This window comes from Paenibacillus sp. GbtcB18 (assembly GCF_019091125.1).
Taxonomy (GTDB): Bacteria; Bacillota; Bacilli; order Paenibacillales; family NBRC-103111; genus Paenibacillus_F; species Paenibacillus_F chitinolyticus.
Window position 1 is genome coordinate 284,542 of record NZ_JAGXJX010000005.1, and the last position, 114,778, is coordinate 399,319.

The 114,778-nt window shown below is 50.6% G+C and carries 117 protein-coding genes, 1 tRNA gene, 1 other RNA gene and 1 pseudogene (1 of these 120 cut by a window edge); 77 read left to right on the forward strand and 43 right to left on the reverse strand.

Going from position 1 to position 114,778, the window contains the following annotated elements; all coding sequences use genetic code 11:
• Positions 1–2: 2 nt before the first annotated feature.
• From KVT34_RS17175 to KVT34_RS17200, 6 genes are all read right to left on the reverse strand, one after another.
• Positions 3–824 carry an N-acetyltransferase gene (locus KVT34_RS17175; RefSeq protein WP_217560034.1) on the reverse strand — a complete coding sequence of 274 codons (822 nt, stop codon included), beginning with the start codon at positions 822–824 and terminating at the stop codon, positions 3–5.
• 107 nt (positions 825–931) lie between these two features.
• On the reverse strand, positions 932–1,579 hold the full coding sequence (locus KVT34_RS17180; protein ID WP_217560035.1) for a nitroreductase family protein: 648 nt from the start codon (positions 1,577–1,579) through the stop codon (positions 932–934).
• Between the two features lie 143 nt (positions 1,580–1,722).
• Positions 1,723–2,820 carry an efflux RND transporter periplasmic adaptor subunit gene (locus KVT34_RS17185; RefSeq protein ID WP_217560036.1) on the reverse strand — a complete coding sequence of 366 codons (1,098 nt, stop codon included), beginning with the start codon at positions 2,818–2,820 and terminating at the stop codon, positions 1,723–1,725.
• A gap of 17 nt (positions 2,821–2,837) precedes the next feature.
• Entirely contained in the window at positions 2,838–4,235 is a 1,398-nt protein-coding gene (locus KVT34_RS17190) for an ABC transporter permease (RefSeq protein ID WP_217560038.1), read from the reverse strand.
• Positions 4,232–5,014 carry an ABC transporter ATP-binding protein gene (locus tag KVT34_RS17195; RefSeq protein ID WP_217560039.1) on the reverse strand — a complete coding sequence of 261 codons (783 nt, stop codon included), beginning with the start codon at positions 5,012–5,014 and terminating at the stop codon, positions 4,232–4,234. Before KVT34_RS17195 ends, KVT34_RS17190 begins: the two co-directional genes overlap by 4 nt.
• A complete protein-coding gene (locus KVT34_RS17200) occupies positions 5,007–6,209 on the reverse strand; it encodes an MFS transporter (protein ID WP_241688834.1) in 1,203 nt (400 codons plus the stop codon). Before KVT34_RS17200 ends, KVT34_RS17195 begins: the two co-directional genes overlap by 8 nt.
• A 413-nt stretch (positions 6,210–6,622) precedes the next feature.
• Between KVT34_RS17200 and KVT34_RS17205 the strand changes: the two genes are divergently transcribed.
• The 4 genes from KVT34_RS17205 to pfkA all read left to right on the forward strand — a co-directional run bounded on the left by KVT34_RS17205 (position 6,623) and on the right by pfkA (position 9,817).
• The gene (locus KVT34_RS17205; protein WP_042230870.1) at positions 6,623–6,937 is read left to right on the forward strand and encodes a hypothetical protein; all 315 of its coding nucleotides are present in this window, start codon (positions 6,623–6,625) and stop codon (positions 6,935–6,937) included.
• Positions 6,938–7,113: 176 nt separating this feature from the next.
• Positions 7,114–7,743, forward strand: a complete 630-nt coding sequence (locus tag KVT34_RS17210) for a hypothetical protein (RefSeq protein ID WP_217560040.1) — start codon at positions 7,114–7,116, stop codon at positions 7,741–7,743.
• A 37-nt stretch (positions 7,744–7,780) separates the two neighbouring features.
• Complete coding sequence (locus tag KVT34_RS17215; protein ID WP_217560166.1) at positions 7,781–8,806, forward strand: tetraprenyl-beta-curcumene synthase family protein; 1,026 nt, start codon at positions 7,781–7,783, stop codon at positions 8,804–8,806.
• Between the two features lie 42 nt (positions 8,807–8,848).
• On the forward strand, positions 8,849–9,817 hold the full coding sequence (gene pfkA / locus KVT34_RS17220) for a 6-phosphofructokinase (RefSeq protein WP_217560041.1): 969 nt from the start codon (positions 8,849–8,851) through the stop codon (positions 9,815–9,817).
• Between the two features lie 166 nt (positions 9,818–9,983).
• On the opposite strand, the gene KVT34_RS17225 is transcribed toward pfkA, so the two are convergent.
• Positions 9,984–10,940 (reverse strand): D-2-hydroxyacid dehydrogenase, encoded by a 957-nt coding sequence (locus KVT34_RS17225; protein ID WP_217560042.1) that lies wholly within the window; start codon positions 10,938–10,940, stop codon positions 9,984–9,986.
• Between the two features lie 160 nt (positions 10,941–11,100).
• Here KVT34_RS17225 and KVT34_RS17230 point away from each other — a divergent pair, with 160 nt between their 5' ends.
• From KVT34_RS17230 to KVT34_RS17240, 3 genes are read left to right on the forward strand one after another with little or no spacing between them, the layout of a single operon-like run.
• Positions 11,101–11,319: a DUF3906 family protein gene (locus KVT34_RS17230; RefSeq protein WP_009675021.1), complete on the forward strand. Its 219-nt coding sequence runs from the start codon at positions 11,101–11,103 to the stop codon at positions 11,317–11,319.
• Between the two features lie 19 nt (positions 11,320–11,338).
• Positions 11,339–11,881 (forward strand): NADPH-dependent FMN reductase, encoded by a 543-nt coding sequence (locus tag KVT34_RS17235; RefSeq protein ID WP_217560044.1) that lies wholly within the window; start codon positions 11,339–11,341, stop codon positions 11,879–11,881.
• Positions 11,882–11,907: 26 nt separating this feature from the next.
• Positions 11,908–12,804: an aldo/keto reductase gene (locus KVT34_RS17240; protein WP_217560045.1), complete on the forward strand. Its 897-nt coding sequence runs from the start codon at positions 11,908–11,910 to the stop codon at positions 12,802–12,804.
• Positions 12,805–12,965: 161 nt separating this feature from the next.
• Here KVT34_RS17240 and tatA read toward each other — a convergent pair whose 3' ends face one another.
• The 6 genes from tatA to KVT34_RS17270 all read right to left on the reverse strand — a co-directional run bounded on the left by tatA (position 12,966) and on the right by KVT34_RS17270 (position 16,654).
• Positions 12,966–13,187: a twin-arginine translocase TatA/TatE family subunit gene (gene tatA, locus KVT34_RS17245; RefSeq protein ID WP_103997610.1), complete on the reverse strand. Its 222-nt coding sequence runs from the start codon at positions 13,185–13,187 to the stop codon at positions 12,966–12,968.
• A gap of 132 nt (positions 13,188–13,319) precedes the next feature.
• Positions 13,320–13,508 carry a hypothetical protein gene (locus KVT34_RS17250; RefSeq protein WP_377630112.1) on the reverse strand — a complete coding sequence of 63 codons (189 nt, stop codon included), beginning with the start codon at positions 13,506–13,508 and terminating at the stop codon, positions 13,320–13,322.
• Between the two features lie 157 nt (positions 13,509–13,665).
• Positions 13,666–14,487, reverse strand: a complete 822-nt coding sequence (locus KVT34_RS17255) for a YitT family protein (RefSeq protein ID WP_217560047.1) — start codon at positions 14,485–14,487, stop codon at positions 13,666–13,668.
• A gap of 158 nt (positions 14,488–14,645) precedes the next feature.
• Entirely contained in the window at positions 14,646–15,062 is a 417-nt protein-coding gene (locus KVT34_RS17260) for a DUF2188 domain-containing protein (protein WP_217560048.1), read from the reverse strand.
• Between the two features lie 194 nt (positions 15,063–15,256).
• The gene (locus tag KVT34_RS17265; protein ID WP_217560049.1) at positions 15,257–15,970 is read right to left on the reverse strand and encodes a DUF4247 domain-containing protein; all 714 of its coding nucleotides are present in this window, start codon (positions 15,968–15,970) and stop codon (positions 15,257–15,259) included.
• Positions 15,971–16,120: 150 nt separating this feature from the next.
• Positions 16,121–16,654, reverse strand: a complete 534-nt coding sequence (locus tag KVT34_RS17270; RefSeq protein ID WP_217560050.1) for a DUF4178 domain-containing protein — start codon at positions 16,652–16,654, stop codon at positions 16,121–16,123.
• A gap of 301 nt (positions 16,655–16,955) precedes the next feature.
• Between KVT34_RS17270 and cshA the strand changes: the two genes are divergently transcribed.
• Positions 16,956–18,557 (forward strand): degradosome RNA helicase CshA, encoded by a 1,602-nt coding sequence (gene cshA / locus KVT34_RS17275; protein ID WP_217560051.1) that lies wholly within the window; start codon positions 16,956–16,958, stop codon positions 18,555–18,557.
• Between the two features lie 89 nt (positions 18,558–18,646).
• On the opposite strand, the gene KVT34_RS17280 is transcribed toward cshA, so the two are convergent.
• Positions 18,647–18,739, reverse strand: coding sequence for a YjcZ family sporulation protein (locus KVT34_RS17280; protein WP_217560052.1), 93 nt, complete (start codon positions 18,737–18,739; stop codon positions 18,647–18,649).
• A gap of 140 nt (positions 18,740–18,879) precedes the next feature.
• Between KVT34_RS17280 and KVT34_RS17285 the strand changes: the two genes are divergently transcribed.
• The 4 genes from KVT34_RS17285 (at position 18,880) to KVT34_RS17300 (ending at position 21,485) form a co-directional block, all read left to right on the forward strand.
• Entirely contained in the window at positions 18,880–19,668 is a 789-nt protein-coding gene (locus KVT34_RS17285) for a YesL family protein (RefSeq protein WP_217560053.1), read from the forward strand.
• Positions 19,669–19,795: 127 nt separating this feature from the next.
• Positions 19,796–19,976: non-coding RNA, 6S RNA (gene ssrS / locus KVT34_RS17290), on the forward strand.
• Positions 19,977–20,181: 205 nt separating this feature from the next.
• A complete protein-coding gene (gene fsa, locus KVT34_RS17295; RefSeq protein ID WP_217560054.1) occupies positions 20,182–20,838 on the forward strand; it encodes a fructose-6-phosphate aldolase in 657 nt (218 codons plus the stop codon).
• Between the two features lie 236 nt (positions 20,839–21,074).
• On the forward strand, positions 21,075–21,485 hold the full coding sequence (locus KVT34_RS17300) for a DUF1499 domain-containing protein (protein ID WP_009675019.1): 411 nt from the start codon (positions 21,075–21,077) through the stop codon (positions 21,483–21,485).
• 100 nt (positions 21,486–21,585) lie between these two features.
• On the opposite strand, the gene tpx is transcribed toward KVT34_RS17300, so the two are convergent.
• A complete protein-coding gene (gene tpx / locus KVT34_RS17305) occupies positions 21,586–22,104 on the reverse strand; it encodes a thiol peroxidase (RefSeq protein ID WP_016423958.1) in 519 nt (172 codons plus the stop codon).
• Positions 22,105–22,286: 182 nt separating this feature from the next.
• Between tpx and gltC the strand changes: the two genes are divergently transcribed.
• Complete coding sequence (gene gltC / locus KVT34_RS17310; protein WP_217560056.1) at positions 22,287–23,210, forward strand: glutamate biosynthesis transcriptional regulator GltC; 924 nt, start codon at positions 22,287–22,289, stop codon at positions 23,208–23,210.
• A gap of 122 nt (positions 23,211–23,332) precedes the next feature.
• Here gltC and KVT34_RS17315 read toward each other — a convergent pair whose 3' ends face one another.
• Together KVT34_RS17315 and KVT34_RS17320 are read right to left on the reverse strand one after the other, a co-directional pair.
• Positions 23,333–24,019, reverse strand: coding sequence for a zinc metallopeptidase (locus KVT34_RS17315; RefSeq protein WP_217560057.1), 687 nt, complete (start codon positions 24,017–24,019; stop codon positions 23,333–23,335).
• Between the two features lie 40 nt (positions 24,020–24,059).
• Positions 24,060–24,491: a helix-turn-helix domain-containing protein gene (locus KVT34_RS17320; protein ID WP_009674805.1), complete on the reverse strand. Its 432-nt coding sequence runs from the start codon at positions 24,489–24,491 to the stop codon at positions 24,060–24,062.
• Positions 24,492–24,800: 309 nt separating this feature from the next.
• Between KVT34_RS17320 and KVT34_RS17325 the strand changes: the two genes are divergently transcribed.
• From KVT34_RS17325 to KVT34_RS17335, 3 genes are read left to right on the forward strand one after another with little or no spacing between them, the layout of a single operon-like run.
• Positions 24,801–26,228: an ammonium transporter gene (locus KVT34_RS17325; protein ID WP_217560058.1), complete on the forward strand. Its 1,428-nt coding sequence runs from the start codon at positions 24,801–24,803 to the stop codon at positions 26,226–26,228.
• Between the two features lie 38 nt (positions 26,229–26,266).
• A complete protein-coding gene (locus KVT34_RS17330) occupies positions 26,267–27,394 on the forward strand; it encodes a DUF294 nucleotidyltransferase-like domain-containing protein (protein ID WP_217560059.1) in 1,128 nt (375 codons plus the stop codon).
• Positions 27,395–27,414: 20 nt separating this feature from the next.
• The gene (locus tag KVT34_RS17335; protein WP_217560060.1) at positions 27,415–28,143 is read left to right on the forward strand and encodes an exonuclease domain-containing protein; all 729 of its coding nucleotides are present in this window, start codon (positions 27,415–27,417) and stop codon (positions 28,141–28,143) included.
• 89 nt (positions 28,144–28,232) lie between these two features.
• Here the strand turns inward: KVT34_RS17335 and KVT34_RS32415 are convergent, their stop codons facing one another.
• Both KVT34_RS32415 and KVT34_RS17345 read right to left on the reverse strand, forming a co-directional pair.
• The gene (locus KVT34_RS32415; RefSeq protein WP_217560061.1) at positions 28,233–28,901 is read right to left on the reverse strand and encodes a Mov34/MPN/PAD-1 family protein; all 669 of its coding nucleotides are present in this window, start codon (positions 28,899–28,901) and stop codon (positions 28,233–28,235) included.
• 39 nt (positions 28,902–28,940) lie between these two features.
• Positions 28,941–30,245, reverse strand: coding sequence for an MFS transporter (locus tag KVT34_RS17345; RefSeq protein WP_217560062.1), 1,305 nt, complete (start codon positions 30,243–30,245; stop codon positions 28,941–28,943).
• Between the two features lie 180 nt (positions 30,246–30,425).
• On the opposite strand from KVT34_RS17345, the gene KVT34_RS17350 reads away from it, so the two are divergent.
• On the forward strand, positions 30,426–30,962 hold the full coding sequence (locus KVT34_RS17350) for a TlpA family protein disulfide reductase (protein ID WP_217560063.1): 537 nt from the start codon (positions 30,426–30,428) through the stop codon (positions 30,960–30,962).
• A gap of 147 nt (positions 30,963–31,109) precedes the next feature.
• Here KVT34_RS17350 and cimA read toward each other — a convergent pair whose 3' ends face one another.
• A complete protein-coding gene (gene cimA / locus KVT34_RS17355) occupies positions 31,110–32,726 on the reverse strand; it encodes a citramalate synthase (protein ID WP_217560065.1) in 1,617 nt (538 codons plus the stop codon).
• Between the two features lie 258 nt (positions 32,727–32,984).
• Between cimA and KVT34_RS17360 the strand changes: the two genes are divergently transcribed.
• The 8 genes from KVT34_RS17360 (at position 32,985) to KVT34_RS17395 (ending at position 40,121) form a co-directional block, all read left to right on the forward strand.
• The gene (locus tag KVT34_RS17360) at positions 32,985–34,265 is read left to right on the forward strand and encodes a DNA polymerase IV (RefSeq protein WP_217560168.1); all 1,281 of its coding nucleotides are present in this window, start codon (positions 32,985–32,987) and stop codon (positions 34,263–34,265) included.
• Between the two features lie 160 nt (positions 34,266–34,425).
• The gene (locus KVT34_RS17365; protein WP_009674781.1) at positions 34,426–34,662 is read left to right on the forward strand and encodes a ferredoxin; all 237 of its coding nucleotides are present in this window, start codon (positions 34,426–34,428) and stop codon (positions 34,660–34,662) included.
• Between the two features lie 210 nt (positions 34,663–34,872).
• The gene (locus tag KVT34_RS17370; protein ID WP_217560066.1) at positions 34,873–36,375 is read left to right on the forward strand and encodes a L,D-transpeptidase; all 1,503 of its coding nucleotides are present in this window, start codon (positions 34,873–34,875) and stop codon (positions 36,373–36,375) included.
• 395 nt (positions 36,376–36,770) lie between these two features.
• Entirely contained in the window at positions 36,771–37,874 is a 1,104-nt protein-coding gene (locus KVT34_RS17375) for a quinone-dependent dihydroorotate dehydrogenase (protein ID WP_217560067.1), read from the forward strand.
• Positions 37,875–37,895: 21 nt separating this feature from the next.
• Complete coding sequence (gene yjbM / locus KVT34_RS17380; RefSeq protein ID WP_217560068.1) at positions 37,896–38,699, forward strand: GTP diphosphokinase; 804 nt, start codon at positions 37,896–37,898, stop codon at positions 38,697–38,699.
• A gap of 1 nt (position 38,700) precedes the next feature.
• On the forward strand, positions 38,701–39,123 hold the full coding sequence (locus tag KVT34_RS17385; RefSeq protein ID WP_217560069.1) for a DUF309 domain-containing protein: 423 nt from the start codon (positions 38,701–38,703) through the stop codon (positions 39,121–39,123).
• Positions 39,120–39,488, forward strand: coding sequence for a VOC family protein (locus tag KVT34_RS17390; RefSeq protein ID WP_217560070.1), 369 nt, complete (start codon positions 39,120–39,122; stop codon positions 39,486–39,488). Before KVT34_RS17385 ends, KVT34_RS17390 begins: the two co-directional genes overlap by 4 nt.
• Before the next feature lie 150 nt (positions 39,489–39,638).
• Positions 39,639–40,121, forward strand: a complete 483-nt coding sequence (locus KVT34_RS17395; protein WP_217560071.1) for a GNAT family N-acetyltransferase — start codon at positions 39,639–39,641, stop codon at positions 40,119–40,121.
• A 216-nt stretch (positions 40,122–40,337) separates the two neighbouring features.
• Here the strand turns inward: KVT34_RS17395 and KVT34_RS17400 are convergent, their stop codons facing one another.
• Entirely contained in the window at positions 40,338–41,282 is a 945-nt protein-coding gene (locus KVT34_RS17400; RefSeq protein ID WP_217560072.1) for a DMT family transporter, read from the reverse strand.
• Between the two features lie 137 nt (positions 41,283–41,419).
• Here KVT34_RS17400 and KVT34_RS17405 point away from each other — a divergent pair, with 137 nt between their 5' ends.
• The 4 genes from KVT34_RS17405 to KVT34_RS17420 all read left to right on the forward strand — a co-directional run bounded on the left by KVT34_RS17405 (position 41,420) and on the right by KVT34_RS17420 (position 44,797).
• Positions 41,420–42,778, forward strand: coding sequence for an aminotransferase-like domain-containing protein (locus KVT34_RS17405; protein WP_217560073.1), 1,359 nt, complete (start codon positions 41,420–41,422; stop codon positions 42,776–42,778).
• Positions 42,779–42,931: 153 nt separating this feature from the next.
• Positions 42,932–43,318: a GntR family transcriptional regulator gene (locus KVT34_RS17410; RefSeq protein WP_217560074.1), complete on the forward strand. Its 387-nt coding sequence runs from the start codon at positions 42,932–42,934 to the stop codon at positions 43,316–43,318.
• Entirely contained in the window at positions 43,315–44,190 is an 876-nt protein-coding gene (locus tag KVT34_RS17415) for an ABC transporter ATP-binding protein (RefSeq protein ID WP_217560075.1), read from the forward strand. Before KVT34_RS17410 ends, KVT34_RS17415 begins: the two co-directional genes overlap by 4 nt.
• Positions 44,174–44,797, forward strand: coding sequence for an ABC-2 transporter permease (locus KVT34_RS17420; protein ID WP_217560076.1), 624 nt, complete (start codon positions 44,174–44,176; stop codon positions 44,795–44,797). The genes KVT34_RS17415 and KVT34_RS17420 overlap by 17 nt, the downstream gene beginning before the upstream one ends.
• A 66-nt stretch (positions 44,798–44,863) precedes the next feature.
• Here KVT34_RS17420 and KVT34_RS17425 read toward each other — a convergent pair whose 3' ends face one another.
• A complete protein-coding gene (locus KVT34_RS17425) occupies positions 44,864–45,373 on the reverse strand; it encodes a thioredoxin family protein (RefSeq protein WP_217560077.1) in 510 nt (169 codons plus the stop codon).
• Between the two features lie 360 nt (positions 45,374–45,733).
• Here KVT34_RS17425 and KVT34_RS17430 point away from each other — a divergent pair, with 360 nt between their 5' ends.
• From KVT34_RS17430 to KVT34_RS17450, 5 genes are all read left to right on the forward strand, one after another.
• On the forward strand, positions 45,734–46,519 hold the full coding sequence (locus KVT34_RS17430; RefSeq protein WP_309244103.1) for a pseudouridine synthase: 786 nt from the start codon (positions 45,734–45,736) through the stop codon (positions 46,517–46,519).
• A 131-nt stretch (positions 46,520–46,650) separates the two neighbouring features.
• On the forward strand, positions 46,651–47,466 hold the full coding sequence (locus tag KVT34_RS17435) for a Cof-type HAD-IIB family hydrolase (protein WP_217560080.1): 816 nt from the start codon (positions 46,651–46,653) through the stop codon (positions 47,464–47,466).
• A 64-nt stretch (positions 47,467–47,530) separates the two neighbouring features.
• Positions 47,531–49,033 (forward strand): MDR family MFS transporter, encoded by a 1,503-nt coding sequence (locus KVT34_RS17440; RefSeq protein WP_217560081.1) that lies wholly within the window; start codon positions 47,531–47,533, stop codon positions 49,031–49,033.
• A 276-nt stretch (positions 49,034–49,309) separates the two neighbouring features.
• Complete coding sequence (locus tag KVT34_RS17445) at positions 49,310–49,858, forward strand: hypothetical protein (protein ID WP_217560082.1); 549 nt, start codon at positions 49,310–49,312, stop codon at positions 49,856–49,858.
• A 288-nt stretch (positions 49,859–50,146) separates the two neighbouring features.
• Positions 50,147–51,184 (forward strand): hypothetical protein, encoded by a 1,038-nt coding sequence (locus KVT34_RS17450; protein WP_217560083.1) that lies wholly within the window; start codon positions 50,147–50,149, stop codon positions 51,182–51,184.
• Between the two features lie 135 nt (positions 51,185–51,319).
• Here the strand turns inward: KVT34_RS17450 and trxA are convergent, their stop codons facing one another.
• Positions 51,320–51,637, reverse strand: coding sequence for a thioredoxin (trxA, locus tag KVT34_RS17455; RefSeq protein ID WP_042230833.1), 318 nt, complete (start codon positions 51,635–51,637; stop codon positions 51,320–51,322).
• Positions 51,638–51,677: 40 nt separating this feature from the next.
• Positions 51,678–52,307, reverse strand: coding sequence for a nitroreductase family protein (locus KVT34_RS17460; protein ID WP_217560084.1), 630 nt, complete (start codon positions 52,305–52,307; stop codon positions 51,678–51,680).
• Positions 52,308–52,663: 356 nt separating this feature from the next.
• Here KVT34_RS17460 and KVT34_RS17465 point away from each other — a divergent pair, with 356 nt between their 5' ends.
• On the forward strand, positions 52,664–52,933 hold the full coding sequence (locus tag KVT34_RS17465) for a hypothetical protein (RefSeq protein WP_217560085.1): 270 nt from the start codon (positions 52,664–52,666) through the stop codon (positions 52,931–52,933).
• 104 nt (positions 52,934–53,037) lie between these two features.
• On the opposite strand, the gene KVT34_RS17470 is transcribed toward KVT34_RS17465, so the two are convergent.
• Positions 53,038–53,418, reverse strand: a complete 381-nt coding sequence (locus KVT34_RS17470; protein ID WP_217560087.1) for a helix-turn-helix domain-containing protein — start codon at positions 53,416–53,418, stop codon at positions 53,038–53,040.
• A 200-nt stretch (positions 53,419–53,618) separates the two neighbouring features.
• Positions 53,619–53,999: a helix-turn-helix domain-containing protein gene (locus KVT34_RS17475; protein WP_217560088.1), complete on the reverse strand. Its 381-nt coding sequence runs from the start codon at positions 53,997–53,999 to the stop codon at positions 53,619–53,621.
• 185 nt (positions 54,000–54,184) lie between these two features.
• On the opposite strand from KVT34_RS17475, the gene KVT34_RS17480 reads away from it, so the two are divergent.
• Positions 54,185–54,391, forward strand: a complete 207-nt coding sequence (locus KVT34_RS17480; protein WP_009674753.1) for a helix-turn-helix domain-containing protein — start codon at positions 54,185–54,187, stop codon at positions 54,389–54,391.
• Between the two features lie 90 nt (positions 54,392–54,481).
• Here the strand turns inward: KVT34_RS17480 and KVT34_RS17485 are convergent, their stop codons facing one another.
• Positions 54,482–55,609, reverse strand: coding sequence for a GGDEF domain-containing protein (locus KVT34_RS17485; RefSeq protein ID WP_217560089.1), 1,128 nt, complete (start codon positions 55,607–55,609; stop codon positions 54,482–54,484).
• 278 nt (positions 55,610–55,887) lie between these two features.
• Between KVT34_RS17485 and KVT34_RS17490 the strand changes: the two genes are divergently transcribed.
• From KVT34_RS17490 to KVT34_RS17505, 4 genes are all read left to right on the forward strand, one after another.
• Positions 55,888–57,012, forward strand: a complete 1,125-nt coding sequence (locus tag KVT34_RS17490; RefSeq protein WP_217560090.1) for a glycosyltransferase family 4 protein — start codon at positions 55,888–55,890, stop codon at positions 57,010–57,012.
• Between the two features lie 40 nt (positions 57,013–57,052).
• Positions 57,053–58,519 (forward strand): metallophosphoesterase family protein, encoded by a 1,467-nt coding sequence (locus KVT34_RS17495; protein ID WP_217560091.1) that lies wholly within the window; start codon positions 57,053–57,055, stop codon positions 58,517–58,519.
• The gene (locus KVT34_RS17500) at positions 58,516–61,887 is read left to right on the forward strand and encodes an AAA family ATPase (protein ID WP_217560092.1); all 3,372 of its coding nucleotides are present in this window, start codon (positions 58,516–58,518) and stop codon (positions 61,885–61,887) included. The genes KVT34_RS17495 and KVT34_RS17500 overlap by 4 nt, the downstream gene beginning before the upstream one ends.
• Before the next feature lie 86 nt (positions 61,888–61,973).
• Entirely contained in the window at positions 61,974–62,345 is a 372-nt protein-coding gene (locus KVT34_RS17505; protein WP_217560094.1) for a hypothetical protein, read from the forward strand.
• On the opposite strand, the gene pfkB is transcribed toward KVT34_RS17505, so the two are convergent.
• Together pfkB and fba are read right to left on the reverse strand one after the other, a co-directional pair.
• Entirely contained in the window at positions 62,339–63,268 is a 930-nt protein-coding gene (gene pfkB / locus KVT34_RS17510) for a 1-phosphofructokinase (RefSeq protein WP_217560096.1), read from the reverse strand. The genes KVT34_RS17505 and pfkB overlap by 7 nt on opposite strands.
• A 25-nt stretch (positions 63,269–63,293) precedes the next feature.
• Positions 63,294–64,163 (reverse strand): class II fructose-1,6-bisphosphate aldolase, encoded by an 870-nt coding sequence (gene fba, locus KVT34_RS17515; RefSeq protein WP_042230821.1) that lies wholly within the window; start codon positions 64,161–64,163, stop codon positions 63,294–63,296.
• Between the two features lie 91 nt (positions 64,164–64,254).
• Here fba and KVT34_RS17520 point away from each other — a divergent pair, with 91 nt between their 5' ends.
• The 5 genes from KVT34_RS17520 (at position 64,255) to KVT34_RS17540 (ending at position 68,285) form a co-directional block, all read left to right on the forward strand.
• Positions 64,255–65,313, forward strand: a complete 1,059-nt coding sequence (locus KVT34_RS17520) for an SIS domain-containing protein (protein WP_217560097.1) — start codon at positions 64,255–64,257, stop codon at positions 65,311–65,313.
• A gap of 24 nt (positions 65,314–65,337) precedes the next feature.
• Positions 65,338–66,126 carry a DeoR/GlpR family DNA-binding transcription regulator gene (locus KVT34_RS17525; protein WP_217560098.1) on the forward strand — a complete coding sequence of 263 codons (789 nt, stop codon included), beginning with the start codon at positions 65,338–65,340 and terminating at the stop codon, positions 66,124–66,126.
• 18 nt (positions 66,127–66,144) lie between these two features.
• Positions 66,145–67,119 carry an ROK family protein gene (locus KVT34_RS17530; RefSeq protein WP_217560099.1) on the forward strand — a complete coding sequence of 325 codons (975 nt, stop codon included), beginning with the start codon at positions 66,145–66,147 and terminating at the stop codon, positions 67,117–67,119.
• A gap of 206 nt (positions 67,120–67,325) precedes the next feature.
• Positions 67,326–67,844, forward strand: a complete 519-nt coding sequence (locus KVT34_RS17535) for a hypothetical protein (protein WP_217560100.1) — start codon at positions 67,326–67,328, stop codon at positions 67,842–67,844.
• A gap of 120 nt (positions 67,845–67,964) precedes the next feature.
• A complete protein-coding gene (locus tag KVT34_RS17540; protein ID WP_217560176.1) occupies positions 67,965–68,285 on the forward strand; it encodes a hypothetical protein in 321 nt (106 codons plus the stop codon).
• Here KVT34_RS17540 and KVT34_RS17545 read toward each other — a convergent pair.
• Entirely contained in the window at positions 68,232–69,272 is a 1,041-nt protein-coding gene (locus tag KVT34_RS17545) for a YkvI family membrane protein (protein ID WP_217560101.1), read from the reverse strand. The two genes, KVT34_RS17540 and KVT34_RS17545, sit on opposite strands and share 54 nt — an antisense overlap.
• Positions 69,273–69,381: 109 nt before the next feature.
• Here KVT34_RS17545 and KVT34_RS17550 point away from each other — a divergent pair, with 109 nt between their 5' ends.
• Positions 69,382–69,993 carry a DedA family protein gene (locus KVT34_RS17550; RefSeq protein ID WP_217560102.1) on the forward strand — a complete coding sequence of 204 codons (612 nt, stop codon included), beginning with the start codon at positions 69,382–69,384 and terminating at the stop codon, positions 69,991–69,993.
• A gap of 51 nt (positions 69,994–70,044) precedes the next feature.
• Here the strand turns inward: KVT34_RS17550 and KVT34_RS17555 are convergent, their stop codons facing one another.
• Positions 70,045–70,701 carry a hypothetical protein gene (locus tag KVT34_RS17555; protein ID WP_217560103.1) on the reverse strand — a complete coding sequence of 219 codons (657 nt, stop codon included), beginning with the start codon at positions 70,699–70,701 and terminating at the stop codon, positions 70,045–70,047.
• A 343-nt stretch (positions 70,702–71,044) separates the two neighbouring features.
• Between KVT34_RS17555 and KVT34_RS17560 the strand changes: the two genes are divergently transcribed.
• Positions 71,045–71,617, forward strand: a complete 573-nt coding sequence (locus KVT34_RS17560; RefSeq protein WP_042230810.1) for a xanthine phosphoribosyltransferase — start codon at positions 71,045–71,047, stop codon at positions 71,615–71,617.
• Positions 71,618–71,716: 99 nt separating this feature from the next.
• Positions 71,717–72,043, forward strand: a complete 327-nt coding sequence (locus KVT34_RS17565) for a hypothetical protein (protein WP_009674785.1) — start codon at positions 71,717–71,719, stop codon at positions 72,041–72,043.
• A 48-nt stretch (positions 72,044–72,091) separates the two neighbouring features.
• On the opposite strand, the gene KVT34_RS17570 is transcribed toward KVT34_RS17565, so the two are convergent.
• Positions 72,092–72,403, reverse strand: a complete 312-nt coding sequence (locus KVT34_RS17570) for a hypothetical protein (RefSeq protein ID WP_217560105.1) — start codon at positions 72,401–72,403, stop codon at positions 72,092–72,094.
• A gap of 289 nt (positions 72,404–72,692) precedes the next feature.
• Between KVT34_RS17570 and KVT34_RS17575 the strand changes: the two genes are divergently transcribed.
• The 4 genes from KVT34_RS17575 to KVT34_RS17590 all read left to right on the forward strand — a co-directional run bounded on the left by KVT34_RS17575 (position 72,693) and on the right by KVT34_RS17590 (position 75,517).
• Entirely contained in the window at positions 72,693–72,941 is a 249-nt protein-coding gene (locus tag KVT34_RS17575; protein WP_217560106.1) for a hypothetical protein, read from the forward strand.
• 4 nt (positions 72,942–72,945) lie between these two features.
• The gene (locus tag KVT34_RS17580; protein ID WP_217560107.1) at positions 72,946–73,914 is read left to right on the forward strand and encodes an adenosylcobinamide amidohydrolase; all 969 of its coding nucleotides are present in this window, start codon (positions 72,946–72,948) and stop codon (positions 73,912–73,914) included.
• 678 nt (positions 73,915–74,592) lie between these two features.
• Entirely contained in the window at positions 74,593–75,279 is a 687-nt protein-coding gene (locus KVT34_RS17585) for a YidC/Oxa1 family membrane protein insertase (protein ID WP_217560108.1), read from the forward strand.
• Between the two features lie 154 nt (positions 75,280–75,433).
• Positions 75,434–75,517 (forward strand) — tRNA-Leu (locus KVT34_RS17590).
• A gap of 316 nt (positions 75,518–75,833) precedes the next feature.
• Here the strand turns inward: KVT34_RS17590 and KVT34_RS17595 are convergent.
• Positions 75,834–76,640: a CPBP family intramembrane glutamic endopeptidase gene (locus KVT34_RS17595; protein WP_217560109.1), complete on the reverse strand. Its 807-nt coding sequence runs from the start codon at positions 76,638–76,640 to the stop codon at positions 75,834–75,836.
• A 58-nt stretch (positions 76,641–76,698) separates the two neighbouring features.
• Complete coding sequence (locus tag KVT34_RS17600) at positions 76,699–77,277, reverse strand: TetR/AcrR family transcriptional regulator (RefSeq protein WP_217560110.1); 579 nt, start codon at positions 77,275–77,277, stop codon at positions 76,699–76,701.
• 358 nt (positions 77,278–77,635) lie between these two features.
• Between KVT34_RS17600 and KVT34_RS17605 the strand changes: the two genes are divergently transcribed.
• Complete coding sequence (locus KVT34_RS17605) at positions 77,636–78,343, forward strand: GNAT family N-acetyltransferase (RefSeq protein WP_217560111.1); 708 nt, start codon at positions 77,636–77,638, stop codon at positions 78,341–78,343.
• 501 nt (positions 78,344–78,844) lie between these two features.
• Entirely contained in the window at positions 78,845–79,498 is a 654-nt protein-coding gene (locus KVT34_RS17610; protein ID WP_254634937.1) for a Bax inhibitor-1/YccA family protein, read from the forward strand.
• Between the two features lie 78 nt (positions 79,499–79,576).
• Here the strand turns inward: KVT34_RS17610 and KVT34_RS17615 are convergent, their stop codons facing one another.
• Positions 79,577–79,987, reverse strand: coding sequence for a YjdF family protein (locus tag KVT34_RS17615; RefSeq protein ID WP_217560112.1), 411 nt, complete (start codon positions 79,985–79,987; stop codon positions 79,577–79,579).
• A gap of 282 nt (positions 79,988–80,269) precedes the next feature.
• On the opposite strand from KVT34_RS17615, the gene KVT34_RS17620 reads away from it, so the two are divergent.
• Positions 80,270–80,470, forward strand: coding sequence for a YqzE family protein (locus KVT34_RS17620; RefSeq protein WP_217560113.1), 201 nt, complete (start codon positions 80,270–80,272; stop codon positions 80,468–80,470).
• A 75-nt stretch (positions 80,471–80,545) separates the two neighbouring features.
• On the opposite strand, the gene KVT34_RS17625 is transcribed toward KVT34_RS17620, so the two are convergent.
• The 3 genes from KVT34_RS17625 to KVT34_RS17635 all read right to left on the reverse strand — a co-directional run bounded on the left by KVT34_RS17625 (position 80,546) and on the right by KVT34_RS17635 (position 84,798).
• Positions 80,546–81,616, reverse strand: a complete 1,071-nt coding sequence (locus KVT34_RS17625; protein WP_217560114.1) for a hypothetical protein — start codon at positions 81,614–81,616, stop codon at positions 80,546–80,548.
• A gap of 115 nt (positions 81,617–81,731) precedes the next feature.
• Positions 81,732–83,018: a YqhG family protein gene (locus KVT34_RS17630; RefSeq protein ID WP_217560115.1), complete on the reverse strand. Its 1,287-nt coding sequence runs from the start codon at positions 83,016–83,018 to the stop codon at positions 81,732–81,734.
• Positions 82,999–84,798, reverse strand: a complete 1,800-nt coding sequence (locus KVT34_RS17635; RefSeq protein WP_217560116.1) for a DEAD/DEAH box helicase — start codon at positions 84,796–84,798, stop codon at positions 82,999–83,001. The genes KVT34_RS17630 and KVT34_RS17635 overlap by 20 nt, the downstream gene beginning before the upstream one ends.
• Positions 84,799–85,135: 337 nt before the next feature.
• Between KVT34_RS17635 and KVT34_RS17640 the strand changes: the two genes are divergently transcribed.
• The gene (locus KVT34_RS17640) at positions 85,136–85,978 is read left to right on the forward strand and encodes a lipoate--protein ligase family protein (protein ID WP_217560117.1); all 843 of its coding nucleotides are present in this window, start codon (positions 85,136–85,138) and stop codon (positions 85,976–85,978) included.
• Between the two features lie 29 nt (positions 85,979–86,007).
• The gene (locus KVT34_RS17645; protein WP_217560118.1) at positions 86,008–86,826 is read left to right on the forward strand and encodes an AAC(3) family N-acetyltransferase; all 819 of its coding nucleotides are present in this window, start codon (positions 86,008–86,010) and stop codon (positions 86,824–86,826) included.
• A 125-nt stretch (positions 86,827–86,951) separates the two neighbouring features.
• On the opposite strand, the gene dat is transcribed toward KVT34_RS17645, so the two are convergent.
• Positions 86,952–87,791, reverse strand: coding sequence for a D-amino-acid transaminase (gene dat / locus KVT34_RS17650; protein WP_217560120.1), 840 nt, complete (start codon positions 87,789–87,791; stop codon positions 86,952–86,954).
• Positions 87,792–88,337: 546 nt separating this feature from the next.
• On the opposite strand from dat, the gene KVT34_RS17655 reads away from it, so the two are divergent.
• From KVT34_RS17655 to KVT34_RS17675, 5 genes are all read left to right on the forward strand, one after another.
• Complete coding sequence (locus KVT34_RS17655; protein WP_217560121.1) at positions 88,338–90,956, forward strand: adenosylcobalamin-dependent ribonucleoside-diphosphate reductase; 2,619 nt, start codon at positions 88,338–88,340, stop codon at positions 90,954–90,956.
• A 508-nt stretch (positions 90,957–91,464) separates the two neighbouring features.
• On the forward strand, positions 91,465–93,378 hold the full coding sequence (locus tag KVT34_RS17660) for a TniQ family protein (protein ID WP_217560122.1): 1,914 nt from the start codon (positions 91,465–91,467) through the stop codon (positions 93,376–93,378).
• Positions 93,379–93,535: 157 nt separating this feature from the next.
• Entirely contained in the window at positions 93,536–94,198 is a 663-nt protein-coding gene (locus tag KVT34_RS17665) for a TnsA endonuclease N-terminal domain-containing protein (protein ID WP_217560123.1), read from the forward strand.
• Positions 94,189–96,261 (forward strand): hypothetical protein, encoded by a 2,073-nt coding sequence (locus KVT34_RS17670; RefSeq protein ID WP_217560124.1) that lies wholly within the window; start codon positions 94,189–94,191, stop codon positions 96,259–96,261. The genes KVT34_RS17665 and KVT34_RS17670 overlap by 10 nt, the downstream gene beginning before the upstream one ends.
• The gene (locus tag KVT34_RS17675; RefSeq protein ID WP_217560125.1) at positions 96,262–97,311 is read left to right on the forward strand and encodes a TniB family NTP-binding protein; all 1,050 of its coding nucleotides are present in this window, start codon (positions 96,262–96,264) and stop codon (positions 97,309–97,311) included.
• A gap of 39 nt (positions 97,312–97,350) precedes the next feature.
• On the opposite strand, the gene KVT34_RS17680 is transcribed toward KVT34_RS17675, so the two are convergent.
• A complete protein-coding gene (locus KVT34_RS17680) occupies positions 97,351–97,692 on the reverse strand; it encodes a helix-turn-helix domain-containing protein (protein ID WP_217560126.1) in 342 nt (113 codons plus the stop codon).
• A 150-nt stretch (positions 97,693–97,842) separates the two neighbouring features.
• Here KVT34_RS17680 and KVT34_RS17685 point away from each other — a divergent pair, with 150 nt between their 5' ends.
• From KVT34_RS17685 to KVT34_RS17695, 3 genes are read left to right on the forward strand one after another with little or no spacing between them, the layout of a single operon-like run.
• Complete coding sequence (locus KVT34_RS17685) at positions 97,843–98,166, forward strand: Mu transposase C-terminal domain-containing protein (RefSeq protein ID WP_217560127.1); 324 nt, start codon at positions 97,843–97,845, stop codon at positions 98,164–98,166.
• Positions 98,166–99,905, forward strand: coding sequence for a TniQ family protein (locus KVT34_RS17690; protein WP_217560128.1), 1,740 nt, complete (start codon positions 98,166–98,168; stop codon positions 99,903–99,905). Before KVT34_RS17685 ends, KVT34_RS17690 begins: the two co-directional genes overlap by 1 nt.
• Positions 99,906–100,739 carry a hypothetical protein gene (locus KVT34_RS17695; RefSeq protein WP_217560129.1) on the forward strand — a complete coding sequence of 278 codons (834 nt, stop codon included), beginning with the start codon at positions 99,906–99,908 and terminating at the stop codon, positions 100,737–100,739.
• Positions 100,740–100,800: 61 nt separating this feature from the next.
• On the opposite strand, the pseudogene KVT34_RS32740 reads toward KVT34_RS17695, so the two are convergent.
• Positions 100,801–100,875: pseudogene (locus KVT34_RS32740) on the reverse strand (IS66 family transposase); the annotation flags it as partial.
• Positions 100,876–101,306: 431 nt separating this feature from the next.
• On the opposite strand from KVT34_RS32740, the gene KVT34_RS17700 reads away from it, so the two are divergent.
• The 4 genes from KVT34_RS17700 to KVT34_RS32615 all read left to right on the forward strand — a co-directional run bounded on the left by KVT34_RS17700 (position 101,307) and on the right by KVT34_RS32615 (position 102,956).
• The gene (locus KVT34_RS17700) at positions 101,307–101,645 is read left to right on the forward strand and encodes a hypothetical protein (RefSeq protein WP_217560130.1); all 339 of its coding nucleotides are present in this window, start codon (positions 101,307–101,309) and stop codon (positions 101,643–101,645) included.
• A gap of 26 nt (positions 101,646–101,671) precedes the next feature.
• Positions 101,672–101,935, forward strand: coding sequence for a GNAT family N-acetyltransferase (locus KVT34_RS17705; protein ID WP_217560131.1), 264 nt, complete (start codon positions 101,672–101,674; stop codon positions 101,933–101,935).
• A 503-nt stretch (positions 101,936–102,438) separates the two neighbouring features.
• Positions 102,439–102,693: an S-layer homology domain-containing protein gene (locus KVT34_RS32745; RefSeq protein WP_217560170.1), complete on the forward strand. Its 255-nt coding sequence runs from the start codon at positions 102,439–102,441 to the stop codon at positions 102,691–102,693.
• Entirely contained in the window at positions 102,606–102,956 is a 351-nt protein-coding gene (locus tag KVT34_RS32615; protein ID WP_309244104.1) for an S-layer homology domain-containing protein, read from the forward strand. The genes KVT34_RS32745 and KVT34_RS32615 overlap by 88 nt, the downstream gene beginning before the upstream one ends.
• Before the next feature lie 143 nt (positions 102,957–103,099).
• Here the strand turns inward: KVT34_RS32615 and KVT34_RS17720 are convergent, their stop codons facing one another.
• Both KVT34_RS17720 and KVT34_RS17725 read right to left on the reverse strand, forming a co-directional pair.
• Positions 103,100–103,660 carry a hypothetical protein gene (locus tag KVT34_RS17720; protein ID WP_217560133.1) on the reverse strand — a complete coding sequence of 187 codons (561 nt, stop codon included), beginning with the start codon at positions 103,658–103,660 and terminating at the stop codon, positions 103,100–103,102.
• A 421-nt stretch (positions 103,661–104,081) separates the two neighbouring features.
• Positions 104,082–104,387 carry a hypothetical protein gene (locus KVT34_RS17725; protein WP_217560135.1) on the reverse strand — a complete coding sequence of 102 codons (306 nt, stop codon included), beginning with the start codon at positions 104,385–104,387 and terminating at the stop codon, positions 104,082–104,084.
• Between the two features lie 373 nt (positions 104,388–104,760).
• Here KVT34_RS17725 and KVT34_RS17730 point away from each other — a divergent pair, with 373 nt between their 5' ends.
• The 8 genes from KVT34_RS17730 to KVT34_RS17765 form a co-directional block, all read left to right on the forward strand.
• Entirely contained in the window at positions 104,761–105,129 is a 369-nt protein-coding gene (locus KVT34_RS17730) for a YhjD family protein (RefSeq protein WP_217560136.1), read from the forward strand.
• Complete coding sequence (locus KVT34_RS17735) at positions 105,129–106,394, forward strand: DNA polymerase IV (RefSeq protein ID WP_217560137.1); 1,266 nt, start codon at positions 105,129–105,131, stop codon at positions 106,392–106,394. The genes KVT34_RS17730 and KVT34_RS17735 overlap by 1 nt, the downstream gene beginning before the upstream one ends.
• On the forward strand, positions 106,391–106,891 hold the full coding sequence (locus KVT34_RS17740) for a YhjD family protein (protein WP_217560138.1): 501 nt from the start codon (positions 106,391–106,393) through the stop codon (positions 106,889–106,891). The genes KVT34_RS17735 and KVT34_RS17740 overlap by 4 nt, the downstream gene beginning before the upstream one ends.
• Positions 106,892–107,147: 256 nt before the next feature.
• Complete coding sequence (locus KVT34_RS17745) at positions 107,148–107,774, forward strand: hypothetical protein (RefSeq protein WP_217560139.1); 627 nt, start codon at positions 107,148–107,150, stop codon at positions 107,772–107,774.
• Between the two features lie 440 nt (positions 107,775–108,214).
• Positions 108,215–109,087: a DUF5677 domain-containing protein gene (locus tag KVT34_RS17750; RefSeq protein WP_217560140.1), complete on the forward strand. Its 873-nt coding sequence runs from the start codon at positions 108,215–108,217 to the stop codon at positions 109,085–109,087.
• A 75-nt stretch (positions 109,088–109,162) separates the two neighbouring features.
• On the forward strand, positions 109,163–112,699 hold the full coding sequence (locus KVT34_RS17755) for a hypothetical protein (protein WP_217560141.1): 3,537 nt from the start codon (positions 109,163–109,165) through the stop codon (positions 112,697–112,699).
• Between the two features lie 353 nt (positions 112,700–113,052).
• Positions 113,053–113,760, forward strand: a complete 708-nt coding sequence (locus KVT34_RS17760) for a hypothetical protein (RefSeq protein WP_217560143.1) — start codon at positions 113,053–113,055, stop codon at positions 113,758–113,760.
• A gap of 531 nt (positions 113,761–114,291) precedes the next feature.
• A protein-coding gene (locus KVT34_RS17765) for an NUDIX domain-containing protein (protein ID WP_217560144.1) crosses the window boundary here: on the forward strand, positions 114,292–114,778 show its 5' portion. It continues 128 nt past the right edge of the window; only the first 487 of its 615 coding nucleotides appear in the window; its start codon is at positions 114,292–114,294; the stop codon falls past the right edge of the window.

The window sequence follows — 114,778 nt, forward strand, 5'->3', positions numbered from 1 at the left end:
GGCTACTCGCTCAAAGCGCTCCAGACGGCGCGCGTGTAAGCGAGTCTCATGCCGGCGCGCTCCATGTTGTGCTGGCTTACGCTGCCGAAGGCGGCCTGTGCGGCAGCCAGCCGGCAGCCTCGTTTGGCCGCCTCATGCATGCGCACCTGCAGCATAGCGGTATGCAGGCCGCGGCTCCTATACTGCGGCAGTGTCGCGGCCAGAGTGAAGGAGGCGATGTCGCCGTCGATGTGCATCATGCTGACTCCGGCGGGCTGATCGTTCACATAGCCCATGTACAAATGCCATCCCGGCCGATTAAGCAGGACGATGTTGTTGTCCATAAAATGCCGCTTCGCGCTCACATCCATCCCTGTCCCGACGCAGTGCAGCTCCGCATAAAGATCGAACCGGTCGGCCGACGTTACCGGTTCGATCCGGATGTGAGGCGGAAGTACGGGGGCGATAGGTTCCGGCAAGCCGTACATATAAGCGTGAAAGCTTTCCTGATAAAAGCCTTGCCGAGCCAGCGCGTAAGCAACGGACTTGTCCGCTATGCCGGGAGTAAGCTCGAACGTGCAGGAACGGCCGTATTCCGCGTAAAAGCGGAGAATCGCCCCGAGTTCTCCGATATCTTCGGGACCCAGACCCCTGACGGTGTTGAACAAGGGCCAGGGCATCCCCTCCGTGCAAACAGCGCTTGTATGGCCGAAACGCGCCGTGTGAACGCCCATCGGGTTGCCTTCGCGGCTGCCGATGGCTTCTATGCGCGAAGTCCAGAAGGCCGTTTCCGCCTGTTCCAGTCGCTTCACAAGTTCTTTCGTAAGTACGGGTAATTGTGCCATAATATCGCCTCCTGAAGTTCGTTACACAGGGTGAGACGTGAAAAGAAAGCCTCCCGGTTTCCGGCTTGGAAAGGGGAGGCTTCAAAGTATACCTGCGTTTGATCCGGTCAGCGGATGATTTCGAGTATCTCATCCACTTCTTTGCGGGCCAGCTTGCCCGGGCGCTCCTGCGGATGACCGAGGGCGATGACCATGTTGACCTGCGCTTCTTCCGGAATCGGGAGAAGCTCGCGGAGCCTGTGCTGGGCAAGGAGAACCGGTCCGGTCATGGGACAAGTCGCCAGGCCGCGCGCATGAGCGGCCAGCATCAGGTTCTGGGCCGCAAGGCAGGAGCTCTTGATGCCTTCTTCATCCCAGACGGAGTTTTCAACAAGTGCGATCGGATCGAAAATGCGCTCGCGGAATTTGGACTCGTAAGGGGTGGCCAGGCAAATAATCAGCACGGGCGCGCCCGAGAACGCGGTCGCATACGGTCCGAAAGACTTGACGAGAAGGCGGCCTTCACGGGATAAGCCGCGTTCTTCGGCATCGGCCGCCCTTTTGTGAAGCTCTTCCCACGTAACGTCTTCGATCGTTTTGATGAGTTCGCCGTTCATGACGGCAATAAATTTCCATGTTTGTGAGTTTGTATCGCTTGGTGCGTATCTGGCGCAGTCAATCAGTTCGCGCACGTCCTCAACCGAGACAGGGTCTTCCGTGAATTTCCGGACGCTCCGTCTTTCGAGCACGATGGATTTGAATTCTTCATAGTTCATGCGTACAGTCCCTACTTTCCGCTGGTTCCTGGATACTGTCCTTAAGACTTGGTACTAATATCTTCTCCTAATTATAGTCCAAATCCGGCAGTTTGCATAGGGAAAGCCGATGATGGACAAGCGGTCCTTTCCGTCCGGAATTGTTACTGGAGGACGACGGTATCTCCTTCGTTCAAGCCGCTGACCACTTCGGTTTTATCGGCGGTTTCCATGCCGATTGTAATTTCTTTGCGCTCCACGCCGCCCGGTGTTTCAAGCATGACGAAATGCTTGTCTTTATCACGCTGTACGGCAAGGGTAGGAACGACAAGAGCGTCGGCCTTGCGGGCCGTTTCAATGGTGCCCGTCAGACTGAGTCCGGCAATAAGCCTTTCGTTAGGCTCCAGGGAGACGATGACCTCAAACTGGGCTGTCGGAGAGGAGGCCGCTTCCGTTCCCGATTTGGCGAATTTGGACACTTGTTTGACTTTGCCTTTCAGCGGAACGTCGGCAAGTGCATTGATCTTGACTTGGACGGGCATATCCGGCTTGATTTGAAAAACATCGAATTCTCCCACATAGCAGAGCAGCTCAAGCTTGGACAAATCGACAATTTTGCCGATCCGGTTATTGGCCTGAAGGGCCTGCGGAATTTTGGACGAATCTTCGAAAAGAAAAATGCCGGTTTCCGGAGCTTTAAAATTCGCTTTGGCGAGCATTTTCTGTTTTTCTCCGAGCTGGCTCTGGGCTGCCTCTCGGTTCATGGTATTGAGCTGGGCCTGCAATTTGGCGCTTTCGGCATCGACATAGCGTTTCTTGGATTCCGATTCCGTCATGCCGCCCGATTCGCCGGAACCTGCCGTAGGAGCTTCGGCGGAACGCTCCTGGAATTTGGCGAGCTGCGCTTCCAGGTCCTGTTTTCTCAGGTTGGCCTGCATCTGAACGATTTCGGCATCGATGGCCGTACTGTCGAGGACGAAAAGCGAGTCGCCCTTTTTCACTTGAGCGCCTTCGGTTACGTTCCACTTCACGATATCCCCGCTGAACGGGGCGTGCACCCAGGTCTCTTTTTCATAAGATGATTTGCCTTTCACTTCAATAGAGCCGACCAGCTCTTCGCGGGTCACTTTGAAAGAAAGGGGATTATTCATCGCCATATCGGCGGGATCAGGACCTGTTTGAGGATGGCTTTTTATGTATAAAAACGCGCTGATTCCTATGACGACAACCGCCGCCGCCAGTGCCCACAATTTTTTCTTCATCGTTACCGATTTCACTCCTATTCGCGTTTGATAGCTGTCAGGGCGTCGGTTTTGGACGCTTTGACAGCGGGATAGATGCCTGAGAGGACTCCTGTCATGATGGCAAAGAAGAGACCGACGGGAAGGATCCACGTGGATATAAACAAGATTTGGGAGTCATCGCCCGCAGTATTTTTGCCCATCATGAAGGTCAGAGCGTTAATGCCCCAGACGACCCAATAGGACAGCATAATGCCGAGAATTCCGCCCAGCAGCCCCAGGAGCGCCGATTCTACGATGAACATGTTGCGGATTTGCCTCAGGTTCGCTCCGAGCACCTTCATGATGCCGATTTGGCGTCGTCTCTGGTAGGTGGACATCGTCATGGCGACCACAATAGAAATGGAGGCGATGAACAGGACGAACAATCCGACGCCGAGAAAGACGACCCGGATGATGACGAACTCTCCCTGCATTCTCTCTTCCTGATGGAGATTGTTCTGGGTATTCAGGCGAAGCTTCTGAATCTGCTTGTCGACGGTTTCGATATGGCTCGAGTTCTCGACTTTAACCAGTACCTCCGAGTAGGATTCGCCCGCCCCCATCCGCTTGGCGGTTTCGCTGTCCGGCGGTGCCGAAGCTTTAATGGCTTCGCGGATTTGTTTGGCGAGAGCATGGGAAATGTACCCCTTTTTGTCATACATAACCATGTTGGCGGGCACACTTTCCCCTTTTTTCAGGACGCCCGAGACTCGTACGGGGATTTGCGCCTGTACTTTGCCTTCCGATACGCTTGGGTGTTCCAGCGTCAGCGTAATTTTCTTCTGATAAAGAGATGTCGGGATTTTATCGAATTCCCGGAACGTTTCCCATATCGCCGGATCGTTCTGGTTCGCCCGCATTTGACGATCCCGGTTCTTCATGGTTTCTTCGTCGAGAAGACCCATCGTGGCGCCGGGGTTCATAATAATCGTGTTTTCGATATCGGAAGGGCCGCCCTGCTGAAACTCGTTTCCGAACTTTTCGAGCGTATCCAGATCCGTGGCGACCAGCTCGAAACTGCCGATTTTGCCGTCGTCGAGCTTAAAGTAGAAGTGACCGACCTGCTGAAAGCTCGCGACGGCTTTGACGTGCGGCAGTGTCCGGATCAGATCGAGCTTCTGATTTGTAATGGAACCGGCAGCGGAACCGGGTTTGTCCGAAGCGGAGCCCTCTGCTCCCTGGTCCTGGCTTTGGTCGCTCCGGATCGTAATCTCATCGGTTTTCAGGTACGCTTTCATCTGCTGCTCGCTGTAGTGAGAAGCGGATTCTCCTACGGCCAGGGCGACAACGATAGCGGCGGATCCGATGGAAATCCCGAGTGCGCACAGAGCGGTAACGACTTTCCGGCGTTTGAGCTGGTCCCAGCCGAGCCCCATGTAATCGCGCATCTTCATGGCCGCTCACCTCCGGCTTGTCCGGCATGGAGGGCGGTATCCGGCGCGAGTGCCGGAGGAGATTCATCGGCCAAGGCCGCCGCCGTCTCATCCTCGCCGTGAAGGTAATCGCTGTCTTCGGCGAGCCGTCCGTCTTTTAGCTGAATGACCCGCTGCGTTCTGGCCGCCACTTCGCTTTCATGCGTGACGATGATGAACGTGAGCTGAAGCGTCCGGTTCAATTCAAGCAGCAGGTCGATGATCTCCTTCTCGGTCTTGGTGTCCAGATTCCCCGTAGGTTCGTCCGCAAAGACGACGGGAGGACGGGTGATCAGCGAACGCGCGATGGATACGCGCTGCTGTTGTCCGCCGGAGAGCTGGGAAGGGAAGAGTTCCGTCTTCTCCGCCAGTCCGACCTGCGTAAGCAGACTCATGGCGCGCTCGCGCCGTTCGCTGGGCTTGACGCTTTGAAAGACGAGCGGAAGCTCGACGTTCTCCCGGACGGTTAAATGCGAGATGAGCTCATAGGATTGAAAAATAAATCCGATATGATGGCGCCGGAATTCGGCGAGCTTGTTTTCGCTCATGCGCTCGATCGGCTGTCCGTCGATCAGAATGCTGCCCTCCGTCGGCTTCATAAGTCCGGCCATCAGGTTGAGCAGGGTGGATTTACCGGAGCCGGAGCTTCCGAGCAGGGCTACGATTTCTCCTTTGTTCACGGTAAAATTGATGTTTTTCAACACCTGGGACTGTTCCGTACCGCTTAGAAAGGTATGCGAAAGCCCGCTTACCTCAAGCATGCGAATCCTCCTTTTTCGTTGAAATAGCAGTTAGTTTGGCTTCCAGGGCGTTCAGGCGGGCATGAAATACAAGAAAACCGGCCGCAGCGGTAAGAGCAAGCCCCGAGCCGATTCCGAAGAGAACCGTGCTTCCGTAGTCCGCATAGATCAGGCCGCCGAATCTTCCGCTGATGATTCCCGCAAGCCCCGACCACGTAACGGCGAAAATAGCCTGGCCGGACGCTCTGTATTCATCCGGGATGATTTGGGCCAGATAGCGCAGTGCCGTGACGAAGAAAATGCCGAAGGTCACGCTGTGCATCGTTTGCGCGAACAGCACCCAGCCGGTTTGATCCGTCAGGCTGACGATCAAGAGGCGGACGGCGTACATAAATCCGGCAATGGCCAGAAGCGGCAGCTCTTTGTAGCGGTTCCCGTATTTGCCCAGCAGGAAGAACACCGGAATTTCGCTCAGAGACGATAGCATCATCGCCGTACCGACCGTCATGTCCGAGGCCCCCAGCTCGCGCAGGTGCAGAGCCAGAAAGCCGTCATTGATCCGGTGCGAAATCGACATGATCAGGACGAACAGGAGGAAGATCAGCAGCCGGGGGGAACCGATCACTTTTCCCATGCCCTTAAAGTCCATTTTGCTGTAAGCAACCCGTGTATCGACCAGGCCGAGAGTGAAAATCAGCCCGATCACAATAACCGCTATACTAATAGACGAAGTAAGACTGATATTAGTTTCTTTTATAAGGAGCCCGAAAAAAAGCGCCGAGAAAGCAAAGCCGATGGAGCCGAATATCCGGAAGGAGGAATAGCTCTTTCCCGTCTGGCTGGCATGCAGCAGGAGCTGGCTGTCGTTCAGGGATTGGGCGGGCTGTTGGAAGAAGTAAAACCCGGCCATCAAGGCATAAAGCACAGTAAAGGAATCGGTTCCGAACATGGAGATGACAAAAACGAGCTGTCCGACATACAGGGTGATCATAATCGGCTTGATCTTCTGCATCCGGTCGCTCGCGAATCCCCAGGCGAGGTTGGCAAAGATGCTCACCATCGGACCGATGGAATACAGCAGTCCGATTTCGGCTTTGGAATAGCCCCGCGAATCGAAGTAAAGAGGGAAGAAGGTGGCGATAACGGCCATCATCATATAATAGGAAAACGTAAACCCCCGCAAGACGAAATCATTTTGTTTTTTCAAGGCGACCACCTGTCTTCGTTGTTCTGTAAAAAAACGGAGGACGCCGTAAGGGCGCCCCGTATTCTTTCCATCCAGTATACGGACGCCGCAGGCGGCGGCGCAATTGAGCATTTCACCGCTATCGGCAGTCGTTTGGAGAATAGAGGGGGCTGCTTACCTCATTTGATCCTATATGAACAAATCCGGCGCCATATCCCGGCACAGAGGCGTTATGTACCGTCCGCTAGACCTAAGGACCCCTTTGGAGGCCCCGAAACCATGACAAAAGTCATATCCCGGTATAATTGGGATGCAGTAGGATGCGGGTAACGGCAGGGGACAAGTTACCGTTAACTTGTAGTGGAAAGGTTACTGCGCCTCGTGATACATTAGAAGATAAGATTGTTAGACATCGCGCCGGATGAAGCTGAAGGGGGTGCCTTGTGACCTGCCGTTTTATTTTTGACGAGCGATTGGGAATCCCGGTCCCCGAGTTCGATAAGGAGTGGGAAGAGTACTCTCTAAGGGAAAGAGAGTCCATTCTGTTTCAATGGGAACAAATACGGGGAACGATCCCGGACCGGATCAAGCAGCTTGAAGGACAGATTATCGCCAAACAGAACAAGTTGAACGTCGAGGACGACTTTCCGGTTTCCTGCGCGCTTAATTCGCAGATTGCCGAGCTGGCCAGCGCCATCAACGACCTTCATCTCTGGTTCCGGACGAATCAGGAAGTGGAAAGCAAGATACACGGTTAACGGCAGAGAGTTCCTTCCGGTGATTTTCTCTCTGCGCGGATGCGCACGTATTTTTGCTGCGGCAGGACTGCCGGAGGAGACGAGGTGTAAAAGCTCCGCAATTCTGGTAAGATAGAAAGAAAAATTGAGATTGGATCTGAAGCGCCAGGTCTGAGCCGCAGGAAGGAGTGCTCGAGGTGCCAACAGAAAATGAGAAACCGTCTTGGATCAGACTGATCGTCAAGCCATTGCTCGGAAGGCAGCCTTCGCTGTATCCGATCGAAGAATGGGATTCGCTGATCGATGTCCGGATCGACAAACTTCAGGTTTCCGCATTAAGCGGAGACAGTCCAGATAAAGAACCTTATGCACTGGCGCTAAAATCGGGACTCTATCTGTTTAATGAGAGTCTTGACAACAGTCATGAAATTTCCCAGTCTGTTACAAATGAAACCGGAAGCTATTGGCACGGGCTGATGCACCGGATGGAAGGCGACTACAGCAATGCGAAGTATTGGCTGCAGGACGCGGGCAACCATCCGATCCATACCGACCTGGTCAACGAGGTCCGGTCCTTTCTGGATCGCCAGCCGGGACTCCGGGCGATAGAGCATGAAGCGATGAAAGCAAAGATTGACGTTCTTGTCACTTCTCCAGAGTGGAATTCCTCCGTATTTGCGGATGCCGTCGAGCTTCAGGTAACCCTGCTGCAAAATCCGGACATCGAAGCTTGGCTCACCCATATCCAATACCTGGAGTTCAAACTGCTGCTTGCTTACTGCTATCGCCAGTGTTATGGAGGAGAACTCGTTGAACTTGCCGAATAAAGGATTTTTAAACGTTCCCCGGGGGCCTCTGGGCCTAATGTACCGGGTATACAAATATGTGCTTCCAGGCGTTAAACGGGAATTGGAAGGCTGGCGCCGCGAAGCGGAGCGGATTCCGGACGAGGAGCTTCGGACGCAGGCGATTGCCAGCATGACATCCAAACAGTTTCACTGTCAGGGCGGTGCCATTTATGCGGTAATCAATTTACCGATGAGGCAGGTGCTCATTTCGCTGATTGTCGCTTTCCAGACCATCAGCGACTACTTGGATAACCTATGCGACCGCAGCACGTCACTGGACCCGCAGGATTTCCGGATGCTGCATCAATCCATGCTGGATGCGGTCGACCCGGAGGCCCCCCTTCACGATTATTACGCTTATCGTAATGAGAAAGAAGACAACGGCTATCTGGCCAAACTCGTACAGACCTGCCAGAAAAGCATTGCCGAGCTTCCTTCATACGGGCTGGCGGCCGATGCGGTCCGCTCGTTAGTGGGGCTGTATTGTGATTTGCAGGTATACAAACATATTCGTCTCGAACTTCGCGAACAAGCCCTGCTGGACTGGTGGGCGGAACATAGCGCGAACTACCCCGATTTGACTTGGAACGAGTTTTCGGCGGCAACTGGCTCGACGCTTGGCATGTTCATGCTGTTCGCGGCGGCTTCGGACCGCAATTTGGACCGTCGGCGGGTGGAGGGCATTAAAAGCGCCTACTTTCCTTACGTATGCGGGCTTCATATTCTGCTGGATTATCTCATCGACCAGGAAGAAGACCGTGTCGGCGGAGATTTGAATTTTTGCTTTTACTACGCGGATATGGATGAAACGATCCGGCGGATCGCTTACGTGGCCGAACAGGCCAAGGAAGGCACTTCGAAACTGGAAGACGCCGCTTTCCACCGCATGGTTATTGAAGGACTGCTTGCCCTTTATTTGTCCGACCCCAAAGTGAAAGACCAGCCGGTTGTCCGGCAAATATCCCGGAATCTGATGAAAGACAGTACGATCAGCCGTTTGTTTTTCTGGATAAACAGTCTTGTGATCCGTAAAACGTCCTGATCTCTCATTATATTGCTCATAGATAAGCAAGGAGGAACTTTAATGACAGCAGTAAAATCCATCGCAGTTCTTACGAGCGGCGGCGACTCCCAAGGGATGAACGCAGCCGTACGCGCCGTTGTGCGCAGCGCACTTTATCACGGTGTGAAGGTATTCGGTGTCCAGCGCGGGTACCAGGGGCTGATTAATAACGATATCACGGAGATGGACCTTAGAAGCGTAGGGGACATTATCCAGCGCGGAGGAACGATCCTGCAGACGGCCCGTTCCAAGGAATTCACGACGCCGGAAGGCCAGCAGCTCGGAGCGGAGAATCTCCGCAGCAGAGGCATCGACGGTCTGATCGTTATCGGCGGAGACGGCTCTTATCAAGGAGCGAATAAGCTGAGCAAGCTCGGAATCAAAACGATGGGGCTTCCGGGCACCATCGACAATGATATTGCGTTCACCGATTTTACCATCGGATTCGACACGGCTGTCAGCATCGTCGTAGACGCGATTAACAAGCTCCGCGATACGATGACTTCGCATGAGCGCTCCTCGGTGGTCGAAGTCATGGGCCGCCACTGCGGTGAAATCGCCCTGTACGCGGGACTCGCGAGCGGCGCCGAGACGATCCTCGTGCCGGAAGTTCCTCACGACTGCCAGGAAATCGCGAAACGGATGAGCGACAACTTCGCCCACGGCAAGCGTCACAGCATTATTCTCGTTGCGGAAGGCGCCGGCAAAGGCGATGATATCGCCCGCCAGATCATGGAGCATAACGGCATCGATGCCCGCGTGACCGTCCTCGGCCACATTCAGCGCGGCGGAACGCCGACACATACGGACCGCATTCTGGCAAGCCGCCTTGGAGACTTCGCCGTACGCAGACTCATCGAGGGCGACTCCGGCAAATCCTGCGGCGTGATCAAAGGCGAACTCGTTGCGACGGATATCGACCTAGTCGTGAACACGAAACGTCCGTTCAACATGGAATTGTACAATCTTGCGCTTCGTTTGTCGCAGTAATCCTGCGATGCGGGTGACCGGCATGCCGGAACAAGCCGATATACAAAAGCCTTCCTTCTCCACGGCCTCAGCGGGCAAATGGAGAAGGAAGGCTTTTATGATGAATGCGGCCGTGCCCGGTCTTCCCTGCTTACCCGGCGGCAGACCCGGCGCCAAGCGGCGCTTGTTAGTACCCGTGTTCCGGATCGATCCGGTTGATCAACGGTTTATTTTCGATAAAACGGCGGATATTCGGAAATAAGATTTCCGCACACCGCTCTACATATTTCGGCGTATTCCCCGCGATATGAGGCGTAAGGGCAGCCTGCTCCATACCCCAGAGCGGGGAATACGCGGGAAGCGGCTCCTCCCTGAATACGTCCAGCGCCGCGCCGGCAAGGTTGCCTTTCCGCAGCGCTTCGACCAGAGCCGTTTCATCGATCACGCTGCCGCGGGCCATGTTGACGAGAAACGCCGACGGCTTCATGAGGGCCAGTTCTTCGGCCCCGATCAGGTTTTCCGTCTCGCGCGTGGCGGGGACGATCACGACGACAAAATCGGATTCGCGCAGGAGAGAATGGAGGCCGCTCTTTCCTTTTCGCATGTCGTCGAAATGTTCCCTGTCCCGGCCGGAGCGGCTGCAGCCGATCACCTTCATATCGAATGCCTTCGCCTTCCGGGCTACTTCCGAACCTATCGCTCCCGTGCCGATAAGGCCGAGCGTCTGGCCGTGAAGCTCCGCCGTACGAATCCGGTGGTTCCATTCTTTGCGGCTCTGGCTCTTCATGAGCGTATGAGAACGACGGACGAAGTCCAGCATGACGGACAGCGCATATTCACTCATTTGGATAGAGTGGACACCGCTCATGTTTGTCACCTGGATGCCTCTCTCGTCCAGCTTCTTCAGAGGCAGCTTGTCGACACCGGCCGAGAGGCTTTGAAACCAGCGCAGCTTGGGCAGCAGAGGGAGCCAGTCGTCTTGAAACGTTCCGGATGTGAGAAGGATATCCGTGGAAGCGAGCCGGTCCCCCGCCTCTTCGGCAGTCGGAAACTGCGCCAGCGAAACGGCGTTTTTCAAATCTTCAGGCAGATGATCCTGCAAATACGTCAAGTCCATTTTCGTTAAGGCCGTTATATTCAGCATAGGGGTCAGCTCCTTTTCTATATAGTAAACAAAAAAGAAGGAGAAAGAAAACAAGCGGGAGCAGCAGAGGTTCATCTAGGCAAATCCTTGACAATTTGGTAACATAAAGGGAATCTTACAGAGATGCCGAGTATGTCGGTGGGAGAAGGAGGCTATGCAGATGTTCTTATACAAAGTAGAGCTGGAACTTAAAGAAAGTCTGGCTTATCTGATTGTTGTGGCAGAAACGGACGCGAAGGCGTTCGATGCGGTAGAAGGTCATCTTGTCCGCCATTTCACCGTGGCGCCAGAAGTCGTGCAAACGACGATCATTGAGAAAAAACGGGTCGGAAACGGCGCGGGGTACGTAATCGAATCCGCTGTCGAGAGTCCGGTTTAAGAAAAGGGGAAACGAAAAAATGAAAATCGTAATTATTAGCGGAAGCAACCGCGAAGGGGCAAGCACTACCCTTTTAAGCGCCTATGTCGGACAAGTATTGACGGAAAAGGGGGCGGAAGTGACTCTGGTCGACCTGTACAAACAGCCTGTTCCGCTCTACAGCCCGGATCCGAGTGTAGTCGCGGACGAGAATCTGGTCCATATGAAACAAACGGTCATGGAGGCGGACGGTATCGTTCTGGCTACGCCGGAATACCATGGCGCCATGAGCGGCGTACTGAAAAACGCGCTCGATCACATGGACGCCCAGTACGTGGACGGCAAAGTCGTGCTGTCGATGAGTTCCGCGGGCGGTGCTGTCGGAGTCAGCTCGCTGCAGCAGCTTCAGACGGTTGTCCGCAACCTTCACGGCATTAACTGCCCGGAGTGGATTTCCATCGGGGGCGCGGGCCGGACGTTTAACGAACAGGGCGAGCCCGAAACGCTTCAAATCCGCGAGCGTATCCTTAGAACGGTCACTTACTTCCTGTCCATGACAGAGACTTTCCGTAAATCCGTTTAAGGTTGAAAGGAGAGTCAGGCAACGAGATGGAGAAGAGGATTTTGGGCCGGACAGGCCTGCAGGTAAGCTCGCTCGGATTCGGGGGCGCCGAAATCGGCTACCAGAGCATTGACCAGGGAACGGTGGAAAATCTGCTGGGCCGTGCGCTGGACGCGGGACTTACTGTCATCGATACCGGAGAATGCTACAAAGATTCCGAAGAATTAATCGGAAAAGCGGTCTCGCACCGCCGGGCGGAATTCAGCCTGTTTACCAAAATCGGCCACAGCGCCGGTTTTCAAGAAGAAGACTGGGATTTGGGAATGCTTGAGAAAAGCATTGATCGCAGCCTGAAGCGTCTCCAAACCGACTACGTGGATTTGCTTCAACTGCACAGCTGCCCGGAGGAGATTTTGCGACGGGGGGAAGTGATCGGGCTTCTTGAGAAGTTTAAGAAGCAGGGCAAAACCCGCTTCATCGGATGCAGCGGAGACGGGCAAGCCGCCCTGTACGCCGTCCGGACGGGCTTGTTCGACACGCTTCAGACGTCGCTCAGCATAGCCGATCAGGAGGCGATCGAGCTGACGATTCCCGAAGCCCGGCAGCGGGGGATGGGCGTCATCGCGAAGAGACCTCTTGCTAACGCCGCTTGGCGGACGGGAGAGAAGCCTGCCGACAGCTATCACCACGAATACTGGGAACGCTTGAAGCGGCTGCGGTACCATTTCCTGAACGAATCCGTACCGGAAGCCATCGCTTATTCGCTTCGGTTCACCCTGTCGGTGCCCGGTGTTCATACGGCCATCGTGGGGACGACGCGTCCGGGACGCTGGGAAGAGAATGCGGCATTCCTCTCCCGGGGGCCGCTGCCGATCGAAGCGATTGCCGAAATCAGAGGCCGCTGGCAGCAGGCATCCGGAGGGAACTGGCCGGGATTGCGCTGAATCAGAGCCGGTACGCTTCGTCAGGGTTCCTTTACAGCAGCAGTAAAAGCTTCACGCAAACAGCCCGGCAAGGGAGATCCCTTGCCGGGCTGTTTGTCTGCAATAAAAAAGACCCTGCATGCATCGACGCGGAGTCTTCTGTGTATAAAGGGGGTATAAAATTATTTCCGCGCTTCTTCTTCAACGGAAGAATTAGTGTTGACTTCTTTACGCGCCGGAGCCGCTTGGTTCGGTTCGTCGGAAACGAGACCGTTAGTCGCGTCTTTGAATTCTCTGAACATACGTCCGAAGCCGCGTCCCAGTTCAGGCAATTTGCTTGGTCCGAATAGCAGTAAAGCAACTAGAACAACGAGCAGTAAATGCCATGGAGAGAAAAAATTCATTACATGTACCTCCAATTCGATGCCGGCATACAACCAGGCTATTCAATCGTGCCCTTATCATACCATGTAATGGGACACCAATCCAGTTCATTTGCTACTTTTTTGTGACATAGCTGCAAAAAAGACGCCCTCCTAGTGGAGGAAGGCGTCTTTGCGGTTTTCGTTTATGCTAAACTGTACAATTTCAATCACATCTTCCTGATCCAGGGACTGCATTCCGTTCACGAGGACGATTTCGGAATTGAGTTCCGTACGCGTTAAAAACGTATAAAGCTCAGGGGTATAAGTCTTCACGATATGAGACAGTTTTACGGTTTCCATTTCCATCATCCTTCCTATCCGGATTTGATGAGAAAGCTAAGCGGAAATATTACTCGTAAACCGAAATGAAGCCAAGCCGAAGCCTTCTTACATTATACCATAAAGAGCGGCGGGTTGCATTGGCACATCGTGGAGGGTTCCCGATTAAATCGTGGTGCTATTGACGGCGGAATTCTCCAAGGACACCGACCGTTTCGACCACGTTCACGAACGCTTTAGGATCGGTTTCTTTAATGATTTTCTGCAGGCCGACCAGTTCGTAACGCGTCGTTACCGTCATCAGCAGACTCTGCTCCTGATTCGTATAAGCTCCTTCCGTACGGATAACGGTCACCCCGCGCGGAATCACGAGAAGCTTTTCCAGAAGCGCCTCTCTCTGCTTCGTCACGATGAAAGCGGTCACTTTGATATGACGGATATGAATCGTGTCGATCACCTTGCCGGCAATAAAAATGGACAGCATCGAGAAGAGGGCGAGGTCCCAGTTGTTTTTAAAATAACCGAGCATAAAAATAACGCCGCCGTTCAAAGCGAACAGCATCTGGCCGAGAGGAAAATCGCGCTTGCGCGTCAAAATGAACCCCACGATGTCGAACCCGCCCGTGGAGCCGCCCGCTCGTATCGTGATGCCGGCGCCGATTCCCACAAGCACGCCGCCGAATACGGCCCCGAGAATAGGCTCCTGCACCAGCTCGCGTACCGGGATCAGCTGCATGAACCAGGTCGTGGCGATAACGGACGCGAGGCTGAGCACAATGAACCGGCGTCCGATGATGACAAGCCCCCAGATGATCAAAGGCAGGTTCAGGACGAAGTATAAAATGGAAATATCCATGTTCGTCAAGTATCCGATTACCATCGCAATACCGGATACTCCGCCGCTCAGGAGTTCGTGCGGAATAAGAAACATGTTAAAGCCGAACGCGACGAGTGCCGCGCCGATTAGTACAACCGCGATGGAAATCGCTTTTTTGTCCACACGATCACCTCAAGAAGTAGTATGCAGATTAAAAGTACCACTCATCCGGGATAAACATCAAGAGGAATTGACCGAAGGATAATAAAAAAACGGACCTTTTCGAAAATATACCTGTCATTCTGCCGTTCAGGTTACTTTCGGCCGGTCCGTTTGTGGAGTTAAGAGTAATTGTGGGAGTCCTGGACGGTGCCGTCCTTCCGGTGGATGACGGCCCTCGTGTTGGCGTCTGAGGCAAGCTCGTCGGCTTTTTTGACCGCATCGCTTTTCGTGTCCGCTTCATAGCGAGGTTCATCTTCTCCCTCGGCTTTAACGGCCCAGCCGTCGCCGTCCGGCACGACATGAAGCGGTGAGGAGTGGGAGGAAGAAGCCCGGCGTTCCGTACCGCTTTTGCCGCCGCTCCGGTGATCGGGGTGATTGTCTTCCCATTCTTCCGCCTTCGCGGTTGCAATCGCGATTGCTCGGCCTTCCTCGTATCCGTCGTCCAGCAGGGCGTTGGCGATTTCAACGGCTTTCTTGCGAACCCGCTCGGGCAAATTTTTCATTGAGGGCGGATAGTCGTTCTTGGTCCAAGGCATAATCGTTCCTCCTTCCGTGTAACGGTTTTGTTGCGTTCGTTGTTCTTTTACCCGAAATGCGGAAGAATTAAGCAGGAGCGACCTATGTAAAAAGCCGTACGGCCGTCGTCGGACGGCCGCACGGCTCGCCGGTTCCGGCCTAGCGCGGAACCGGCTCGTACTGCAAGGGAGGGGGCCGCCGCCACGCAACCGGCTTACCGCCGCCTCTTGAACGATCCGGAACGGCCGCTTGTGCCGGGTCTTGTCCCGATCCCGGACTTTGTGCGTCCGGGCTTGGTGATCTCGCTGCGGCTGCCGCCGGCTCCCGTTCCGGCACCGATCCCGCCGGTAGTGCCGGACGGGCTGCCCGGCGTCCGGAACGAGCCTTCGCGGTCCGACGTTACGGGCGGCTTGGTTGTGCCCGTACCCGTGCCCGTACCGGGCGAATAACCGCCGGGCGTCCCCCGGTAGGTCGGGGTAGAGCGGTAGCCGCGGTAATCGCTGCCCCCACGATTGCCAAAAAAACCGCCGCCGAGAACGGATTGAAGCATGGCTGCGGTCAGGAAGGTCTGCAGGAAGGAGGGCGAATAATGCTCCCGGGCATACTGGATCGAATCCAATTGAACCAGGGTGTTCGCCGGGTTTTGCTCGTCCCGCTGCAGGTTGATGACCTTGTCGGGATAGAGCAGAAACATCTGATCCTGCGATTCCTTGCTGATTTCGCGCGGCTTCTCCCGGGCGGCGAGTTCCTTGGCCACTGTCGGGACGTCTTTATTCTCGGCGGTGTATACTTTCGATAAATTGCTGCCTGATCCGTCGGCGCTGGTGAGATTATACTCTTGCCGGACGAAATCACTGGCGTTGGGGGCGCAGCCCGTGAGCAGAACGAATGCTAGCAGGCAGGAAATCCATGATGTCCATCTGTTCAAGCGGAAGGCACCTCCTGAAGGCTGAAGGGGAATAAAAACAGAAGCCTCCGTTTGAACTGGAGAAGCCGCACAGACAGTCTGTGCGGCCGTCTGCAGCCTCAGCGCCGTTTGCCGCCGGAATGAACGAACCGGGTTTCCGCCCGCCGGACGTTAAAGCGTCGCCCGCATAAATTTGACCTGCGAGGCCGGCGTGCGTTCGCCCTGCATGGCGACGAATTTGCCGTCCTGCCACTGCAGGAAGAAATAGCGGTCGTCCGGTCCGAAGTATCTCCAGATCATGACTTCATCGCCGCTGCGGAAATCGGTGTTGCCTTCCGTACGGGTCACATCGCTGCGGTGATGCTCCAGTTCGAACGTGTCTTCTCCGTCAAGCTCGAGCCGGGAAGGCACGTCGTTCGGGTCGTCGAGCGCTCCCTCCATAAAATCGCAAAGGAAGCACTCGTAAGAACGGCCTTTCTCGATCAGCAGGCAGCGGACATCTTTACCGCTTTGAAGATAGTACGCATACCGGTGAGGCTCGAAACCGCGGTCGAAATAAATCACTTTCCCGGTAACGACGTACTCCTCGAGATCGACGTTGACGATATCGCCGACGCGTGATTCCTCGAAAGGATTCGCCTGTCTGACCGGTTCCTGCTGTTTGTTGCTGCGGATAATGTTGCCTACGCGTTTGAATATAGACATAAAGGGACGCTCCTTACGTTTAATCTGTTGTTCTTCTGTCCATTATATACGATGAAAAGCGATTAAGGTTTCGATGTCAGACCCTCTTCCTCCCTGCACATGGGCAAATAGTCACTGGAAAAGCTTGAGTATAATATGTTATACTAGTCGAGATATTCTTAAGGGCGGCTCTACGAATTAGGATAAGGGCAATTCGGGATAGGGTTTCCGCACGGATGAACGGATGTTAAGGAAGAAAAGTCGTGCTTAAGGGTATATAAAAGAAGAGAGATCTTCATCGGATAAAAGGAGAATGAACGGATTGAAAAATTTTTCAGAATTTGATTTAGATGCAAAAGTAATCAAAGCTATTACAGAAATGGGTTTCGAAGAATCGACCCCGATTCAGGAGAAAACGATTCCGCTTGCGATTGAAGGACACGATCTGATCGGCCAGGCGCAGACCGGTACGGGTAAAACAGCCGCTTTCGGTATTCCTCTCGTAAGCAAAATCGAACCAAGCGAAGACAAGATCGTCGCACTTATCATGTGCCCGACACGCGAACTTGCCATCCAGGTTGCGGAAGAAGTAAGCAAACTCGGACGCTTCAAAGGCATCCGCTCCCTGCCGATCTACGGCGGACAAGATATCGGCAAGCAAATCCGCGCATTGAAGAAAAGACCTCAGATCATCATCGGTACGCCAGGACGTTTGCTTGACCACATCAACCGTAAAACGATCAAGCTCGAAGACGTTAAGACCGTCGTTCTCGACGAAGCGGATGAAATGCTCGACATGGGCTTCATGGATGACATCCAGTCCATCCTGAGTCTTGTACCGGCAGAGCGCCACACCATGCTCTTCTCGGCAACCATGCCTCCTAACATTCAGAAGCTGGCTCAACAGTTCCTGACGAACCCTCAGCATGTATCGGTTATTCCTAAGCACGTAAGCGCTCCGCTTATTGACCAGGCTTACATCGAAGTGCATGAGAAGCAGAAATTCGAAGCGCTTAGCCGTCTCATCGACATGGAATCCCCGGAACTGGCGATCGTGTTCGGTCGTACGAAGCGCCGGGTAGACGAGCTGGCGGAAGCCCTGCAGAAGCGCGGTTATGCCGCGGAAGGCCTGCACGGCGACTTGTCCCAGAATCAGCGCGACAACGTGATGCGCAAATTCCGCGACGGCAGCATCGAAGTGCTTGTCGCTACGGACGTAGCGGCGCGCGGTCTCGATGTATCCGGCGTCACACACGTCGTTAACTTCGACCTTCCGCAGGATCCGGAAAGCTACGTTCACCGGATCGGCCGTACGGGCCGCGCGGGCAAAGAAGGAACGGCTTGGACGTTCGTAACGCCGCGTGAGATCGATCACCTGCACTTCATCGAGAAAGTAACCCGTCACCGCATTCCTAAGAAGCCTATGCCGAGCCCGGCCGAGGCTATGGAAGGCAAGCAGAAGGTAACGGCTGAACGTATCATCAACCTGCTTCAAGAAGACAAGCACAACGAGTTCAAAGGCGTAGCTATCCAGCTTCTTGAGGAATATGATTCCGTCAACCTGCTGGCAGCGGCACTTCAGCTTCTTACCGGCGGTGAGAAGAAGGAAGTATCCGTTGAGCTGACTCCGGAAGATCCGATCCGTGCGAAGAAACGCCGCGTCGATGTTCGCAGCTCCGGACGCAAGTTCAACTATGGCAGCGACCGCAGAGGCGACGGCCGTTCCGGCGGAGGCTACGGCTCCCGCTCCGGCCAAGGCGGATCGCGCTACGGTTCTTCTTCCTCCCGCGGAAGAGACGGCGGACGCGATTACCGCGACCGTGACCGTGACAACCGTTACGGCGGCGGCTCCCGCAGCGGCGGTTCCGATTACAATCGTGACCGTTCCAGCAGCACTCGCCGCAGTGAAGATTCCAACGCTTAATCGATTTGAATATCAAAATGACGACCCTACGGGTCGTCATTTTTTTTGGAGATTCGTGTTAAATTCGTTCGTAAATCTTTACGGATTGATTAGTAGAGGAAAGTACGAGAGACGATAACCAGCAGAATGAAAAGCACGAGAATCGTACCCGTAGAAGTAAAACCGCCGCCTAAACCGGACATGTAATCTCCTCCTCGCGAAAAAATTTGAAGATTTGTTACCTTAATAGATTATGCCTGCGGGGAAGAAAAGAAACGGCGGCTACCTATGCTCTACAAAATAGGCTATAATAAGAATAACATCAACAGAGGGGGACAAGGGTTTGGAATTTAGAGGACTAATGGGCGGCTTTTACCGGATTTCCGAATGGATCATGAGGCTGTCCGCCATTAATTTGCTGTGGATCCTTTGCAGCATTCCGTTTTTCTTTTTTGCATTAGCCGGGCTTACTTCGGGCCAAGCGGATATAATGATGCAATCGCTCGTTTTAATGGGAATATTGGCACCGTTTACACTGTTTCCTTCTACGGCTGCGATGTTCACGGTAGCCCGTAAGTGGGTGACCGGGGATGAGGATGTACCCCTGTTCAAGACCTTTTTCCGCGGTTACAAAGAAAACTTTTTGCAGAGTATGATCGGAGGCATCGCCTTCGTCTTATTTATCCTGATTTTGTTCGTGAGCTACCGTTTCTATGCGGGTCTCGACAGCGCGCTTTCCCTTCTTTCGTACATGTTCCTGGCCATGGGAATCCTGCTGATCGGCGCCTTTTTCAATTTTTTCTGTATCATGACCCACCTTCATATGAAGGTTCTTCAAATTATCAAGAACGCCATCCTGTTGACGATCGGCAACCCCGTGACCAGCGTGATGACGATTATCGGAAACGTGGCGATCGTGATGATCAGTTTCCGTTTCAGCTTCCTGCTCGTATTCTTCGCGGGCAGCGTCAGCGCGACCTTTACGTTCTGGCAGTTCAACCGGAGCTTCGAGAAAATCAAACGCAAGCAGGAAGCGATGGAAGAGGCTGAACGCGAACGGGTGGAGGAAGAGAACGGGCAGGCGGCTGAGCTGGATGCGGCGGCCGTCCGGGAAGACGATTCGACAAAGTAAGAGTCTGACAAACTATAGCCCGGGTCCCTTTTTCGGCGGCGTTCTGAAGCGATAGACCTATTCTTACAAAAGACAGTCGATTCCAGTTGAATCCGGTTCGCGATTGTCTTATAATAGGGATACAAACAAAATCCTGCGATGTACGTTTCGGTTTCTTTTGTTTTAAACCAATGATTGTTTCTCGGGAGATCCATATTGAAGCGCGGCTGACATGCCCCCGAAAAGGGACTTCAAAAACGTTTCTGCGATCACCCACCTGCTAAAGCAGGTTTGAAACTATTAAACCGGACGGCATTTGCGGGTTTTTTTATGTCATTTTGGATTTTAAGCGTATAAAAAAAGACACAGCTCCGTAAACGGGGCTGTTTTTATTTTGTCCGAAAAAGGGTAATTTAAAGAGAAGCTACAGGCACGGACCCTTTTTGTATTAGACCCCATTTTATGCTATGGTAAAAAAGTGGAATGTGAATGTACATAGAGATCAAAAATTTTGCTGAAAGTGGTGGATCGTGTATGAAGCTGTTTCTTGATACGGCCAATGTTAACGAGATTAAAGAAGCGCACGAGCTGGGGGTTATTTCCGGAATTACGACGAATCCGTCTCTGATTGCCAAAGAGGGACGAGATTTCTTTGAGACCCTCAAAGAAATTGTAGGCATCGTAGGCGATCTGCCGATCAGTGCCGAAGTTGTCGCCACGGACGTGGAAGGAATGGTCCAGCAAGGCGAGAAACTAGCCAAAATCGGCAGCGGGATTGTGATTAAAGTGCCGATGACTGCGGACGGCCTTAAGGCGACGAAGCGTTTCAGCGACCAAGGCATTAAAACAAACGTGACTCTTGTATTCAGTTCCACACAAGCGCTTCTGGCCGCACGGGCGGGAGCGACCTACGTATCTCCGTTTATCGGACGGCTCGACGATATTAACCAGATAGGCATGAATCTGATTGAAGAAGTGAGCCGGATTATTACGGTGCACGAGTTGCCGACGCAAATTATCGCAGCCAGCGTGCGTCATTCTACGCATGTGATCGAGGCCGCTCTTCTAGGTTCCCATATCGCTACAGTGCCGTTCAAAGTGATCGAAGCTATGATGAAGCATCCGTTAACGGATGCTGGAGTGGAGCGGTTTATGAAGGACTGGGAAGGCGCCAATCAGAAAACGTTCTAAATATATTCCGGGGGCGCGCATGTAAGGTGAACGGAACCCTCTTGAATCAGATGAGCCTCTCTGCGGAGAGGCTTTTTATTCATATAAATGCGGCAATGATGGATTAAAATGGTTATTTAGCCGCTGTTCAATAAAATGACCAGGGATTTATGCCCGCTTTTTGACGTTCTCCTCTTTTGCTTCCCTGCAAAGAATGGTAAGATTGTCTTTAGTGTGGTTTGGCAAGCAGTTTGGATATGCTTCATGAAGGGGGAACGACTTTGAAACGAACGTTAGTCGGTTTGCTTCGCAGTTTCGAGACAACCGGTGAGAAAGCCAAAGATCCGGAATTAAAAACCCGTTACTACAAATTATCCAAAGACCAGGTGTGGGAAGAGACCGTCGGGATGATCAAAAAAACACCCGGCTACAAACTCCTTCACGAAGTGAAGAATGTCGGGGAGATTGTGGTGGAAAAACGTACGGCTCTCGGACGTACTCAGGATATTACGATTACTTTGTTTGCGGTTAATCCGACGACAACGGCTATTGATATTTATTCGGCTTCCCGTGGGAATATGGGGGATCTTGGTTCCAATTACCGGACTATTCTGGACATTTACAAGCAGCTGGATAAAAAGCTGGCGGCTTACAAAATCAGCCGCTGACGCTTGGACAGCTTGCGGACGGCTTCGCGGGCATAAAAAAACAGCAGAGGATTCGATGAGCGCATCGATTCCTGTGCTGTTTTCTTTTTAAGCCGGAGTTTTACACGAGCTTTTTAACCGCTTCGATCGCAGCTTCGTAGTTCGGGTGCTCCGTCATCTCACCGAGATACTCCACGTATTGGATTTTGTCATTGGCATCAATGACGAAGATGGAGCGCATGTCGAGCTGGAGTTCTTGGATAAGAACGCCATAAGCTTGTCCGAAGGACTTCGCTTTGTAGTCGGAGAGCAGGACGACTTGATCGATACCTGCGGCACCGCACCAGCGGGCTTGCGCGAACGGAAGATCGACGCTGACAGTCAGAACGGCAACGTTATCGCCGAGTTTAGCGGCTTCTTCGTTAAAACGGCGAGTTTGAGCGTCGCATACGCCCGTATCGATGGAAGGAACCACGCTGATCAGCTTCACCTTGCCGGCATAATCGGAAAGGGAAACTTCGTTCAGGAGGTCTTTGTTCAATTTGAAATCCGGTGCTGCATCGCCCGCTTTGAGCTCGGGACCGACGAGTGTGATCGGGTTGCCCTTAAAAGTGGCTGCACCCTTGCGTTCTTGTGACATATGTATTCCTCCTTATCGATTATCCGAAAGAACTGGAAATTCCAGCCCTCCCTATTATACCCTCGCATTTAAGGGGTTGTCCAATACACTCTTTAAAAGAAAGGGAACCGGAAACGGTTCTCCGGAACACCTAAATCGGCTATAATAGGTAGCGATGGCAGAACTTACTAATGGAGGAATCTGTGGAGTTACGACAACTGCAGTATTTCGTGAAAGTGGCTAAAAAACAGCATATGACACAAGCGGCCGAAGAGCTTCGTGTGGCCCAGTCTGCCGTAAGCCGGCAAATCCGTCATTTGGAGGAGGAGCTGGGTGTCCGGCTGTTTGTCCAGAAAGGTCGCAATCTGCAGCTGACTCCCGCCGGGAGTCTGTTTCTGAGTCGTGCGGAACATATTTTGACCGACTTGGAACGCGCGGTGGGCGAAGTGCGGGAATTCCTGGACCCCGAAGCCGGGGAGATCCGGGTCGGTTTTCCGCATAGTGTATCCGTTTCTATTCTTCCGGCGTTTATATCCTGCTTCAAGAAAGAGCATCCCAACGTTAAATTCCGCTTAAAGCAAGGAACTTACACGAGTCTCATCCGTGACGTTACGGAGGGTGAAATCGATCTGGCGATCATATCGCCGTGTCCGGAGACGCACGAGCTCGTGAAGGGAGAAGTCATGCTCACGGAGGAACTGTTAGCGGTGCTTCCGCCTAACCATGCGCTGGCCGGCTGTAAAAGCATCCGGCTGGAGCAGCTTAAGGAGGAGCCGTTTGTCATGTTCGGCGAACAGTATTCGCTTCGTCCGATCGTCATGAACGCCTGCCTGAAGGCAGGGTTTGTGCCGAAGATCGAATTCGAAGGAGACGAAACGGATACGATCCGCGGGCTTGTCGCGGCGGGGATGGGCGTCAGTCTTCTTCCCGAGCTGGCGCTGCGCTATTCGACGCATATAGAGCCGTGTGTGGTGAAGGTCGATCCGAAGGTGACGCGCACCGTAGGAGTCATTCGCCGGAGGAACGAGAAGCTTCCGCCCGTGACGGAGCTTTTCGGCCGGTTTCTGATGGAGTTTCAGCCCTCTTCCGATCCGGGCAGGCCTATGGACAGATTAGATGGGTCTTAGCCGGATAACGGGATGGAAAGGCCCTCCGTCATTCGTCCTGCAGCATCTGTCTTTTTCCGTATATATACAGAAAAAAAGCTTTCGTCTATTGCAGACGAAAGCTTTTTGCGGTTACGGCCGTTTTAATCATCGGAACGGCTGTTGAAAATCATGACGTACTTAACGAGCTCAAGCAGCGAAATAAGGGCTGCAGCCACATAAGTCAAGGCAGCCGCGTTAAGCACTTTCGCAACGCCCTGTTCTTCTTCGTTGGTGATAAAGCCGCCTGCAATCATGAGCTCTCGGGCCCGGTTGCTGGCATTGAATTCGACCGGCAGAGTCACGAGCTGGAAAAGCACCGCGGCGGAGAAGAAGATGATTCCCAGAAGAAGCAGAATATCAAACTGTTGAAAAATAAGGCCGGCGATAAGTAGGAGCGGAGCCACGCCCGAAGCGAAGTTTACGACCGGGAACATCTTGTGGCGCGCAACTAGCATCGGATAATGAACTTGGTGCTGGATCGCGTGTCCCACTTCGTGACAAGCGACCGAAACGGCCGAGATGGTGCTCTCGTAGTAGACAGGTTCGGAAAGACGCACCGTTCTGGAGATCGGATCGTAATGATCCGTGAGAGCTCCGGGAACCGGCTCGATCGGCACATCGTACAGCCCTTCCGCATCAAGCATGCGGCGGGCCGCCTCGTATCCGGTCATGCCGGATTGAACGGGTACCTGGGACCACCGGTTGAACGTGCCGCGGACCCGGAATGAAGCCCACATGGACAAGCCGAAGGCAATGAGAATGAGAAAATCCATAGGATGAAAAAACATAGCTGCAGACCTCCATAGTCAAGATAATCGCGGGGATCCGTTACGTAAAAGGACCTTTGCCGAGCAAGTAGAGCAATGCTTCGACGCATGCGGCCGTGGGCTGGGTAATCAGATTATAAATCTTCTTGAGCTGATTCGGTTTTAGCTGCTGAATCATAGGATCGAGTTCCTTGATTTCTTTCTGCAGCTGGCCGAGCAGCACCTGATAGGATGTCAGCTTGTCGGTCACATGTTCGTCGTGGGCCGCTTTATCCAGTTTCAGCATGGTTGTACGGATTTCTTCCAACGTATATTTCTCTTTTTTCATCTCTTCAATACGTTTGAGCCGCAGCAAGGTTTCATCCGAATACAGGCGATAATTGGTGTCCGATCTTTTTTCGGGATGAATCAGGCCCAGCTTGGTGTAATAATCGATCGTCCTGGGGCTGACTCCGGCCAACCGGGACAACTCTCCGATTCTATGAAGCTTCATATCCCCATGATTTTGCCCCTCCTTTAAAAAGTTGTTGTTCGCACATGTTTACCTCAGCCTAATGATACCCGATCCTAAACCGTACAGTCAAACGTAATGCTTTTGACATTTTGATGAACGAGCACATAATTAACATATACATTACATTTGATGATAAATTTATTGCAAAAACCGGAAAAAAAGTTGATTTTCCTAATAAAAAACCTCGAAAAAGTGAACGGCACCTATTGTTTTTTCGTAAAACGTTCGTTTATAATGACACTAATCAATTGTGTTGTAAAGAAACCTTACATGAAGGGACGGGTATCAATGATTAAAAAGACACTGATCGGGTTAGCGCTGCTCAGTATGGCTTTACCGACCTTGGCGTTTGCGGAAGCGCCGACACCGGAACAACTGCAGGCCGCGATCAACTCGGTATGGGTACTGGTCGCCGCTATGCTGGTCGTCTTTATGCAGGCCGGTTTCGCTTTGCTGGAAGCAGGCTCGACCCGGATGAAAAATGCAGGCCACGTGGCAGGTAAAACCATTCTGACTTTCGGAATTTGCGCCATCGCATTCTGGGCGTTCGGTTTCGGGCTTGCTTTCGGAGACGGGGCCGGATTGTTCAACAACAATCTGTTCGGCTTGTCCGGCTTTTTCATGGACGGAGTTAACGCCGACGCCTTCGTTTCCTTGAGCGCTTCGGATGTTCCGATCACGATTAAGTTTTTGTTCCAGTTGGCGTTTGCGGGTGTTTCGCTCGCAATCGCGTGGGGAGGCTTCGCCGAACGCGCCAAGCTCCCGGTTTACTTTATTTTCGGACTGCTTTTCACCGTAGTGATTTATCCGATCGTGGCTCACTGGGTGTGGGGCGGAGGCTGGCTGTCCAAAATCGGTATGCAGGACTTTGCGGGCTCCACGGTTGTGCATCTGCAAGGGGCTACAGCGGCACTGGTGGCAACCATCCTCCTGAAGCCGCGTATAGGCAAATTCAACAAGGACGGCTCGCCGAATAAAATTCCGGGCCACAATCAAGTGCTGTCCGTGCTTGGCGTCATCATCATCTGGATCGGGTGGTTCGGTTTTAATCCGGGGAGTACGCTGAGCGCAATGGGGGACGGGTTCTTCGGCTATATCGCCCTGACGACAAACCTGGCCGCGGCGGCAGGCGGCGTGGCCGCTATGGCGGTCTCCTGGATTTACTTCGGCAAATCCGATATTACAAGCATGCTTAACGGCGTACTTGCCGCGCTTGTCGCGATCACGGCTTCATGCGCCTTCGTTACGCCTCTGGCATCAATCGCCATCGGAGCCATCGCCGGAGGGATCACTTTCTTCACGGCAATCTGGTTTGAGAAGAAAGGGATCGACGATCCGGTCTACGCTTTCTCCGTGCATGGCATCGCCGGGATTTGGGGTACGCTGTCCACAGGTTTCTTCGCAACTCCGGAGCTGGCCAAAACGGTTAATGTAGGCGGAGCGGGTTTGTTCTACGGCGGGGGTTTCCGCCAGCTATGGGTTCAGTTTATCGGAGTTGCGGGCGCTCTTGTTTTCGTCCTTGTCATTTCCTTCATCGTCCTCTACCTGATTAAAGTTACGACGGGCCTGCGTGTGACGGAAGAGGAAGAAATCATGGGACTGGATCTCGCTGAACACGGCACTTACGGGTACCCCGAGCAAATGAATCATGCGATCGAAGCGCATACTTCGGCAAGCCAGTCCAATGAAGGCGGTCGCCCGGTGCCGGCTTCGTGACTGCCCACCGGACCGGTCTCATCTAAGGAGATGTCGTTATGAAACCGACATTAGGCTCGGATTGGCAGCTGCTTCACACAAGGATCGACCGTGCAGCCGGAACGGATGAACTGGCCCCGATTCGCGCGGATATGCAGGAATTGTTCCGGAAGGAACTCGGCGAGAAAGCGGCAGCCTTGCTGTACAAAGAGCTGAATTTTACACACGATACCCTAATCCGGAAAATGATTCTCTTGGCGGAAAAACGCCTCGCAGCGGAAGGAGCGGGGGAGCCCCCGCTCCCATACGCATTCCTGCTTATGGGAAGCGGCGGACGGGAGGAACAGACGCCGTGGAGCGACCAGGACAACGGACTGATTTACGAAAATCCACCGGAAAGCATGGAAGCGGAGGCGGACGTATATTTCAGCAAGCTGGCCCAGCGAATCCGCCAAGGTCTGGAGCTGGCAGGTTATCCGCCGTGCACGGGGAGGGTGCTGGCCGAGAACTCGATGTGGAGAAGAAGCGAAGCGGGGTGGAAAGATCAGCTTAACGGCTGGTTTGAAGAGCCTGCCTGGGAAAACGCGCGTTATTTGCTTATTGCAGCCGACTTGAGGTGCGTATACGGCAGCGAAGCGCTTGCAGACCGGATCAAGCAGGCTTTCCACGAGTGCATAGCGCTTAACCGCGGGCTGCTCCTGCCGCTTCTGGCTAACACCCTGCACCACAAAGTGTCCCTGGGACTGCTTGGTCGTCTGGTGACGGAACGGTACGGGCCGTACGCGGGTGGTTTGGATATCAAATACGGGCTTTACATCCCGCTTGTAAATGCGGTCCGTCTTCTTGCATTGGCAAACGGCATTTCCGATTCGTCCACCTTTAAAAGAATCCATGCGCTCATCGATCGCGGAGCCGTTACGGTTGAGTTCGGCCTGGCTTGCCGGGAAGTGTTTCTGCATTCCTTGGAAATGAGATTGAACACGCCTTTTTACATGGAAAACGGACACTTCGCGACTGCAGGGATACTGCCTGCCGAAATGCTGACCCGCAAATGCCGGGCGGAACTGAAAAACGGCCTTACATTCGGAAAACGGCTTCAACGGCAGGTCATCCGCCAAGTGCGGGGTTCCGTTAAGAAAGGCAGGGGCGCTGCCTCCGCCAAGCTGCGCGAACATACGGGACAATAGGACCGGAAAGGAGTAAACCGATGAAAGAGAGCGGCCCCGGCGGCGGTTTGTGGAGGCTTTACAAGATGGGTGGCTTGACCCCGGCGATTACATCCATGTTTAACCCGCGCAACGCCCAGCAGATGGCGTTTATCCGTCAGCTTCTGAAGGATCAGCGCAGACATTCGCTGCTGGACACTTCCCTGCACAATCTCAAAGTCGTTGTGTTTGATCTGGAAACAACGGGCTTTTCATCGGCAGCGGACGAGATTATTTCGATCGGCGCCGTGTCTATGGCCGGGGATAAGCTCGAAGAGGAGTCGTTTTACACCCTTGTGAATCCGAACCGCCCGATTCCTCCTCATATCGAGGAGCTGACCGGAATCCGGACGGAAGAGGCGGCCGAAGCGCCGGACTTGATTACGGCTCTGCGTGAATTTTTCGAGTTTGTGGGGGCGAGGGTTTTGCTGGCGCACGGCTCGGCTCATGACAAAGCGTTTTTGAATGCGGCGCTCTGGAAAACTTCGAAAGTCAGCCTCTCCCACCGGGTGCTGGATTCGATGATGGCAGCCAAATGGCTGATGCCCCGGCGCAAAGACTACAGCCTCGATTCCCTGCTTGAGCTGTATGGAATTCAGATGCTGAGAAGACACCACGCATTGGACGATTCTTTGATGACCGGCGAGCTGTGGAAGAAGCTTCTGGAAGAGATCCGTGAAATGGGCGTGGATACGCTCGGAGATCTGTATGCGCGTCTCAGTAAAGCGTAAGTCTCGCAGAAAGCTGAGATGATGGCCAAGATATGAAAAAGCAAGCAGGAATGCGGGAAGCCCGCGGATACCTGCTTGCTTTTTTGGGTTCATAGCGCTTCTATACAAAGGGGGAGTTTACGGAGCTTTGAGAGACTTTTCGCCTGATTCGGCCGTTTGGACGAAGAAGCGGATACTGCATGCAGTGAGGTACGATCGGTCAAGGTGTCCGTCCCGGAGGGACCAACCGAACCGGGCTGCCCCATATCCTCAGTCGTGACGGCATTATCGGCGGGGAGATCCGTCGATTCGGACGGTTCGGGTGCGGCGTGGCTCTCCTGCGGTTCCGCCCACGCGTATACCGCGGTTTCGGGAACGGAGCGCTCCAGGGAGACGATCCAGAAGGAGGGCAGTCCCGGCCATAACCGCAAGACCGAGATGTCCTCGCAAGACGGCGAGGCAGCCGTACGCGGGTGGGAGTGGAACATTCCCAACAACACGGGATCCGCTAATGAAACCCGCGCAGGCCGGTCGTTACGGGCTTGTCCCCCCCCTAAGTGACGCATAATATCGGATGGGGCTATACGGAAAGACCGGGCGGGACAAGCCGAAACATTCGGAACCCATACGAAAGAGGAGACATAGGCGGTCTCCTTCCGAATCCTTCCGTAAACGAATCCGCACGTTTCTTCATCCGGAAAGCCGCTGAACCGTGCCAGCCATTCCGTGTACAAGGACGGGCTTACTTTGATTTCAGTTAACCGTTTCGCGTTTATCATGCGCTAATTATAACGAAATCGTTTACCGCACTCAACGGATCAGCTGATTTTTCCCTGCGGTTTAACCAGAAAAAACACAAGAACGAGCGTCAAACCCGCCAGAGAGGATACGGTTATAAAAATGAGCCGGTCGGATTTATCCATCAGCCAGCCGAAGATGGGCGGACCGAAGGCCACTCCGATGAACCGGAGGCTGTTATAAATGGACGTGATCATCCCGCGTTCGCTTTTTTCCACGGAACCGGTGATCATTGTGTTGAGGCAGGGAAGAAGCAGCCCGGTGCCGATGGCGCTTAAAGTAAGCAGGCCGATAAACAAGTACAGGTTCTGAAAAGCGAAAATCGTGGAAGCCAGCGACAACGTCATTACTAAAAGGCCGATGTTGATCAGCCAGCGCATCAGAGTGCCGTTTTTCTTAATTAGGGCTCCTGTTGTGTAAGAGGTAATGACCATACCTAACAGGGGGATGGCCAGGACGAACCCCTTTTTGACGCCATCTATATGGTACGGAGGCTCTTCCAGTATATTGGAGAGATAGAACAAGACGCCGAACAGGATAAAAAGCGCTAGTGAGCCCGCAAAAAAAGAAGTGATCAGCCAGCGTCCTTTCTTTTTCAGGATGGCTCCGATTTTGTGGAGGTAAGGCTTCAGTTCCGTCGGTTCCTTCTTGGTTTTGGGTTCATGAATGAGAAACATCATGGCCAGCAAGGCCAGAAGGCAAAAGATCGGAAAGGCGAAAAAAGGCATGTACCAGACAATAAGAGCAAGCAGGGAGCCGATGATGGGACTGAGCACCTTACCGAGCCCGTTGGATGCTTCCGTCAGGCCGAGGGCCTTGCTTTCCGTCCCCCCTTTATACAAATCCCCGACGAGAGCCATCGCGATAGGAGCCGTGCCGGCTGCTCCGATCCCCTGAACGGCTCTGGCAATAATCAGAATCGTATAGGATTTCCAGATCGCTCCGAACGCCGCCAAAACCCCGGCAGCCCCATATATAATAAGAGACGGGATGATCACTGATTTCCTCGTAAACCGGTCGGATAAGTACCCCGATATAGGGATGATTAGGCCTGCGGTTATCGAAAAGAGAGTAATAACCAGACTGCTCTGAAACTTAGTGATGCTCAGCTCGGTCTCCAATTGGGGGAGAATAGGGACCAGCATCGAATTGCCGAGTACCAGCACGAGCGGTACCGTCGCAATGGCCATAAATTCAAGAAGCCGGCCTTTGCCGCCGCCTCCTTTTTCGCCGCCTTCAGCCGTCTGTTCGGCGGTAAACTGGTAGTCGTCGTCCTGATCACTCTCGAAAATGATGTCAAGCCCTCGGGATTTCGTTTTTTCCATGCGGTTGACCTCTCTTCTGACTTGGTACGGATAGGGTTTCCTCCGGGCGGAAGATCATACTTTTTAAACCGTTCATAATGTTGGAATCGGATAAAGATGGGGATACTGAGGGGGGATGGTACCTGATTGAACCTCCCATGTGATAGAATAAAGCGAATGATACGGAAATGAGGGCTCAAATTGAAACGGAATGCAGCGATTCTGGCCATCGTGCTTCTTCTCGCCGCGGCTATATTTGTCCAGATCGGCAAAAAAGACGAAAAACAAACGGCGGCGCCTACTCAAACGGGACCCCGGCCGGGAATGTTTGTGCCTTCTTTCAGCCTGCCGGATTTGGATGGCAAGCCCTATCAGGTCGGAGGCGCGCGCGATAAGCCGCTTATTTTGAACTTCTGGGCGTCCTGGTGCGGTCCGTGCAAGATGGAAGTGCCCGATTTGATTGACTTGCAGGCAAAATACGGGGACAAAGTGGACCTGGTGGCGATAAATGTAACGAGTCAGGATGACGAGCAAAAGGCGCGGGCCTTCGCCAAGGAGTATGGCATTAATTTTCCGGTACTGCTGGATCAACCCGGCAAGGTTTCGGAATCGTTCAAGTTTCTGGCGATCCCGACGAGCTTCCTCGTGGACAAGAACGGAGTCGTGCAGGAAGTGGTAAACCTTCTTCCCAAGACGGAGTGGGAAAAGAAAATCAAGGCTTTGATCAAGGGCCGCTAGCGGGCGGGCCGCCAAGATCCCGTCCTATTATCCGACTCCTTCGGAGACATGCAAAAAGCCCCGTTTCGGGTCCGTGTGTAAAGCCAGGCTGCCCACACGGAAGAAACGGGGCTTGTCTTTTTTGTAAGGAAAAAGAAGATGTAAATTTTAATGATTCACCAGACCGACCGGTCTGGGATCAAGCGATTCTCTCTCGATGCTGGATTTGCCGATCAGGGCATACCGGAAGCTGTCCACGAGCGCGTGCCAGCTGGCTTCGATAATATTGGAGGAAACGCCGACGGTATTCCATTCGTTCTCGAAATTGCGGGATTCGATCAGAACACGGACTTTGGAAGCAGTCGCTCCTTTGTCGTCAAGCACGCGCACCTTATAGTCGGACAGGTGCATTCTGTGAATGTCCGGATAGAATGGCAGCAGAGCTTTACGCAGCGCGTTATCGAGCGCGTTGACAGGTCCGTCGCCTTCCGCGGCGGTATACATGGATTCGCCGTTGACGTTCACTTTGACGAAAGCTTCGGAGCTGACCGGGCGATCCGCCGATTTTTCCACGAAAATTTTGAACGATTCCAGTACAAACGGTTCCGGCAGATCGCCGGAAGCTTCTCGCATCATCAATTCGAGCGAAGCATCCGCGCCTTCGAACTGGTAGCCCTCGTGCTCGAGGTCTTTGATGCGCGAAATGATTTCTTTCGCTTTGCCGTCCTGCTGCTCCAGATTGAGGCCGAGCTCGGCCGCTTTCGACACGAGGTTGCTCTGTCCCGCCAGTTCCGAAACGAGCACGCGCTGTTTGTTGCCGACCTTCTCGGGAACGATATGCTCGTATGTGCTCGCATGCTTGAGGATGGCGGACACGTGGATTCCGCCCTTGTGGGCGAAAGCCGCGCTGCCGACGTACGGCTGGTTCATCGGCATGTGCATGTTCGCGATTTCGCTGACGTAACGGGCGACGGGCCCCAGCGACTCCAACTGCTCATCCGAGATGCAAGCGAAGCCGAGCTTCAATTGCAGATTCGGAATGACGGAGCACAGATTCGCGTTGCCGCAGCGCTCGCCGTATCCGTTCATCGTACCCTGGACCTGGCGGGCACCGGCTCTCACGGCTGCCAGGGAGTTGGCGACGCCGAGCTCGCAGTCGTTGTGGGCGTGGATGCCCACGGGAGTTGTGATCTGTTTCTTGACTTCCGAAACGATCTCGAAAATTTCTTCCGGCATCGATCCGCCGTTCGTATCGCACAGCACGATCCAGTCCGCACCGGCTTCCTGCGCCTGGCGGATTGTATGGAGAGCGTAGTCAGGGTTGTTTTTGTAGCCGTCAAAAAAATGCTCGCCGTCGTAAATAACTTCAAGACCGCAGCTTTTCAGATACCGGACGGAATCGAAAATCATCGCGAGGTTTTCTTCCAGCGTTGTCTGAATGGCGGTGTGGACATGAAAATCCCACGATTTTCCGAAAATCGTCGCGACTTTAACTCCGGACGCCACCAGCGTCGTCAGATTGGGATCTTCTTCGGCTTTGGTGTTCTTGCGGCGGGTGCTGCCGAATGCCGTTACTTTCGCATGCTTAAGATTCAGTTCCTGAACACGGTTAAAAAATTCAATGTCTTTGCCGTTACTTCCGGGCCAGCCGCCTTCTATATAATGAACGCCCAGCTCGTCGAGCTTCTGGGCAATTTTCAGTTTGTCCTCCACGGACAGGCTGATTCCCTCGCCCTGGGTTCCGTCACGAAGCGTAGTGTCAAAGATTTTGATTAAATCGGACATTTCGGTGCTCCCCCTCTAAACGTGTGGCTGTTCATTTTTCGAATGTGTTCTCGAATGTATAATGCACGATTATACCATAATTTCAACCATAAAGAATGAATTTTCGCAAATTTTGGACGATAACCGTTCTTGATTCCTCAAGCGGACAGGAATAGACTAAGAATTAGCAGGAACAAAGAGGATCAAGCGCCGAAAGGCCGCTTTGTTGATAGGCTGTTCGGGACCTTGCGCGCCCGCAGGAAGGAGGAAGCCGGGATGATGGCACAGGAAGGGTATCCCAAGAACGGACGAGTCATTTTACATATCGATATGAACGCGTTTTACTGTTCCGTTCACGAAGTCATGCAGCCCGAGCTGTACCGGGGCAAACCGATCGCGGTGTCGGGCAGCGTGGAACAGCGCAAAGGCATCATCGTAACCTCCTCCTATCCCGCCAGGGCGCGCGGAGTCAAGACGGGCATGCTCGTCCGGCAGGCGATGAGGCTTTGTCCGGACCTTGTGCTCATCAAGCCGAACTTTGATTTGTACCGGCAGTTTTCCCGCGGATTCCGCCGTATAGTCTATGATTATTCACCGATGGTCGAGACCATGTCCATTGATGAATGTTATGTGGACATAACGGGTTCCAAGCAGTTCGGAACCCCGCTTCAGATCGCGGAGGAGATTCAGACCCGGATACGGGAAGAACTGGGCCTGCCCTGTTCGATCGGGGTGGCGCCGAACAAGCTTCTGGCCAAGATGGCTTCCGATATGAAGAAGCCCAACGGATTATTCGTGCTTCGTCTGCGGGATGTGCCGAAGGTTCTCTGGGACAGGCCCTGCGGAGAATTGTACGGCATCGGCAGAAAAACGGCCGAGAAGCTGCAGAAGCTGCAGATTCACACGATCGGCCAACTGGCGGCCGCCGACGAAGGGCTTCTCCGCAAGTCGTTCGGCATAAACGGATCCGCGCTCAAGCAGGCCGCCAACGGCATCTCCCGGTCGGAGGTTAACCCGGAGCGCGAGCCGAACAAGTCGGTCGGCCACACGACGACGCTTCCTTACAATTACACGGACCGCAAGGAAGTTTTCCGAGTCTTCCTGAATCTGGCCGATCAGGTCGGGCGCCGGCTCAGACATCAGAAGCTGATGGCTTCGACCGTGCAGATTACGATCCGGGACCCCGATATGAAGACGATCACGCGGAACGTGACGCTGCCGGTGCCGACCGATCATCACGAGGATCTGTACAAGGCCGCTTGCGAGCTGTTCGAGCGGCATTGGGAGCCGGAAAAGCCGATCCGCTTGCTTGGCATCACGGGCCAGAACCTGACGCCGAAAGAGGAGGCTGCGATTCAGCTCGATCTGTTCAGTTACGAGCAGCAGCCGAAGAAGGACAAGCTGAGCGAAATTATGGATGCGCTCCGGGATAAATTCGGAGAAGACGCGGTGCTCACCGCGGGGATGATCGGCGACAATCCGTCGGCGCATATACGCAACCGCAAGCGGAGGGGAACTTCGTTGCAGAAAGACCCCGACGGAGATTCATTCCCGTTATAAAAAGCCGGGAGCCGAATAACATCCGGCCCGAAATGAAATCTTAAAGGGGAAGAGCCGGACACCGCGCGGCGGCTGGCTTTTCACTTGTACTTTCCGTTGAACTTTCGAATACTTTATATTATAGTGGACAATGGAGGACTATTAGAGGAGGAATTCATATATGGCTAAGTATACATGGGTGGAAAAAGACACCTGCATTGCGTGCGGAGCTTGCGGCGCAACTGCTCCAGATATTTACGACTACGATGATGAGGGTATTGCGGAAGTGATTTACGAAAACGACGGTAACCATGGCGTAACCGAAATTCCGGAAGATCTGTACGACGATCTGCAGGATGCGCAAGACGGCTGCCCGACCGATTCGATCAAAGTGGCCGATACTCCTTTCAATATGTAAGATTTCTTTCTTTATACAAATAAAGCCTTGTTTCCCCATCGGAAACAGGGCTTTTTTGTGTGTTATTGTCGGATTAACTCGAATAAACCAGAATAACGGAAATGAAGAGAGAAAAACCGACAGGATTTGAAGGAAATTCAACAGAGCGGCTGCTCCTGCCGATAAAAAGAGAAGAAACACCGGTAATCCTTGAGGCAGGCGGTGAAAAAAGTGAGCACAGAAAAACCGGACGAGAAACTGGCCCGATTTTTGCGGCACAATCCCATTGAAGACCGGGTTTATTTGAAGGAATACGTCCGGGATCATCCGGATCAGAGGATGGCGTGGTACCTGCTCGGCAGGGAATATGCGGCCCGGGGAGACCGGGGGAAAGCCGCTTACTGCTACGCGCAGTCCGGCGAAATCTATGAAGCGTTCGAGAAACGGAAAATAACCGTCGACTGGTCGGCGCTCGATTCCTCCGTCCCCTGGCCGCAGGAGCTGAAGACGGCGGCCAAGCGGAGCCGCCGCAGGAAAGCCGCGCTTACGGCCGCTCTGCTGGCACTGATCGCGCTGCTGCCGTCTCCGGCGGGAACGGACGCGGGAGACGGGCGCCCCGGCGGAAGCGCCGCCGCATCGGCGGAGCTCCCGGCTGCGGACGGGGGGCTCCGCGTCTACCTGGCGGCGGAGAAGCAGACGTCCGCGAGCGGGGCGCTCGAACGGATGCTGCTGCGCGACAGGCCGGCAGGCGGCGAAGCGGTCCTCCTGTCCGCCCAGAGCGCGGACGGGCCGGGCGGCGGCTGGATCGCCTGGCACCGGCCGCTGAAGCCGCTCCTGTCGGTCGCAAGCGGCGGGCCCGGCGAAGCGGCGGCGATCGCCTATTTCGACGCCGCCGCCTGCAACTGCCGCCCGGACGACCCGGGCCGCTTCGCGGAACCGGCGGGAGCGTGGCGGCAGCGCCAGGAGCAGCTCCTCGTGCTCCGGTCGGCGCTGGAGGCTTACCGCGCGGCTAGCGGGAAGCTGCCGGAGGGCCCGGAGGAGCTGCTGCGCCCGTATCCCGACAACGTGATGTCGGGACTTACGCCGTACATGCGGGAAGCGTTCCCGCTTGTACGGGAGGCGGCCGCCGCGGGCGCGAACGGGCAGGCCGCGGCCGGGACAGGCGGCGCGGGCACGGCCCCCGGCGCAAAGCCGTCCGCCGCTTCCGTCGCGGCGGAGGAGGCGCTCGGCGAGCCGCTGGCGATCCTCATCGACACGAAGCTGCACCGGCTGGCGCTGGTGAGCGGGCGGACCGTTGTGCGGAGCTACGAGGTCGGCCTTGGGGGCGCTCGGACGCCGCTCGGCGAATTCGCCATATCCGAGAAAGTCCGCGATCCCAAGGGGAGGAAGAAAGGCGAGTTCGGCACGCGCGGGATGACGCTCTCCGATACGGACTATGCGATCCACGGGACCAGGCACCCGTCCTCGATCGGCAAGGACGAATCGCTGGGCTGTATCCGGATGAGGCAGGAGGACGTGGAGGAGCTGTTCGACATGGCTCCGAAAGGCACGAAGGTCACCATAGGAAGCGGGCTGCTCCCGGCGGAGCTCGTCGGTGACGGGTCCGGCGGAGACAGCGGGGCTTCCAAAGGAAGCGGCGCACCCGGAGCCGGATTCGGTCCGAAGGGAGCTTTTAAGCTTCCTTCGGAGGTTAAGGAGACGAATCCCGGTAAAGTATACCGCTGGCTGGATTAAATCCCCGTCCGTTAGGACGGGATGTGAGAGCGTCTTCCCTGCTATGTGCGGGGCGGGCGCTTTTTTTACGGCCGGTCAGAGATCCTTGCGTCCGACGCGTTACGAGACGAAGGCCTGCCGTTTAACCCCCGGTTTTTTAAAACCGATTAAAACGATCCGGTTTATCGAAATAGGTTCTGTCGAAAGAACGTCTCAAAATAGGCAAACATTTGTACGGAATTTGCCATAAAACGAACGATTTGTGTGTTATAATATATTTCGTTCGTGTTTAATGCCGTTTAACGGGAGTTATACGTCCTGATCAAGGGACTCTGTACGGGTAAAAATCTTTGCATTCTCGCGCGGAACGCGATAAACTGACAGATGAGAGTACTGAGGAACGGAGTGTCAACTGCATGGTATACAAAAAGATCGCTAAGCCGGTCCTGTTTCGCATGGACGCGGAGAAGGCGCACCATTTGACGATTAACGGACTTAAAACGGCTGCCAAAATCCCGGGAATGTCGTCCGTTATCGGCGCCGCATGGGGGGCCGGACATGCCCCCGAACTTCACAGCACGCTCTGGGGAATCGCGTTTCCGAATCCGGTGGGACTTGCGGCCGGGCTGGATAAGAACGCCCAGGCGGTGGAAGGGTTCTCCCGGATGGGGTTCGGTTTTATGGAAGTGGGGACCGTTACCCCCAAACCGCAAAGCGGCAACGACAAGCCGCGGCTTTTCCGGCTTCCGGAGGATGAAGCCCTGATCAACCGGATGGGCTTCAACAATATCGGCGCGGAGGCGATGGCGCAAAATTTAAGCCGCCTCGGAAGCCGTCCGATCCCCGTAGCCGTCAACATCGGCAAGAACAAAACGACGCCCAACGAGCAGGCGGAAGAAGATTACCGCTCCTGCATCCGCACTCTGTATGGACACGGAGATTTTTTCGTGGTGAATATCTCTTCACCGAATACACCCGATCTGCGTAATTTGCAGCATGGCAATGATCTGCAGAGATTGCTTCATGCGGTCACGGGCGAGATGAAGATTCAGCACGAGCGGACCGGCGGCGCGGCCAAGCCGGTTCTCGTCAAAATTGCGCCCGACTTGACCGACACCGAGCTGGAAAATACGATTGCCGTCATCGGCGGAAGCGGGGTTTCCGGGATTATCGTTTCGAATACGACGCTCGGACGCGACGGATTGAGTCATCCCAACCGGGATCAGGCAGGTGGCCTGAGCGGACGTCCGCTGACATCCCGTTCGACCGAGCTTATTTCGCGCGTGTACCGGATGACGGAAGGACGCATCCCGATTATCGGGTCCGGCGGGATTTTCACCGCGCAGGATGCCTATGACAAAATCCGGGCGGGAGCGAGCCTCGTCGAGGTGTATACGGCACTTATATACGAAGGCCCGGGCCTTTTGAAGAAATTGAATGAAGGTTTGTCGACCCTGCTTAAAAAAGACGGCTTTACCCATATTTCCGAGGCGATCGGGGCAGATCAACGTCGACTTTGACCGGAAGTGGAGGCAGTTCTTATGGATGGAAGAGATTGGAAGAAATTTCTGTTTCCTTATGAACAGACCGTAGAAGAACTCAAAATTAAATTCAAAACGCTTCGGGCGGAACTCAAAAACCGCGAGGAATACTCTCCGATCGAATTCGTGACCGGGCGCGTTAAAAAAATTTCCAGCATTTTGGATAAAGCCAAGAAGCTGAACGTATCGATGGACGATCTCGAAACCGGCATCGAAGATATTGCGGGCATCCGCATCATGTGCCAGTTCGTTGAAGATATCGAAACGATGCGCGAGCTGATCCACCAGCGTAAGGATATGAAAGTGCTCTACGAGAAAGATTATATCGCCAACAAGAAGGAAAGCGGCTACCGCAGCTTTCACATCATTATCGAATACCCGGTGCAGACATCTCTGGGGATGAAAAAGGTGCTCGGTGAAATTCAATTGCGTACGCTGGCGATGAATTTTTGGGCGACTATCGAGCATTCCCTGAATTATAAATATAAGGAAAGCATGCTGCCGGAGGAGGTCCGCACGCGACTGAGCCGGGCGGCCGAAGCCGCTTACCTGCTGGATCAGGAAATGTCCAATATCCGCGGTGAAATCGTGGAAGCGCAGAAATTGTTCGAAGACAATTCGAATCTGGTTACCGTTATTCTGAACTGCATCCAGGTGCTGTACTTCTATCACCGCGTGCGGGAAGCCGTCCAGTTCCAGATGCGCTTCAACGAAATTTTCGAGAAGGACGATACACGGGCCATGCGCGAGCTTCAGGAAGAAATCCAGGAAGCCATTAATCGGGCGAAAAAAGGGGCGCGCTGATTTGCGTCCTTACGATCCGTTGTACCTCGCTTTTTTATACGAGTTCAATGTAAACCGGGACTATTACGAATGCCATGAAGTGATGGAGACCCTCTGGCTGGAAGAAGGCCGGAAGCCGTTTTACCAGGGTCTGCTGCAAATTGCCGTCGGACTGTACCATCATCTTAACGCTAACGTATCGGGAGCCGTTAAATTGATGGAATCGGGGATCGCGAAGCTGCAGGGGTACCCGGACAGGCTGCTCGGAATAGACGTGGCCCTGCTGCTGCGGGATGCGGAGGCTTATCTGGGCAAGCTTCGGAATAACGGGGCGCGGCCTTTCGTGCCTTATCCGCTGGAAATTCGCATCGTGGATGAGGACCTGGCGAGACGGGTCCGGCAAATTCAAGGCGAGCGGGAATCGGACGGGGAGGAATCGGGATGATTACGGGCATTCACCATGCGCAGATTACGATCGGGAAAAGCGACGAGGAACGGGCCAGGCAGTTTTACTGCGGCCTTCTCGGCCTTCAGGAAATAGACAAACCGTCGGAGCTTGCCGGAAGAGGCGGCTTCTGGCTGCTGGCAGGGGCCACGCAGATTCATGTGGGAACGGAAAGCGGAGTCGATCGTACGGCCACCAAAGCCCACCTGGCTTACGAGGTAACGGATATTGAGGAAGCGCGCAGCCGGCTGCGGGGGGCGGGAATCGAACCGCTGCCTTCCGTCGCTATTCCCGGCTACGAGCGTTTTGAATGCAGGGACCCGTTCGGGAACCGGGTTGAGTTTATCCGGCGGACCGAATCCTAGACGGAAACGCCAGGGAAGAAACCGGCTGGCATAAGACCCGGCCGGTTTTTTTGCGGGCAGGGGTAGGACAAGAGAGAAGAGCGGGCGGGATAACGGTGTCCGCCTGTTTCGCCGATACAATAGGATACATAAGATGAGGGAGTGGTGGGAATGACGGATTATCAAAGCAGGCCTTTGTCGCCGGACGATTTGGACGTTATTTGCGGGATGCCGCAACATGCGGGCGAACTCTTTTACATGTATCCGAAAGGCGTATTTCCGCTAACGCCGGAGCAGATTCGGGAAGCGTTGAAAACACGGCTGTGCCCGACCGTTATAACGGCCGAAAACGGAGAAGTTGCCGCTTACGCCAATTTGTACGACTGTGTGCGGGAGAAGGAATGCTGGCTCGGAAACGTGATTGTGGCGCCCGGCTACCGGGGAAAAGGGGCATCCTCTTATCTGATCCGGACGATGATGGACAAAGCGAAGCGGGAGCTTGGTGTTCCGTTTCTGAATCTCATCTGTCACAACACGAATACGCCCGCGCTGCTTCTGTATGCGAAGCTCGGTTTCCTTCCTTTTGACGTGTCTGAGAAGGCGGGACCGGACGGCAAGCGTCTGGCCGGCATTCATATGCGCGTCTCTCTTTGAGCCAGTGATTCGTGGCGATGAATAGGCTCCCGCAGCCGGTGTGGGAAGCGGACAGCCGGGAATAAAGCGAACGATAAAAAGGCCGTGAATCTCACGGCCTTTTTGTTTTGCCTGGGATAGGGCGTTAGGCGGCATTATAGTTGAGCGGGCGGCTTCGGGAAAGAATCGGTTTCCGGCTAAAACGAAGGGACAAGCAGCCGTCACTCAAAATTTCCTTTACGCATCCAGCCTCCGTTTCGGCTGCCGGGAAATTTGGCGGGGAGACGCCGGCAGGCATACGCCGACCACTCCGGCAATCATCAGGGCGGCTCCGATCAAATGGAAATAGGCCAGTTTCTCATGCAGGATGATGACGCCGGCCGCCATGGTAACGATCGTCGCCAGCTGGCTGAAAATGCTGATTTTGAAAACCTCCATTTTGGAAAGGGCGTAATTGGACAGAAACGAACTCGCAAGGGAGGACAGCACGCCCAGAAAAAGAACCGAGACGGTGAACGAAAGGTCGCCGAAAGGTTCGAAATAGAGAGGCAGCGTGCCCTGGACGGCGCGGCGGATGACCGCAAATCCGTTAAACGCGATGAAGCCGAAAAGCAGCGAAACAAACGTCAAGTCGAGCGGCGTATAGTTCCGGCTTAATTTTCTCGCAAGCACGCTGTATCCGGCGGAGGAAAGAGCGGAGAGCAGGATCAGGAACAGTCCGGCACCGTTCATCGTACGAAAGTCCAGTCCCTTCATGGCGAAAATATAAACACCGCCTGCCACAGAGAGGGCGATAAACAAATTTTGCCGCAGGCCGGTCCGTTCCTTCAGCACAACCGAAGCGAGCAGCATAGTGAAAACGGGGGCTGCGGCTTGAATGATTCCCGCCTCGGAAGCCGACGCCTGTACCAGGCCGAAGGTCTGGAAAGCAAAAAACAGAACGGGATACAGCACGGCCATCGGCAGGATGGCTAAATAATCTCTCTTCCGTATGTTCAGCCGGGTCCTGCCGAGGGCGAGGAAGAGGAGCAGCGCGGCCAAAGAAATCGTAAACCTGTGCGCCAGGAGGTCGAATGGGCCTGTGGAAACGAGAGCGGTTTTCACGAATATGAACGAGAAGCCGATGATCAAAGCGTAAAGTACGGCGGATAGGTAAGCTTTGGTAAGAGGTGCTGCTTTCATGGCGAACTATTCCTTTGAGCCTGCATGCGAAGCGGTTTATTAAGGTCCTTGCTTAGATTTTAAGGGGATGGGCGCCTATGCTACAATAGAAGAAAACGTTAACTGTACCGGTACAGATTGGCCGGAGAGGTGAATTCATGCACAAATATGAAGGAATTTTAACCGATCTGGAGCGGCAGATCGCGGACCGCCGTTATAAAGAGGGAAGCAAACTACCCTCCATCCGGCAGTTGTCGGAAAGTTACGGGGTTAACAAAAGCACCGTTATCCGTGCACTGGAGGAATTGGAGAGCAAGCACTTGGTTTATTCCATCGCCAAGAGCGGGTATTATGTCGTCCAATCGTCGACGGACACCGTCCAGGACTCGCCGGATGTCATCGATTTTGCAGTATCCGCCCCGGACCCGGCCTTTTTTCCTTATCTGGATTTCCAGCACTGTATGAACAAAGCGATCGATACGTACAAAAACGATTTGTTTGTGTACGGCACTCCTCAAGGACTGCCCGCACTGCTCGTGATGATGCAGAAGCTGCTTGCGGATTATCAGGTGTTTACGCGCGTCGGCAGCCTGTTTGTCGTGTCGGGGGTGCAGCAGGCGCTGGCCATACTGTCCGCGCTTCCTTTTCCGAACGGTAAAACGAAGGTGCTGATCGAGCAGCCCGGCTACCACCTGTTCATTGAACAGCTCGTGACTCACGGGGTTCCGGTCATGGGAATCCGGCGTTCGCGGGAAGGGATCGATCTGGACGAACTGGAGCGGATTTTCCGCACGGAGCCGATCAAGTTCTTTTATACGATTCCGAGGTTTCATGCCCCGCTCGGGAGTTCTTACCCTACGGATGTGAAGAGGAAAATCGCGGCCCTTGCCCGCAAGTACGATGTCTACGTGGTGGAAGACGACTATCTGGCCGACTTGGAGCCGGACGGGAAAGCCGATCCGGTCCATGCTTACGATGAGGGAGGACGGGTGATTTATTTGAAAAGTTTCTCTAAAATCATGTTCCCCGGCCTTCGCATCGGGATCGCGGTTATTCCCGGCAGTCTTGTGGCCCTCTTCAGCCGGTATAAGCGCATCGCCGACATCGACAGCTCGATGATCTCCCAAGGCGCGCTGGAGATTTACTTGAAAAGCGGGATGTTCGAACGGCACAAGCATAAAATCAAAGCCGCCTATGCGACCAGGTCGCTGCTGCTCCGGCAAATGCTTGCGGAGCATGAGCCGCTTGCCGGCGGCGCCGTACAAGTAGCTGCGGATAGCGAAGAGCTCTCTCCCGTCCATACCCACCTTGTGCTGAGCCCGTCTGTATCCCAGCCGGAGCTGGCGAGGCGGCTGCGTAAAAAATCGGTGGTGATCGAACCGATCGACAAGCACTACTTGCCGGGCTTTCCCCGGGACAATTATTTGAAGCTGAATGTCTCCCAAGCCGGGGACGAACAAATCCGGAGGGGAATCCGGCTTCTCATGGAGGAGCTGGGACGATACGGAGACCGCTGAAGCCCCGGGGGAAGGCGGTTGGACAAATAAACGGAGGTAGCTCCAAGCGGCCTGCCGTTTTTTTTATGGGCATAAGCGGATTGACAAGATTGTATATAGTGTATATAGTATACATATACAATATAAACAAAGCTGATGCGAAGCGGGTGAACTATGAACATTATTCTTTCGCAGAGTTCAGGCGAGCCGATCTACGAGCAGATCCGCCAGCAGATTCAGCGCCAAATTCTGCAGGGGGAACTGCTTCCCGGTGAAGGACTGCCGTCGATCCGGCAGCTCGCAAAAGATCTGCAAATCAGTGTGATCACGACCAAGAGAGCTTACGAGGAGCTGGAAAAGGAAGGGCTCATCGACTCGGTCGTCGGCAAAGGCTCCTTCGTCTCCGGTCTGAATCGGGAATATATCCGGGAACAGCAGTTAAAGCAGTTTGAAGCGAAATTGGCGGAAGCCGTCCGGGAAGCCAGGCAGCTGGGAATAACCGTGGATGAAACGATCGAAACCGTCAAAGCGCTGTATGAAGAGGAGGAAGAGATCCGATGAACGCCGTGGAATTTAAACACATTTCCAAAGTCTATTCAAACTTCAGCATTCAAGACCTGTCTTTTGCGGTTCCGAAAGGATACATTACAGGACTGATCGGTCCTAACGGTGCGGGCAAAAGCACGCTGATCAAAATTTTACTCCATCTCGCTATTCCGGATCAGGGACGTGTCTTCATAGAAGGAATGGAGATGCCGGTACGGGAGAAAGAGATCAAAGAAAGGATCGGTTTCGTGTCGGACGAAAGTCATTTCTACGAGCATTTAACCGTCCGCCAGACCGGAAGGCTGCTCGCTTCTTTTTACCGGAATTGGAACGAGACGCAGTTTCAAACCTATCTGGAGCGGTTCGAGCTTCCGGCCGGGAAGAAAATTTCGGACTTATCCAAAGGTATGAAGATGAAGTTCGGTCTAGCCGCGGCTCTTTCCCACGGGGCTAAGCTTCTGGTGATGGACGAACCGACCGCCGGGCTCGATCCCGTCTTCCGGCGCGAGCTGCTCGATCTGCTGGCCGATCTGATGCAGGATGAACAGCATACGATCCTGTTCTCCACCCACATTACGACGGATTTGGACCGCGTCGCGGATTACGTCGCCTTCATGAACCGGGGCAAGCTCGTTTTTAGCGAGAGCAAGGATAACGTTCAAGAACGGTATGCCATCGTAAAAGGAGGGACGGAGCTTCTGGATGCGGACATCCGCAAGCAGTTCGTTTCCGTCCGGGAAACGTCCGTAGGCTTTGAAGGCCTCGTTTACAACCGGCCGCAGGCCGAGAAGTTGTTCGGAGGCTATGCGGTCATCGAGCCCGCGAATCTGGAAGATATTATGGTTTACACGGTCAAAGGAGGGTACAGCCATGGTGGCACTGCTTAGCAAAGATTTTCGCGTGATGAGAAAAGAGCTCTTGTGGATGGCGGTCTACGTCGTTTTCTTTGCCGTTTCTTTCTCCAACTCCCCGATGGGCGGTGTAGTGGTCCAGCTTGTTCCCTCCATTATGCTCTTATTTATTTCCGCGAATCATGACGTGAAGAACCGCAATTTCATCCTGCTGGGCAGCCTTCCCGTGCGGCGGTCGGACATCGTACGAGCCAGGTATGTGAGCGTGCTTCTGTTCGGTGTACTGGGGGCGGGGATCGGTTTTATCGTAAGCACGGCAACGTCAATGATACGAGGGATGGGCGGCGCATCCGCCTTCTCCTGGGGAACCTCCGGGATTCTCGGTGTCATGCTGCTCGTGTATGCGGCGATTTACCTTCCGCTGCATTACTGGCTGGGAGACAAGTATCTGCAGGTGATCAGCGTTATTATGATGATCCTGCTGTTCGTATCGACTTCTATGCTCGGCTTAATTGTAGGAGCGACGGACAGATGGGGGCTTCCTTCCCCGGCGGCGGTCGCGGTTATCGCGGTGTCGGGAGCGGCGGCATTTTTCGTTTCTTATCTGATTTCGCTCGGAATCATGAAAAAGAAAGATTTTTGACCCGCCGTCCCGGAGAGCGGGAATAACATAACAAAAGCAGCGGATAAGCTCCGCTGCTTCTTTGGTTTATTTGCCGTTGTGTTTGAGGAAAAATTCTTCGAACTTCGCAGGCGTGTTGCCTTCGGTTCCGCCGTTTTCCGGCACGCCGCCAACCATGCGTTCTACTTCAACGCCGTCTTTGTAGTATACGAGTGTAGGCGTGAATTCAATGTTGTATTTTTTCCAGCCGTCCTGGAATTCAAGCAGGTTAAACTGCTTCACGTCGATCCCCAGCTTTTGTTGCATCGGGACAAGGACGGGCGTCGTTACTTTACAGTGCGGACAATCGGCGCCATAGTAGTACAGGAAGAAGCTTTCTTTGTTCGCGATGCGTTTGTCGAGCTCTTCGGGTTTGATCAGGTTCTGGTAATTCGGGTCTTCGAGCAGTTTCTGCGTGGCCGGTTTCAGCTTGGAAGCGGATACGCCGTAAAGCTTGTTGGCCGCGTCGTCATTGCCCTTGTTGGAAGTTTTCGTGACCAAGAAGATCGCGACGAATAGGACAACGATAATGCCTAAGTAAATCGCTAATTTTTTCATAATTCACTCCTTAGAGGTGTACTTGTTTAGCTAGAATAATTTCGAGACGAAAGAGTGCAAATCCTGCTTGTTCTTCGTGAAAAAGTGAGAAAATCGTGAAACATTTCCTGTTTTTTTGTCAGACCGAAGGTGCAAGCAGGCACGGAATAGTCTATAATACGGGGAGCCGCACTAAATTCCGCCCGGTATGCTTTACACGAACGCTTCGACCGATTACCCCGATTCGCATAAAAGGCAGTCCACCGAACATGCCCCGGCCCCGGATTCAAGGAGGCGAGAGGGCTTTTATTCATAGGGCGGAAAAGCAGGAAACCGAGGCAGGCTCCATCAAAAAATTGACCGGAAGGAGGCGGAAGCGCGATTAAAAGAAAAACACAACGGCTCGATAAGGTGCTCGCTCATCTCGGCTACGGTTCACGGTCCGATTTGAAAAAGGCGGTCAAAAACGGCCTCATCGAAGTGAACGGCATCCGGGTCAAAGACAGCGGAATGCAGGTGGACCCGGAGCAGGACGAGATTAAAGTAAGCGGAGAAAAAATCGTTTACCGGGAATTCGTCTATCTGCTTCTGAATAAGCCGCAGGGCGTCGTTTCCGCGACGGAAGATAACCGGGACCGCACGGTAGTGGATTTGCTCAGCGAGGCTTATACGCCTTTTGACGTATTTCCCGTCGGCAGGTTGGACAAAGATACGGAGGGGCTTCTGCTGCTCACCAACGACGGCAAGCTGGCCCACAATCTCCTTTCTCCGCGCAAGCATGTGCCGAAGACGTACTACGCCAAGGTGGAAGGCGCGGTCGGAGAAAGCGACAAACAGGCGTTTGAGGCGGGCGTCGAGCTGGATGACGGATATGTAACGATGCCGGCTCAGCTTCGCGTTCTGACATGTGATATAACCGCCGATCCGCCACGCTCGGAAATTGAGCTGACCATTCAGGAAGGGAAGTTTCATCAGGTGAAACGGATGTTCCAGGCAGTCGGCAAGCGGGTCGTTTATTTGAAGCGCATCTCGATGGGGCCGCTCCAACTGGACCCGGCTCTGGGACTGGGCGAATACCGGGAACTGACCCTAGAGGAACTGGAGCTGCTTCAGGTCAGGCCTTCTCATGATTCCGGCCCCGGTGCCGACAACGATCTACATAAGTGAGACGAGGCTAATGCAGCGTTCACAAGACAGTGCATAAGGCTGTACGCAAGGCTGTACGCAAGGCACAAGACAGTACATGAGGCAAGAGAGACAAAACCAGATCATAACGGAGTGGAAAGGAGACCTGTCCCATGACTTACAAACTGATCGCCCTGGATGTTGACGGCACGCTTCTGAACGACGACTATCTCCTTACCGAGCGGACACGGGAAACCGTACGCCGTGTGCACGAACAGGGAAGCTCTATCGTGCTCTGCACGGGCCGCGGGCCCGCAAGCGCCATTCCGGTTCTGGAGGAACTGGGACTGGAAGGAACGGTCATTACACACAACGGCGGCGCCACCGTTCAGTCTCCCGGGCTGGAACTGATTCATCAGTATGCGTTCCGGGTGAGCCAAATCGCCCCTATGATCGCGTACTGCCGCGAGCATGAGGTGCACTTCGACGTATGCGCCCCGTTTGATATGTACCTGGAGCGTTTAACCGAGATCGAACAGGCGATGTACAAGAAGTTCTTCGTCACTCCGCATCTCGTTTCGGATGTAACGGCTTTGACGGTCCCGCTCGTCAAGTTTACGCTTTACAGCGCGGACCCGGCCGTCATGGACACGGTGGAGCGGGATTGGTCGCTTTCCCGGCTGTACGGCGATCTCCGTATGATCCGCAGCGGGGATCATTTTATCGACGTGATGCACGCCGATGCCACGAAAGGCAACGCACTGCGGAGCTTATGCGAAAGTCTCGGCATCCGTGCGGACGAAGTGCTTGCCATCGGCAACTACTTCAACGACCTGGAGATGATCTCCTTCGCGGGTCTCGGAATCGCGATGGCCAACTCTCCGGCAGGCGTTCTGGAGCAGGCGGATCAAATAACCGCCTCCAACAATGAAGACGGCGTAGCGCAAGCGCTGGAAACGCACGTCTTGCAGACGGTTCGCCGGGATTGAGCTTTGAGTGAATTGAACGAACATCCCGTGCGGTTCCCTAAAAAAAGAAAAGGCGGTGCTGCCAATGGCTCGGTCCGGTAACACCGACAAAACAAAAGTCCTGCTGGCGATCATGGTCGTGACCTTCCTTTCTTCCATCGAAGGCACGATCGTGTCGACCGCCATTCCCCGCATCGTCGGCGATTTGGGCGGTCTGGACTTGATGAGCTGGGTCATATCCATTTACCTGCTCACCACGGCGGTTTCTACCCCGATATTCGGCAAGTTGTCCGATTTGTACGGACGCAAGAAAATTTTTATGATCGGAACCGGTTTGTTCCTGATCGGCTCGACCTTGTGCGGAATCGCGCAATCCATGGAAATGATGATCTTCTTCCGGGCGGTCCAGGGGATCGGCGCCGGCGCCATTCTTCCCGTTACGATGATTATCGTCGGAGACATTTACTCGTTCGAAGAACGCGCGAAAATCCAGGGCTGGATCAGCGGCATCTGGGGGCTTTCGGGCATTCTGGGGCCGCTGGCCGGCGGTCTGATGGTCGATTACGTGTCGTGGAGATGGATTTTCTATTTTAACATTCCGTTTGGCATTATCTCCATGCTGCTGATTTCCGCTTTTCTGCACGAAAATCTGGAGAAAACGAAGCGGCCGATCGATTATCCGGGCATTGTGACGTTTACGATCAGCATGACGGCTCTGATCTATGCCCTGCTGAGCGGCGGGGTCCAGTACGCCTGGGGTTCGCCTGTCATTCTCGGTTTGCTGCTCGTCTCCGTCGTCTTCCTGTTTATTTTTATCGCCGTAGAAAAAAGATCACCGGAGCCCATGCTGCCTCTTGACCTGTTCAAGGACCGGCTCCTTACGCTCATCAACTCGTCGGGCTTTATTCTCAGCGCCATCCTCGTGGCGGTCACGATCTATCTGCCGCTCTGGGTGCAGAGCGTGAACGGCGGCGGGGCGACAGGCTCGGGCTTCGCGCTGATCCCGCTGTCCATCTGCTGGACGATCGGCGCAGCCCTGGCGGGAAGAGGCTTTGTCCGCCTGGGCGTAAGATCCGCCGTCCTCATCGGAGTGGGAGGAATTACGGCGGGGTCCGTCGCCTTGGCCCTAATGACGGCCGCGACCCCGGGGTGGGCGCTCGAAGTGTACACGGCGCTGTTCGGGATCGGCTTCGGCTTCGCCTTCACGGCGTACACGATCACGATGCAGTCCGCCGTAGGCTGGAAGCTGCGCGGAGCCGCGATGTCTTCGCATACGTTCATCCGTACGCTCGGCCAGACGCTGGGGATTGCGGTGTTCGGGATGCTGTACAACACCTCGCTGCATACGTATCAGCAGGCTCATCCCGATCAGGTCGGAGGCATCGACCTCAACAAAGCGCTGGACGCCCACGGACGCTCCGCGTTCTCGCCGGAAACGATGGCGGGCATCCGCGAGCTGTTTGCGTTCAGTCTGAGCCGCATTTTCTGGTCCCTGCTCGTTCTGGCGGCCATCGGCATCGTGCTCACGCTGCTTCTGCCGAAACGGTTCAAGGTCGAAGAAGAGCCGGAGCAGGCGGTTGAACACTAAGCCGTCCCGTCAACCTTGACGGATTGAACGGAAGCTGCTTCTTCCTGTTTGAGTTGAAAAAAGCTTACCCGAAGTCTGCATAAGTAGACTCCGGGTGAGCTTTTTTTCTAAGGATTTATGGGCTATAGCGATACAACAATTTCAGTTCTGTCTTCCGTACGGTTAGAAAACAAACAACTCATTGTATATGATGTGATTTCGACAAGGAGATGTTAGTGGTGCGTCCCGTCATTCTATATAGAATGCATGGATGTGTAAGTATGCAGGAAAAAAAGCATGGCTTGGTCTTATGGAACTGACGGAATACGGTTTAAAAGAAAAGGAACCCAACAGATTTTCTTTTCCTTTTTACCCATGTATAGTAAAAAGTATCCGGAAGTGTGGAGGAAAGAGAACTTGGTGAAAAAATCCCTGGTACTTTTCTTGTTATTAGCCTGGGTAATGGTAGCGGTCAGCTGCAGCAAATCAAGCAATAAACCTATTCCTAAGCCTGTGGCTAAGATAGAGGACAGCTCTGTAATCATTCCTGTTGAGGTCGTTTCTTATAGCTGGGGAGCTAAAGACGGCTATGGGGCACCGTGGGAAGTTATGGATAATAAAGACGCCGTACCTGTTCCCAAAAAATCTTCAATTGCTATTTCCTTTGACAAGACTCCAGAAAAAGTTCAATTTCGTCAAACCCTGAATAAACAAGAATTTAAAAATCTTGATATCCAATCGAATGAAATAATTGCCCCAGATAAAGAAGGAGTATATGTTTATTCTTTTTTAGTTAAATGGCCCGAAGGGTCTGTCGATTATGCAATTAAAGTACAGGTTCAGTAAAGGGAATTCCTTGAATCAAAGTATTTAGGAAAAGGCCGGCTAACACCAACTTTTTTTACTCGGAAAATAGTGCTTTGTTTGCAAGCAAGTGGGGTAATCAATAATAGCTTATCCGTCTGCATTTGCGGACTCCGGGTAAGCCTTTTTTGTTATGGGCCTGCCTCCCGGTTGTCACATATATTTCCGGCGATTCGGGTACGCTAGGAGCAGAATCTTCCGGGTAAGCATGTTTGGCCTGGCCAGAACTTGCTGCATCGTCCGGAAATACCGATAAGGGAGGCAGAGCAAATGGCCCAGCTAGTACTAAGACCCGACCTGAAAACGGCGGGCGGAGAAGTGACGGAAATCTTGGTGGACGGCCGTTTTGCCGGAATTATCAGTTTGGTGTACCGCGAAGGGGACCGGATGACCGGGGGCATTCAGCTTGAGGATGCGGTATTATCCCCTGCCGGCAAAAGAGAAGTGGACGCATTCGTGCGCAACCATATCCAATGGCTGGTCGATGCGATGAACATCCGGGAATGCGACGTTGTGCTGACGTATGGCAGCTATGACCATATCATCGGCACTCCGCTGCTTTCGGACGAATCCCCGGCGGTGGACTATGCGGACGATGAAACGACGGCGGAGTGGGTCGGTGACGAATCGGTATACGGAGACTACGAGGAAGATGAACTCGATGACATCTCCATGGAAGAGGACGCTTACGATGCGGAACCGGATTACGAGCTGGTGCTTCTGGAGGATTCGCGCGGGCGGGTGGAGTACCAGCTTTTCGATCCGGGTTCCCGCCTTGTGGCGGAAGCGTCATGCCGGATCTACGGCAGCGAAGCCGTATGTATGCTCGACTGGGTATTCGACCCGCTTGAGGAAGAGATGGAGCTCGCATCGAACCTGATTGTTGCCGATTTTCAGGAAGAAGAGACCGAGAACTTTTTGTTCCACAGCCGTTTTGACGGGGAAATTGTGGATTCGGTCGAAATCTCACTGGAAGAGGCGGATGAGCTGAGCGAGCTGGACAGCGAAGAAGACGAATTTTCGGTTATTCTGGCAAGGGATGACGGAGATACGCTGACCTATGAAATTTACGAGCAGGAATATGGGGGCATTCCGATCGGAACGGCCACTATTGACGTAAGCGAGGATCAACTGACCGGCTTTATCGACTTCCGTCAAACCGACGACTCCCGCCAGCGGCAGGAAATTGCCCGGCTGCTGATGGAGGAGCTGGATAAGGAGCAGGATTACGATTCGCTGCATCTGTCCATGCTTTACCGCAACAAGTTGATCGATGAATTGTTGTTCGAAAATGTTACGGTTCAATAACACGTAAAGCGGAGCCGGGGCTCTGCGTTTTTTCCGTAAAAAAAGAGCGGTCCAACTCGCCGGATGACGATAAGGACCGCTTTTTTTGCTTTGTGCCGGGCTTTGGGGGAAAGGGGCAGGTAAGCTTCGGGTTAATTACTGGTTTTGATTAACCAGTTCTTTCAGCGTCTGAAGCGATTGAACGCCTACCATCGTTTTGACTTCGCTGCCGTTTTTGAACAGTTTCAAGGTAGGAATGCTCATCACGCCGAACTTCGAGGCCGTTTCAGGATTGTCGTCGACGTTGATTTTGGCGATCGTTACCGCTTCGCCGGCTTCTTCCGTCAGTTGGTCGAGGATCGGGCTCTGCATTTTGCAGGGACCGCACCACGGCGCCCAGAAATCGACGAGAACAAGGTTGTTTTTATCCAGCGTTTCTTGAAAAGTTTGATCGGATACATTTAGCAAAGACATGAGAATCCCTCCGTGTGTGAAATTTTAGTGTAAGACAAGATCAGAACGAATTTTTAACGATAACCTGCTCCAGCGGAAAGCGGCCGGACGCATAAGCCGGTTTCGCCGCTTTGCCGACGGAGATCAGCAGAGTCGGGATGTAGCGCTCGGGAATGTTAAATTCCTGCACGAGCGCGGCCGGATTGAATCCGCCCATCGGGCACGTGTCGTAACCGAGCGCTTTCGCCGCGAGCATAAGCTGCATGGACGCGAACGAGGCGTTGCGGATCGCTTCATCGCGGGGAATGCTGCCGCCGCTCGCATAAGCGCCGTTAATTTGCGACACGAGCGTATCTTTGATCTCCGGCGTCAAAAACCCGCTTTCTACACCCGCCCCGTAAATCGTCTCGGCGTTCAGGTTCGCCTGCAGGTCGCCAAGTACGGCGACGACAAAGGAGCTTTCCGTGACCTGCTTCTGGTTGCTTGCGATGGGAAGCAGACGCTGCTTGGCGTCAGGGTCGTCGATCACGAGGAATTTCCAGTGCTGCAGATTCCAAGAGGAAGGCGCCTGGTTAGCCGCGTTCAGGATAAGCTCCTTATGCTCCTCGGGAAACACAAAATCCGGATCGTACGATTTTACGGAGTGGCGCTCCGCGATGACTTTCAGTGTTTCTGGAAGCTGTTGAGTCATAAATGTCCTCCTTTTGGCGGTTTGCAGAGTTATAGGTAATGTGTGCGGTTTTGCGGAAAACATGTCTCGTTCCCGGAAGTTCCGCGTAGTCAATTTTTTCAGGCCAAGCATTCCCGGCCATCGGTTAAAAAAAGCGGGCCTCCGGCCGTTCGACTGGATAGGGAGAACTCGGTTGGGCCCGCTGGCAGAAGGACGGAGATCCGGGCATAACGGATGCCGTCTGGGTGGACTAAACTGTAACTAAATAAGTTACGCTATATCTAGTATAATAAATATTACAGTTAAAACTGTCAAGAGCAACTTTTCACATTCGACAATTTCAGTCATAATCGGAAGTGGAAGGAAGTGGAACTTAAATGAGTGTCCTGCAAAATGAACTGACGCACCTTATCTTTCTGGCAGAGGTCGTGATCGCAAGCCGCAAAAAAGAAGTGATGGAAGATACGCTGCAGTGTCTGCTGTATATTATCAAGTCGCTGCCCGAAGTTGAAGTGCCGGACAGTGTTGCAGAACAGATCGCTCATTTGACGGAACGCATTGAGGAGAAACTGCGGCAGGAGAATGAACGGATTCAGGAGATACAGGGAAACATCGGCCGACTGGCCAAACCGAATTCAATCGCGTAGCCGGCCCTTGATTAACATACAACAAGAAACAACCCGCAGGGAAGATTCAGCTCCTGCGGGTTGTTCCGTTTGCTTATGTAAGGCAGGATTACAGGAGGCGGATCTTATTCGTTGCCGCCCTTCCTTTCTTTCCAGAAAAGGGCGCTGAGCATGCGCTCGACCCATTCTTTATCCTGCTCGGTCAATTCGATGCCGTCGAAGATAAGTTCGTTGTCATGAAGAAATCGCCGCAGGTTGACCGGAGCCTTGGGCTTGTCCTCGCCGCTTTCGGGTTTGTCGAGATATCCCGCGATTTTCATCAGCTCGGCGTAAGGAATATTCAAGCCTTCGGACAGCTTCATGAGCACATCCGGAGACGGGATATTGCGGTTGCCGTTCTCAAGCTGGGAAATATAAGCGGCCGATACGCCGGAACGGTCTGCCAGTTCGCGGATCGTATAGCCTTTCAGCTTGCGGAGATCTTTAAGCTTGTCATAGAAATACATCGCAGCACCCGCATTTCTTGGTAAACATTAGTTAACATGTTTATCATAGCAGGGAATATGTGGTTTTTCAAAGGGGAACTTTGGACGCGCGGCTAAAAAAATGAACATACACGAAAAACAACCCGCAGGGAAGATTCGGCTCCCGCGGGTTGTTCCGTTTGCTTATGTAAGGTAGAAATGCAGGAGGGCGGCCGACGGTCTTATCCGTTGCGGCTGTTCCGTTCTTTCCAGAAGAGGGCGCTGAGCATGCGCTCCACCCATTCTTTGTCCTGTTCCGTCAGTTCCATACCGTCGAAGATGAGATCGTTGTCATGAAGAAACCGGCGCAGATTGACCGGAGCCTTGGGCTTGTCCCCGCCGCTCTCCGGTTCGTCTAAATATCCGGCGATCTTCATCAGTTCGGCGTAAGGAATATTCAAGCCTTCGGACAGCTTCATCAGCACATCCGGAGACGGGATATTACGGTTGCCGTTCTCAAGCTGGGAAATGTAAGCGGCCGATACGCCGGAACGGTCTGCCAGTTCACGAATGGTATAGCCTTTCAGCTTGCGGAGATCTTTAAGCTTGTCATAGAAATACATCGCAGCACCCGCATTTCTTGGTAAACATTAGTTAACATGCTTATCATAGCAGGGAAAATGTGGTTTTTCAATCGGGGGTAAAAGAAAGAAGGGCTATCGTCAACTATAGTAAATATTTATGTTTACAATAGTAAATTATAATGCTAACATGGAATTAATTAGGAAATGGGGGGCCATGATTTTTTATGAGGATTATCGCCAAATCGGAAGAATTTATCCGCAGAAGAATGACACTGGGACTGACCCAGCGGGAGCTCGCCAGACAGACGGGATTAAGCCATGCATACATCAGCTTGCTGGAGCGGTCGATGAAGTCGGTCGGCCCCGGGGCCGCGAAGCGTCTGAGCATCGTTCTCGGAAAGCAGGTTGAGGAGTTGTTCCACATTCAGTGAAGAAAAGGTGCGGTCCCGACAGAGGCCGCGCCTTTTTTTGTCATCACCGTTGTATTGTCTTTGCTGCCGAAAGGCCGGGCAGGCGATAAGTCAGGCGGAGAATTTGACGACTTTGTTCTTTCCGGTCGTTTTGGCCTTGTACATCGCTTCGTCCGCCTGTTTGATCAGCTTGTCTCCCGTGAGGCCTTTCTTGTAGGTGCTGAAACCCATGCTGACGGTGACGATGGTTTCTTCTTCGATGCGCTTGCGTATTCTCTCCGCAAGCTCGGCGGGTTTGACATCGGGATCGGTCAGCAGAATGACCAGCTCCTCGCCGCCGTAACGCCCCACGATACCGCTTTCGTCCGTTTCCTGGCGCATGATGCTCGCCACCTGCTTGAGCATCTCGTCTCCCATGTGGTGGCCCTTGGTATCGTTAAGCTTTTTGAAATTGTCTATGTCGCTGAACAAGACCGAAACGTTCAAATTCAGCCGGATATACTGTGAAACTCTTTTATCGAAATATTTGCGGTTATACACTTTGGTCAAGCCGTCGGTGATCGAGGACTGGTAAATCGCCTGCATAAGCTCGACTACCCGATCGAACAGCAGGAAGAATAGAATCGCCACATAGATGACCGGAATAAACCATTCCGCCAGCATCAGCCATTTTTGCTCCCCTTGAAACAGGTACAGATTGACCATATGTGCCGTTTGTCTGGCGAAATACAACGTCATCATGGCCTGGAATTTTCCTTGCTGCCCGATAAGAGGCGTGATGGTATAAGCGCACAAAAAAATCAACACGAATATGTACAGCTCCAGCGGCAAGTCGGCCAGCAGCGCAGCCTGCTCGGGACTTCCTCCGGACGGCGGGTAAAAATGAAAAGCGGAAACGCCCAGAGCGACCGCGATCAAGCCGTAAAAATATAAATAATGACGCCGCCGCGTCGGATTATACAGTTGATAAACGCCCAGATTGGTCAGGACGAAGGTGACGACCTGAAGCAGATCGTCCGCGAAGCCCGACATGCCCTGCAGCTGACCCGAGGCCTGCCAGTAAAGCCGGAGCAGATTATGCGCGAGCATGAGGATGAGTGAGACGGTCATCGAGAGATAGCCTTTTTTTCTGCGTGTGTAGTAAAGCCTTCCCGAGATGAAAATCATCAGGGTAAGAATGACTAGCATCATGGAGCTGGCCGTCTCCGGACCCCATGTTTCAATCGGATCGTTCCACAAGTTCAACATTCCTCCGAGGTTGTCCGTTCCCTCTTGCGCGGGCCGGATTCAAATGTACGTTCGCATTTCAGGCGATTTCATTATAGCAAAATAGGGCGGGGACAAGAACAACTTTTTTTCGGAAAAGTACCGGCATATTAGAACACCGGCAGGACCGGCAGAGCGTGTTCTCTTTTCTATTAACCGGGTAGAAGGTACAATAAGAAGTGGCTGAGCGTATGATGCTGTAAGCCGGATTTACGCCGCGCAAGCGGACGGAGGATCAGGAGTGTGCACCGATGAACATTTTGCAAGCGTTATTCTTCCCGCCGGAGCAGCCGGGCGGAGTTTCTTCCATGGTCCCGTATATCACCGAAAAGTTTAATAAAAGAGGCTGGGACATGGAGCTGTTTTCCCTTCCCAGAAGGGTCAGAGGCAAGGGAACCGAACCCGTTACCTTCAATACGTTCGATTGGACCCGTTACGCGGGAAATCCGATTGTGGACAAATATATCCAAACCTACAAAGACTACGTGTGGTGGTCGAAGCTTCGTATCCGCAAGAGCTACGATCTGATTCATGCTCATCACCCGATTGCCGCGCTCGCTATCAAGGAAGTATTTCCCGATACGGCGGTCATCGTAACGGTTCACTCCAGCTACGAGGGAGAGCTTTTACTGAACGGAAAAATAGAGGGAGGCGGTCCCGAGCAGCTTTTTCTAACGTCGATTTACGGGGAAATGGAAGCGCGGCTGGACCAGATTCTAACGGTTTCGAACTCATTTAAGGGTTATATAAGCGAATTTATCCAGGATCCCGACCGGATCGGGGTGATCCCGAACGGCTACGACGAGAAGCGCTTCCGGCCGATTTCCCACGAGAACGAAGTGGCCCAGCTCATTACGGTGTGCCGCCTGGTTCCGGCGAAAGGGCTCGAAACGCTGCTCCAGGCCTGCGCAATGCTCAAAGAACGAGGGCATCCTTTCGTCCTGCATATTATCGGCGACGGCCCTTCCCGCACAGAGCTCGAGGAATTGGCTAAGGAGCTGAACTTATACGAAGAGATTATTTTTTACGGGTACATGCTGCACCCGGAAGAGTTTATGCCCTTCTTCGATATTTTCGTTCTTCCTTCGAAAGCAGAAGCGTTCGGCTCCGTATTTGCGGAGGCAGCTCTCTGTCTTTTGGCACTAGTAGGCACGAATGTCGGAGGGGTTGCGGAGCAGATCGAGAACGGACGCAACGGGCTGCTCGTCGAGCCGGGGGATGCGCCGGCACTCAGTCAGGCCTTGGAGAAAGTCGTGGTCGATCCGACCTACCGGTATCAACTAGCACGTGCGGCTTCGGAGAAGGCGAAAAAATCGTACTCGCTCAACAGGGTTATCCGGCAACTGCGCGGCGTGTACGAGAGGTACGGGAAATGAAAAGGTTCATTGCTTTAGGCCAAACGAAAGGGGTGGGCGGATGAAGGCGCTGAAATTTCTGCATGCCGCCGACCTTCACCTCGACAGCCCGTTCAAAGGGATGAACTCGGTTCCCGAACGGATCCGGGATGTGATCCGGGAATCGACCTTCGGAGCGTTAAGCCGGCTTGTCCGGCTGGCGGTCCGGGAGAAGGTCGATTTCGCTGTTTTCAGCGGCGATATCTACGATGCCGGCGACCGCTCTCTCCGGGCTCAGCTGCGCTTTCGCAGCGCCCTTGCCGAGCTGGACCGGGCGGGAATCCCCGCGCTGGTTATCCACGGCAATCACGATCCGCTGGACGGCCGGGGGGCGGATCTGGAATGGCCGGCGGGAGCTTATGTGTATCCGGCGGACAAGGTCGAGACGGTTCGGATCGTGAAGGAGGACCGGGGGCTTATCGCCGAAGTTCACGGCATCTCGTACGCGTCCGCCGCTGTAACGGAGAACCTCGCCCTGCGTTTCCGGGGCGGGGACGCTTCGGTTTTCCAAGTGGCTCTGCTTCACACGAATGTAGACGGACACCCGGGATACGACAACTATGCCCCTTGCAGCAAGTCGGACCTTATGGGGCGGGGAATCGACTATTGGGCTCTGGGCCACATACATACAAGAGAAATTGTTATGGATGAAAAGCCCGCCGCCGTGTACCCCGGCAACATACAGGGCAGGAGCATACGGGAGTGCGGACCGCGCGGGTGCTACATCGTGGCGGTGGATGAGAACGGGAGTCCCGCTCTGGATTTTCACGCTCTCGACGGGGTGCGCTGGCAGCAGGAGTCTCTTTCTATCGCGGGCATCGGCACGGAACAGGAACTGCAGGAAAGCCTGCAGGATCTGCTGGCCCGGCTGAGGGAGAAAGCAGAGGGCAGACCGACTGTCGCCCGAATCTTCCTGGAAGGCCGGGGACCGCTTCATTTGAAGCTGCAGGCCGGAAGCACCCTTTCCGACCTGCTCCGTGAGCTGCGCGAGAGCGAGCTTCTGGCTCTGGCGGGGCGTTCGGCCGCTGGATACGGCAGGAGCGGCACGGGTTCAGGCGGCTTCGGAACGGGCAGCGGTCATACGGAAGCGCCGCATCCGGCGGATGACAATAAGGAAGAGGGGACAATGGACTCTTACCCTACGGCAGCCCCCTCAGGCGGCGTCTTCCGCAGTGCGGCGGTAGACATTCCGTTCGTCTGGATCGAATCCATCGAAGTCCGGACCGGGCAGGATATCGACTTTGAACTGCTTCTCCGGGAGGAAAGCTTCGTAGGCGACCTCCTTAGGCTGGCGGAAGAACTGGCTGCGGATGAAGGAAAGCTGCGGGAATTTGCCGAGGAAGCGCTCGGTTCCCTCCTTGCCCAGAACGGAGCTTCGAGGCTGTTTGGAGGAGCGGACGAGCTTTTTGAAGATAGGGGGAATTGGCTGAAGGCGGCGCGTGAACTCGCCGTCGATCAGCTGATGCCGGACGGGAGGCGGGCAAAATGATCATCCGCGAAATAAGAGTCCGCGGGTTCGGTTCCCTGCAGAACCGGACTTACCGGTTCGAATCGCCCGTTACCGTGCTGTACGGCCCCAATGAGGCGGGCAAAAGCACCCTGCTCGGTTTTATCCGCGCCGTCCTGTTCGGGTTTCCGACGCGGGCGCAGGCCGCCGACAGGTATGAGCCCGACGGCGGGGGATCGCACGGCGGCGCGCTGCTGCTGGAGGACAAGCAGGGCCGTACAGTCTTGATCGAACGCTACGCGGATCACGGCGGCCCCGGACGTCCGCCCGCAGCCGGCTCGGTCAAAGTAACGCTCGAAGGAGGCACGGAAGGCGGCGAAGAATTGCTCCGTCACCTGCTCGGAGGGCTGTCCGCGGAGCTTTTCCGGAGCTTGTTCGCCTTTGGGCTGGGCGAGCTTCAAGAGCTGCGGACCCTGCAGGGGGACGACATCGGCGGCTACCTCTACGGAGCGGGCTTCGGCGTGAGCGGAAGCGCCGTATTGGAAGCGGAGCGCAAGCTTGCCGCAAGGGCGGATGCTTTGTTCCGGCCAAGGGGACGGACCCAGGAGCTGAACCGCAGCATCCGGGCGTACGAAGAACTCCGTTCCAGCCGGAATCGTTCCGCCGACGAGATCAGCCGGTACGAAGAAGCGACGGCGGAGTGGAAGCGGCTCGGAGACCGGCTGAACGGACTGGATGCCGCCAGGGCGGAGACGGCCGCCGAGCTGGAATGGACCCGGCGCTGCGGGAAAGCCTTCGAGCCGTGGCTGAAACTGCGGCGGATTCAGGCGGAAATGGCGGATATCCGGGAAATTCCCGGGTTTCCGCTGCATGCCGCCGCGCGTTATGAAGCTATCCGTCAGGAACGGGACGAATTCGAGAATGAGCGGCGTCAATACGAGGAAGAGAGCGCCGCGCTTTTGCGGGCGGCCGAAGCCCTGCCTGTCCGCGAAAAACTGCTCGAAGGCGCGGCCGAACTCGCCGCCCTTGAAGAGGAAGCGGGGACATACCGCAGCGGGCAGCTTGCGGCGGCTTCCTCGGAGACGGAGAAAGCTCAGCTGAACGAAGCGCTGGCGGCTTTGCTGAGGCAGCTCGACGAGCAGTGGACGCGGCAGGATCTGGCCGAATTCCCCGTTTCGGTCGGCATGAAAGAGCAGATCCGGGAAGCCAGGGATTCCTTCGCGAAATGGGACGGAGAGAGGGCGCTGCTCGACAGCGAGCTGAGCCGGGTGTTTGGCCGTCTGGAGGAGCAGCAAAGCGAGCTCGCCGAGCGCCAGCTCGAATGGAGCGAATGGCTGACGCTGTCGGGGCTCCGGGAAGATGCACCCGGTGCGCGGACAGCCGCCGAATCGGGTCTGCTTCGCCGGTTATCTTCCGATTATGCGCAGTGGAGACTGCTGAAGAGCGAGGAAGAACAGAGAGACCGGATCCGGGAGGAAGAACGCCGCAGGCAGGAGGAATTCGAAGCCTGGACGGACAGGAGGCGGAGCGACTCCGACCGTACAAGGAAAAAGACCGCTTACGCTGCTGGAGCGATCGCGGTTCTTCTGCCGGCGGCGCTGCTCTTAAGCGGTCAGGCGCCCGCGGCAGCTGCTGTATTTGTCGTACTGGCGGCAGGTACGGCCTGGCTGATATTCGGCTCCCCGGAAAGAGCCCGCGTAAACAGCCGCAGCCCGAGTTCCCTGCTGACGGAAGCCCGGACGGAGGGGAGAGGGCGTGCCCGCCGGGCAAGAATGGCCTCCTCCGGCGATTGGTTATCCGCTCCCGCACAACCGGGCGAAGCGGACCGCACAGACGCCGAGGATATCCGACTGGAAGCGGACAAGGCGGCCCTCCGGCAGCGGCTTCAGCAGAATCTGGCTCTTCTTCTGAGCAGCCGCGGAGAGGGAAGCCGTGAAGCGGCCGCCGCCCGCACGGCCGGTGCGAACGGCTTTTTCGATGAAGCTTCCGCACCCGGACGCATGCCTATGCAGTCTTGGTCGGAGACGCTTAGCTGGCTGGACCGGGAGCTGGAAAGCTGGCTGACCGGCACCGATTTGTGGGCGCAGCACCGCTCCGAAATGGAGCGCCGACGGGCCAAGCTTGAAGAACTGAAGCAGAGCATCCAGTCGCTGGAGAAGCAGCAGGCGGCGGTTTCCTCCCGGATGCGTTCGCTGGAAGAACGCGCCGCGTCCGGTCAGGAGCGCTGGAGCGCCTGGCTGCGCGAACGCAAGCTGAGGCCGCACTTGTCTCCCGAAGCGGCGCTGGAATCGCTGCAGCTGATCGCCCGCGGGCATGACCTGCTGCAGCGCCTTGCCGGCTGCGAGTCCAAGCTGGCCGCCCTGCAGGCCACTTCCGCCGCGTTCGAAGCGCGGACGGTCCGGCTGCTGGGCGAGGCCGAAGCGGCGGACCCGCTGCTGGGGCTCCGGCGCCGCGCCGAGCGTCTTGCGGAGCAGCAGGCGTTGCTCGCAAGGCGCGAGCGGCTGGCCGCCGAAGCCGCGGAGGCCCGGCGCAGGGAGACGGCGGCCGCGCAGAAGGCGCGGCACGCGGCCGAGCGCCTGCAAGCGCTTCTGCGCGAGGCGCAGGCGGCCGGCGAAGAGGAGCTTCTCCGCCAGGCGGCTCTCCAGGAGCGCTTGACTCAGCTCGCGGCCGAAGCGCGGCTTCTCTCCGGCGCGCTGGATGCGCATGCCGGCGTCGCGCGGCGGGAGCGGCTCGACGAGGCGCTGTCGGGCGCCGACGAAGAGAGCCTCGCCTCACGCGAGGAGGAGCTTGCGGGGAGCCTGAGCGAGCTGGAAGCCGAGGCGAACCGCTTGCGCGACAGGCGCGGCCGTCTGGCCGGCGAACTGGAGAAGCTCGAAGGCGGGAGTGAGCGGGGCGAGCTGCTCCAGCGCACCGAGGAGCAGCTCGCCGAGGTGCGCGATCTCGGCGGCAAATACGCGGTGCTCGCGATGGCCGCCCTGCTCGTGAAGCGGACGCGCGAGCGCTGTGAACGCGAACGCCAGCCGGGCGTGCTCCGCCGGGCTTCGGCCTGCTTTGCCGCCATGACGGGCGGCCGGTTTACGCAGGTGATCGCGCCGTTCGGGCAGCAGCGGCTCTATGCCGTCCGGTCGGACGGACGGCAGGTGGATTCATCGAGATTGAGCCGAGGAACCGCGGAGCAGCTTTACTTGTCGATGAGATTCGCGCTCGTTGAAGAATTTACCGGAGGAGCTTCCCTGCCGCTCGTTTTTGACGATATCTTCGTCAATTTCGATAAAGAGCGGATGGAAGGGGCTTTGCGGATTATCGGACAGCTCGGCGGAAATCGGCAGGTTCTGCTCTTTACTTGTCACGAGCATGTACGGGATGCGGTGACAGGCATTTCTCCCTCGGCAGGTGTGCTTCATGTTTAATGTACTGCCCAAAAAGACCCTCCTTACTTAAGGAAGGGTCTTTTGGCGTTCATCGTATATGTCCTTTCAAGGATGTTCTTACATATATGTCTTTACAAGAAAATGCTCTTTCTTTTTTGCCTTCCGGAGAAAGGATTTTGAGAGGAACGCGGACCGTCTTTTATTTGTTCTTCCCAGTTTGTCGTGTCCCGGTCTCTCATCCGAAAATGTTCGCCGATTTCGAGAGTATCCAGGCCCTGTTCTTTGGTGCCGCCGAGCAGTTTATTGTCCGTAAAAATCCATTGTCTCCCGAACAGCGAACGGGACAAAACGTAAAAAAACAGGCACGTTCTCCGCGCAGCAAGAGAACATGCCTGTTTTTTTACGAGTGTGCCGGTGCCGTGTTTTCCGGCGCGGAGCGTGAAGACTCGGTCGTCCGTCGTCTATCGTCTTTTCGTCGGTCCGGCCCGTGTCAGTAATCCGTCACCGTGATGTCCCGGAAGATCCGCTCCACATCTTCGGCGGTGACGACCCCCGCCTGCATCTGAAGAGCGTTGGCGCTCCCGCAAGCCGCGCCGAAGCGGACCACATCGGCGTCGCTTCGGCCTTGGCGCAGAGCCGTGACCATGCCGGCCACCATCGCGTCGCCGCTGCCGACCGGGTTCACGGCCCGGATCGCCGGGATAGCGACACGCCGCACGCGGCCGCTGCTGCCCGCGAGGGCTCCGCGCGCCCCGAGCGAGACGACGACGTGACGGATTCCGCGCTGCATCAGTTCCCGGATGCAGGCGGCCAGATCGTCGTCGGAGGAAGCGGGCCTGCCGAGCAGGCGCACGATTTCATGCTCATTAGGCTTAATGAGCAGAGGCATTGCTTCCAGCCCGGCAGCCAGTGCGTCGCCGCTCGCGTCCAGGACGGCCTCGGCGCCAGCTTCTCTTGCGAGCGTGATCAGCTCCGCATAAAGCGAGGGAGGGCAGCCGAGAGGCAGGCTGCCGGAGAAGCACACGTGCGTGGACCTGCCCGCAAGCTCCTTCACCTTCTCCTTCAGGGTAAGAAGGGAGTTTTCGGCGATGACGGGCCCGGGCTCCAGCAGTTCCGTCTGCGTGCCGTTGTCCGCATCCAGAACGGTCAGGCAGAGGCGGGATTCCCCCGGGACTTCCGTGAAGTCATGGGAAATGCCTTCCGTGCCCAGCCCGCTGCGAATAAACTGTCCGTTGAAGCCGGCCACGAAGCCGGCGGCCGTAACGGGCTCGCCGAGCAAACTGGCCACCCGGGCAACGTTGATTCCTTTGCCGCCGGGAACGGCGATCATGTCCGTTACGCGGGAAACCCGGTCCATTTCAAAGCTTTTTACGCTATAGGTTTTGTCGATTGCCGCATTGAGGGTCACGGTGGTAATCATCCGGGTTCTCCTGTCTTGACTGAAATTAAATGAAATCTTTGGCGCGACCTACGCAGCCGGTAAGGCGCATTTTCGCCTGAGCCAGCTCTTTAACGGCGGCCTTGGCCGGAACCATATATTTGCGCGGATCGTTTTCATCCGGATTGGCCTGGAAGACCTTCTTGATGGCATCGGAGAAAGCGATGCGCAGCTCCGTGGCGACATTCATTTTGGCCATGCCCAGCGATACGCAGCGTTTCACCTGCTCTTCCGGTATGCCGGAGCCGCCGTGCAGAACGAGGGGGAGACTCACTTTGCGGTAGATTTCTTCCAGCTTGCCGAAGGCGATTTTCGGTTCGCCCTTGTAAATGCCGTGTGCCGTCCCGATGGCCGGGGCAAGTGTCGGCACACCGGTAAGCTCCACGAAGCGGACGCATTCGTCCGGATCGGCGAGGAGTGCATCCTCGTCGGCTACGACGATATCGTCTTCGACGCCGCCGACCTTGCCGAGTTCCGCTTCGACGTTCACGCCGGCCGCCCGGGCCACTTTCACGACTTCCTGCGTCTGCCGGACGTTTTCTTCGAACGGATGCATGGAAGCGTCAATCATGACCGATGTATAGCCTTCCCGGATGCATTGTACGATAAGCTCGTAATCCGTGCAATGATCGAGATGAAGCGCGATCGGAACGGAAGACCGTTTGGCGGCGGCTGCTGCGGCCGCAACGATATAGTCGGGTCCCAGGTGTTTCACCGTTCCGACCGTAGTTTGCAGAATCAGCGGAGCTTGAAGCTCCTCGGCCGCCTCGACGACGGCCTGCAGCATTTCCAGCGTGTGCACGTTAAAGGCCGTAACGCCGTAGCCGTTTTGACGGGCTGTTTGAAGCAGGTGCGTAGAAGATATCAAATGAGCCATTTTGAAAAACCCCTTCGTATAAAATGATTGAAACGATCAAAATAATGATTTATAATGTCATTAAGTTGATTATAAGGGAGGAAATTAGAAGATGTCAAACATTCAAGGCCAATTAACGTATACTGAAATCAGTGCCCAGTCCGCGGCTCTGCAGGCCGCATGGGACCAACTTCAGAAGCAGTCCGACTGGGTGAACCGTTATATAGGAAACGATCAATACGAAGAAGTCGTTTTTATCGGATCGGGCTCTTCCTATTATCAGTCGATCACGATGGCGGCGACGTTCCGCAAATGGACCGGACGCAGCGCATCCGCACAGCCTTCCTCCGATATTTTCCTGCTGCGTGATGCTACTCTCCCGAGAGGGAAGAAGCTTCTGATTGTAGGCGTGTCGCGTTCGGGCGAATCCCATGAGGTGCTTCTTGCGCTGGATGCCGTCAAAAACGAGGATCATATCGATACGTGCGGCATCACCTGCCACGAGACAAGCAAATTGTTCGGAATGACGGAATGTCTGCTTTCGCCGCTCGGCAAAGAGAAGAGTACGGTGATGAGCAAATCGCTCAGCTCCATGACCTTTATGATGCAGGCCGCGATCGCCATGGCGGCGGGCGGCGAGGCATACTTACAAGAGCTTAAAACTGTGTTAGAATTAGACGAAGAACTGGTCAAAGCCTCGGATTCGAGCATCAAAGAATGGGTGTCGGCGCACGACTTCAACAAAACGGTTTATCTCGGACTCGGCGCACTCGGAGGCTTGGCGCTGGAAGCCTGCCTCAAGCTGAAGGAAATGACGTACACGTGGACGGAAGCATACGGCACGCTCGAGTTCAGACACGGTCCCAAATCCATTGTCGACTCGGGTACACTTGTCTGCTTCCTGCTTTCGCAGTCCGCCCGCGAATATGAGCTGAAGGTAGCTAGAGAGCTGAAGGAATACGGAGCGACGATCCTGCTTCTGACTGCTGAGCGCGGGGAAGACACGGATTTTGCGGATCTGGTTCTGGAACTTGGCGGAGCCGAGCTCAGCGATGAAGCGCGAAGCGTATTGTATTTGCCTGCTGTCCAGTACAACGGCTATTACAACGCGATGAAACGCGGGCTGAATCCGGACGATCCGCGCAACCTGACTCAGTTCGTCAAAATTTAACCTTGTGACGGAGTGACAGTTGAAATGAATGACACGACTCCTTCCAAAGGAGATCTCAGGCGCCAGCAGATTATGACGATCCTCAAGCAGCAAGGGCGCATTACCATTGGGGAGATCATCGAGCATTTTCAATGTTCGGAAGCGACGGCAAGACGCGATCTGGACCTTCTGGAGAAAAAAGGCGAGGTTGTCCGCACCATCGGCGGGGCCTTGTTCGAAGGCCTCACGGCTGTCCGCGAAACCTCGTTCGCCGAGAAGAAGCAGCAGCTCTGGCTGGAGAAGGAAGCGATCGCCCGCAGGGCGGCCGGCCTTATCGAGGAAGGGGACAGCGTCTGCCTGACAGGAGGCACGACAACCTTCCTCATCGCCCGCGAGCTGAAGCAGCGCCAGGGGATTACGGTCGTGACCAATGCCGTGAATATCGCCATGGAACTGGCCGACAGCGAAGGCCTGCAGGTGGTCGTCGTCGGCGGCGTCATGCGCAGCAAGAGCTTCGAGCTCAGCGGACCGCTGGCCGAGAAGACGATCGAGCATCTCAACATCGAGAAGCTCTTTCTCGGAGTGGACGGCGTTTCCCCGGATAAAGGCATCACGACGTTTTCCGAGCTCGAAGCCCAGACCGCCCGTCTGTTGATAAGCCGCACCCAGCATACGATAGCAGTGTTTGACCATACCAAGGTGGGGAAAGCCTCCTTGTTCTCCATAGCTCCGCTTGCGGACGTAAACGTGTGTGTGACAGACGCGAGGTTGGAACCCGACATGGAGAAGGTTCTTGAGCAGCACGGCATTACCACTTTGTATGCGAACGCATAAGGGAAAGGACGGACGGGAATGAGCTTTTTCGTCGGCGTAGATCTCGGAGGAACGAATATTGTATGCGGGTTGTTGGATGAGGAATTCAATGTCCTGGTCAAAAGCAAACAGCCTACGGAAGCGGCCAAAGGCAGCGACTATGTGCTGGAAAAGATTGCGGTTATGGTGGAAACGCTGCTCCGGGAGCAAAATATCGCGCCCGGGCAGCTGAAAGCGGTAGGAATCGGAACGCCGGGCTTTATCGATCCGGTTCGCGGAGTGTGCGTGTTCGCCAGCAACCTCCGCTGGAACGAGGTGCCCGTATCCGACCAGCTCGGAGCTAGGCTGGGCGTACCGGTCTTCATCGACAACGACGTCCGTATGTACGTCTACGGCGAAGCCATGAAGGGACCGGGCCGCGGGTACGAGCATGTGCTCGGGATTACGCTCGGGACCGGCATGTCGGCCGGACTGGTCAATAACGGCCAGCTGTATTACGGAGGCGGCTTCATGGCCGGCGAAATCGGTCATATCCGCGTCGACGATGCGGAAACGACGCCATGCGGCTGCGGACTCGTCGGATGCCTTGAAACGATTGCATCTGCGTCCGGGATCGTCCGCCAGGTGAGGGAAGCGCTTGCGGCAGGCCGCGAAAGCATCCTGGGCCAGTGGTTTCCCGGAGAAGAAGCGGCTTCCGTTACGGCGGCGGATGTTTCCCGCGCGTATGACGAAGGCGACCGGCTATCGATCGAGGTCATGAACCATACGGGCAAGCTGCTGGGCCGCGGGCTTTCGTATGCGGTAACCATGTACAGCCCGGACGCGCTGATTATCGGGGGCGGAGCTTCCCTGGCCGGCGAGCGGCTGTTCAAGCCGATGCGCGAAGAGCTGCAGAAGTCGGTTTACAAAGGGTACTGGGAACGTCTCACCATCCACCCGGGTACCCTTATCGACGACGGCGGCGTGATCGGCAGCGCGGCATTCGCCGCAAATCGCGCGGCCGGGATCGTGTAAGCCTTTTTTCGGAGTCTTGCTAGACTTATCTAGGTATAAAGTCATTATTTTTGCATGTAAAAAACAGGAAAGACCTTTCCCCATGTCGAATAGGACGGAAAGGTCTTTTTTTTGACTGAAAAGCACAACTTGTCCGGCGTAACAGTCGTCTATATATAGAAGACCGGGGACAAAAAAGGTTCTACAGGAACTGGGGGGACAGACATTTGTCTGAGAAAAAACCGGCAAAACCCGGAGACCGTGAAATTACTTATCAAGTCGGGCGCCGCAAAGGCCGTATCCGTACGGAAAAAGCGAAGGCTCCCGCGCAGGACGAGAAGCTTCCCGGACCGAAGCGGGAACCCGCGAAACCGAAAAAATCCGCGTCCGAACGAAAAAAAGCGAAGACAGAGGCTGAACGCGCGTACTCTAGATCCCGGCAGGATGAAGGGATGGAGGCCGCAAAATCGTCTGAGTATATAGAACATCCAAGCAATCCTTCTTCTGCGGCTGATTCCGGCGCAAGCACGAATCGGGCTACGAAGCCGTCAAACCATGCGGTTCGGACATACCCGCAAGAGAAATCGACACCCGTTCCCGGGGAGAACAGCCGGCTTGTGGAGCTGCTGTGGCGGTCAACTCCGCTGCCCGGTTGGCGGGCCGCGAACATGATAACCTGGGTGCTGCCCGTCGCGACAGCGGCGTGTACCCTATGGGTCGTGTCCAGGCTCTTAACATTTGGCTGACAGCCTAGCGCAAGGGAGAGGATTCCAATTCAACTGTTTACCATTCTAGCCGTTTTTACAGCCTTTTTCGGGCTTCTTGTAACCGCCGCTTCCGCTTATACCGCCTGGATCCTTCACCGGATGTGGAAGCGGGATGTGCGGGGCGCTGCTCCCGAACAGCATGCGGCAAAATTTTTGCAGCGGATTACCCCGCTTGATTATGCGCAGTTTGCTCTCACGGCGATCGGAATCATCATGCTTCTTGCCGATCTTGTTGCGGTGCTGCGCGATGCGAAAGCTTTTCCCGATTATCACATCGGTTATTTGCTTTGCGGATTTTTATTTGTATTCCTGGGTATGCTGATGAGCTTCAACCGTCTATTATTGACGGTGCGGGCGTGGCGTTCCTCAGACGGAGCGGTTTCTCCACATCATCACGGCCAGCCACACCGAGCTGACTAGGCCGAATAACGGATAAAGCGCCGACAGAAGCGGCTTAAAGCCGATCAGGCTGACGATATAACTGAGCGCGATAAGCAGGAGAAGAACGGTCCTGCGGCCGAGGCCCGTCCGCTGCTGAAGCTGAAGAGTCAGCCCGTATGTATTGGAAAGATAAGTCGTAAAGATTTCTCCATAGATGACAAGCAGATACACAAAAGGGATAACGGTTCCCAACCCGTCCATAATCCGGGCCATCGGAATGCCGAACTGGCGGATTCCCGGCATCTGAGCGCTCAGCGCATAGTGCGCCGCGAACAGCAGGAGACCGATTCCGAGCCCGCCCAGCAAAGCGCCCCGGAACAGTACGCGCCGGTCTTTGATCTGCGCGCCGAGCGGAACGAGAACCGCTTGGGCGGTGGCCAGGTTGAAGCCGACGTAGAGCAGGGGCGCGGTCCAGACACTGAGCGGCGAATGGTCGGTACCGAGGGTCAGCCATGCCTGCGACGTGGGAAGCTTATTCGTATACAACACCAGAATAAGACTGAACGTGGCCATTACCGGCACGACGACCGTGTTCACCGCCATAATCGCACCGATGCCGCGTGTAATCACGGCATAGGACAGGACAGCGGTGACGAGCAGTCCGCTCTGGAAGGGCAGGGACAAGTGCTCGGAGAAAACCGTTCCTCCGCCGGCGAGCATGACCGAAGAGATGCCGAAAAGAACGAACAAAGTGAAGAGAGAGATCCATCTGCCGATTTTCGGGCCGAATAAAGCGATATTCAAATCTTCATACGACTCCGCTCGGACATCGTGCGCCATCAGCATCATTTTGATGCCGAGCCATACAAACAAGACGCTCGCGAGCGCGATGGTTAAGGAAGCCGCCGCGCCGTAGCGGGTAAAAAACTGCAGGATCTCCTGACCCGACGCAAAGCCCGCTCCCACGACCGTCCCGACATACGTAAAAGCAACCTGTGCGGTTTGCGTCCATGTTTTAGAAGCCATTGTTCTCACCCTTCATGTTTCGTACTAGTACAAGGTATGTTTCGGACCGGACGGGCATGACAGCAACATAAGAAACGCGCAGGAACAACCCCGTTAGGAGTGTTATGTAGTGAAAGAAACGATATTTGAGCTGATTTCCAATTACGGGTATACGGCTCTTTACGCTTTGCTTGCCGCCGGCATTGTCGGCCTGCCGATTCCCGACGAGACGCTGATGACGTTTGTCGGCTCGCTTACGATGGACACCGGTCCGTTGAATTTTACGCATTCGCTCATCGTCTCCTATATGGGTACGATGACGGGGATGCTGATTTCCTATACGGTCGGACTTCGACTCGGCAAGCCCTTCCTTTACAAAATAGGAAAGTGGGTCCGCGTCAAACAGGAGCGCATCACCCGCACGGAGCTGTGGTTTCAGAAATACGGCATGTGGGCTGTCTTTTTCGGGTATTTCGTTCCGGGGCTCAGACATTTCACCTGTTATCTGGCCGGTGTCAGCGGGATTTCCCTTTGGCGTTATCTGCTTTTTGCCGGATCGGGCGCTCTTCTTTGGTGCTGTACGTTTCTTTCGCTCGGACATTTTATCGGGGCCAACTTTGAAGCGGTGCTGAAAGGGTTTCACACTTACCTCGGAATCTGCCTCATATGGCTCGCCGTTGCCGCCGCAGTCGGTTTTCTGATTTACTATCTGGTCCGCAGAAAAAGAAAAAAGAACAGTTAAAAACCCGCAAGCCCTAGGGCTGCGGGTTTTTAACTGTTCTTATACCGGCGTTTAGCTGGACGGGAACAATTTGATGGATTGAATCGTGTGGTTGTCGGGGTCAAGGTCCAGCTTCAATACGGTGTTCTGGGCTTTGTAGGCCAGCACGTAATCCGTACGGTTGTTCGGCTTGCCCAGAACATTCGCGGCCTCATCGGCGGTTTGTCCGAGACGCAGTCCGCCAAGACCGGGATCGATATCGGCCGATTGAATCTGGACGAATTCGAGGCGGTCGAACACGTTAAAGCCGACGCAGAAGGACCCGTATTCGTATACCGTGACGGATTGGGGATCCTCGTCCATGACGAACATGTTCTTCGCTTTTCCGAAGAGATTCAGCACCTCGTCTTTGGGCGTGCCCAGTGTGACGCCCATTAAGGTCGGATTGTTGACCCGGTATGTGTTCTCCGGAGTCACCACGGGCTTGGCTTTGACCGGCCCTTCCGTATTTTCGTTGGAAGAAACGGCGGCCGAACGATCGGGAGCCGGTGTCTGCCCGGCCGCACCGGAAGGCGAAGGCTGCGCGTTTCCGTTAGATTCTGCCTGATTTGCGGAGGGACCGGCAGTTTCTTTCCCCCAAAACGTATGTACAGCTTCACAGCCTGCCGCCGCCGGCAGAACGGAGATCAGAAGACCGATCATCGCTGCTCTGCGGAGTTTGTTCTTCATTGCAATCGTTCCTTTCTTCTGCCGCTCCGGTTTCGGACGCGAAGCGACATTCCTTATCATAAGCCCTGGGGGCGATACGTTCAAATTTCATATTAGCTTGGATGGGGTGAAATATGAGACTGGCGTTCGTTCAAACGGCTCCGTCATCTGCCGCTCACGGCTTGAGCCGTCTTTTCTTGCTTTGCCGCCGGCAAGGAGGGCGGCATTAAATGCCTGTTATTTATACAGACTCGTAAAAGGGCCGAAAAGTTCCGGGAGAAAGGGCCTAAGGCGTAAAATGGGACTTGAAACCTATGTTTGGCTTGTGGTACGTTAACACATATTCAAAGGTGGAGGAGAAGCTATGGAACTGTTGAAACAACGTATCTTAGAAGCCGGAAGCGTCGTTTCCGACCAAGTCGTTAAATTGGATGCCATCTTGAATCATCAAGTTGACCCTGCATTGATTAAGGAAATGGGCAGGGAATTTGCCCGGCGTTTTGTAGAAAGCTCACCGACCAAAGTACTGACTGTCGAATCGTCCGGAATTCCGCTCTCTTTTGCCGTCGCAAGCGAGCTGGGCGTTCCGTTTATTTTCGCGAGACGCAAAAAGTCGGTGACCATGGGCGAGGATACGTATTGTGAACGTGTACCGTCCTTCACCAAAGGAATCGTGACGGATATTATGGTTTCTTCCCAATATATAACCGCAAACGACCGGATTTTAATCATAGACGACATTATCGCCAACGGCGACGCGGCCAGAGGGCTGATCCGGATTGTCGAACGTTCGGGAGCCGAACTGGTCGGTGTAGGCATTGCCGTGGAGAAGGCGTTTCAAGCCGGAGGCCGCGCGATTCGGGAGCAGGGAATCCGTACGGAGTCTCTCGTGACGATAACGTCCCTCGACCAAGGAAACATCGTATTTGCCGAATAACTGTTATTTTATGAAAACATTTTCATTCTGCTTCAATACTTTCCTGGACGGGGTAAATTCGATATAATAGAGGAAGGTAACTGGAGAGGAGGGATCGCTATGGGAAATGAGCAAATTCCAGCCGAATACTTGCTGGAGAAGCTGTCCGAAGCGAAGAACCATTTCGAACGCGCCCTAGACTGCAAACACACCGAGTTTGATGATTTGTACCCGTATATGATTGAACACCCTCAATTTTTCTGGTATAAACGATACGTGGCATGGTCCGAACTTCTTACGGTGGTCAAATTCTTCACGGAACTTTCCGTTCCTTGGGAGTCCCAGTTTACGGTTCAGCAGGTCGATTATATCAAGAAACGCGTCATGTCGAGTAAAGTGTTGGATTGCTGGTTTGAAAATACGGATTCCAAAGAACATGTCGGCTGACGTGTTCGTCATAAGCAAGACCTGCCGGGAAGCCCGGCAGGTCTTTTTTTAATTCAGCACATTCATTTCTTCGATATGTTTGCGGGTTTTTTCCGTCCCCAAATTGTAAAGCGTCCGGTAGATCTCTTTGAGATCATAGTCATAGGCATCGTTTTCTTTATCCTTATGATATTCCTTAAAAGGCAGAAGAGCCCGGAAATGCGTTGCCTCGTCCGATTCGTCCATCACCTCGAAAAGCTCGGCCAGCTTGTCGATTTCTTCATCCGTTGCCTTAATTTCAAAATCAAAGTTGATTTCATCCGCTTCGTCGACGATTTCTTTGGCCCCTACGCTGACGTAATAGGTTTTTTTGCCGTCCATCGCTCTTCGCTCCCTTCGTATAAAGCCTGACCGCAAGTTTTACCCTTTCCTCTTAAAAGGATTGCCCAACTAGCCGGCTTCTAAAACTCCCGCAGTCCGTAGATTTTATTACCCGGTGCCCGAAAAAAATGAATCAGTTGTATTTCGTACGCCCTTCGGCCTCTCTTGGCTTGCCGCCGTGTTTTGTGTATGCTAGTAGGGATGCCGGTATTGTTTTGCAGGCAAGCGGGCTCAAGATACGATAGAACAATTGCCCAGGAAATGTTTTGGAGCAAAAGGAGGGCTTGTCATGATCAGCGACGAGCAATTAGACCGATACCGGATTGACGGCACCCTGCTTAGAATCGTCAGGGATGCGGATCCGCGCAACGATATAAGAGGTTACGTGGTGGCATGGAACGAGTCGTCAGTCGCCATTCGTAAACGCAGCCGGAAGCTGGTGCAGTTGGACAGAAAGTATGTTTATCAGCCGTATACGGAGAGCCGTCCCGCTGAATTTACGCTGCCCCGGCAAACTGACGAGGACGAGGAGGCCTGATCCGTTGAACACTGAAGAACCATTTATTCAGACGGTAAGCCGCCCGGCTGCAGGAATTACCGCAGCCGTGAACGAAGGCGCGGCAGGGAGTTATCTGTTGCTGGAAGCTCCATCGCCGCTGAGGACGTTAAGCTCCGCACCCTGGGGCGGCGGGTTCGGTTATCACCGGACGATCATCAACCGGAAGGTAGACAAAACCTATGCCTGCGGAGATCCGGTGACCGAAATGAACGGGTTTCTGGAGGCGGCAGGTCTGAACAGTGAGGAAACGGCCTGCCTGTTGACCTCCGTACATATGAGCGGCCTTGGCCAAAATCATCTTCGAATGGACGATCCTGCTGCCGTGAAGGTAAGAGCCGATGACGAAGCTGCGCGAAGCCTTTTCGATACGTCCGACAGTAAGTTGGATGTTTCTTCCGAACCCTATCGGGAAGCCCAAAGCTTTTTCGAAACATTAGACGGAAGACCCGACATCCGAGGGAGAGGGAAGGCAAGCCTCTCCGCCGCAGCGGACAGGGATTCGGCGAATTCCGTGAACGGCATCGGCACAGGGGAGGCAGCTACCGCTGCCGCGGCGGACACCGGAATAGCCGTCAGCGCCTGGGTCACCGTCGGCTATTCCAACATGGCGCGGGCCGGACGTGGGCTTCCGGCTTCGGCGCTTTTTCCCGGCACGATAAATATTATCGTCGCCGTGGAGGGCGAGTTGACCGATGAAGCCATGGTCAACGCCGTCATTACCGCCACCGAGGCGAAGGCGGCGGCATTGCAGGACCTCGGCGTAGCGCTGGAAGACGGCAGCGGGGCGACGGGCACGACGACGGACGCCGTGCTGATCGCCTCCACGCAGAGAGGCCGGCTCCACCGCTACGCCGGAACGGCCACTTACCTCGGCCATATGATCGGCCGGTCCGTGTATGAAGCCGCCATGCAGTCCGGCATGGCTTACAAAAAGGCTCTGGCGCTCTCGTGAGGGAGTGCCGAGGCTGCCCGCAGCCCTCAGCATGTAGTTGACCACCGCCGCCATGTGACGCCGAATACCGCGCGCTGGGAGCTTCGCGCGGACGTACATGTCTGGTCGTCACGTAACGGGGGTCCCCTGCCGATTCCTCGCAGCACACATCAGCCGTCCCCAGTGCGGCGGTTTGCCGATGTGTACGATACCGTCTCCGCATAACAGAGCAGCGCCTCCTTCCTAAAGGATGGCGCTGTTTCTTTTTGTACAATCATGATAGAAAAATCGTTGGAATAAGCATGGAATAAGCATAACGTTCTGTAGTGAATCCGTCCGAAGTTTTCTGAAACCGCTGAACACCCCAGCCGTATCATCATGAAAGAGAGGGGGAATTGCCATCGAGTGGAGTTTGGATATACCGGTTCTGTTTCTGGCGCTCGGTTTTACGTGCTGGTGGCTGGGCGAATGGATTTCGCTAACCCCTCTCAAAGCCGGGGAATTCCCCTTACCTCCGCTCACTTCGGACAAGAGCGGTTCGCCGGTTCTTATCCGGAACATCGGATTCGGCATTTTTAGAATCCGGCGAAAAGTTCCCGTCAGAAGCGATCATCATTCCGATGAACCGGATTCCTCCCGTTTAACGCGATACAGGTTATTGTCGGTATTGCCGCCATCAAAAAACGGGAGGGATCCTTTATGTCACTTTTACAACCCTTTATCTCTTTGCTGGACCATTTTCTGAACCTATTAGCCGCTTTTACGAATGATTGGGGGCTGGCCATCCTGCTGCTTGCCCTGTTTGTGCGCAGCCTGTTATTCCGCGTAAATCTGTTTAGTGCCCGGCAGCAGGTGAGACAAATTCGTATGCAGCCGGCAACCCGGCAGCTCCGGGAGCAGTATGCGAACCAATCCGGCAAGCTGGGCGAGGAGATGCTCCGGCTGTATTCCCGATACGGCGTCAAACCTGGGCTCGCGTTTGCGGCGGGACTGATCCAGATGCCGATTTTTATGAGCCTTTATCCGTATTTTTCTCTGCACGGCGCTCAAATGACCACCATGCTGATTCCATGGATGCAGTCGCTGGGCGTTCCCGATCCGGTGCATGCGCTGCCTGTGCTGTACGGCATTATAGGATGGCTGGGAATGCTGATCAGCCTCGTTCCCGATCCGGCGGTGTCACAGCCTGTGCTGCTCAGGGTTGGAATGCCGCTTGCCATCATGGCCGTTTCGTTGACGGTGATGTGGCGCTCCCCGGCGGCTCTTGTTCTTTACTGGGCAGGAAGCGGTATCGTTACGATACTGGAACGCCTATTCTTCCGCTCGTCATACGGTCAAAAACTTCTTCACAAAGGAATTCCGGTCCCGGAACTCGTAAAAAATTAGAACGCATCCGGATAAAACAAGGAAAGCCGCAACGGCTTTCCTTTTTCTGATCTTGGGCTAAATGTATGAAGTTGGTTCGCCTCAAAAAAGATTTAAAATATGTTTGACAAACATTTTTTCGCATGGTATATTTAAACTCGTTCTTACAAAGCACGCGGTCGTGGCGGAATTGGCAGACGCGCTAGATTCAGGTTCTAGTGGTGTAACAGCCGTGGAGGTTCGAGTCCTCTCGACCGCATCAGCAATACAGGAAAGTCACTGGCTACCGGTCAACCGGAGCAGGTGGCTTTTTTGTTTTTTACCCCAAGTTTAAGTTTCAATTAATTCTGGAATCCATCAAAGAGAATGAAAAAAAGTGGACTACCGCCAAATAGCGTGGTTGATCGCATTCATCGAGTCAACTGCCGACAAAGCGCCCGTTTCTTTTAGCCCTGGCATTATAGCGATGGCAAAGGCCACAATAAAGCCGCACATAATCCCCGTACATACTAAACAAGCACACAGCAACCCTTGTGTAACTCTCAGATATTACTCCCCCTTTTTGATTCATTATGTTACCGATTATGTATGAATCTATATTGAGCTAATGTTTTAGAACCCCATAATAATGTAACGATTACAACTACAAATGTTGTGACGATAAACATCGAGAATGGGGCGATAGTTGAATCGTAATTGGGAAGCAAAAACGAACAAACGTTATTCATAGTATGAAATACGGCTGTTGCTAGTACATTTTTTCCCGTATTTTTGTATACCCAAACGATCAGGACTCTTAGCAAAACGGAACCCGCACATTGCCACAATATCCATTCCGGCGGGTGGAGTTGAAGATGGGGGATGATATGCCATATTTGCCATACAACCCCTAACATGATACTGGCACCTATTGCATTCCACCGATTCTCTAACGTGTCATAGGCGTATCCTTGCCAACCGATCTCCTCACATATTCCTGCGATTAAAAACACGAAGAACAAGGCCAGTATATTTAATAGGGAAACATGCAATTCAGGGATAGACCCATCCGTTAATCTCATGAATCCATAGGCCAAAAACATAATAACAGGCTCCATGAAAAAGATGGGCGCAAACCAGATCTTTCTCTTGATCTTTCTATTAAAAGTTTTACTTAATAATTGTTTTATGCCGCCTGGCCCATTCTTTCTATAGACAAGGATCAACGCCGCAATCATCGGACAAACAAACATAAGCGCACTTATGGGAAGATTTATGGGGATTTCTTTCTGCAGAAGCTGTTGAGTTACCAGCCCAAAAAACCAGAAAGGAATTGCGAGAATGAACACCAGTGAGAAAAAGATCCAAGGAGAGTGGTTTGACGATTTATTATTGATGACCATAATAGGTATAACTCCTGATTGTGTTATTTAACGGTGGATGTTGCAAATCTTGAACTTGCTATTCGATCGAATTAAACAGGCTCATGGTAATCATCGTAAAGACTTGACGTTCCAAGTCATCGCGGGAATATTTATTTTGATGGCTAAGAAAGTACTTCGAAGTGCTCTCCAGTGTACCGATCATGCCGACCGCAGCTATGTGCGAGTCCAGATCACGGAGATAATTTTCATCGCATTTTCCTTCTTCCAAAATAGTTGCCAAAAAGTTGAGATGTTCCTCTCTGAGTAGTTTTAATTCATCCAGGACGTCTTCCTCAAACCCGTTGGAAATATCATTGAATAAAATATGCGACAAATGGCGGGATTCCAGAAACAAATCAAGGTGGTGGCGAATTGTTTGCTGGATTTTATCCTTGAGCGGGATTGAAGATTGTAGGTCAGCCTCAATTCGCCGAATAAAGTCCTCAAAGGTACGCTTGACAACCGTTTTAAATAACTGGGATTTTCCTGGGAAATTGTAATATAAAGTGCCTTTGGCTACCTGTGCACGGAGGGCAATTTCATCCATGCTTGCACGGTGATATTCATTCTCAGAAAACACCTCAATGGCAGCTTTAATAATTCTCTCTTTACTCAAATGGGATCTACCTTTCACTGTAAATTTTTCGAATCACAAAAAAAACTGACTTGCAAGTCTAAAATCAGGTTAGCATTCTGAAAAAAATTAGTCAAGCCATGTAACTTCTATCTTGTAGTCTAATGTCAAGACAGCCAGGCGAAGGCATGGGGCTTTATTTGACAGGTAAAATTATCCGAATTATACTGTTCAAATCATTTCCTGTTTATTTTGCCGAGGGGATTTTTGCAGGTACAGGGAATGAATTTCAATGGGAGTGGTCTGATGAAGAACACACTAATTCGGGCAAAACTTTTCGCAGGGGATAGCGCCTACTAGCCCACAAACCAGCGTGTTTCCCCGTATAAGGGGTATTAAATTGAATAATCCATTTCTACAGACTGACTATGAACTTATGGAAACTCAAGTAAACGTCCTATTTAAGCATAATGCGATTGGGCGCATGACCGCCATAAACGAACCTGGTGTTAAGAGCGCACCTCGGTTTTTCGTGGGTATCACAGCACAAGGTAATGTTATAAGGTACCATAAAACACTGGCTGAAGACGTTAAAAATGAATTGGAACAGTTTGTCGAAAAAGCACCTTGGTCGGATGCTCCAAATAGAGTGAATATGGCAGATATTATACGTATTTTAAGTAAGGAGAGACCGGTCGATCATGTGTATCTGGGGCCTGCTTATGTATTCCCTGATAGGAGAGGTCGCTCGACACAAGCGATAAAAATCACGCAGATGAACATAGAACTTTTAGAACCGTATTTTTCTGATTTCGTCAACGATGTTATCTACGGGCAGCCTGTTTTTGCAGTTGTTCAAGATCAAGCCGCCGTGTCCTTGTGCAGCAGTGCTAGAAGCTCATCTTTTGCTGCTGAAGCGAGTTTACACACCGCTCGGGATTTCCGCGGCAGAGCCTACGGTATGGAGGCAGCGACAGCCTGGGCAGTCGAGATACAAAACCAGGGGAGGATTGCTTTATACAGCACCGCATGGAATAATCTTGCCTCTCAAGCTGTAGCGAGAAAGTTGAAACTGAGACAGTACGGAATGGATTTGCATGTGAACTAAGGCGTGGAGATTACACGTATGGAATCTTGAAGGGCTATAATACTTTGCCGGGAGATGGCTACTTCGTGCAGGTGCCCGGGATGTTCCACGCCGACTTAACTGACCTAACCCGTATATCCCCGATTTCTTCGAAATTTGGACTGGGTGGTCCGATCGGGGGAAAAGCGCATGAAATCATCAATGCATACTCGGTGGCATTCTTCGATAAACACCTAAAGAATACTGCGACAGCACTGCTCGACGGACCATCAAAACAATTCCGGGAAGTGATCTTCGAAACGCGAAGGGCTTAGTGATACAACAGCCGTGGAGGTTCGAGTCCTCTCGACCGCATCAGCCATACGGGAAAGCCACTGGCTACCGGTCAACTTGAGCAGGTGGCTTTTTTGTTTTTATTTAAAAATCCTTCTTTAAAAATGAAACGAATGCCTGACCTCTTTCGTATAATCATTTATAAATATGTGGAAAATGGGTAGTATTTAAAAAGGAGTGTGTTGTAAATTGGAAAGAACGATGACGTATTCCCATCAAGGATCGCTTTCTCACATCTTGCGGACATTTGCGCTTTCTCTGCTGATCTCGTTCGTGGGCATGCTGGTGGGCGCCATGATTGTACCGCCGTCGATTATCCCGCTGTTTATTGTCGTTGAGCTCGTGATGATCGTGGCGGCCATTATATTCCGGATGCGCGGCAAAAACATCGGCTACGGGTTCCTGTATGCCTTTACGGCTATCTCGGGCGTAACCATGTACCCGGTTATTATGGCGTACGGTTCGATGATCGGTGCCAACCTCGTGTCCGGGGCATTTCTGGCTACTGCCGTTATATTCGGGGGACTTGCCTGGTACGCGGCCCGTTCCGAGAAGGACTTCAGTTTCCTGGGAGGCTTCCTGTTCGCGGCAACGATCGGCCTCGTACTGATGGGCGTGCTTTCTCTGTTCGTCAACTTCGGTTCTACGCTGAATCTGCTCCTGTCCGTTGGCGGCATTCTGATCTTCAGCGGCTGGGTACTCTATGATGTCGCTCAATACCGCGAAGGCGTGGCAGCGGAAGAAGTACCGCTCGCCGCAATGAATTTGTATCTCGATTTTATTAACCTGTTCCTGTACATTCTGCGCTTCATCGCTTCGATTGTCGGCATTAGCCGCGATTGATGAAGCCCGACTTACAGGATAATCAAAAAACCGGCTGACGCCCCCAAGCGTCAGTCGGTTTTTTTGGTGCGCCGCTTCTCAGCGGCCCCGGTGTTTGTCTTTGGCTTTCTGACGGACAATCTCGCGCTTGCGGGCCGCGTCTGCCTCGCGTTCTTCCCGGGATAACGTTTTCCGCACTTTCTTGCGGTATTCGAGATCCGCTTGGATGGCTGCCTGTGCCATCGTGGAAGGACCCTTTTGCGCTAGCTCTCTGGAAGCCAGCCTCGCGAGCCGCTTCGGATTTACTTTCCGTTCGGTCGTGGGAGCGGTACGAACGCCTTTGCCGACATTTTCAAGCAAGCGAAGCAGATCGTGCAAAACAAAGTCCAGCACTTCCCCGTCGAGGGGCTCCGTTCCGAAAATGTGTCTGGCTGCAAGCAACCTGCCGTTTCTTTCGTCCTCTGCAATTCCGATCCAGTACTGCCCGTCGTAAAAAACCGTCAATTTCATGTTTTTCCCCTCCGTTTGAATAAACAGAGCGCGGGACATCCCGAGGGGGAAGGCTACGACATGTTAACAGATTTAATCAGGCTTAAATCTAAAGCATGCATCCGGACTACCAACCGGACTGTGATTTTACGCTCCACTTTTTATTATAGGAGGGGAGGGAGCGATTGGAAAGAGACATGATCGGGAATGTGCGCGCATGTTCAGTTTTACTTCAGGGGGGGCCGGGAAATACTAAGGGTAAAGAAATTGCGTTCTTATAGCGGAAAGGAGAAGGACTGAGAAATGGCAAAAGGCGGAGAAGATCTCGTGAAATATATTACGGAACAAGTGGTTCACTATATAGAAACTCCAAGACAAGTGCGAAAAGAAGCGCGCGTCAGACACAAAGAAACCAGAGAAAGCTGGTCGGTCCACTGGTTCGGGATGATTCCCTTGTCCGTCTCCATGATCATAAAGGCCTTAAGGCGCCGGAGCAAAGACTGAATGTTCTGCAAAAAAGAAGCTTCCTCAGGTTCACGGCGGAAACGGTAAACCGTTCCGGGACCCGGGGAAGCTTTTCTATGGGAAAGAGGAGGAGATACCGTCAGTCGGGTAAAACTGTCCGAGTGAAACCGCTTCGTCCAGGAGAACAAAGCGTCTGCCTTCCTGCTCGAAGGCGATAAAAGCGGCACCGCCGGTCCAGCGCAAGGCGCCGGTTACGGGAAGCGGCAGCGTAAGTCTGCCCCCGAAACATTCACAGACGAAAGTCAGGGACTTGCCGGCCCCAAGGTAGGGCGTCAATTCTTCATAGGAACGGATAGGGAGCGCTTTTCGGGTCAGCCAGGCGATCTCTTCATAAGGATCGGACGGCGTGACCTCAATCGGCGTTCCGGGTGTATGTTCAAAGGCTGCGCCATGCAGCCCGAGCAAACCGGAATCACTTGCGGGCGAATAATTCTGGAAGGTCCGGATTTCGCCGGTTTTGGCATCGACGAGGATACGATTGTTCCCGGACGGGACGGTCCATACCGCATGGAAGGCATCCGTATAAAGACGGCGCAGCCTTGTTTCCATGGAGTCCAGCCAAGCTTGATAGGACATCGATGTAGGAATGATGGCGTGCTGCACCAAGGTGCGGTACAGCGTGCGGGTGCTGAACAGGGGATGTTCGCCTGTTCCGTATTCGATGAGCTGCAGGGTGCCGTTTTCGGCGGCGGAAACGATCAGATAGCCTGTCTCGCGGCCGCTAACCGTCAGCAGGACGATCCAGCCGTGCGTACCCGGTCCGAGAGGAGCGACCGTCCATTTGGCGCGTTTCCAGCCCTCGAAGCCTTTCTGACCGGCAAGAGTACCGATCCAACGTACGATGTGTTCGTTCAGTACGGTATCGGGCGCTCCGGAAGTATCTGACGGTTCATTTGCCGTAAAATCCGCGAGAACTTCGGCGGGTCTTGTTCCGGGCAGGATCGTGTACCTCTTATCCAAAGACGCTCGTCCGGTTTCCGGCTTCATGCGTGTTGCCGAGCCGGCGAGGGAATCTTGAGCATCTTGAGGGAGGAGGGATTCGCCCTGCGAGAACGAAGGGGGCCCGGCAGCGAGCCAGACAACGAGCGCCAGAAGCGCTGCCGTCCATACAGCTGTGCGGTTCATTTGTTCACCTGCCTGCCGTTCATTCTATAAATCTAGTGTAAGGGAATCCTTGTAAAAAGTTTGTTAAAACGTGTAGGCCGGCCCATAGGAACTTTTAGCGACTTTCGTCGCATCTTTACCTTTCTTCCGCCCTTAAGTGAAATAATCCGCAATTGATGACGGATACGTGGACTCTCGGCCGGTATTGCCAATCCACCTCAGCCTGCCGGGCCGCATAGCGGATTTCCAGCTCTTCACGGGCTTCAGGTTCGGCTGCCGAGAGCATGCCTTCGTAATACAAGCGGACGAGCTGATGCTCCTCGGCCAGCACCTGGTTGGCACGGTCCGCCCAGCGGTGGTCGGTGCGGCGGATTTTCTGCTCCAGGTAATCTTCCAGGATCGAGGCGGCCCTCGACAGGGTCAAATTATCGCCGAGCAGATGAATGTTGGCCGGGAGTTTCGGTGCGAGCTTCCTCGTCAGCATGGAGGGATGAAACTCTTCGCGGATTTCTCCCGTCGTCATTTGAATGGCCAAGGAATGAACTTCGCTGCGTTTCATATCGCAGGCGTACTCCACCTTGTAGTTCACATTCATCCAGCTGCAGTAGGTGAGGGGAGCGGAGCGACCCGGCAGAGGACTGCCGGGAGCTTGCGGCGGAACTTCGAACAGCCGGGTAAACCGGCCGTTGTTCAAGGCCGTCGCGAAGAGCTGCTGCAGGCGGCGGCTGCCGAAGGTAACCTCGTCGCGGGGGACGCGGCCGATCGGCGGAGCGGGGGCCGTGCCGAAGTACCGCCCGAGGATGCTGTCCGCGGAGCGGATCGCTTCGGGCGGACTTCCGCCGCTTCCGGCCGCGGGAGCGGCACCTCCCGGGACGGTGCCGGCAGGTGCCGCCGGACCTGCTGCGCCTGCCGCGGGCGTGCCCGGCGGGCTCGGCGGTGTCCCGCTGCTGTCCGCGGGAACAGTGCCGCCCCCGGCCGCCTGGCCTACGCCGCCCGCAGCGCCCGGTGCCGCGGTAACGGCGCCGGCGGCAGCCCCCGGGCTCGCCGAACCAGCCGCGCCTGCCGCGAGGCCGCCCTGGGGGCTATTGCCCGGCCCGGTAGCCCCTTGCGCCTGGCGATCCGCTGCGCCAGGCTGAGGCCCGGCGCCCCCGAGCGGCCCGTTCCTGGGCCCGTCCGGTACGGGCCGAGCCGCCGCTGCGGCTGCCGCGTCCCCTTCCGGATCGAAAACGAAACGGTAGGTCATCGTTTCGGGCTCGACTCCGGTGCGCTCGACGAAGCTCCAATAGTAGGAGCGGCCGGTGAGTTCTTTATCCGCCTCCGGAGAGAGGTTTACGATGACGGCGTGTTTCGTTTTCTCGATAATGCGGCAGTTGTACGCTTCCAGAAACCGCATAACAAAGCGTTCAACCTGGGCGGTATTCATGGTTCACCCCGACATTCTGCCCGATGGCGCTGAGTATGGAACCGATTTTGGCTTTCCTTTCGTTTTCCGGCTCAAGCTCCTCCCGGATGCCGGTAAGCGAATCTCCAAGCCGGTCGATCTGACGGCGCATTTCTTCATCGGAACTAGATTCCATCATCATTTTGAATAGTGAGCTTTCCAGCGAGGCCGATTTTTTTTCCAGACGTTCCAGAATCGAATCGAGTTCGCCGATGACCAGCTCGAACATGTTTATTTTTTCGTGCAGCAGATTCAAAATATGCTCTTCGATCGTATTGCGGGTAGAGAGGTTGTAGATTCTTACGTCGTCCGTCTGGCCCAGCCGGTGAACCCGTCCGATCCGCTGCTCCACCCGCATGGGATTCCAGGGCAAATCGAAATTGATCATGTGATGGCAGAACTGGAGATTGATTCCCTCGCCGCCGGCCTCGGTTGCGACAAGCACTTGGGCACGGGTACGGAAAAGGTCCATCATCCAATCTTTTTTGCCCCGGTTCATTCCCCCGCGATAGGGAACGGCCGTAATTTTGTTCTCTCTTAAATAGTTCAACAAATACTCCTGGGACGCCCGGTATTCGGTAAAAATAATGACTTTGTCATTGATCTCCCGAATCAGATTCAAGACGGTTTCGGCTTTCGTATTGGCTTGAATGCTGCGAATGCGTTCGACCAGTTCCCATATTTTGGCCCGGATCGGAGAGTTTTCTTCCGTTTTTTTGAACATGTTGACCAAGGTTATAAAAACAGCGTCCCGGGAGCTGCAGACTTCTCTTTGAAGGGTGACAAGCGCCAGCGTATTGCTCGGTTGGCCTTGATTTTGTTCATACTGGCTGCGGATAAAATCCGTGACACCGTCGTAAAGCGCCTGTTCCTCGGGAGAAAGCGTCAGCGTGATGTTTTTCACGATTCGCTTTTTGAACTCGACATTTCCGTCGCCGCGCCGGTTGCGGATCATAATTTTGGAAAGCTCCTGCTGGAGAATGCCTTCGTTTTTCGGCATTCTTTTGGCCATGACAAAGTTGGCTTGAAAGTTCGTCTGCGCCCCGAGCTGCCCCGGCTTCAGAAGGTTAATCAGATTGTACAGTTCTTTAAGATCGTTCTGTACGGGCGTAGCGGTCAGCAGCAGGCAATATTTTTTACGCAGCTCGCCGACGAACTGGTAATTCGTTGTTTTTTTGTTTTTGAGTTTATGGGCTTCGTCCACGATAAGCATGTCGTAATCCAGACCGAGCACGATCTCCCGGTGCGGGTCCCGTTTGGCGGTGTCCATGGAAGCGACAATCACGTCGCACGTCTGCCACATGTACGATTTTTTCTGGGCGGATGCCGCGATCCCGAATTTCTGATTCAGCTCCCGGACCCATTGCAGGACAAGCGAGGCGGGTACCAGAATGAGCGCTTTGCGTACAAGTCCGCGTATCATATATTCTTTTAAAATAAGTCCGGCTTCGATCGTTTTGCCGAGTCCGACTTCGTCGGCGAGAATAGCCCGCCCGCGCATGTCGTACAGCACTTTCTTGGCCGTATCGATCTGATGGCTCATGGGCTCGATCCCGTTCACATGCTTCAGGCATAACAGCTCGTCGAAGGAGTGGATCAGGCTCGACTTTTCCGCCTCGTAAGCAAGCTGGTACAAGGTCCAATTATCCCAGGGGCCGTTGCGGACGACACGCGACTCCCAGTCCAGAAACCATTCCCGATCCGTATGCATGCTCAGCCCTTCATGAATCGGGCGGATGTGCTCCGTTGTCTGGTTGTTCATCTAGGCTCTGCCTCCTTCTCGAAAATGGGCCGTATCCAGGGCGCCGTTTCCCGTCCCGTCTGCCCGTCATCCGCTTGCTGCTGCCTTATTAGCGGTCCTGTTTATGAAATCTGCAACTTTGTAATTAGTATGATCCAAAGAATGAGGTTTCATAACGCGGCCGTACTGCCGGGTTTCCTTCGGCTCTTGCCGCCCCAGGCATCCTAGCCGGAAGCTCTATCGAATGTTATCGGAAGCGCTCCTGTGCTATGATAAAGGAATGAACGTGCACGTAAAACCGATACGGGCGGGCCGGGCTTTCCGCGCCTGCCGTTCTTGATAAGAAGGGAAGAAGAACATGACAACATGGCGTTATATGCATACAGGCAACCGGTCGGCGGCTGAAAACATGGCGATCGACGAAGCGATTCTCATTGCGCACAGTGAAGGCAGGGTTCCTCCGACGGTCCGTTTTTACGGCTGGGGGCCGGCGGCTCTCTCCATCGGTTATTTTCAGAAGGCGCAGAAGGAGATCGATCTGGACAAAGTCGCAGGCCAAGGCCTCGGTTTCGTACGCCGTCCGACGGGCGGCCGGGCGGTTCTGCACGATGCCGAGCTTACATACAGCATCATAGTCTCCGAGCGGTATCCGGGAATCCCGACGAGCGTAACGGAAGCTTACCGGGTTCTCAGCGAGGGGCTGCTGTTAGGATTCCGGAAGCTGGGGCTGGCGGCCGAGATGGTGAATCTGGCAACTGAAGAAGAGAAGCGGAAGTACGAATCGCTCGGTTCGGCAGCCTGCTTCGACTCTCCTTCTTGGTACGAGCTTGTCGTGGAAGGCCGCAAAGTCGCCGGAAGCGCGCAGGTTAGGCAGAAGAATGTCGTGCTTCAGCACGGGTCTATTTTGCTGGAACTCGATGTCGAGCAGTTGTTCGGCCTGCTGCTTTTCTCCAACGAGCGGATTGCGGAGCGGATGAAGCAGAGCTTTGTGCAGAAAGCGGTCGCGATTAACGATTTGCTCCGAAGCGCCGGGCTTGCACCCGTGACACTCGGGGACGTGGAAACCGCATTCCGCGCCGGTGTGGCCGAAGGCATGGGTATTGAGCTTGAAAACGGAGCATTGACTCCGTACGAACTGGAGCTTGCGGAAGAGCTGGCACGGGAAAAATACAGTTCCGACGAATGGAATTTGAAACGGTAGCGGTAATTTCGGGATGAGGTGGATGTATCATGGCGATCGAAACGATTATAGAACGGACGGGGAAACGGCCGCATACGGCGGAAAGCCTTGCGGAAGATCTTAGAAGACTCGGTGTGAAAGAGGGGATGACTCTTTTGGTTCATTCCTCTCTAAGTTCCCTAGGATGGGTCTGCGGCGGCACACAGGCGGTCATAGCCGCTCTCCGGGACGCATTGGGCAGTCAAGGGACACTGATGATGCCCACACACAGCGGCGACTTGTCGGAGCCGTCGGCGTGGAGCAACCCGCCCGTGCCGGAGGAGTGGTGGGACGTGATCCGCAGCACGATGCCGGCTTATAAAGCGGAGGAGACCCGGACGTTTTTTATGGGAGCCTTGCCGGAAGCGTTCAGAACCTACCCGGGGGTTATGCGCAGCAGCCACCCTCAGGTTTCGTTTGCGGCGATCGGACCGCAGGCGCAGAAACTGACCGGCAGCCACTCCCTGGCTTACGGGCTCGGAGAGGGTTCCCCGCTTGCCCGTCTGTATGAGCTGGACGGTCATGTGCTGCTGCTGGGCGTCGGTCACGGTTCCAACACGTCCATCCATTTGGCGGAATACCGGGCGGAGTATGCGTCGAAGAAGGAAGTCACGAACGGGGCGCCTGTTCTTGATGGAGAAGGCGTCCGTCAATGGGTAGAGTTTCCGGATGTGGGAATCGACTCGGACGATTTCGAGCGGGCGGGCGCGGATTTCGAAGTCCGGAATTCGCCGGTCATCCGCGGAAAAGTAGGCTCGGCCGAGGCGGCTTTGATGCCGCAGCGTCCGCTTGTCGATTACGCGGTGGCATGGATGAGCCTGCACCGGTAGCGAAAAGAGGGCGACCGCTGCTTGGCTGCTCCCGTATGCGGCGGTGTGAGGCTGGCGCGGTAGAAAAAAGGCCTCCAAACCCACTCTAGAGTGCGGTTTGGAGGCCTTCTTTACTGCCCGCGGGTTCAGCGGCTTCCGGCCGGTATCGACGCCTCGAAGGCCTGCTGGAGCCGTCGGGTAACGGGACCGGGCTTGCCGTCTCCGACGGGCCGACTGTCTACCAGCACGACCGGCATAACCTCGGAGCCTGTGCTGGTAATGAAGACTTCATCGGCCGAGGCGAGTTCCTCTTCCCGGAACGCTTCTTCACGCACGGCGATGCCCAGACCTTCGGCGAGCCGGAGAACAAGCGAACGGGTGACGCCCCGCAGGATATGATGATCGGCGGGATGAGTCTTGACGACCCCGTCTTTGACGATCATCACGTTGGACGCGCTCGCTTCGGTGATGACGCCGCCGCGGCTGAAAATAACTTCGCCCGCCCGGCCGTCAAGAGCCTCCTGCTTCAGCAGCACATTCGGAAGCAGGTTCAGCGATTTGATGTCGCACCGGTGCCAGCGGATATCTTCCCGGACGATGGCGGAAATCCCGCTTTCCAGATCTTTCAGCGGACGCAAAAACGGGGAGCACCAGCCCGTCACGACCGGCTCCGCCGCAGCCGGAAAGGGATGAGAACGAGGAGCGGCGCCTCGCGTGATCTGAACGTAAGTGAGGCCGTCGGGGATGCCGGCAGCCTCCGTGAGCCGGTTCAGCAGATCCTCCAGCTCTTCGAGCGGATAAGGAAGGCTAATCCGGACTTCGGCCATGCTGCGGCTGAAACGTTCCATATGCCCCTGTACTTCAAATAGCCGGCCGTCGTAAATACGGAACACTTCGTAGACGCCGTCTCCGAAATAATAGCCCCGGTCAAGGGGAGAAATGCGGACTTCTTCGTCCGGTACAAGTTGATTTCCGAAAAGCATCATCGGGTAAATTCTCCTTTAAGTGATCTTTCTTTGTGATGCCAAAATAAGCGCTTGTATTGGCAAGCGTGTCCGGGCGCAGCCGATTAAAAGTAAATGTATGTAGGGATTAATACGAAAAATTACCCAACTGGCGAACGTCCGTTTCTTTTTTAGGCGGATCTGTTTATAGTATATAGGGGAAAGAATGTCTTACACAAATGGGCCGGTGGTATGTATGCACGGAGATCGGCTGCAGCGATTTTTTTACAAAAAATTACCTGCGGGCTCGGCGGCTCTTTTTTTACAGGCTTGATTTGTCGAAAAATGTCGTTTTTTATGAAAGTTCCGCAAACGAAATAAAGAGCAAGGCGAAGAAAAAGAGAGAAAACAAGCTCATGGTTTTTATTATCCCGTTGAATTCATTCGCAGTTTATTCGTAACACAATATCTAGTGTTGTATAATCTTTTAAGGACACTATATATAGTGCTTACGTACATACCGCGAATTTCGCGCAGTGGTGCGGGTTCCCGGGTGCAGGTACATTGATTTGGGAGGGTGTTGCCGTTTTGAAGACGATGCAGCGGAAAAGTTTGGAAGGTTTGAGCGAGAAAATCTTTTTGGATCGTTATGCGTTAAAAGATGCGGACACGAACAATACGAAAGTCGGAGACGTGGTGCTTGTCCTGACCAAGGACGACCCGAAATTTCCGGCCAAGGAAGTCGGGGAAATTACCGCTCGGGATGGGCGTAATGTGACCGTTAAGCTGCGCAGCGGCGAAACGATTGAGTCGAACATCGACAGATTGACTCTTAATATAGAAAAAACGCCGGATGAGCTGTGGGACCGCCTGGCCAAGGCCATGGCTTCCGTGGAAGCGACACCGGAAAAACAGAAAGAATGGACGGAAAAATTCCGTTACATTCTGGACGATTGGAAGCTTGTTCCGGGAGGCCGTATTGCGGCAGGCGCGGATGCCAGCGACGAACTGACGCTGTTCAATTGCTATGTCATCCCGTCTCCGCACGACAGCCGCGGCGGTATTATGGCAACTTTGTCCGAGATGACGGAAATTATGTCCCGCGGGGGCGGGGTTGGAATTAATCTTTCGTCCCTTCGCCCGCGTCGCGCGATCGTTAAAGGCGTGAACGGCTCTTCCAGCGGTTCCGTGTCATGGGGAGGCCTTTTCAGCTATACGACGGGCTTGATCGAGCAGGGCGGCAGCCGCCGCGGCGCGCTGATGCTCATGATCAACGACTGGCACCCGGATCTGCTTGATTTTATCACCGTTAAATCTACGATGGGCCAGATTACGAACGCGAACCTCTCCGTTTGCGTAAGCAACGGCTTTATGAAAGCGGTGAAGGAGGATCTGGACTGGGATCTCGTGTTCCCCGATACGACGGATCCCGAATACGACGAAGTTTGGAACGGCGATCTCAATGAGTGGAAAAAACTCGGAAAAGCCGTAAAAGTGTACCGCACGGTCAAAGCCCGTGAAGTTTGGCACACGATCATTGAATCCGCATGGCGCTCCGCGGAGCCGGGCGTCGTGTTTATGGAGTACTATAATCAGATGTCCAACAGCTGGTACTTCAACCCGATCATCTGCACGAATCCTTGCGGAGAGCAGGGGCTTCCGGCCTGGGGCGTCTGCAACTTGTCCGCCGTCAACCTGTCCAAGTTTTACGACGAGGAGAATGACGATGTCGCCTGGGACGAGCTGGGCAAAACCGTCCGTTACTCCACGCGTTTTCTGGACAACGTCATCGACAAGACGCCATACCACTTCGAGGAAAACCGCGAGAACCAGCAAGGCGAGCGCCGTGTCGGACTTGGAACGATGGGGCTGGCCGAGCTGATGATCAAGCTTCGCATCCGTTACGGAAGCCCGGAATCTCTCGAATTCCTGGATAAGATCTATGGTTTCATGGCACGCGAAGCTTACCTGGCTTCCTCTGAAATTGCCGGGGAGAAAGGTTCTTTCAAGCACTTCGACACCGAGAAATTCCTGCAGAGCGGCTTTATGAAAAACATGCACGAGGTTTATCCGGAAGTGACGGAATCCGTCCGCAAAAACGGGATGCGCAACGTGACGGTCATTACGCAGGCGCCTACGGGAAGTACGGGAACGATGGTGGGAACTTCCACCGGCATTGAGCCTTATTTTGCCTTTGAATATTTCCGTCAAAGCCGCCTCGGTTACGACAAGCAGTTCGTGCCGATTGCGCAGGAGTGGAAGGATGCCAACAAGGATCAGGACCTGCCGGATTATTTCGTGACATCCATGACTTTGTCGGCCGAGGATCATATCCGCGTTCAAGCCGCTATCCAGCGCTGGGTAGACAGTTCCATTTCCAAGACGGCGAACTGTCCGGCCGATTTCACGGTCGAAGAAACCGAACGGCTGTACGAGCTTGCCTTCGATCTGGGATGCAAAGGCGTGACCATCTACCGCGACGGCAGCCGTGACGTGCAGGTACTCAGCACCGGAACGGACAAGGACAAGAAGGACGAGAAGAAGGCCGAGACGGCCGTTCCCGCACCTGAAGTTCCGACAGAAGCACCGTCTGTGGCGGTTGCGGCGGAACCGGTCGGCCAAGCAGGTGCGAATACCGGGAACGTCTTCGATAAAGAATATAAACGCCGTCCGCAAATTCTGCGCGGCGCTACGTATAAAATCAATACGCCGTTCGGTATGGCGTACATTACGATCAACGACATGAACGGCTCGCCGAGCGAAATTTTCCTCAACGTGGGAAAAGCGGGATCGGACGTCTTCGCCATGGCGGAAGCGCTCGGCCGCGTCTGCTCCTTGTTCCTGCGCTACGGCGATCACGGGAACAAAGTGAACCTGCTGATCAAGCATCTCAAAGGCATCGGCGGTTCGGGCGCTATCGGCTTCGGCGCCAATCGGGTCGAGTCCATCGCCGATGCGGTCGCCAAAGCGCTTGAAATGCACGAAGAGGCGATGGCCGGCGAAGCGGGAGCGGAGGCATACGTGACGGCCACGAAAGAAGTCGTGCATGAAGCGCCGGCTGCTCTTGGCCATGCCGAACCTTCCGCAGGGACTGCGCCTGCCGGGCTGACGTCGCTCGACTTGTGCCCGTCCTGCGGCTCCGCTTCGCTCGTGAACAGCGAAGGCTGCAAGAACTGCACGAACTGCGGGTACAGCCGCTGCTCGTAAGATTGAATAAGCTAAGTAAAGATCTGTACATGTGTGACGTCATAAATACTGAGAATTTTTTTCAAGTAAATGAGAAGGAATTTTCGTATTTAATGATAAATGTATAATTATACATTGTTATACATCATTTTGTGACCTAGACCTAATTTGCCTTCCCTAATTGAACCGAAAATAGTCTATCGCTTAGAAAAGGTATAGTTCTTCAAGAAAATTGAAGAGGCTGTACCTTTTTTGTCGTAAAATTGAGATTTCATGAAAAGCGGGTAAGCGCAAAGATTTGGCAATAACAAGAATTGTTTTAAGTGCTTATGCTGCATTGTATAGCATCGTCTTGCCCAAGGATAACATCACCGTTAGATCAACGAACTCGTGGACTTCACCTTTATATAAGAAGTGTATATATAGCTGACTATTTGGGAAAATAGGTAATTAGCAAAAGTGCTAATTAAATATAATTAACACTTTTGCTATTTTAGTAAAATTTGAACATGAAGGTGAAATTGTATATATGTTTAAACTTCTCAGTCGCCCGAGCCCGAAATTAGATGAGAGCATAAGCAGTTATCTTATAAGATCAGCGCAAAGCAACCGAATTAACCCAAAATACATTTATAAATTATTGAGTGTTTACGAAGATTCAAGAATGCATAGTTTTTTTCTTGATACTAATGTAATATCCGAAAAAGATTTAAACTTATTGGAAAGCATTTTGGGTTTTGAAGGAGAATTGCTTCAACAGCTTTTCATAGTCTCGTTTGATGAATCGGAAATTTATTATAGATACTTCAATGCTAATGTTAATATGAATTCGATTTGCACTAGAAAATTAAAAGTATGTTCACTTTGCTTACGAGAAAAGAATTATATCAGAAAAATATGGAGCTTAATTAACTTAACCTCCTGTCCTATACATTCATGTATGCTTATTGATAAATGCCAAAAATGCTCGAGATCAATGACATGGTGGAATTCTGATATATTTCGTTGTAGTTGCGGTCATGAGCATAAGAATTCCAATTTAGCAGCAGCAAATGAGGAAAGCTTGTATTTGTCAATGAGAATCTTCGCTATTTGTGGAATTAGTACGAATCATCTATTGAATATTAAGTATAATGAACAATTTAGTGTAGTAATAAATGAGATGGATTTTGTTTCGTTAAATAATAGTATTTTGTTAGTATCGAGATTTATGTGTGAATGCAAAAATATCTCTCATTTTTCTGGTGTTAATTACAACTTAGAAGAATTTTCAACTTTACAAAGAGAGGCTATTAAAGTATTTTCTGATTGGCCAAATAACTTTTATAAATTTTTAGAGGAAGTGAAGGTGTCTTCTTCAAATAGAAAATTCAATAATATCATGGGGGATTTCGGGAATTTTTACAGCGACTTATTCGATGCAAGGTACGACAGTTTAGTACTTTTGCGTAAAGGATTTATAAATTATCTTTTAGATAATTTTAATTCCTACTCTTGTTCAAATCTGATAAGAATTATAAATATGTACGAGGAATTGGTCATATCTGGAATTCGAGCTGCGCGATATTTAAATGTGAGTAAAGAAAAACTAATTCGATTAATAGTAAATCATGAAATTGAAGGTCAAATTTCAAAAAAAGCAATAGGTATTAACATAATTACAATTAAAAAGAGTCTAGAAGAGTATAAGTCTAAACAAGATGCAGAGAATCAGCAAATGCTTAGCTACTTGGAAGCTCAAAGTTATTTGGATGTAGGGCTTGGGATAGATGACATCGTTAAATATGGATATCTTGAATATTCATATAAAGAGTATGATTTTTCTAACGCAAAATATATAAAAAAACAATCAGTTGATGTATTTATTGACAATCTTAGAAGTAGGGTTACCAATCAAGTTACAGAGGAAAGCTTAATTATAAATTTTCAAAAAGTGGTTAACATCGGACAGGCTCATAAACATTGTTCTTCAGGAAGACTCGTTCAGATGATTTTAAATGAAGAACTTCTACCATGTGGTATTGGTGCAGGAATTGGTTTAAATGTACTATTGTTCAATAGAATGCAGGTTAAAGATTTTTTTAGACGTAAATTCAATGAAAGTCAGGGAAACAACCTAAGAACAATTGAAGTTGCACGATTGCTTGGTGTGAAAGAGCATTGCGTGAACTTTTGGGTGAAAATAGGGATATTAGAAGCTACATGTCACGAAGAATTTTCTTTTAAGGTCTATCATAAGGTGTCGATTCAAAAATTTAAAGAAACATATATGTCGTTAGACGAAATTAAGAATGAGTATTTTACTAATATTAAAATTTCTATAAGAAAATTAGAAGAGGATTTTGGTCTAAAAGCAATAACAGGAAATAAAATTGATGGCGGTTTTAAATACATGTATTTAGTGAAAGAAGCGAACAATCTTCTTAGTCATGTAAAGGGTTAATTTAAATATGGTTTTGGGTAGTTTTCTAGGAAAGATCTAGCACTACCCTTTTTTGTATCTTAAATAAATATATAAGTTTATCAAAAAAGACTGTTTATCACAGCATAAGAATTGGCAATACTTTTACCACAAATAAATGAACAGAGGTGAATGAGAAATGCCATACATGCCAGCTCGAGTAATTAAGCCGAAAAGAAAAGGTTTCCGTGGTAAAGAACCATTTCTTAAAACTGGTGAAATGATTCATTGGGAGAGTTTCCTTGAAAGAAACTTTATTAGATTAGCTGACTTTGATATTCAAGTTGAAGAAATTTTTTATCAGCCGGTCTGCATTCATTATTTATTGAATGGTAAAAAACATAAGTATTTTCCGGATTTCAAATTAATCCTAAAAGATGGCCGTGTTTTCATTATTGAGGTAAAATCTCTTCGGTTTAAGAACTATCCGTCGAATGTTATTAAGTATGAAGTTGGTAGAAAATTTTGCGAAACTCAGAGGTGGCATTACGAGGTATTCACAGAGGAGGAAATAAACCCAGGGTACTTGCAAACCAACCTTTCATTACTTCGTCATCTAGGTACTCAAGATGTTTCGGATAAAATTATGGACCATGTTTTGGAGCAATTGAAGCAAAAAACAGAAATCTATCTTTTCAAATTGAGGGAGTCTTGTGAGGAAATTAATGAAGAAAGCTTCTATAAGGCTGTTTATCAATTGATTTACCTACAAGAGATTTCAACAGATTTAGTTAATGTAAAGCTATCTGACGATTCAGTTTTGCGTTATTCAGTTGAGGGGGAGAGAAGTTCATGCTCATAGATTTCAAGTATGGTACGCAATTTCGAATTGGACCGAACACATATGAAGTGCTCCGGCAAAGAGATGATGATGTTGAATTGCTTAATATAACACACGACACAAAGGAATTGCTGTCTCTTATTGAGATCTTGACTGCTTACAATGAGAAAAGGCTAATTATTCTGCATGAAGGTCAAGACTCTGTTGTTATTGAATACAGTACAAAAGATTATACTGATGTTCAAATCGATATTATGGAGAAACGGTATAAAGCGATTGAGCCTATTATTGAACGAAAAATAAGGCCATCACAGTTTCAGGCTTATGCTGATAACTATCCTGAGGAATTAAAGCCCAATGGCTCGATTTCTCCCGCGTCGATTTATAGATGGTTAGATTTATGGTATAAGCGAGAGAACAAATTAGACTTAATTCCAAAAATGAGGGGGCCAAAAGATCATCGGGTCGCTACAGAAGTGATGACTGAAGTTTCTCGCATTATTTTTAAATATGGAAGCAAAGCGGAATACGTTACTATTAAAGACGAATATGATGTGCTTGATGCTGAAATAAAAAATATTAATTTGACAAGGGCAGATCATGAGCAACTCAAGAATGTTTCAGAATCGACATATCGAAGGATACGGAAGGAAACAGTAGATACATATGAGCGCGATAAAGAACACATGGGGGTAAATCAAGCAGATTTAAAACACAATGGTGTGCATTCAAATGCAAGAGCAACACGTCCACTTGAATGTATGGAATGTGACTGGACGCCAATTGACTGTTTAATCGTAGACTTTGAACTTGACGAGTTATTTCGTCCGGTCTTCATGTACGGAATGGATCAGGCAACAGGTGAACCGATGGGATTTAATATCATCTTTAGAAAGGAGCCTAATGCTGGTGATTGGAAACAATTAATTTTACATTGCATCTTACCAAAGACTGGATTTAAAGAGTTGTACACACGGGTTGAGAAGAATTGGACGGCATATGGTGTCCCTCAATCAATACTTTTGGATAATGCAAAGGTAAACGACGCGAAAGAAGTAGAAGAGGTGTGTTCGGCTCTTCGTATCGGACTTAGATATTGCGAAGTAGCATCCGGTCATCAAAAAGGTTCTGTTGAACAAGCACTAGGAAATCTAAATCATAAAGCATTTCAAGGATTAGTCGGTTCACTTTTTTCAAATCCTACAGAAAAAGGACAATATGACTCGGCAGCGAAAGCGGTGGTCGATATTAAAGGACTGTATCATATCGCACACATAGCAATTGTTGACATGGTCGCGAACAATTTTAATAGAGGTCAGAACATCCAAGGGGTTCCAGAGCATTTATGGGCTAAAGGCTTAAAAGAAATGAAGATACATCCTAAATTACCTACAAATCGTCAGTATTTAGAATTACTCTTCTCTTCAAACAGTGATGCACGTACCGTCGGTCCTCGTGGAATAGTACTCATGGGACATCATTTTTTTAGTGATGAATTAAATGAACTTAGAAAGCGATTGGAACGTGAAGGTAGAAGTCGTGAAGTACTGATTCGCTATAGCTCTGATTTAAGGGTTATCTATGTAAAAGATGAATTCAATAAACGTTATATTGAGGCCTTTATTAAAAATGGAGGCCTGGAACGAAAAAACATCGACAAGAATTACCCGATTAATGCTGAATTGTTGGCATATCTGACAAACAAGGATGGTAGTGCATATAATGACTATGATTCTTCGCTACAAGGCAGGGCTAGATTAAACGTTGAAGAGATTCAACAAGAATGCAAATTAGAATATCAAGGGATTCGTAGAAGAAGAAGAAGGAAGGCAGCAGTCAATGAGACTGTGGCCAGTGCAATTAAAGGTGTACCTATCAAACAACTTTCTGGACTTGTAGAAGCAATGAATATATCGATTCTAAATCCTATGGAAAGTAATGGAGGTATAAAGCCTTCTAAATCAGATAATAATCAGGAAGAAACTATTATTGTAAAACCCGAACCTGGTGCCTTGCAAGTAGACAACATTGATTTAGATAAAATTGCAGACAATTGGGGGAGTGGGCAAAAGGAGATATGTTAATTGGATTTTGAACGGTTAGATGGAAAAGCACCTGATTCAAAGGAATTGAAAAGATGTGTTGAGCATGTTAAAAAGATCATTGTCCATCACCCAAAGTATGAAAATCTGCTTGAGGAGATGGAAACGATCATGGATTTGTCGGATGACTCCGTTAGTCCAGATTGTTTATATATTTTTGGGCCAACAGGTGCGGGGAAGAGTACGGTAACCAAGGAATTCACGGCAAGATATCCTCGTGAAACTAAAGAAACTGATGACCGAGAATATACGCATATTCCAGTATTAAGGGTAGTCGTTCCTCCAAAAGCAACACCGAGAATGCTTGCATCGAAAGTGCTAGAAGATATGGGAGATCCCTTCAGCCATAAAGGATCTGAAACTGAGTTGACCAGTCGCATCCATCACTTTGTCAAGGAACTTGGGATAAAAGTTATTATTTTTGACGAGTTCCAGCATCTAATTGATGCAGACACCGAGTATGTATTAGCGACAGCATCAAACTGGGTTAAGACATTTACCGAAGAAATTGGCATTGCTGTTATTCTCTGTGGAATGCCGGAATCAATAAAAGTTTTTATTAGCAATCCCCAATTGGATCGAAGATTTTGTAACAAAGTTGCGTTAGAAGCTTTCGCATATGGTACCGTTGAGGAGATTCTTATTTTTAGGGTATTTCTTCAGAAAGTTGATAAATTGCTTCCTTTTATTGAATTAGCGAATCTTGCTGATCCACGAACTGCTGATAAGTTGTACTACATCTCGAATGGAATACCTTTTTATGTAATGAAGTTACTTGAGTATGCGACATATATTGCCGTTAAGGCAGGCGCTGATAAAATAGCTGAATCACATTTGGCGAAGGCACTTCTGAAAGTAAAACAAGTGGCTAGACCATTTGTTACAAATCCCTTTGCCGACACTAGTTTTGATTTAGAAGCAGCGCTTGGAACTGAGAATAATGCGATGAACAAGTACAAAGAGAAACTGATGATCAAACGGAAAAAGGGAAGAAACTTACAGAAAGCTCAAGGACCTTCGCTAAATATATAAATGGTTAATAACTCAAACGGCGGCCACCTAGGCCGCCGTCTAATTTTTATCAAAAACTTCCATCAGTATGTTCTTCGCTTTTTTCACTTCTTGAGGACTAATCGAAAGGAGAAGATCAATAATTTGTTCTAGATCAGAAGATTTCCCTTTTGTTTGGTCGTATATCCTAGTATAAGAGAAGAGTTCAATCACCCCAACATTTAATGCATGTGCAATCTTTGTAAGATTAATCACAGATATATTTGTTTCCGCTCGTTCGACTCCACCAATATAGGTGTAGTTTAAGTTCGCCAACTCACCTAACTGCTCCTGTGACAATCCTTTTTCTTTTCGTAAGTCCCGTATCCGTTTACCAATTAATTTCAAAATTGATTCAGACATTAGCTACACCTCTAATTGAAGTGTAGTCAACCCGAATACCATTAAACACGAGAGAAAAATAGTATTTAAAACTAAATGCTATATATATGTATGATTAATCTGTCAGTTGGAAATAATAGGACTAATAGAATAATAGGAGGTGTAACAAGTGTGGAAAAATTAATTGACTTTTTTCCATTTGAGCAAGCTGAGTTAACAGATAAAGGAATTCTTTTTAAAGGCTTTATCTACTCATGTAGCATTGCTATTCGTGAACAGTGGTATGGAAAAGAGTTTGGTAGTATTTCCATTTATTTCGATAACTACGACGATGAATATATCTTAGTTTTATTGAAAGATGGAGGGTTAACAATTGCGTATCGTATTTTAAATGATATTAGTGTTGATCGTCACGGACTTGAAACTTATCAAGCGATGTTCCGATCAATAAAAGAACAGATAAAGAAACGTAAGAAAAGAAATAGGAAAAAATAATGAGTGGAAATTTGAAGAAAGCATTAATTAGCCCTGTTATCCAAAGCAATGAAAGTATATCGGGTTTTCTTCATAGAGTATCAAAAATGAATTACCACCGTTATTCTTACCTCAATAATTTTCTGGAATTATCCGTTTACCAAGCGCAAAATAATGAAATTAATCTTAAGGCATTAGAGAAAATAAACACCTTTATTTTAGGGGAGAATGATTCAATAACTGAAAAAAATGGATATAATTTAGAAGATTTCTTTGGATCGGAACTAGCCTCAAAGATAATTTTAAAGAATAAAGTGAAATATTGCCCCCAGTGTATTAAAGAAAGATACTATCACCGTACAATTTGGTGTATAACACCCATTCATCTATGTACTAATCATAACGTAATGTTGATAGATCTATGTCCTCAATGTAATCGTTCAATCAACTTGGGGACGTTTACAAATCAAATATGTGAGATATGTTCGTTTAATTTTGAAGACACAAAATGTCCTGATCCAATTGACAACAATATTATTATTCAGTCCCAGCAACAATTAGTGAACAATCTATGGGAAAAAGAAAGCTGTTTTATACAAAATTGCAATTTTGCTCAATACTTTAGACTAGCTTACTTGAGTTTTCATTTACTTATTGGTGCTGTTGATTTTACCGGAATGACATTTGAAAAGTTAACCATTTTTTATAACCAATTTAAGGGGAAAAAAAGTGGATTTAATCTAGCAGTTGCATTAGCTAATGTGTACTGGATGTATCTAGATTTTCCAAAACATTTTTACATCGTACTAGATAATTTCCTAAGTCGTAATAAAGGTAGTCAACGATACGAACGTCTAAAGGCCTTTGAAGATATTTTCAACGTTCAAGATTTTGCTTGGGTCCAAGATGCATACAATTCCTATTTTATTGAACAAATTGATAAAGGTAATGTAAGGAAGGATTTTTCTGTGTTTAAAAGAAAACCAAGTTTATTAGCTGATAGGAGGAAAATTCGAAGGGAAGAAGTAAGACAAAGTACGGGCATTGCATTCGATAAACTTCATGAATTAAATGATTATAACGAACTGAAAATTGAAACTAAGTATATAAACGGTCAGCATAGATATTTAGTCGAGAAAACGCCCCTTGACGGATATTTAAAAAATCGAAACTGTTTGATATCAAAAAAAGAAGTCGGTTTGATTATTGGGGTCACCTCTGATTCCGTTCAAAAAATAATTAATGCCGGTTATATAACACCAATTAGAGTTGCATATTCATCCAAGGTATTGTTTCAAATCCAAGAGGTTAATAATTTGATACAGGACTGCCTCGGAGAGTGTTTGGAGGGGATAAGTCCTTCAATGATTAGTTTCCATAGTGTGTTGGCAAAGTATTCCAAGTATGCCTTCACAATACTCGAAATTATTTCATTTACATACTCAAGTCACTTAAACCCTTGTCGTATCACTGGAAAAAATTCGTACTCGTTGGCTGACAATTATTATGATGAGGGAGAAGTTAAGACATGTATGGAAATTTTAAAGAAGAGAAGACAAGATGAGAAGGGACTCTACTTTAGCGACGTAATGAAATTATTAAAAATAGGTGAAAAGAGGCTATGGAGATTGCTAGAAGAACAGGGCATTAAGGCTGACTATATCTTAGTTATGAAGGATGGAAGGAAAAGGTATTATTTCAAAGAAGAGACCGTATCTAGAATTAATAAGTATGTAGAATTGTCGGAAGGGTTGAGTTAATTGGGCCTGGTTGAGTTAAAAAGATTTATATTAGATGGGTCTTATTTGGAACTAAGACAGGCTGAAAAAAGATTACAATTATTAAAATACCAGATTCGTGAGGAGCAAGAGAGTTTAGGCTTAAAGCGTATTTTATGGGCAGAAACAGGTGTTGTTGGAGAGTTTGAAATCTATAAGATTTATGAATACAATTACGAAAAATTAATCGCATATCTTCACAATGTAGGGATACTCCCCCTTGTAACGTTCATTAAAAGTGAAGATTTATCTGAGGAGGAGTTAGAAAAAATAGTACATATCTCTTATCAAAGAAAAAGGTATTTACGATATACTCCAACTAATAATTTTAAGCGAAAAGAGAACAATACATCGTTTGAACTAAATCTTGAGAATATTAGCTTACCGGATAAAGTTTCAATGTGGAAAGAAAATCATAATAAATTCGAACAATTAAATGCCATATGGAGATATGAAAAATTAAGGGTTCTTTTGGCTCCTGAGTTAAGGAAATCAAAGGAATTATCATTTGAATGGGGTACGTTTTCATTGATAGAAGCTCAAAAAATATATAGAACAGATTTGATACATGGACTTCTTGATGAAAAGACAATATGCAGTCGTGTCAAAGTGAATTTAGAAAGGATTGATGAATTTATCGCGAAAGGATTCTTGAAGAAATTTGAACTATCTAGTGTAAGAAAGATTGTGGATATACAAAGAAGATATATTCTGATGACTTTACAAAAAGAAAAAGCCAAAAAAGAGTATTGGTATTCTAAATTAGAAAAGTTATCAATTCTAAGTCAGAGATCGGCTGATGGGTGGGAATCATAGTATACTGATTAAGGGAACGAGGATGAAATTTTAATGCGATTAGTAACGTTCTTGATCACAATGGCTTAATTGACCGTTCACTTCGGTTATTGTTAATCTTCAACCGACTATCCTTTAGAAACGCCGCTAACTTGTCTCATCGAGTACTTCGCCCGCACAAGTCGTCCCTTCCTCTCGCGAAGTTCAAAACGACTTGTTGGAGCGGATGCTCGAGGGAGACAACCTTCGGGCCATAGAGGCAAATTTGGTTTGGATGCTAGAGAAATTAAATTAAACCCCGAAAGGAGTTAAAGCAGCTGGAATACACAATTAAAGAGTACATTTTCTAATTAGCACCGAACAAAAAAGAGTGTCAGTAAGGCATATTATTTTACGATGCCATGTGCATACTGTATCGACCGAGACAGCGATGACCGTTGTCTCTCTTTATGTTTTTGTCGAATTAATGGAAGGTATTAGGAGGTGTTCTGTTGAATTATGGATTATAGATGTGGCTTTGGGCTACAAGGGGGTTCTTGCTTTGAAAGGCGAAGATCGATCTATTGATGAGGAGAAAGTTTAAAAATTATGGACGTTTTGAAAGGTCTATTTGGCAGCAACGATTCAATCGATGATCTGAAGCGAATACGTAACTATAAACCGATCCCATTGAAGCGGAAAGGCGACATCGAATACGAGGTTCAATATCAATCGTCTCAGATCGAAGGCGAAGGGCATCGTGTTCTCAATGTCGTGACCAATAAGCATAACGAACGAGTAATCGTATACCGCTTGTATTACGGTGACGATCAAGACGATATCAATATCAATTTGCGTATTCGGATCATTACAAACAAGGGTGTAAAGCTCCCTGACCCCAATATCTACTTATACGTATTTCAAGAGGAACAACACATATTCAAATAGCAGATATTCGTATCGAGGGTGCTCACGTGAATCGCGGCTACGGCTCCATCGTCATGAGCGAGATCTTGAAGCTTGCTCACCAGTTGAAAATCAAGTTCATCAACGGTTGGATTTCAGGTGTCGACTGGGGTCACATTGATCGGTCTGCTCATTTTTACCGGAAGTTCGGCTTCGATGTAAAGCTAAATGAGGGGTTTGGAAAGATCCTTTGGTTGAATGAGGACCTTGGGGCTTCTCGGGAAGAGTTTGAGCTGTTATCGAAAGCAGATACATTTGAAATCAATAAGTAGTCACGTCATTCCCAATTCAATGGAAGTTCAAGGAGGGATATTGTGTTATCGGAGCAGAACTATATAAAAATTCTGAGTTATCTCGATAAGCGACTATGGCATGGTAAGATCTCAGATACCAACTGGCAGTTTATGGTCTTGTTTTGGATTGGTATTTTGATAACTGTGTGCTGAGTACTTGGATATTGCTGACTTCTTCGACCAGAATGGTGGTCTTAGAATAGTAGAGAAAAGCATCGAGCTCAAGTTGCTATCCATTCCGAGGGCACAAAAGTACACGGTTACTACTGCGAATGGAACCATCCTATATAATGGATCCGAACCTGTTTTTACGATAATAAACTGCAGCCTGGAACCACTTTACGCTCAGTATTTTCTATACACTGAATGCCGTATCTTCACAAAAATCGGAAATCACTTTGTTTACAGCAGGTTGACCTGTAGGTACTCCATCAGGTGGCCAAACTGAAAAGCCTTCTGGAGAAAACGGAGGATTCACCGATATAGAAGGCATCTTCAGTAAAGAGGCCGTTAGGCATCTGTCGCAGAAAGGAATCATTAAAGGAAGTACGGTTAACACATTTGAGCCTCATCGACCGATCACGCGAGCAGAATTTATGGCTATGGTTGTCCGAATTACCGGACTAAAAGCTGACCGAGTTTATGACGCATTTTTACTGATGTCAGTTCGGATGATTGGTTCTTTCCTGAATTCCAAGCAGCCTGGCAGTTCCGAATTATCGAGGGAAAAAGTTTAATGACGTTTGCTCCAAATGAAGTCGTCACAAGGGAACAAGCAGCGACTATTGTCGCTAGAATTTTTAGCAAAAATAATGCGAATGGTTTGACGGGGGTTAAATACAAGGATGCTACGGACATTTCAGCGTATGCTAAAGAAGCCGTGAGCTACCTAGATAGTGAAGGGGTAATAAACGGGTATCAAGATGAAACCTTCAGAACAAAAGCTGCCTTAAATAGGGCTGAAGCGGCAGCTATACTTTATCGCGTAGTTAGGAAATAAGATCATGAGCTAGTTGGTTAAATCAAAGAGGGAATTGGAAATAAGGATAGTCATGGCACGTTGTTTAATGCCTATGACTATCCTTAATCGAGTTGCGTTTTACAGAGGGTGTCTACATATTGAGAAATTACGGAGGCATTCAACTACTTAGGCAAAATAATAAAATCAGTTTGAACTTCTCGTTTATACTCTTTCTCAAATTCGAAATATATGGTGAAGAATTCAATATGTGAAATGGATTCTTTCGGTATTAATATTTTTTTCGGATCAAAATCATTATCGGACGCACCAAGCAATAAGCTGTTATTAATATCTGGGTTTAGAAGATACTTGTTTGCGTGTACATACCCATCTTTAGTAGTTACATTCATCATGACTTTAGCATGACTGATAAAACGCCAGATCATTCTAGATGGTATAAAGCTTAAAAAATATAAGCAAAAACTAAGGATAAAAATGTACATATAGTTAAAAGGCAACTTGTAAAGATAAAAAACAGTCATAATAGAAGATGATAGGTGTAAATCTTTTTCTTTCATCACCATAATTAAGAGTGAATTCACAAGCATTCCCATACTAATCCCGGCAGATAGCAAATAAAACATAATTAAAAGAACTAAGAAAAGTTTGATTTTATTTGTTCGTTTTTGATTAAATCCTCTCTTTGCCCATGAAGTGAACTTAGATTTTACTGTTTTACTCAATGCGAAAGTAAACACTATAATAACAAAAGGGATAAAAAGTATATAAAAGTATATAGATGAATAAATGAGAGCTAAGTAATTAAAGAAAGAAAACTCTGAGGATGAATAAGTTGTTAATAAACCAAAGTATGCTGCACTGAAAGCCGCAACACTTATCCATAGAAAAAACTTCGTACTGCTCGGCCTTGTTTACTCAGTAGTACTTTTTCTTCATTGCAGAGAAAGGGCCCAAAATATTTAATTGCATAAGCAAAGCCTGCAAACAAGATTGGCAATAGGTAAGATATGGTGATTACGCCTACACCACTGAATACCCATTGAATATCCGACTCCTTCAATTTTCATCATCCCCTTTATTCTTTCGAAATCACATAGATACAAGAGATTAAAATACGTTTGTAAAAAAGCCAGTGCGATTAGCTTAAAGATAAAAACCCGCTTCCTGATGAGCATACTGAGGGGAGCGGGTTGGTTTTCGTTTAAACTGCTGAAGAGAAGAGAGAAGGGTGGTGGTTGTCTGGAATTTTAACGGACACTGAAAGAGTTCTAGAGACATAAAGTTTTGGTTTCCGTGTTTTTCATACTCAGCTTGTATGAGATCTTGTGCAGAAGCAATTACTTCATCTTCTGTATCACCGACAACATTCAATCGTAGTTCCGGGATATAGGCACTAACATTGTTAGAGGCATAGTCCTCTTCAATTAGAATAGTAAAATCTCTTAACATCTCAATCATGGGCCTCCTTAAGATAATGTTATTGATTTTTGTAGTCGTTTTGAACTAATTCATGATTTGATTATATATCTAAAACTAGTTCAAAAGTATCAAAAAAACATAAATGGTTGTTAATAGTTCCCGAATGGCGCAAAACATATCTTAGCATCATGATATTGATATTGCTTACCTTTATGGCTTTTATTCCATTTTAACTTACTTAGTATTTCCTATGTCGTTAGTTATCACTCTGGTATAAACGGATTAGAACACCTTTAAGCAGTCGGTTTTTATTTCTCTATTTCCAGAAAATGCACTTGCATAACAAACATATGTTCGCTGTATAATATACGAATAAACGTTCCTGTTTCGGGAAGGTGCCAATATGAGCGAACGATCAATTATGGATGTAGAAGAAGAGACACGGCTGGTCAAGGACTTTACGCTTTATCCGATCTTACTTGATATGCTGGCCCGAGATGCAGATGACTTGAACGTGTACTCGGACAAAATTGTTTATCATCACATACTGCTTTATTTGAAGGATATTGAAAACTTAATACACGCTGAAATACATACCCTCCGCCTTACGATGAAGAAGCGGGATATAAAGATCTTGAATACGAATCGAACTGTGACCGGAGTGGAAGTGGATTACTTAGTCCGTGGATACGTAAGACACTTTAATATGCTTCGATCACTGATTAAAGCCGATTTATTAACTTTATTGATGAGCTTAAGGGGGAAAGTCTAATGGATAAAAAAGTCGACCGCATTATTTTTCTTGCAGACTGTCAATCCTTTTATGCTTCCGTCGAAAAAGCTGATAATCCAGGCTGCCGAAATAAACCGGTGGCTGTTGCTGGTGATCCATCCAGGAGATCCGGAATCATTCTCGCCGCTTGTCCAATTGCTAAAAGCTACGGAGTGACCACTGCTGAAACGTTAGGGGATGCTCTTAAAAAATGCCCTGAACTGGTTATTATGAGACCGCGAATGCAACATTATATCGATGTCTCGCTCATGATTACAGAAATTTATAAGGAATACACGGATTTAGTTGAGATCTTTTCTATTGATGAGCAATTTTTAGATGTTACCGGGAGCATCTCAATTTTTGGCGATCCAATAAACATTGCTCAATCCATACAGCATAAAGTGCTTCAGCAGACTGGAGTATGGATACGAATAGGAATAAGCTCAAATAAGATGCTCGCCAAAATAGCGACGGATATCTGGGCAAAGAAAAATAAAAGCGGGATTTTCACGCTGCGTAAGGATGAGGTAGAATCTTTGCTTTGGCCGCAACCGGTGCAAAAGATGTTCGGTGTTGGTTCCCGAATGAATGCTCATTTCAATCGTATGGGTATGAATACGATTGGCGATATTGCCAGGACCCCATTACCAAAACTCAAAGATCGGTTTCGTGCCAGATTCGGCAAGCAGAGCGACATCCAAGCGGAAGTGATGTGGCGCACGGCAAATGGGTTGGATGATTCCCCTGTCACACCAGGTACACTATATGCCGCTCCTAAATCGATCGGTCATATGATGACCTTACCGAGAGACTATATCCGGAAAGAAGAAGTTGAAAATATCCTACTTGAGATGACGGAAGAAGTATGCCGCGATAGCCGGCGAAAAGGGTATATGGGAAAGGTTGTATCGGTGAGCTGCATGTGTAGCCCGTATGAGGCGCCTACGGGCTTTTCCAGGCAGATGAAAATGAATGATCCCTCGAATAACACCAATCTTGTTTTCGAAGCCGTAAAGACCCTTTTTTATCGCCACTGGGACCGGATGCCTGTAAGGAGAATAGGAGTAATGTTAAGCGGGATGGTGGAGGACAACGGGTACCAGTTAACTTTATTTGATGATCAGGTGAGAGCTCGTGCGTTAGATCGAGCTACCGATGCTATTAAAGATCGATTTGGCAGCGCGGCCATCATTCGAGCTTCTTCTCTTAACTCCGGTCAAGCACTTGAGCGAGCACAAAAAATCGGGGGGCACTATAAGTGAGTAAAAAGCTAACTGGTAATGGATTATGGGAGTCAAGCCGGATGTTACTGCCGCAGCACAAAGAACAGTCCCTTCTTAAGGAGCGGGAAATGCCCAGGCAATCTGTTATGCCACCATCAGCGAAAGAAATTGAAATGATCCGGGAGAGTGTAGTTCTTCCAATGGTGCTTGAGATCGTACTTAAGAAGGTCAAAGAAGTGGAGAAATCCGATCAGACACTGAAACATCTTTATTCGGCAGCTGCTAAAGTTCTGGCCAAACACATACGCCAAGATATTCAGCATTGCCGCAGGTCGCTTATGGATCATCAAATCCGCATTCAGGGTTGTATCAAGGAACACAGCGAAATCGTGTATACCTATAGCTGTAAAGGAGCGGAGGGACGAATGACCATCACAAGGGATTATCTGCGCGAAGACATAGGATTCAAAATTGGAAAGTATGCAAAATCTCTAATAGCCATTATTCAACAAGAGGGAAAACAGCGCGGCAACTGAGATTTCAGCAAAAAACACTCAGTCAGCCTTATTTTGTCTGGATAATATAGGAAAGTGATTGTAAAATGAAGTATGGAGCTTGTGGAAATTGGCCCTTGGGTACAGTAGCCGCTTTCAAGGATGGTCGGCTTCAAAAGCGATTTGTGAAATAAATAAACCGCAACCTGTGGCGAGGACGGTTTATTTTTGTTTATGTAAAGGGATATACTCGAATATCAAAATATGAATCTTAAAATATTGAAAAGAGGAGTTAAATTTGCCAAACTGCGACTGGAATAGACCCTGCGACTGCCGTGATTGCCGAGAAATAATTGAGACTCATGTTTGTCCTAGTTGTCAGTTTCCAAACAAAGTGAGTGTTATACGTAATGCATACTGGGAAGAGGATAAGAAACATGGAGGTGGTTATTACCTTTTTGTAAATCCTAAAACACCAGTGAAGGATCTTATCTGTTATGAATGTGGGGACCCTATGAAAGAAGTAGGGTACTACACATCGATACATGAAGATTTCTGTAAAAATCAGAAAGAACGTGCCAAGTTAATTAAGGACGAGAGATATTGTGTAAACTGCGACAAGCTTGAGGAGCTTGATTTCGATTTTTATGGCCGGGTAAAGCTTACTCTGTATAACCAGCTTAACCTATGCCGATCTTGCCTAATTGATGCTGTAAAAGTAGAAAATCCGGATCCCTCAAATGCAACTAACAAATTTAAATTTGATCCGAGTAAACTAATATGGGCTTTATATCGGGTTAAGGTGACATGTACAACTTGTGAAAGTGCTTATTGGGTAAATAGTGATGAGCAAAGTTGGCGGAAGCAGTGCAAAAAGTGTTATGGCAGTAAGAGAGGAAAGAAAACGGAATCAAGTTTTCCTTGAATTCTTGGTACCTGAAACATAACTAAGTGTACTCTTTGTAGTTCGGTCCAACTGGCTCTAGCAATAAAAGAGTGCTTTTATTGCTAGATGGCGCATGGTAAGGTCTGTATGTAGCTCACAAAATAATATATGGTAACTTAATAGTAGTCATGTAGTTATAATTAGTGAAGTTTTTGGAGTATTGAACGGTATAAAATTTAAAATCTAATTTATCCTTTGATATTGGGAATAAGAATATAATGTTTTAAAGCCCGCAGTTGCGGCCTTTTTTGTTTTACCGATATACGTTCTTGTCATTTGCCTATTGAGGAAAAGTACATAAATTGGTCTCCGTATAGAATACAACCAATTTTAAAAACTGAATCAAATTACACCTTTTCCCACCAGTGATATTATAGTAAAAAATTTGATATCAAAATACTTCGTAATGGGAGGTAACCATGAAACAAAATGAATTATCATTATCACAGGAATGGTTATTAGAATTAGGACTTATAAAAGACAATGATAACTTCGTTCACTTGTCACGGCATATTTCGGTATTACATACATGTGATGTCATTATAGATACCCTTCAACAAAAAAAATTAAATCCCTTCAGACTAGGAAGTTTAAAAGTGATAAGTGCCTTTTATTTCGCTCATACTTATCATCAGGCATTGTCGATATACCACTTATCTAAATTGGGGTTAGGTGCGAGTGGACTAGTGTTAGTCCGGTCTATTATTGAATCATTAATTAATTTATCTTATTTATGGCAATGTAAGAGTATTAATAATACAGAAGAGGAACGTAAAGCATGGATGGATTATATGCATGTTTCAAGGCATAAAATGGAAAATGCTTGGGATAATATGCAAAAGCATAGGAGAAGTAAGCAACTAGATTTGGGTAGCCCAGAATACCTTTTTAGTGAGAAAGTATCTAGTAATTTATCAAACGAGTATAAACAATTTAAGTTGAAATACAAAAGAGAAAGCTGGGCTATTTTTTCAAAGATTGAACAACGAGCGCGGAAAGTAGATGATCTAAATGTAATGTCAGGAATAATCCTTGAAGAGGTCTATCACAGCTGTTATAGATGGACAAGTGAGTTTGTGCATGGTGTAAGTGGTAGTTCTAATTCTTATTTTAAAGAAGTTGAACAAGGATTAATAATTGATTTTGGAGCGAATTTTCGTGATGTAGATATAGTTTTGCCAATGGCTTCAAGAATGTTGATACATATGGCTTCAATAATTAACCATTTATATTATTTAAATATTGATTTGTCCAAGCAATTTGAAAAGTCGGGCATTCATTTAAATAATTAGGGGGCCAAAACATAAGGAATTCATCATAAATTCCCTTGTGTTTAAATTGTGTAAAATTTTCGATGGGGTGTATATATGAACGATATTACAAGTAAACAACTCAGCAATCCTTATTCAACCGGAGGTGGCGGAATTCATTTTGAGAATAGAGTTCAAGCTTCTTTTGTTGTTTTGATGTTAACAGGCGGATTCGCACCTTGTTTACCAACATGGCCGATAAACGAAATTAAATTTCAAGGAAAATATGACGGATTCGATGTAGATGATCTAATACTATTTGCAAAACAGCTTAATGGTGATAAACAAGCGAAGCTTTTAGGACAAATTAAACATTCTGTTAAAGTTATTAAAGGTAATAGTATATTTGGGGAGGTTATAAAGGCTGCGTGGAACGATTTTACAAACGAAAAGTTATTTATTGAAGGTTTAGATGCTATAGCATTAATTACAGGGCCTCTTAGTGCAAAAGATACTATACATGTTCGTGCTTTATTGGAACAGGCAAAAGAAGCAAGGGACACAGACGACTTCTTCAAGAGGATAAATCTAGCAAAATTTACTAGTAATGAGCAAAGGGAAAAGTTAGATGTATTTAGAACGCATCTAAAAGCAGCAAATCATAGTAAAGAGCTTACTGACGAGCAACTATGGCGATTTTTGAAAAGTTTTAATTTATTGATTTACGATTTAGATATTAAAGGCGTTACACTGTCTTTACTTCATACTCTTATTGGACAGTATTCCCAAGATAGAGTCAAGGATTTATGGGCTCTGATATTAGAATCGATTAGTTGGAAATCAGCTTCAGCTGGTCTAATAAACCTTGAGAGCATTGATGAAGATATTCGTTTGGCTTTTCAAAAGCCTATTATAAATATGATACCAGAAGATTTTGAGAAAACTACTCTACAAGTCGTAGAACAACAATTTGATATTCGAGCACACGCTTCTGTTTTTGTACTAGCAAACTTTCTGGGTTCTTGGAATGAACAGTTTGAAGGTGACAGAGAATTAATTTCAAATTTTGTAGGAGAAGATTACTTTGTTTGGATTTCAGAATTACGGAAAACAATTCATTATCCATCTTGTCCTATTTCCCTAAAAGATGGTGTGTGGAGGGTTAATAACCGGGATGAGTTTTGGGAGGAACTGGCTCCGTATATACACGATGATGTACTAGACAAATTTCAGCATTGTGCTGAGGTAATTCTTACAGAACGTGATCCTAAATTTGAGCTATTAGCAGAAGAAAGATTCGCAGCTAGTCTTCATGGGAAGAATATGAAGTACTCACAGACCTTAAGAAAAGGCATTGCTGAAAGCTTGGCTCTACTTGGCAGTCGTTCGGATAATTTTACTAGCTGCTCATTTCAATACTCTGAAAGAATTGTTGTAACGATAGTTAACAAAGTCTTTGCCAATGCAGACTGGGTTCTATGGGCAAGCTTGAATAGTCTTCTTCCATATATAGCTGAAGCAGCCCCTGAAACGTTTTTAAAAAAAATTGAAGGTACATTAACAAAACCTAAATGTCCTTTTGATGAATTGTTTATTCAGGAACGCAGTGGGCTTACAGGAGAAAACTATCTTACTGGGCTACTTTGGGCATTGGAGACACTTGCTTGGGAAGAAAGATTTTTAGTTAACACCACTGTAATTCTTGGTGAATTGGCGGAACGCGACCCTGGGGGTAATTCAGCTAATAGACCATCGAGATCATTGGTAACAATTTTTCTTCCATGGTTTCCGCAGACGGTAGCTTCGATAGTAAAAAGAAAAGTAGCAATTGAAACACTAACAAATGAATACCCCGAAGTTGGTTGGGGGCTCATATTGAATTTGTTACCAAACAGACAACAAACCTCTTCTGGATCTCGTATACCTAAATGGCGTAAATTACCTTTAGAATGGAACAGGAAAGTATCACAAGACGAATATTGGGATCAAGTTTCGAATTACGCTGATTTAGCAGTTCAAATAGTTAAACATGATTTCAATAAACTTACTGAACTTGTTACTTTTTTAGATCATCTACCACAAAAATCTAACGAGGAACTTTTGGAATATTTATCTTCAGAACTAATTATAAATATGCCAGAAGACGAGCGTGTCTATCTTTGGACAAATTTATATAAACTCATTTTAAAGCACAAGAAATTTTCTGAAGCTAAATGGGCACTTAATTCTGTAATGATCAATAAAATTGAAGAGGTTACTAAAGCATTAGCACCTAAAGATCCGATCAATTTAAATCGCCCATTGTTTGGAAACCGTGAATCTGATCTTTACGAGGAATTTGGTAACATACAGGGACAATGGCAACAACTTAATGAGCGGCGTAAAGTAGCTATTGAACAAATCTACAATTATGGTGGGACAAATGCTGTTTTTCGTTTTGTGGACGAAGTTGAATCTCCCCGTAGTGTTGGAAATTCTTTAGGTTCTAGTAGCATAATAAATATGGACTCGGATATACTTCCAAAATTCCTGGATCTGAATGATAATAAATACTCACAATTTACATTTGCTTTTATTTTAGGACGTTATAATAGTCAGGGATGGAAATGGGTCGACCAGATAAAAATGTTTGGCTGGACAAAGGCTCAGATGACAAAATTCTTTTCAAGCCTCCCATTTTCTGAAGAAACATGGGAAAGAGTAGATCAACAACTTGGAGATCTGAAGGCAGATTACTGGAGTATTGTCATTGTAAACCCATATCAAGTTAATTCTGAGGCCGGACTTAAAGATGCAATAGACCAGTTATTAGAATATGGTAGGCCGGTAGCTGCTATAAAATGTCTGAATAAAATGCTACACGATTCGCAACATTTGGATAGTGCTCGAACGATTAGGGCTCTGTTAGCAATAGACTCATCCAATGAACAATATTTTAATGAGGCACTCGAAATCGTAGAATTAATTAAATCACTACAAGAGAACCCTGATACGTTTAAAGATGATCTATTCCAAATCGAATGGATGTATCTTACAATTTTAAATGAGAGCTATGCTGCGTCACCAAAGTTACTGGAGCAAAAACTTGCTTGTGATCCGGATTTTTTTTGTCAGGTAATTCGATTGGTCTATCGGTCTAGTAGAGACAGCATGGATACTGAAACTACAGAGTCTCAAAAAGTGCTTGCCGAAAATGCATTTCAATTGCTCAGCACATGGAGAAATCCCCCTGGACTTAGGTTAGATGGCAGACTATCAGGTGAGGATTTTAGGAAATGGCTATTGGAAATTAAATCAATATGTAAAGAAACGGGGCATCTCGAAGTGGCACTTCAACATGTAGGGAAGGTTCTGGTATATTGCCCAGCTGATTCTAGTGGCCTATGGATTGATAAAAACGCGGCTAAAGCTCTTAATGCAAGAGATGCTGAAGAGATGCGTGTGGGTTTCAGAATTGAGTTATTTAATTCTAGAGGAGTACATTGGGTAGATCATACTGGATCAGAAGAACGAGAATTAGCGGAAAAGTACAGAAAGCAAGCTGAGGCCATAGAAAATGCTGGATATCATCGATTTGCTGCGACAATAAGGGAATTATCGGGCTCTTACGAACGTGAGGCTAAACAAGTACTCGTAGAACGCAGAGATATGTGATTACTTGTGTAGGCATTTATGATTGTAAGGCCAGGGCCCCTTACCAAGATTTCATGAGAACATGGAAGATCACATTCCCCATGGTTAAAGCAAGAAATGGTCCGAATTATATATTGAAATTGGCCAGAATCTATAGAGTAATTCCGTTTTAAATGATATCAAGGTTCATCAGTTTGTAAGTACAGTGTATGCTGGAGTAGCTGATTCTCGCTTGATAGATGGCTACTAGGACGGCTCATTTGGCCCCTTCAATCCTGGAAGACAGTGTATTGCTCATTGTTAGTTGTGCCGAACAGATTTCTTCAACAAAAGAGTGGTACTATTAGAACAGTAAAATATGGTCGGGGGAAAATATGAACTCGGAAATAGCTATTATAGTGGCTGTTATTGCTCTATGTGGTGTAATTATTACTGTTATTTTTAACATTTCAAACACAAGAAAGCAACTGTTTATCAATACAGTAACATCTTCCCGTATAAAATGGATGGGAGAACTGAAAGAGCTTGTTACAGAGTTTGTTACACTAGTTTCTTTTCATGATTTTAAAAATGTGGAGGTAGGGGAACATAGAGCAAGGCATCTTGATAAGGTTATCTCAACCAAGATTAGAATAAAGCTTCAACTCAACTATCGAGGAACAAAAGATAAGGAAATCATTAATGTAATTGAGCGATTACAAGTTAATTATTTCGATTTATACAGCAAATTTACTTTAATTGAGAAAACGTCTGAAGAGCGAGAAATAAGTTTTTTAGGGTCCAATCAGAAGATGATGCTGAAAGAACTTGAAAGCAGAGTTCATGAGCTAGATGGAAAAAGCGGTAAAGAATTAGATGATGCCATTAAAGAATTAAGCATCGATGTATACAATAAACAAGTTAAAACTTTGAATAAAGAGTTTTTAAAAAACCTAACGAACACAAAAATAGATATCATAAATGATACTGAGAAGCTAGTCATTCTAACCCAGGAATATTTAAAAGAAGAGTGGAACAGGGTAAAAGCGGAAGCGGATAATGGCAATCTATCGAGACATTTTTGGAAGGAGGCAGACTATTGAACGCAGAACGATTAACGTAAATAAGTCGCATCATTTCGGCTTTTTTAGTTTTGATGTCGGATGACATGAACATATATGCTTAAAAGTCGCGTAACAGCGGCTTTTTTTGTTTTAACGATATAAGTTCTTGGCACAAGTCAGTGACAAGAACTTATATCGTTTGCCGTATTGGGACAAGAACATATATCGTTTCCCGTAATTGAGGATCTTTCTCAAGACGCAAAGAGAACGATGTGAGATAAGCGTAGACAACGCGACGTTCTGGCAGTAACGCAGGTGACTGAAACGTCTTTATAAATGTGGTATATTTGATGTAGTGATACTTTCAAAGTTGAGATGCTTATGAATCCTACTTTTAATACCTATATCCAATCGCTTGCCGGACGGGACGTGACCGTAATAGGGGCCGGCGTCAGCAACTCACCGCTGATCCGCATGCTGTGCTCAGCCGGGGCGCGCGTAATCGTACGCGACCGTAATCCAATTCTGCCAAGGAACTTATAATTTTGATATCTGAAAAAGATATATATAATGTATGACACTATTGCTGCCGTCTCTATAATCGCAGCTTTTGGAATTCCAGGAGAAACCGTGATTAACAACGTATTTCATATAAATAGAGGCTATGACTCTTTCCTCGAGAAGCTAAGAAGTCTTAATGCCAGTGAAAGAAATTTAAAACTGGAGGGAAAATACTTGGGGGGTCAAAACATAAAGCGAAAGGTCTCGGCGTTTATTATTAGAGAAACTGCGAACGGAAAATATCAGGTATTAGTCCATAAGTGTTTAAATGATGCAATTCAGTTTTTCAGAGTTCCGGGCGGAGGGGTTGACCAACAAGAGGAAGCGACAGCAGCAGCCAGGAGAGAAATCAAGGAAGAGGCAGGCTTGGAAAACGTTAAATATATAAGTTCATTGGGTTCAACGATATATTATAAAGAATTTATTCAGTCTTACATTCAAAGGTACGATTTGTTGTTCTTAGTTGACGGCCATACTCCCGACAATTGGGAACATT

Coding starts and splice junctions, on each gene's coding strand:
- KVT34_RS17690 (WP_217560128.1), top strand. CDS start 98,166: ATGAGTGGAAATTTGAAGAAAGCATTAATTAGCCCTGTTATCCAAAGC.
- KVT34_RS17725 (WP_217560135.1), bottom strand. CDS start 104,387: ATGTTAAGAGATTTTACTATTCTAATTGAAGAGGACTATGCCTCTAAC.
- KVT34_RS17225 (WP_217560042.1), bottom strand. CDS start 10,940: ATGCTGAATATAACGGCCTTAACGAAAATGGACTTGACGTATTTGCAG.
- KVT34_RS17195 (WP_217560039.1), bottom strand. CDS start 5,014: ATGCTTGAGGTAAGCGGGCTTTCGCATACCTTTCTAAGCGGTACGGAA.
- pfkB (WP_217560096.1), bottom strand. CDS start 63,268: ATGATTACCACCGTGACCCTCAATGCGGCAATCGACAAAACCTATAGC.
- KVT34_RS17500 (WP_217560092.1), top strand. CDS start 58,516: ATGATCATCCGCGAAATAAGAGTCCGCGGGTTCGGTTCCCTGCAGAAC.
- KVT34_RS17235 (WP_217560044.1), top strand. CDS start 11,339: ATGAAAATCGTAATTATTAGCGGAAGCAACCGCGAAGGGGCAAGCACT.
- trxA (WP_042230833.1), bottom strand. CDS start 51,637: ATGTCTTTGCTAAATGTATCCGATCAAACTTTTCAAGAAACGCTGGAT.
- KVT34_RS17555 (WP_217560103.1), bottom strand. CDS start 70,701: ATGAAGAACAAACTCCGCAGAGCAGCGATGATCGGTCTTCTGATCTCC.
- KVT34_RS17230 (WP_009675021.1), top strand. CDS start 11,101: ATGTTCTTATACAAAGTAGAGCTGGAACTTAAAGAAAGTCTGGCTTAT.
- KVT34_RS17625 (WP_217560114.1), bottom strand. CDS start 81,616: ATGAACCGCACAGCTGTATGGACGGCAGCGCTTCTGGCGCTCGTTGTC.
- KVT34_RS17565 (WP_009674785.1), top strand. CDS start 71,717: ATGGGAAATGAGCAAATTCCAGCCGAATACTTGCTGGAGAAGCTGTCC.
- KVT34_RS17175 (WP_217560034.1), bottom strand. CDS start 824: ATGGCACAATTACCCGTACTTACGAAAGAACTTGTGAAGCGACTGGAA.
- KVT34_RS17465 (WP_217560085.1), top strand. CDS start 52,664: ATGAGTGTCCTGCAAAATGAACTGACGCACCTTATCTTTCTGGCAGAG.
- KVT34_RS17730 (WP_217560136.1), top strand. CDS start 104,761: ATGAGCGAACGATCAATTATGGATGTAGAAGAAGAGACACGGCTGGTC.
- yjbM (WP_217560068.1), top strand. CDS start 37,896: ATGGATGGAAGAGATTGGAAGAAATTTCTGTTTCCTTATGAACAGACC.
- dat (WP_217560120.1), bottom strand. CDS start 87,791: ATGATGCTTTTCGGAAATCAACTTGTACCGGACGAAGAAGTCCGCATT.
- KVT34_RS17240 (WP_217560045.1), top strand. CDS start 11,908: ATGGAGAAGAGGATTTTGGGCCGGACAGGCCTGCAGGTAAGCTCGCTC.
- KVT34_RS17585 (WP_217560108.1), top strand. CDS start 74,593: ATGTCACTTTTACAACCCTTTATCTCTTTGCTGGACCATTTTCTGAAC.
- KVT34_RS17460 (WP_217560084.1), bottom strand. CDS start 52,307: ATGACTCAACAGCTTCCAGAAACACTGAAAGTCATCGCGGAGCGCCAC.
- KVT34_RS17420 (WP_217560076.1), top strand. CDS start 44,174: ATGGTGGCACTGCTTAGCAAAGATTTTCGCGTGATGAGAAAAGAGCTC.
- KVT34_RS17435 (WP_217560080.1), top strand. CDS start 46,651: ATGACTTACAAACTGATCGCCCTGGATGTTGACGGCACGCTTCTGAAC.
- KVT34_RS17260 (WP_217560048.1), bottom strand. CDS start 15,062: ATGCCTTGGACCAAGAACGACTATCCGCCCTCAATGAAAAATTTGCCC.
- KVT34_RS17660 (WP_217560122.1), top strand. CDS start 91,465: ATGTTTAAACTTCTCAGTCGCCCGAGCCCGAAATTAGATGAGAGCATA.
- KVT34_RS17480 (WP_009674753.1), top strand. CDS start 54,185: ATGAGGATTATCGCCAAATCGGAAGAATTTATCCGCAGAAGAATGACA.
- KVT34_RS17530 (WP_217560099.1), top strand. CDS start 66,145: ATGAGCTTTTTCGTCGGCGTAGATCTCGGAGGAACGAATATTGTATGC.
- KVT34_RS17620 (WP_217560113.1), top strand. CDS start 80,270: ATGGCAAAAGGCGGAGAAGATCTCGTGAAATATATTACGGAACAAGTG.
- KVT34_RS17630 (WP_217560115.1), bottom strand. CDS start 83,018: ATGAATACCGCCCAGGTTGAACGCTTTGTTATGCGGTTTCTGGAAGCG.
- KVT34_RS17560 (WP_042230810.1), top strand. CDS start 71,045: ATGGAACTGTTGAAACAACGTATCTTAGAAGCCGGAAGCGTCGTTTCC.
- fba (WP_042230821.1), bottom strand. CDS start 64,163: ATGGCTCATTTGATATCTTCTACGCACCTGCTTCAAACAGCCCGTCAA.
- KVT34_RS17470 (WP_217560087.1), bottom strand. CDS start 53,418: ATGTATTTCTATGACAAGCTTAAAGATCTCCGCAAGCTGAAAGGCTAT.
- KVT34_RS17415 (WP_217560075.1), top strand. CDS start 43,315: ATGAACGCCGTGGAATTTAAACACATTTCCAAAGTCTATTCAAACTTC.
- cimA (WP_217560065.1), bottom strand. CDS start 32,726: ATGTCCGATTTAATCAAAATCTTTGACACTACGCTTCGTGACGGAACC.
- tatA (WP_103997610.1), bottom strand. CDS start 13,187: ATGAATTTTTTCTCTCCATGGCATTTACTGCTCGTTGTTCTAGTTGCT.
- KVT34_RS17365 (WP_009674781.1), top strand. CDS start 34,426: ATGGCTAAGTATACATGGGTGGAAAAAGACACCTGCATTGCGTGCGGA.
- KVT34_RS17575 (WP_217560106.1), top strand. CDS start 72,693: ATGATCAGCGACGAGCAATTAGACCGATACCGGATTGACGGCACCCTG.
- KVT34_RS17640 (WP_217560117.1), top strand. CDS start 85,136: ATGACAACATGGCGTTATATGCATACAGGCAACCGGTCGGCGGCTGAA.
- KVT34_RS17425 (WP_217560077.1), bottom strand. CDS start 45,373: ATGAAAAAATTAGCGATTTACTTAGGCATTATCGTTGTCCTATTCGTC.
- KVT34_RS17475 (WP_217560088.1), bottom strand. CDS start 53,999: ATGTATTTCTATGACAAGCTTAAAGATCTCCGCAAGCTGAAAGGCTAT.
- KVT34_RS17755 (WP_217560141.1), top strand. CDS start 109,163: ATGAACGATATTACAAGTAAACAACTCAGCAATCCTTATTCAACCGGA.
- KVT34_RS17735 (WP_217560137.1), top strand. CDS start 105,129: ATGGATAAAAAAGTCGACCGCATTATTTTTCTTGCAGACTGTCAATCC.
- KVT34_RS17570 (WP_217560105.1), bottom strand. CDS start 72,403: ATGGACGGCAAAAAAACCTATTACGTCAGCGTAGGGGCCAAAGAAATC.
- KVT34_RS17615 (WP_217560112.1), bottom strand. CDS start 79,987: ATGAAATTGACGGTTTTTTACGACGGGCAGTACTGGATCGGAATTGCA.
- KVT34_RS17180 (WP_217560035.1), bottom strand. CDS start 1,579: ATGAACTATGAAGAATTCAAATCCATCGTGCTCGAAAGACGGAGCGTC.
- KVT34_RS17280 (WP_217560052.1), bottom strand. CDS start 18,739: ATGTCCGGTTTAGGCGGCGGTTTTACTTCTACGGGTACGATTCTCGTG.
- KVT34_RS17495 (WP_217560091.1), top strand. CDS start 57,053: ATGAAGGCGCTGAAATTTCTGCATGCCGCCGACCTTCACCTCGACAGC.
- KVT34_RS17320 (WP_009674805.1), bottom strand. CDS start 24,491: ATGAAGCTTCATAGAATCGGAGAGTTGTCCCGGTTGGCCGGAGTCAGC.
- KVT34_RS17330 (WP_217560059.1), top strand. CDS start 26,267: ATGAAACCGACATTAGGCTCGGATTGGCAGCTGCTTCACACAAGGATC.
- KVT34_RS17665 (WP_217560123.1), top strand. CDS start 93,536: ATGCCATACATGCCAGCTCGAGTAATTAAGCCGAAAAGAAAAGGTTTC.
- KVT34_RS17390 (WP_217560070.1), top strand. CDS start 39,120: ATGATTACGGGCATTCACCATGCGCAGATTACGATCGGGAAAAGCGAC.
- KVT34_RS17185 (WP_217560036.1), bottom strand. CDS start 2,820: ATGAAGAAAAAATTGTGGGCACTGGCGGCGGCGGTTGTCGTCATAGGA.
- KVT34_RS17250 (WP_377630112.1), bottom strand. CDS start 13,508: ATGGAAACCGTAAAACTGTCTCATATCGTGAAGACTTATACCCCTGAG.
- tpx (WP_016423958.1), bottom strand. CDS start 22,104: ATGTCACAAGAACGCAAGGGTGCAGCCACTTTTAAGGGCAACCCGATC.
- KVT34_RS17520 (WP_217560097.1), top strand. CDS start 64,255: ATGTCAAACATTCAAGGCCAATTAACGTATACTGAAATCAGTGCCCAG.
- KVT34_RS17450 (WP_217560083.1), top strand. CDS start 50,147: ATGGCCCAGCTAGTACTAAGACCCGACCTGAAAACGGCGGGCGGAGAA.
- KVT34_RS17635 (WP_217560116.1), bottom strand. CDS start 84,798: ATGAACAACCAGACAACGGAGCACATCCGCCCGATTCATGAAGGGCTG.
- KVT34_RS17440 (WP_217560081.1), top strand. CDS start 47,531: ATGGCTCGGTCCGGTAACACCGACAAAACAAAAGTCCTGCTGGCGATC.
- KVT34_RS17680 (WP_217560126.1), bottom strand. CDS start 97,692: ATGTCTGAATCAATTTTGAAATTAATTGGTAAACGGATACGGGACTTA.
- KVT34_RS17395 (WP_217560071.1), top strand. CDS start 39,639: ATGACGGATTATCAAAGCAGGCCTTTGTCGCCGGACGATTTGGACGTT.
- KVT34_RS17670 (WP_217560124.1), top strand. CDS start 94,189: ATGCTCATAGATTTCAAGTATGGTACGCAATTTCGAATTGGACCGAAC.
- KVT34_RS17410 (WP_217560074.1), top strand. CDS start 42,932: ATGAACATTATTCTTTCGCAGAGTTCAGGCGAGCCGATCTACGAGCAG.
- KVT34_RS17750 (WP_217560140.1), top strand. CDS start 108,215: ATGAAACAAAATGAATTATCATTATCACAGGAATGGTTATTAGAATTA.
- KVT34_RS17405 (WP_217560073.1), top strand. CDS start 41,420: ATGCACAAATATGAAGGAATTTTAACCGATCTGGAGCGGCAGATCGCG.
- KVT34_RS17445 (WP_217560082.1), top strand. CDS start 49,310: ATGGCTTGGTCTTATGGAACTGACGGAATACGGTTTAAAAGAAAAGGA.
- KVT34_RS17270 (WP_217560050.1), bottom strand. CDS start 16,654: ATGTCTATATTCAAACGCGTAGGCAACATTATCCGCAGCAACAAACAG.
- KVT34_RS17325 (WP_217560058.1), top strand. CDS start 24,801: ATGATTAAAAAGACACTGATCGGGTTAGCGCTGCTCAGTATGGCTTTA.
- KVT34_RS32415 (WP_217560061.1), bottom strand. CDS start 28,901: ATGATAAACGCGAAACGGTTAACTGAAATCAAAGTAAGCCCGTCCTTG.
- KVT34_RS17345 (WP_217560062.1), bottom strand. CDS start 30,245: ATGGAAAAAACGAAATCCCGAGGGCTTGACATCATTTTCGAGAGTGAT.
- fsa (WP_217560054.1), top strand. CDS start 20,182: ATGAAGCTGTTTCTTGATACGGCCAATGTTAACGAGATTAAAGAAGCG.
- KVT34_RS17700 (WP_217560130.1), top strand. CDS start 101,307: ATGGACGTTTTGAAAGGTCTATTTGGCAGCAACGATTCAATCGATGAT.
- KVT34_RS17400 (WP_217560072.1), bottom strand. CDS start 41,282: ATGAAAGCAGCACCTCTTACCAAAGCTTACCTATCCGCCGTACTTTAC.
- pfkA (WP_217560041.1), top strand. CDS start 8,849: ATGACAGCAGTAAAATCCATCGCAGTTCTTACGAGCGGCGGCGACTCC.
- KVT34_RS17215 (WP_217560166.1), top strand. CDS start 7,781: ATGTACCGGGTATACAAATATGTGCTTCCAGGCGTTAAACGGGAATTG.
- KVT34_RS17375 (WP_217560067.1), top strand. CDS start 36,771: ATGGTATACAAAAAGATCGCTAAGCCGGTCCTGTTTCGCATGGACGCG.
- KVT34_RS17315 (WP_217560057.1), bottom strand. CDS start 24,019: ATGTTTTTTCATCCTATGGATTTTCTCATTCTCATTGCCTTCGGCTTG.
- KVT34_RS17490 (WP_217560090.1), top strand. CDS start 55,888: ATGAACATTTTGCAAGCGTTATTCTTCCCGCCGGAGCAGCCGGGCGGA.
- KVT34_RS17300 (WP_009675019.1), top strand. CDS start 21,075: ATGCTTCATGAAGGGGGAACGACTTTGAAACGAACGTTAGTCGGTTTG.
- KVT34_RS17525 (WP_217560098.1), top strand. CDS start 65,338: ATGAATGACACGACTCCTTCCAAAGGAGATCTCAGGCGCCAGCAGATT.
- KVT34_RS17645 (WP_217560118.1), top strand. CDS start 86,008: ATGGCGATCGAAACGATTATAGAACGGACGGGGAAACGGCCGCATACG.
- KVT34_RS17540 (WP_217560176.1), top strand. CDS start 67,965: ATGTGGAAGCGGGATGTGCGGGGCGCTGCTCCCGAACAGCATGCGGCA.
- KVT34_RS17505 (WP_217560094.1), top strand. CDS start 61,974: ATGTCTTTACAAGAAAATGCTCTTTCTTTTTTGCCTTCCGGAGAAAGG.
- KVT34_RS17190 (WP_217560038.1), bottom strand. CDS start 4,235: ATGAAGATGCGCGATTACATGGGGCTCGGCTGGGACCAGCTCAAACGC.
- KVT34_RS17760 (WP_217560143.1), top strand. CDS start 113,053: ATGAACTCGGAAATAGCTATTATAGTGGCTGTTATTGCTCTATGTGGT.
- KVT34_RS17360 (WP_217560168.1), top strand. CDS start 32,985: ATGGCACAGGAAGGGTATCCCAAGAACGGACGAGTCATTTTACATATC.
- KVT34_RS17545 (WP_217560101.1), bottom strand. CDS start 69,272: ATGGCTTCTAAAACATGGACGCAAACCGCACAGGTTGCTTTTACGTAT.
- KVT34_RS17335 (WP_217560060.1), top strand. CDS start 27,415: ATGAAAGAGAGCGGCCCCGGCGGCGGTTTGTGGAGGCTTTACAAGATG.
- KVT34_RS17595 (WP_217560109.1), bottom strand. CDS start 76,640: ATGGTCATCAATAATAAATCGTCAAACCACTCTCCTTGGATCTTTTTC.